Origin of the sequence: Serratia sp. CY76391, from assembly GCF_052166695.1 — a bacterium.
GTDB classification, from domain to species: Bacteria; Pseudomonadota; Gammaproteobacteria; order Enterobacterales; family Enterobacteriaceae; genus Serratia; species Serratia nematodiphila.
The window spans coordinates 1,002,082-1,112,785 of the sequence record NZ_JBJNOJ010000001.1; the positions used below are offsets into that span (position 1 = coordinate 1,002,082).

At 59.5% G+C, this 110,704-nt stretch carries 111 protein-coding genes, 2 tRNA genes, 2 other RNA genes and 2 pseudogenes (2 of these 117 running past the window's edge); 67 read left to right on the forward strand and 50 right to left on the reverse strand.

What is annotated here, in order from left to right; genetic code table 11:
• Both ACJ8PN_RS05080 and mdoC read right to left on the reverse strand, forming a co-directional pair.
• Positions 1–327, reverse strand: partial view of an acyltransferase family protein gene (locus ACJ8PN_RS05080; RefSeq protein ID WP_171453757.1) — the 5' end (the start) only. Its footprint begins 690 nt before the window's first position; the window shows 327 of its 1,017 coding nt (coding positions 1–327); it begins with the start codon at positions 325–327; its stop codon lies beyond the left edge, outside the window.
• Positions 328–543: 216 nt separating this feature from the next.
• On the reverse strand, positions 544–1,674 hold the full coding sequence (gene mdoC, locus ACJ8PN_RS05085) for a glucans biosynthesis protein MdoC (RefSeq protein ID WP_171453758.1): 1,131 nt from the start codon (positions 1,672–1,674) through the stop codon (positions 544–546).
• A 259-nt stretch (positions 1,675–1,933) separates the two neighbouring features.
• Here mdoC and mdoG point away from each other — a divergent pair, with 259 nt between their 5' ends.
• The 3 genes from mdoG to ACJ8PN_RS05100 all read left to right on the forward strand — a co-directional run bounded on the left by mdoG (position 1,934) and on the right by ACJ8PN_RS05100 (position 6,462).
• Positions 1,934–3,502, forward strand: coding sequence for a glucans biosynthesis protein MdoG (mdoG, locus tag ACJ8PN_RS05090; RefSeq protein WP_004927882.1), 1,569 nt, complete (start codon positions 1,934–1,936; stop codon positions 3,500–3,502).
• Positions 3,495–6,053 carry a glucans biosynthesis glucosyltransferase MdoH gene (mdoH, locus tag ACJ8PN_RS05095; protein WP_016928223.1) on the forward strand — a complete coding sequence of 853 codons (2,559 nt, stop codon included), beginning with the start codon at positions 3,495–3,497 and terminating at the stop codon, positions 6,051–6,053. The genes mdoG and mdoH overlap by 8 nt, the downstream gene beginning before the upstream one ends.
• Before the next feature lie 163 nt (positions 6,054–6,216).
• Positions 6,217–6,462 carry a YceK/YidQ family lipoprotein gene (locus tag ACJ8PN_RS05100; RefSeq protein WP_442534672.1) on the forward strand — a complete coding sequence of 82 codons (246 nt, stop codon included), beginning with the start codon at positions 6,217–6,219 and terminating at the stop codon, positions 6,460–6,462.
• A gap of 6 nt (positions 6,463–6,468) precedes the next feature.
• Here the strand turns inward: ACJ8PN_RS05100 and ACJ8PN_RS05105 are convergent, their stop codons facing one another.
• Both ACJ8PN_RS05105 and ACJ8PN_RS05110 read right to left on the reverse strand, forming a co-directional pair.
• The gene (locus ACJ8PN_RS05105) at positions 6,469–7,014 is read right to left on the reverse strand and encodes a GNAT family N-acetyltransferase (RefSeq protein WP_033633373.1); all 546 of its coding nucleotides are present in this window, start codon (positions 7,012–7,014) and stop codon (positions 6,469–6,471) included.
• Between the two features lie 33 nt (positions 7,015–7,047).
• Positions 7,048–7,425, reverse strand: coding sequence for a MysB family protein (locus ACJ8PN_RS05110; RefSeq protein ID WP_004927872.1), 378 nt, complete (start codon positions 7,423–7,425; stop codon positions 7,048–7,050).
• 209 nt (positions 7,426–7,634) lie between these two features.
• Here ACJ8PN_RS05110 and leuA point away from each other — a divergent pair, with 209 nt between their 5' ends.
• Positions 7,635–9,323, forward strand: a complete 1,689-nt coding sequence (leuA, locus tag ACJ8PN_RS05115; RefSeq protein WP_171453760.1) for a 2-isopropylmalate synthase — start codon at positions 7,635–7,637, stop codon at positions 9,321–9,323.
• Here leuA and ACJ8PN_RS05120 read toward each other — a convergent pair.
• On the reverse strand, positions 9,274–10,074 hold the full coding sequence (locus tag ACJ8PN_RS05120; RefSeq protein ID WP_171453761.1) for an AraC family transcriptional regulator: 801 nt from the start codon (positions 10,072–10,074) through the stop codon (positions 9,274–9,276). The genes leuA and ACJ8PN_RS05120 overlap by 50 nt on opposite strands.
• Positions 10,075–10,209: 135 nt before the next feature.
• On the opposite strand from ACJ8PN_RS05120, the gene ACJ8PN_RS05125 reads away from it, so the two are divergent.
• Genes ACJ8PN_RS05125 through ACJ8PN_RS05140 form a run of 4 tightly spaced genes read left to right on the forward strand, consistent with a single transcriptional unit; the run spans position 10,210 to position 11,771 of the window.
• On the forward strand, positions 10,210–10,527 hold the full coding sequence (locus tag ACJ8PN_RS05125; RefSeq protein WP_004927863.1) for an ArsR/SmtB family transcription factor: 318 nt from the start codon (positions 10,210–10,212) through the stop codon (positions 10,525–10,527).
• Complete coding sequence (locus ACJ8PN_RS05130) at positions 10,517–10,951, forward strand: YeeE/YedE family protein (protein WP_171453762.1); 435 nt, start codon at positions 10,517–10,519, stop codon at positions 10,949–10,951. The genes ACJ8PN_RS05125 and ACJ8PN_RS05130 overlap by 11 nt, the downstream gene beginning before the upstream one ends.
• Before the next feature lie 2 nt (positions 10,952–10,953).
• On the forward strand, positions 10,954–11,382 hold the full coding sequence (locus tag ACJ8PN_RS05135; protein WP_171453763.1) for a YeeE/YedE family protein: 429 nt from the start codon (positions 10,954–10,956) through the stop codon (positions 11,380–11,382).
• Positions 11,373–11,771, forward strand: a complete 399-nt coding sequence (locus ACJ8PN_RS05140) for a VOC family protein (RefSeq protein ID WP_033633367.1) — start codon at positions 11,373–11,375, stop codon at positions 11,769–11,771. Before ACJ8PN_RS05135 ends, ACJ8PN_RS05140 begins: the two co-directional genes overlap by 10 nt.
• A 49-nt stretch (positions 11,772–11,820) precedes the next feature.
• Here the strand turns inward: ACJ8PN_RS05140 and ACJ8PN_RS05145 are convergent, their stop codons facing one another.
• From ACJ8PN_RS05145 to ACJ8PN_RS05160, 4 genes are all read right to left on the reverse strand, one after another.
• Entirely contained in the window at positions 11,821–13,374 is a 1,554-nt protein-coding gene (locus tag ACJ8PN_RS05145) for a peptide MFS transporter (RefSeq protein ID WP_442534673.1), read from the reverse strand.
• A gap of 475 nt (positions 13,375–13,849) precedes the next feature.
• The gene (mdtG, locus tag ACJ8PN_RS05150) at positions 13,850–15,088 is read right to left on the reverse strand and encodes a multidrug efflux MFS transporter MdtG (protein ID WP_442534674.1); all 1,239 of its coding nucleotides are present in this window, start codon (positions 15,086–15,088) and stop codon (positions 13,850–13,852) included.
• A gap of 199 nt (positions 15,089–15,287) precedes the next feature.
• On the reverse strand, positions 15,288–15,572 hold the full coding sequence (locus tag ACJ8PN_RS05155; RefSeq protein WP_171453766.1) for a YciI family protein: 285 nt from the start codon (positions 15,570–15,572) through the stop codon (positions 15,288–15,290).
• A 101-nt stretch (positions 15,573–15,673) separates the two neighbouring features.
• On the reverse strand, positions 15,674–16,594 hold the full coding sequence (locus ACJ8PN_RS05160) for a Kdo(2)-lipid IV(A) acyltransferase (protein ID WP_033638030.1): 921 nt from the start codon (positions 16,592–16,594) through the stop codon (positions 15,674–15,676).
• Positions 16,595–16,855: 261 nt separating this feature from the next.
• Here ACJ8PN_RS05160 and ACJ8PN_RS05165 point away from each other — a divergent pair, with 261 nt between their 5' ends.
• Complete coding sequence (locus ACJ8PN_RS05165) at positions 16,856–17,014, forward strand: hypothetical protein (RefSeq protein WP_015377427.1); 159 nt, start codon at positions 16,856–16,858, stop codon at positions 17,012–17,014.
• Between the two features lie 118 nt (positions 17,015–17,132).
• On the forward strand, positions 17,133–18,200 hold the full coding sequence (trhO, locus tag ACJ8PN_RS05170; RefSeq protein ID WP_015377428.1) for an oxygen-dependent tRNA uridine(34) hydroxylase TrhO: 1,068 nt from the start codon (positions 17,133–17,135) through the stop codon (positions 18,198–18,200).
• A 43-nt stretch (positions 18,201–18,243) separates the two neighbouring features.
• Here the strand turns inward: trhO and ACJ8PN_RS05175 are convergent, their stop codons facing one another.
• The gene (locus tag ACJ8PN_RS05175) at positions 18,244–18,822 is read right to left on the reverse strand and encodes a YceI family protein (RefSeq protein WP_015377429.1); all 579 of its coding nucleotides are present in this window, start codon (positions 18,820–18,822) and stop codon (positions 18,244–18,246) included.
• Between the two features lie 23 nt (positions 18,823–18,845).
• Complete coding sequence (locus ACJ8PN_RS05180) at positions 18,846–19,400, reverse strand: cytochrome b (RefSeq protein ID WP_004927830.1); 555 nt, start codon at positions 19,398–19,400, stop codon at positions 18,846–18,848.
• A gap of 442 nt (positions 19,401–19,842) precedes the next feature.
• Here ACJ8PN_RS05180 and ACJ8PN_RS05185 point away from each other — a divergent pair, with 442 nt between their 5' ends.
• Positions 19,843–20,901: an AI-2E family transporter gene (locus ACJ8PN_RS05185; RefSeq protein ID WP_351106808.1), complete on the forward strand. Its 1,059-nt coding sequence runs from the start codon at positions 19,843–19,845 to the stop codon at positions 20,899–20,901.
• Here ACJ8PN_RS05185 and ACJ8PN_RS05190 read toward each other — a convergent pair.
• The 8 genes from ACJ8PN_RS05190 to pyrC all read right to left on the reverse strand — a co-directional run bounded on the left by ACJ8PN_RS05190 (position 20,849) and on the right by pyrC (position 26,421).
• The gene (locus ACJ8PN_RS05190) at positions 20,849–21,853 is read right to left on the reverse strand and encodes a zinc-dependent alcohol dehydrogenase family protein (protein ID WP_351106811.1); all 1,005 of its coding nucleotides are present in this window, start codon (positions 21,851–21,853) and stop codon (positions 20,849–20,851) included. The two genes, ACJ8PN_RS05185 and ACJ8PN_RS05190, sit on opposite strands and share 53 nt — an antisense overlap.
• Before the next feature lie 3 nt (positions 21,854–21,856).
• A complete protein-coding gene (locus ACJ8PN_RS05195) occupies positions 21,857–21,973 on the reverse strand; it encodes a DUF2770 family protein (protein WP_004927822.1) in 117 nt (38 codons plus the stop codon).
• Between the two features lie 122 nt (positions 21,974–22,095).
• Complete coding sequence (locus ACJ8PN_RS05200; RefSeq protein ID WP_442534675.1) at positions 22,096–22,722, reverse strand: LuxR C-terminal-related transcriptional regulator; 627 nt, start codon at positions 22,720–22,722, stop codon at positions 22,096–22,098.
• 216 nt (positions 22,723–22,938) lie between these two features.
• On the reverse strand, positions 22,939–24,054 hold the full coding sequence (gene solA / locus ACJ8PN_RS05205; protein WP_442534676.1) for an N-methyl-L-tryptophan oxidase: 1,116 nt from the start codon (positions 24,052–24,054) through the stop codon (positions 22,939–22,941).
• A 139-nt stretch (positions 24,055–24,193) separates the two neighbouring features.
• Positions 24,194–24,448 (reverse strand): biofilm formation regulator BssS, encoded by a 255-nt coding sequence (gene bssS, locus ACJ8PN_RS05210; protein ID WP_004927812.1) that lies wholly within the window; start codon positions 24,446–24,448, stop codon positions 24,194–24,196.
• A 201-nt stretch (positions 24,449–24,649) separates the two neighbouring features.
• Entirely contained in the window at positions 24,650–24,928 is a 279-nt protein-coding gene (locus ACJ8PN_RS05215) for a hypothetical protein (RefSeq protein ID WP_004927809.1), read from the reverse strand.
• A 130-nt stretch (positions 24,929–25,058) separates the two neighbouring features.
• Complete coding sequence (gene dinI, locus ACJ8PN_RS05220; protein WP_015377444.1) at positions 25,059–25,298, reverse strand: DNA damage-inducible protein I; 240 nt, start codon at positions 25,296–25,298, stop codon at positions 25,059–25,061.
• A gap of 76 nt (positions 25,299–25,374) precedes the next feature.
• Positions 25,375–26,421 carry a dihydroorotase gene (gene pyrC / locus ACJ8PN_RS05225; RefSeq protein WP_351106815.1) on the reverse strand — a complete coding sequence of 349 codons (1,047 nt, stop codon included), beginning with the start codon at positions 26,419–26,421 and terminating at the stop codon, positions 25,375–25,377.
• A gap of 213 nt (positions 26,422–26,634) precedes the next feature.
• On the opposite strand from pyrC, the pseudogene ACJ8PN_RS05230 reads away from it, so the two are divergent.
• Positions 26,635–26,922, forward strand: a pseudogene (locus ACJ8PN_RS05230) (putative quinol monooxygenase).
• Between the two features lie 60 nt (positions 26,923–26,982).
• Here ACJ8PN_RS05230 and rne read toward each other — a convergent pair.
• Positions 26,983–30,315 (reverse strand): ribonuclease E, encoded by a 3,333-nt coding sequence (gene rne, locus ACJ8PN_RS05235; RefSeq protein WP_442534677.1) that lies wholly within the window; start codon positions 30,313–30,315, stop codon positions 26,983–26,985.
• 552 nt (positions 30,316–30,867) lie between these two features.
• Here rne and rluC point away from each other — a divergent pair.
• On the forward strand, positions 30,868–31,827 hold the full coding sequence (gene rluC / locus ACJ8PN_RS05240) for a 23S rRNA pseudouridine(955/2504/2580) synthase RluC (protein WP_351106821.1): 960 nt from the start codon (positions 30,868–30,870) through the stop codon (positions 31,825–31,827).
• Between the two features lie 6 nt (positions 31,828–31,833).
• On the opposite strand, the gene ACJ8PN_RS05245 is transcribed toward rluC, so the two are convergent.
• Positions 31,834–32,415, reverse strand: a complete 582-nt coding sequence (locus ACJ8PN_RS05245) for a Maf family protein (RefSeq protein WP_171453775.1) — start codon at positions 32,413–32,415, stop codon at positions 31,834–31,836.
• Between the two features lie 141 nt (positions 32,416–32,556).
• On the opposite strand from ACJ8PN_RS05245, the gene yceD reads away from it, so the two are divergent.
• The 14 genes from yceD (at position 32,557) to ptsG (ending at position 44,866) form a co-directional block, all read left to right on the forward strand.
• The gene (gene yceD, locus ACJ8PN_RS05250) at positions 32,557–33,078 is read left to right on the forward strand and encodes a 23S rRNA accumulation protein YceD (protein WP_004927780.1); all 522 of its coding nucleotides are present in this window, start codon (positions 32,557–32,559) and stop codon (positions 33,076–33,078) included.
• 16 nt (positions 33,079–33,094) lie between these two features.
• Positions 33,095–33,262: a 50S ribosomal protein L32 gene (gene rpmF, locus ACJ8PN_RS05255; RefSeq protein ID WP_004927778.1), complete on the forward strand. Its 168-nt coding sequence runs from the start codon at positions 33,095–33,097 to the stop codon at positions 33,260–33,262.
• An 11-nt stretch (positions 33,263–33,273) separates the two neighbouring features.
• Complete coding sequence (gene plsX / locus ACJ8PN_RS05260) at positions 33,274–34,308, forward strand: phosphate acyltransferase PlsX (RefSeq protein WP_004928717.1); 1,035 nt, start codon at positions 33,274–33,276, stop codon at positions 34,306–34,308.
• Between the two features lie 6 nt (positions 34,309–34,314).
• Positions 34,315–35,268, forward strand: coding sequence for a beta-ketoacyl-ACP synthase III (locus ACJ8PN_RS05265; RefSeq protein ID WP_028128023.1), 954 nt, complete (start codon positions 34,315–34,317; stop codon positions 35,266–35,268).
• 18 nt (positions 35,269–35,286) lie between these two features.
• Positions 35,287–36,216 (forward strand): ACP S-malonyltransferase, encoded by a 930-nt coding sequence (gene fabD, locus ACJ8PN_RS05270; protein WP_171453776.1) that lies wholly within the window; start codon positions 35,287–35,289, stop codon positions 36,214–36,216.
• 11 nt (positions 36,217–36,227) lie between these two features.
• Positions 36,228–36,962, forward strand: coding sequence for a 3-oxoacyl-ACP reductase FabG (fabG, locus tag ACJ8PN_RS05275; RefSeq protein WP_004928729.1), 735 nt, complete (start codon positions 36,228–36,230; stop codon positions 36,960–36,962).
• A gap of 154 nt (positions 36,963–37,116) precedes the next feature.
• A complete protein-coding gene (gene acpP / locus ACJ8PN_RS05280) occupies positions 37,117–37,353 on the forward strand; it encodes an acyl carrier protein (protein ID WP_004719003.1) in 237 nt (78 codons plus the stop codon).
• An 82-nt stretch (positions 37,354–37,435) separates the two neighbouring features.
• Positions 37,436–38,677: a beta-ketoacyl-ACP synthase II gene (gene fabF, locus ACJ8PN_RS05285; RefSeq protein WP_004928734.1), complete on the forward strand. Its 1,242-nt coding sequence runs from the start codon at positions 37,436–37,438 to the stop codon at positions 38,675–38,677.
• A 144-nt stretch (positions 38,678–38,821) separates the two neighbouring features.
• Positions 38,822–39,619, forward strand: a complete 798-nt coding sequence (gene pabC / locus ACJ8PN_RS05290; protein ID WP_411261505.1) for an aminodeoxychorismate lyase — start codon at positions 38,822–38,824, stop codon at positions 39,617–39,619.
• A gap of 13 nt (positions 39,620–39,632) precedes the next feature.
• A complete protein-coding gene (gene mltG / locus ACJ8PN_RS05295) occupies positions 39,633–40,658 on the forward strand; it encodes an endolytic transglycosylase MltG (protein WP_049241735.1) in 1,026 nt (341 codons plus the stop codon).
• Positions 40,648–41,286, forward strand: a complete 639-nt coding sequence (tmk, locus tag ACJ8PN_RS05300; protein ID WP_442534678.1) for a dTMP kinase — start codon at positions 40,648–40,650, stop codon at positions 41,284–41,286. Before mltG ends, tmk begins: the two co-directional genes overlap by 11 nt.
• Positions 41,286–42,293 (forward strand): DNA polymerase III subunit delta', encoded by a 1,008-nt coding sequence (holB, locus tag ACJ8PN_RS05305; protein ID WP_442534679.1) that lies wholly within the window; start codon positions 41,286–41,288, stop codon positions 42,291–42,293. The genes tmk and holB overlap by 1 nt, the downstream gene beginning before the upstream one ends.
• A 19-nt stretch (positions 42,294–42,312) precedes the next feature.
• Positions 42,313–43,089, forward strand: coding sequence for a metal-dependent hydrolase (locus tag ACJ8PN_RS05310; RefSeq protein WP_033633350.1), 777 nt, complete (start codon positions 42,313–42,315; stop codon positions 43,087–43,089).
• Positions 43,090–43,432: 343 nt separating this feature from the next.
• Complete coding sequence (ptsG, locus tag ACJ8PN_RS05315; protein ID WP_015377458.1) at positions 43,433–44,866, forward strand: PTS glucose transporter subunit IIBC; 1,434 nt, start codon at positions 43,433–43,435, stop codon at positions 44,864–44,866.
• Between the two features lie 56 nt (positions 44,867–44,922).
• On the opposite strand, the gene ACJ8PN_RS05320 is transcribed toward ptsG, so the two are convergent.
• Together ACJ8PN_RS05320 and mntR are read right to left on the reverse strand one after the other, a co-directional pair.
• Positions 44,923–45,276 (reverse strand): DUF4180 domain-containing protein, encoded by a 354-nt coding sequence (locus ACJ8PN_RS05320; protein WP_351106828.1) that lies wholly within the window; start codon positions 45,274–45,276, stop codon positions 44,923–44,925.
• 26 nt (positions 45,277–45,302) lie between these two features.
• A complete protein-coding gene (gene mntR / locus ACJ8PN_RS05325; RefSeq protein WP_015377460.1) occupies positions 45,303–45,773 on the reverse strand; it encodes a manganese-binding transcriptional regulator MntR in 471 nt (156 codons plus the stop codon).
• Between the two features lie 229 nt (positions 45,774–46,002).
• Between mntR and ACJ8PN_RS05330 the strand changes: the two genes are divergently transcribed.
• Complete coding sequence (locus tag ACJ8PN_RS05330; RefSeq protein ID WP_442534680.1) at positions 46,003–47,307, forward strand: Nramp family divalent metal transporter; 1,305 nt, start codon at positions 46,003–46,005, stop codon at positions 47,305–47,307.
• Positions 47,308–47,346: 39 nt separating this feature from the next.
• Here ACJ8PN_RS05330 and ACJ8PN_RS05335 read toward each other — a convergent pair whose 3' ends face one another.
• Positions 47,347–48,039, reverse strand: coding sequence for an SDR family oxidoreductase (locus ACJ8PN_RS05335; RefSeq protein ID WP_442534764.1), 693 nt, complete (start codon positions 48,037–48,039; stop codon positions 47,347–47,349).
• A pseudogene (locus ACJ8PN_RS05340) lies at positions 48,027–48,810 on the reverse strand (transporter substrate-binding domain-containing protein); the annotation flags it as partial. The gene ACJ8PN_RS05335 and the pseudogene ACJ8PN_RS05340, both read right to left, overlap by 13 nt.
• A gap of 221 nt (positions 48,811–49,031) precedes the next feature.
• Between ACJ8PN_RS05340 and hinT the strand changes: the two are divergent.
• The 9 genes from hinT to ACJ8PN_RS05385 all read left to right on the forward strand — a co-directional run bounded on the left by hinT (position 49,032) and on the right by ACJ8PN_RS05385 (position 56,199).
• A complete protein-coding gene (gene hinT, locus ACJ8PN_RS05345) occupies positions 49,032–49,382 on the forward strand; it encodes a purine nucleoside phosphoramidase (RefSeq protein ID WP_004928776.1) in 351 nt (116 codons plus the stop codon).
• Between the two features lie 11 nt (positions 49,383–49,393).
• The gene (locus ACJ8PN_RS05350; protein WP_015377465.1) at positions 49,394–49,783 is read left to right on the forward strand and encodes a YcfL family protein; all 390 of its coding nucleotides are present in this window, start codon (positions 49,394–49,396) and stop codon (positions 49,781–49,783) included.
• 26 nt (positions 49,784–49,809) lie between these two features.
• Positions 49,810–50,400 carry a penicillin-binding protein activator LpoB gene (gene lpoB / locus ACJ8PN_RS05355; RefSeq protein ID WP_021504924.1) on the forward strand — a complete coding sequence of 197 codons (591 nt, stop codon included), beginning with the start codon at positions 49,810–49,812 and terminating at the stop codon, positions 50,398–50,400.
• The gene (gene thiK, locus ACJ8PN_RS05360) at positions 50,381–51,247 is read left to right on the forward strand and encodes a thiamine kinase (protein ID WP_171453783.1); all 867 of its coding nucleotides are present in this window, start codon (positions 50,381–50,383) and stop codon (positions 51,245–51,247) included. The genes lpoB and thiK overlap by 20 nt, the downstream gene beginning before the upstream one ends.
• A 37-nt stretch (positions 51,248–51,284) precedes the next feature.
• Positions 51,285–52,304 (forward strand): beta-N-acetylhexosaminidase, encoded by a 1,020-nt coding sequence (gene nagZ / locus ACJ8PN_RS05365; RefSeq protein WP_021504926.1) that lies wholly within the window; start codon positions 51,285–51,287, stop codon positions 52,302–52,304.
• Between the two features lie 79 nt (positions 52,305–52,383).
• On the forward strand, positions 52,384–52,926 hold the full coding sequence (gene ycfP, locus ACJ8PN_RS05370) for an alpha/beta hydrolase YcfP (protein ID WP_015377468.1): 543 nt from the start codon (positions 52,384–52,386) through the stop codon (positions 52,924–52,926).
• Between the two features lie 332 nt (positions 52,927–53,258).
• A complete protein-coding gene (locus tag ACJ8PN_RS05375) occupies positions 53,259–54,563 on the forward strand; it encodes an NAD(P)/FAD-dependent oxidoreductase (protein ID WP_004928794.1) in 1,305 nt (434 codons plus the stop codon).
• A 355-nt stretch (positions 54,564–54,918) separates the two neighbouring features.
• On the forward strand, positions 54,919–55,455 hold the full coding sequence (locus tag ACJ8PN_RS05380; RefSeq protein ID WP_004928798.1) for a glycine zipper 2TM domain-containing protein: 537 nt from the start codon (positions 54,919–54,921) through the stop codon (positions 55,453–55,455).
• A 264-nt stretch (positions 55,456–55,719) separates the two neighbouring features.
• Positions 55,720–56,199 (forward strand): RrF2 family transcriptional regulator, encoded by a 480-nt coding sequence (locus ACJ8PN_RS05385; protein WP_171453785.1) that lies wholly within the window; start codon positions 55,720–55,722, stop codon positions 56,197–56,199.
• A gap of 65 nt (positions 56,200–56,264) precedes the next feature.
• On the opposite strand, the gene sdeB is transcribed toward ACJ8PN_RS05385, so the two are convergent.
• Positions 56,265–59,408 carry a multidrug efflux RND transporter permease subunit SdeB gene (gene sdeB, locus ACJ8PN_RS05390; RefSeq protein ID WP_171453786.1) on the reverse strand — a complete coding sequence of 1,048 codons (3,144 nt, stop codon included), beginning with the start codon at positions 59,406–59,408 and terminating at the stop codon, positions 56,265–56,267.
• 24 nt (positions 59,409–59,432) lie between these two features.
• Positions 59,433–60,620: a multidrug efflux RND transporter periplasmic adaptor subunit SdeA gene (gene sdeA / locus ACJ8PN_RS05395; RefSeq protein WP_044031464.1), complete on the reverse strand. Its 1,188-nt coding sequence runs from the start codon at positions 60,618–60,620 to the stop codon at positions 59,433–59,435.
• A gap of 294 nt (positions 60,621–60,914) precedes the next feature.
• On the opposite strand from sdeA, the gene ACJ8PN_RS05400 reads away from it, so the two are divergent.
• Positions 60,915–61,271: a helix-turn-helix domain-containing protein gene (locus ACJ8PN_RS05400; RefSeq protein ID WP_004928813.1), complete on the forward strand. Its 357-nt coding sequence runs from the start codon at positions 60,915–60,917 to the stop codon at positions 61,269–61,271.
• Positions 61,272–61,326: 55 nt separating this feature from the next.
• Here the strand turns inward: ACJ8PN_RS05400 and ACJ8PN_RS05405 are convergent.
• From ACJ8PN_RS05405 to ACJ8PN_RS05420, 4 genes are all read right to left on the reverse strand, one after another.
• Positions 61,327–61,446, reverse strand: a non-coding RNA gene (locus ACJ8PN_RS05405) — RtT sRNA.
• 46 nt (positions 61,447–61,492) lie between these two features.
• A non-coding RNA gene (locus tag ACJ8PN_RS05410) (RtT sRNA) lies at positions 61,493–61,612 on the reverse strand.
• 46 nt (positions 61,613–61,658) lie between these two features.
• Positions 61,659–61,748 (reverse strand) — tRNA-Ser (locus tag ACJ8PN_RS05415).
• 538 nt (positions 61,749–62,286) lie between these two features.
• Positions 62,287–62,376: transfer RNA gene (locus ACJ8PN_RS05420), tRNA-Ser, on the reverse strand.
• Positions 62,377–62,823: 447 nt separating this feature from the next.
• Here ACJ8PN_RS05420 and ACJ8PN_RS05425 point away from each other — a divergent pair.
• The 6 genes from ACJ8PN_RS05425 to ACJ8PN_RS05450 all read left to right on the forward strand — a co-directional run bounded on the left by ACJ8PN_RS05425 (position 62,824) and on the right by ACJ8PN_RS05450 (position 69,721).
• The gene (locus tag ACJ8PN_RS05425) at positions 62,824–64,290 is read left to right on the forward strand and encodes a peptide MFS transporter (protein ID WP_075685762.1); all 1,467 of its coding nucleotides are present in this window, start codon (positions 62,824–62,826) and stop codon (positions 64,288–64,290) included.
• Positions 64,291–64,417: 127 nt separating this feature from the next.
• Positions 64,418–65,359 carry a glyoxylate/hydroxypyruvate reductase GhrA gene (ghrA, locus tag ACJ8PN_RS05430; RefSeq protein WP_021505290.1) on the forward strand — a complete coding sequence of 314 codons (942 nt, stop codon included), beginning with the start codon at positions 64,418–64,420 and terminating at the stop codon, positions 65,357–65,359.
• Positions 65,360–65,449: 90 nt separating this feature from the next.
• Positions 65,450–66,187: a phosphatase gene (locus tag ACJ8PN_RS05435; RefSeq protein WP_004928821.1), complete on the forward strand. Its 738-nt coding sequence runs from the start codon at positions 65,450–65,452 to the stop codon at positions 66,185–66,187.
• A 42-nt stretch (positions 66,188–66,229) separates the two neighbouring features.
• Positions 66,230–66,808 (forward strand): TorD/DmsD family molecular chaperone, encoded by a 579-nt coding sequence (locus tag ACJ8PN_RS05440; RefSeq protein WP_411261510.1) that lies wholly within the window; start codon positions 66,230–66,232, stop codon positions 66,806–66,808.
• A gap of 157 nt (positions 66,809–66,965) precedes the next feature.
• Positions 66,966–67,619, forward strand: a complete 654-nt coding sequence (locus tag ACJ8PN_RS05445; protein WP_171455051.1) for a tellurite resistance TerB family protein — start codon at positions 66,966–66,968, stop codon at positions 67,617–67,619.
• A gap of 68 nt (positions 67,620–67,687) precedes the next feature.
• Positions 67,688–69,721 carry a S9 family peptidase gene (locus ACJ8PN_RS05450; RefSeq protein WP_351109924.1) on the forward strand — a complete coding sequence of 678 codons (2,034 nt, stop codon included), beginning with the start codon at positions 67,688–67,690 and terminating at the stop codon, positions 69,719–69,721.
• Positions 69,722–69,756: 35 nt separating this feature from the next.
• On the opposite strand, the gene exoX is transcribed toward ACJ8PN_RS05450, so the two are convergent.
• Entirely contained in the window at positions 69,757–70,425 is a 669-nt protein-coding gene (gene exoX, locus ACJ8PN_RS05455) for an exodeoxyribonuclease X (protein WP_411261511.1), read from the reverse strand.
• Between the two features lie 26 nt (positions 70,426–70,451).
• Positions 70,452–71,198 (reverse strand): carbon-nitrogen hydrolase family protein, encoded by a 747-nt coding sequence (locus tag ACJ8PN_RS05460; protein ID WP_437189049.1) that lies wholly within the window; start codon positions 71,196–71,198, stop codon positions 70,452–70,454.
• 369 nt (positions 71,199–71,567) lie between these two features.
• Here ACJ8PN_RS05460 and dksA point away from each other — a divergent pair, with 369 nt between their 5' ends.
• Entirely contained in the window at positions 71,568–71,993 is a 426-nt protein-coding gene (dksA, locus tag ACJ8PN_RS05465) for an RNA polymerase-binding protein DksA (RefSeq protein WP_004928840.1), read from the forward strand.
• A gap of 4 nt (positions 71,994–71,997) precedes the next feature.
• On the opposite strand, the gene ACJ8PN_RS05470 is transcribed toward dksA, so the two are convergent.
• Complete coding sequence (locus ACJ8PN_RS05470; RefSeq protein WP_442534681.1) at positions 71,998–72,894, reverse strand: LysR family transcriptional regulator; 897 nt, start codon at positions 72,892–72,894, stop codon at positions 71,998–72,000.
• Positions 72,895–73,043: 149 nt separating this feature from the next.
• Between ACJ8PN_RS05470 and ACJ8PN_RS05475 the strand changes: the two genes are divergently transcribed.
• Together ACJ8PN_RS05475 and pip are read left to right on the forward strand one after the other, a co-directional pair.
• The gene (locus tag ACJ8PN_RS05475) at positions 73,044–73,439 is read left to right on the forward strand and encodes a RidA family protein (protein ID WP_442534682.1); all 396 of its coding nucleotides are present in this window, start codon (positions 73,044–73,046) and stop codon (positions 73,437–73,439) included.
• A 156-nt stretch (positions 73,440–73,595) separates the two neighbouring features.
• On the forward strand, positions 73,596–74,549 hold the full coding sequence (gene pip / locus ACJ8PN_RS05480; protein WP_004928848.1) for a prolyl aminopeptidase: 954 nt from the start codon (positions 73,596–73,598) through the stop codon (positions 74,547–74,549).
• Between the two features lie 31 nt (positions 74,550–74,580).
• Here the strand turns inward: pip and ACJ8PN_RS05485 are convergent, their stop codons facing one another.
• A complete protein-coding gene (locus tag ACJ8PN_RS05485; protein ID WP_016928156.1) occupies positions 74,581–74,811 on the reverse strand; it encodes a DNA polymerase III subunit theta in 231 nt (76 codons plus the stop codon).
• Between the two features lie 344 nt (positions 74,812–75,155).
• Here ACJ8PN_RS05485 and ftnA point away from each other — a divergent pair, with 344 nt between their 5' ends.
• The 4 genes from ftnA (at position 75,156) to ACJ8PN_RS05505 (ending at position 77,677) form a co-directional block, all read left to right on the forward strand.
• Positions 75,156–75,674: a non-heme ferritin gene (gene ftnA, locus ACJ8PN_RS05490; RefSeq protein ID WP_015377481.1), complete on the forward strand. Its 519-nt coding sequence runs from the start codon at positions 75,156–75,158 to the stop codon at positions 75,672–75,674.
• A 291-nt stretch (positions 75,675–75,965) separates the two neighbouring features.
• Complete coding sequence (gene yobA, locus ACJ8PN_RS05495; protein ID WP_046686875.1) at positions 75,966–76,382, forward strand: CopC domain-containing protein YobA; 417 nt, start codon at positions 75,966–75,968, stop codon at positions 76,380–76,382.
• A gap of 2 nt (positions 76,383–76,384) precedes the next feature.
• Positions 76,385–77,266, forward strand: coding sequence for a copper homeostasis membrane protein CopD (gene copD, locus ACJ8PN_RS05500; RefSeq protein WP_171453791.1), 882 nt, complete (start codon positions 76,385–76,387; stop codon positions 77,264–77,266).
• Between the two features lie 69 nt (positions 77,267–77,335).
• Positions 77,336–77,677, forward strand: coding sequence for a YebY family protein (locus ACJ8PN_RS05505; protein WP_442534683.1), 342 nt, complete (start codon positions 77,336–77,338; stop codon positions 77,675–77,677).
• 318 nt (positions 77,678–77,995) lie between these two features.
• On the opposite strand, the gene ACJ8PN_RS05510 is transcribed toward ACJ8PN_RS05505, so the two are convergent.
• The 3 genes from ACJ8PN_RS05510 to ACJ8PN_RS05520 form a co-directional block, all read right to left on the reverse strand.
• Positions 77,996–78,361 (reverse strand): tyrosine-type recombinase/integrase, encoded by a 366-nt coding sequence (locus ACJ8PN_RS05510; RefSeq protein ID WP_171453793.1) that lies wholly within the window; start codon positions 78,359–78,361, stop codon positions 77,996–77,998.
• Between the two features lie 29 nt (positions 78,362–78,390).
• A protein-coding gene (locus ACJ8PN_RS05515) for an IS3 family transposase (protein WP_411261829.1) occupies positions 78,391–79,511 on the reverse strand; the annotation gives its coding sequence in 2 pieces (ribosomal slippage) (positions 78,391–79,253 and positions 79,253–79,511; 1,122 coding nt in all).
• A gap of 201 nt (positions 79,512–79,712) precedes the next feature.
• A complete protein-coding gene (locus ACJ8PN_RS05520) occupies positions 79,713–80,651 on the reverse strand; it encodes an eCIS core domain-containing protein (RefSeq protein ID WP_253718525.1) in 939 nt (312 codons plus the stop codon).
• 722 nt (positions 80,652–81,373) lie between these two features.
• On the opposite strand from ACJ8PN_RS05520, the gene ACJ8PN_RS05525 reads away from it, so the two are divergent.
• Together ACJ8PN_RS05525 and ACJ8PN_RS05530 are read left to right on the forward strand one after the other, a co-directional pair.
• Entirely contained in the window at positions 81,374–81,565 is a 192-nt protein-coding gene (locus tag ACJ8PN_RS05525) for a hypothetical protein (protein WP_171453795.1), read from the forward strand.
• Positions 81,566–81,996: 431 nt separating this feature from the next.
• Positions 81,997–82,401 carry a hypothetical protein gene (locus tag ACJ8PN_RS05530; protein WP_442534684.1) on the forward strand — a complete coding sequence of 135 codons (405 nt, stop codon included), beginning with the start codon at positions 81,997–81,999 and terminating at the stop codon, positions 82,399–82,401.
• Here ACJ8PN_RS05530 and ACJ8PN_RS05535 read toward each other — a convergent pair.
• Together ACJ8PN_RS05535 and ACJ8PN_RS05540 are read right to left on the reverse strand one after the other, a co-directional pair.
• Positions 82,361–82,615, reverse strand: a complete 255-nt coding sequence (locus ACJ8PN_RS05535) for a hypothetical protein (protein ID WP_442534685.1) — start codon at positions 82,613–82,615, stop codon at positions 82,361–82,363. The two genes, ACJ8PN_RS05530 and ACJ8PN_RS05535, sit on opposite strands and share 41 nt — an antisense overlap.
• Positions 82,616–82,689: 74 nt before the next feature.
• Entirely contained in the window at positions 82,690–83,034 is a 345-nt protein-coding gene (locus tag ACJ8PN_RS05540) for a hypothetical protein (protein ID WP_046899291.1), read from the reverse strand.
• A 248-nt stretch (positions 83,035–83,282) separates the two neighbouring features.
• Here ACJ8PN_RS05540 and ACJ8PN_RS05545 point away from each other — a divergent pair, with 248 nt between their 5' ends.
• The 5 genes from ACJ8PN_RS05545 to ACJ8PN_RS05565 all read left to right on the forward strand — a co-directional run bounded on the left by ACJ8PN_RS05545 (position 83,283) and on the right by ACJ8PN_RS05565 (position 86,322).
• Positions 83,283–83,633 (forward strand): DUF4377 domain-containing protein, encoded by a 351-nt coding sequence (locus tag ACJ8PN_RS05545; RefSeq protein WP_019454731.1) that lies wholly within the window; start codon positions 83,283–83,285, stop codon positions 83,631–83,633.
• A gap of 183 nt (positions 83,634–83,816) precedes the next feature.
• Positions 83,817–85,016, forward strand: coding sequence for an enoyl-ACP reductase FabV (gene fabV / locus ACJ8PN_RS05550; protein ID WP_004940952.1), 1,200 nt, complete (start codon positions 83,817–83,819; stop codon positions 85,014–85,016).
• Positions 85,017–85,242: 226 nt separating this feature from the next.
• Entirely contained in the window at positions 85,243–85,461 is a 219-nt protein-coding gene (locus ACJ8PN_RS05555; RefSeq protein ID WP_015377541.1) for a hypothetical protein, read from the forward strand.
• A 171-nt stretch (positions 85,462–85,632) separates the two neighbouring features.
• On the forward strand, positions 85,633–85,938 hold the full coding sequence (locus ACJ8PN_RS05560; RefSeq protein WP_016928132.1) for a hypothetical protein: 306 nt from the start codon (positions 85,633–85,635) through the stop codon (positions 85,936–85,938).
• Positions 85,939–85,986: 48 nt separating this feature from the next.
• Positions 85,987–86,322 (forward strand): hypothetical protein, encoded by a 336-nt coding sequence (locus tag ACJ8PN_RS05565; protein ID WP_004940957.1) that lies wholly within the window; start codon positions 85,987–85,989, stop codon positions 86,320–86,322.
• 37 nt (positions 86,323–86,359) lie between these two features.
• On the opposite strand, the gene dcuR is transcribed toward ACJ8PN_RS05565, so the two are convergent.
• The 3 genes from dcuR to ACJ8PN_RS05580 form a co-directional block, all read right to left on the reverse strand.
• Positions 86,360–87,079, reverse strand: a complete 720-nt coding sequence (dcuR, locus tag ACJ8PN_RS05570; RefSeq protein WP_004940959.1) for a two-component system response regulator DcuR — start codon at positions 87,077–87,079, stop codon at positions 86,360–86,362.
• Complete coding sequence (locus ACJ8PN_RS05575) at positions 87,072–88,685, reverse strand: sensor histidine kinase (protein WP_411261830.1); 1,614 nt, start codon at positions 88,683–88,685, stop codon at positions 87,072–87,074. Before ACJ8PN_RS05575 ends, dcuR begins: the two co-directional genes overlap by 8 nt.
• Positions 88,686–88,810: 125 nt before the next feature.
• On the reverse strand, positions 88,811–89,653 hold the full coding sequence (locus ACJ8PN_RS05580; protein ID WP_063919227.1) for a class I fructose-bisphosphate aldolase: 843 nt from the start codon (positions 89,651–89,653) through the stop codon (positions 88,811–88,813).
• Between the two features lie 484 nt (positions 89,654–90,137).
• On the opposite strand from ACJ8PN_RS05580, the gene ACJ8PN_RS05585 reads away from it, so the two are divergent.
• The 5 genes from ACJ8PN_RS05585 (at position 90,138) to ACJ8PN_RS05605 (ending at position 95,570) form a co-directional block, all read left to right on the forward strand.
• A complete protein-coding gene (locus ACJ8PN_RS05585; protein ID WP_442534686.1) occupies positions 90,138–91,067 on the forward strand; it encodes a sugar ABC transporter substrate-binding protein in 930 nt (309 codons plus the stop codon).
• 75 nt (positions 91,068–91,142) lie between these two features.
• Positions 91,143–92,627: a sugar ABC transporter ATP-binding protein gene (locus tag ACJ8PN_RS05590; RefSeq protein ID WP_411261851.1), complete on the forward strand. Its 1,485-nt coding sequence runs from the start codon at positions 91,143–91,145 to the stop codon at positions 92,625–92,627.
• A gap of 15 nt (positions 92,628–92,642) precedes the next feature.
• On the forward strand, positions 92,643–93,683 hold the full coding sequence (locus ACJ8PN_RS05595; protein WP_060560427.1) for an ABC transporter permease: 1,041 nt from the start codon (positions 92,643–92,645) through the stop codon (positions 93,681–93,683).
• A 63-nt stretch (positions 93,684–93,746) separates the two neighbouring features.
• Complete coding sequence (locus ACJ8PN_RS05600) at positions 93,747–94,667, forward strand: sugar ABC transporter substrate-binding protein (RefSeq protein ID WP_171453798.1); 921 nt, start codon at positions 93,747–93,749, stop codon at positions 94,665–94,667.
• A gap of 138 nt (positions 94,668–94,805) precedes the next feature.
• On the forward strand, positions 94,806–95,570 hold the full coding sequence (locus tag ACJ8PN_RS05605) for an SDR family oxidoreductase (RefSeq protein WP_442534687.1): 765 nt from the start codon (positions 94,806–94,808) through the stop codon (positions 95,568–95,570).
• Positions 95,571–95,600: 30 nt separating this feature from the next.
• On the opposite strand, the gene lhgO is transcribed toward ACJ8PN_RS05605, so the two are convergent.
• The 5 genes from lhgO to metQ all read right to left on the reverse strand — a co-directional run bounded on the left by lhgO (position 95,601) and on the right by metQ (position 101,511).
• The gene (gene lhgO, locus ACJ8PN_RS05610; protein WP_171453800.1) at positions 95,601–96,791 is read right to left on the reverse strand and encodes an L-2-hydroxyglutarate oxidase; all 1,191 of its coding nucleotides are present in this window, start codon (positions 96,789–96,791) and stop codon (positions 95,601–95,603) included.
• Complete coding sequence (locus ACJ8PN_RS05615) at positions 96,791–97,510, reverse strand: FadR/GntR family transcriptional regulator (RefSeq protein WP_171453801.1); 720 nt, start codon at positions 97,508–97,510, stop codon at positions 96,791–96,793. The genes lhgO and ACJ8PN_RS05615 overlap by 1 nt, the downstream gene beginning before the upstream one ends.
• A complete protein-coding gene (locus tag ACJ8PN_RS05620; protein ID WP_442534688.1) occupies positions 97,507–99,462 on the reverse strand; it encodes a TRAP transporter permease in 1,956 nt (651 codons plus the stop codon). The genes ACJ8PN_RS05615 and ACJ8PN_RS05620 overlap by 4 nt, the downstream gene beginning before the upstream one ends.
• Positions 99,463–99,475: 13 nt before the next feature.
• On the reverse strand, positions 99,476–100,510 hold the full coding sequence (locus ACJ8PN_RS05625; RefSeq protein ID WP_171453803.1) for a TAXI family TRAP transporter solute-binding subunit: 1,035 nt from the start codon (positions 100,508–100,510) through the stop codon (positions 99,476–99,478).
• Positions 100,511–100,695: 185 nt separating this feature from the next.
• Complete coding sequence (gene metQ / locus ACJ8PN_RS05630) at positions 100,696–101,511, reverse strand: methionine ABC transporter substrate-binding lipoprotein MetQ (RefSeq protein ID WP_351109906.1); 816 nt, start codon at positions 101,509–101,511, stop codon at positions 100,696–100,698.
• Positions 101,512–101,747: 236 nt separating this feature from the next.
• On the opposite strand from metQ, the gene ACJ8PN_RS05635 reads away from it, so the two are divergent.
• Together ACJ8PN_RS05635 and ACJ8PN_RS05640 are read left to right on the forward strand one after the other, a co-directional pair.
• On the forward strand, positions 101,748–102,266 hold the full coding sequence (locus tag ACJ8PN_RS05635; protein WP_442534689.1) for a hypothetical protein: 519 nt from the start codon (positions 101,748–101,750) through the stop codon (positions 102,264–102,266).
• A 147-nt stretch (positions 102,267–102,413) separates the two neighbouring features.
• Complete coding sequence (locus ACJ8PN_RS05640; RefSeq protein ID WP_442534690.1) at positions 102,414–102,839, forward strand: universal stress protein; 426 nt, start codon at positions 102,414–102,416, stop codon at positions 102,837–102,839.
• A gap of 43 nt (positions 102,840–102,882) precedes the next feature.
• Here ACJ8PN_RS05640 and ygjK read toward each other — a convergent pair whose 3' ends face one another.
• Positions 102,883–105,252, reverse strand: coding sequence for an alpha-glucosidase (gene ygjK, locus ACJ8PN_RS05645; RefSeq protein ID WP_442534691.1), 2,370 nt, complete (start codon positions 105,250–105,252; stop codon positions 102,883–102,885).
• Positions 105,253–105,269: 17 nt separating this feature from the next.
• Positions 105,270–106,340: a protein YgjJ gene (ygjJ, locus tag ACJ8PN_RS05650; protein ID WP_171453806.1), complete on the reverse strand. Its 1,071-nt coding sequence runs from the start codon at positions 106,338–106,340 to the stop codon at positions 105,270–105,272.
• A 336-nt stretch (positions 106,341–106,676) separates the two neighbouring features.
• Between ygjJ and ebgR the strand changes: the two genes are divergently transcribed.
• Together ebgR and ebgA are read left to right on the forward strand one after the other, a co-directional pair.
• The gene (gene ebgR, locus ACJ8PN_RS05655) at positions 106,677–107,657 is read left to right on the forward strand and encodes a transcriptional regulator EbgR (protein WP_442534692.1); all 981 of its coding nucleotides are present in this window, start codon (positions 106,677–106,679) and stop codon (positions 107,655–107,657) included.
• 167 nt (positions 107,658–107,824) lie between these two features.
• Positions 107,825–110,704: the 5' portion of a beta-galactosidase subunit alpha gene (ebgA, locus tag ACJ8PN_RS05660; protein WP_442534693.1), read on the forward strand. It continues 210 nt past the right edge of the window; 2,880 of the gene's 3,090 nt are visible here — the first part of the coding sequence; its start codon is at positions 107,825–107,827; its stop codon lies off the right edge, out of view.

A 110,704-nucleotide genomic window follows, 5' to 3' on the forward strand; every position in this document is an offset into this window, starting at 1 on the left:
CAGGCTGGAAGGGTTATTGGTATAGCGCGACAGTAGCACTTCCACCATGCCTTGCAGCAGCGACCAGATGACATAGGGATAAACGATGGTATCTATCTTACTGATCACAAAGCGTGTTTTTCCCTTCTTATCCAAGGACTGCGTAAAAAACAGACCCGAAAGGAAGAAAAACAGCGGCATATGAAAACTGTAGATAATGCTGTCTGTCAGTAGATAGGATGAACCGGAAAGCTGAATGCCTGCGCTGTATAGACCCCGATTGACGTGGCCAAAAACCACGAGAATGATGCCGATTCCCTTGGCATAATCGACCCATGCTTCTCTCATATGTGTACCTAGCCCAGAAAGTAACGCAACTGATTTATAAGTATGAATAATGAGCGTAACAGGCAGTTGCCGTTTTGCAATGAATCCCGGGGATTAGGATTAATATTAGGAAAATGCTCAGGGTAGCTATCGCTGCGCCGAGGTAGTGAGGCATTTTATCATTGGTGAGGTTAATTTCTGGATGATAAATCATCACCCAGAAATGGGGTGGGAAGCCTAGCGCGACTTGCCGGAGAACAGGAAGCGCAGCACCGGAATGCGCTTGTGCAGTTCATATAGCGCGAAGGCCAGAGAGAACACAAACAGCAGGCCCAGCAAGAATCCCAACAGGTTGTTGCCGATATACGGCGTCACGAAAGCGCCATATATCAGGGTCAACGGATGGTGCACCAGATATATAAACAGCGAGGCGTTGACCAGATAGGTGATGCGCGGCGAGTGATAATTCAGCAGGTTATGCCCGAAAGAGAACACGACGTTGGTCATCAGGATCCCCATTAGGGTTTTGATCACCACTTCCAGCTCGAACATATAGCTGCTGTGCGCCAACAGCTTTTGGTTCAGCATATATGCGATAAACAGCAGCAGCGAACCGAGCAGAGCCAGCGGCGAGCGGCGCAGAAAAATCTCCTTAAGCCACACATACTTAAACGCATAGGCGCCGAGGAGGAAGAACGGCAGGTAGAACATCGTCTCCATCACCACGAAATTGAACAGGCCGTTGGATAATAGCTGCGGGGCGAAAATTAAAATAATGCGGTGCGCGGCCGAGTAGCATACTGCATAAATAAAGAAATACAGTGAGATGTTTCCTAATCCACGCATTCTGTTTATTAGCGTTGGAATATGTTCACGGGTTTGACGCTTGATTTTACGGAACAGATAAAAACAGGCGCAGGTTAACAATGACAGCGTCAATAAGAACCACAGATGAGAAACCAATTCCCAAACTGTTACATTTATTTTCTGATAGAGAGAGAATTCATCCCAGCCGTTTAATTTGTCGGTGAAATATTTCAGCATGAAAAACTGCGGCACCGTGATCAGCGGGATGGAGCTCAACAGCGGGATCGCCACCCGCTCCAGCCTGACCTTCAGCCACTGGTGGCGCTCGTAGCGCTCGTAAAGCATGTAGGAGAAGTAGCCGGATATCACGAAGAACACCTGCATGCGGAAGGCGTGGATGAAGTCGTTCAGCACCGTGAGCGAGAAGGAGGGCGACGCGCTGTTCACCGCCCAGGCGTGGCTGGAATAAATCAGGGAGAGGTGAAACGGGATGCCAAGCAACATCAAATAGGCTCTGATGGAATCGAGGAAAAACTCGCGCTGTTTGCTGCCTTTAGTCATAGATTACCGCTGGTGATTTAATCGAGAGTTCATTAACACGCTTAATAAGTCGTCAAACGTTAAATTGTTATCCGGAACCCTACTATAGCCCCCCGCATTTTTCCATAGCGTCTTGTTGCGCGGCTTGCTACGCTGGTGTTCCATCAGCTGCTTAAACAATGAGCCGTAAACATGAACCATCCATTTATCATGTTGTCGGAAAGCTGAGTAATCCATTAATATGGATTTAAATGCTTTGAGCACACGAATAGGGGGGGATGTGCTAGTTAATATATTATCCGGACAACCACGCGCCGCGAGCGTTCGTTGGTTAGGTGCGACCGTATTGTTCACGCTGTTCAGTTCGCCGGCTTGGGCCTTTTCTATTGATGATGTCGCCAAGCAGGCGCAGGATCTGGCGGCGAAAGGTTTCGAAGCCCCGAAGAGCAACCTTCCTTCTCAGTTCCGCGAGATGAAGTTCGCAGACTATCAGCAGATTCAGTTCAATCACGATAAAGCCTATTGGAGCAAGCTGAAAACCCCTTTCAAGCTTGAGTTTTATCATCAGGGGATGTACTTCGATACGCCGGTGAAAATCAACGAAGTCACCTCCACCAGCGTAAAACAGATCAAGTACAGCCCGGATTACTTCAACTTCGGTTCGGTCAAACACGACCCTGAATCGGTGAAAAACCTCGGCTTTGCCGGTTTTAAGGTGCTTTATCCGATCAACAGCGCCGACAAAAACGATGAGATCATGAGCCTGCTGGGCGCGAGCTATTTCCGCGTGGTGGGTAAAGGACAGGTTTACGGGCTTTCCGCTCGCGGCCTGGCTATCGACACCGCTTTGCCGTCCGGCGAAGAGTTCCCGCGTTTCCGCGAATTCTGGGTTGAGCGTCCGAAGCAGGGCGACAAGCACCTGGTGATCTATGCGCTGCTGGATTCCCCGCGCGCCACCGGCGCTTACCGTTTCACGGTGATCCCGGGCCGCGACACCACCGTGGACGTCGAGTCTAAAGTGTTCCTGCGCGACAAGGTGGGCAAACTGGGCCTGGCACCGCTGACCAGCATGTACCTGTTCGGGCCGAACCAGCCGTCGCCGACGCTGAACTACCGCCCGGCGTTGCACGATTCCAACGGTCTGTCTATCCACGCCGGCAACGGCGAGTGGATCTGGCGCCCGCTGAACAATCCTAAACACCTGTCCGTCAGCACCTATACCGTCGAGAATCCGAAAGGCTTCGGTCTGCTGCAGCGCGGCCGCAACTTCAAGGATTACGAAGATCTGGACGATCGCTACGATCTGCGCCCGAGCGCCTGGATCGAACCGAAGGGCGACTGGGGCAAAGGCAAGGTCGAACTGGTGGAGATCCCGACGGCGGATGAAACCAACGACAACATCGTCGCGTTCTGGACGCCGGATACCTTGCCGGAAGCCAAAAAGCCGCTGACGCTGAGCTACCGTTTGAACTTCACCCGCGATGAAGACAAACTGCATTCGCAAGATATCGCCTATGTGGCCCGTACCATGCGTTCGACCGGCGACGTGAAGCAGTCCAACCTGATCCGCGAGCCAGACGGCAGCGTGGCCTTCCTGGTCGACTTCGTTGGCCCGGTGCTGAAAGGGCTGGACGCCAATACCCCGGTCGCTTCTCAGATCAGCATCGGCGACAACGGTGAGATGGTAGAAAACAACGTCCGCTATAACCCAGTGACCAAAGGCTGGCGCCTGACGGTGCGTCTGAAAGTGAAAGACGACAAGAAGCCGGTAGAAATGCGTGCGGCGCTGGTCAATGGCGATAAGACTCTGTCGGAAACCTGGAGCTATCAGCTACCTGCCAATGAATAAGCCTACTCAACCCGCCCAGGATTATCTTGCGGCGCTGCCTCTGACCGCCGAGCGGTCGGAGGCGCTCAACCCTCAAACGGCGGATGACGCTCAGGCACTGGAGGCGCTCCATCGGCAGATGGGCGCCGCCGACGCCAACGTTAATAGCCTGTCGGCGGATGACGTGGCGCTGGCCTCGGTCAAACCGCGTATCGAAAACGCCTGGCCGGATGCGGTCAGCGATGACGACTTCGATACCGACGCCGAAGGGCGCGCCATTCTGAAGGCGACGCCGCCGATCAAACGCACCACCATGTTCCCGGAAGCCTGGCGCACCAACCCGGTGGCGCGCTTCTGGGATTCTCTGCTGGGGCGGTCGCCGCACAATCGGCACGCCACCAAAGAGGAGGCCGAGGCCGAGAACCGCTGGCGTACCGTCGGCTCCATGCGCCGCTATGTGCTGCTGGTGCTGATGCTGGTGCAAACCGGCATCGCCACCTGGTACATGAAAACCATCTTGCCTTATCAGGGCTGGGCGCTGATCGATCCTATCGCCATGCTGGATCAGGATCTGATGCAGTCGGTGTTGCAGCTGCTGCCGTATGTGCTGCAAACCGGCATTCTTATCCTGTTCGCCGTGCTGTTCTGCTGGGTCTCGGCCGGTTTCTGGACCGCGCTGATGGGCTTCCTGCAGCTGCTGATCGGCAAGGACAAATACAGCATTTCCTCCACCATCAAGGGCGATGAGCCGATCAACCCGGCGCACCGCACTGCGCTGATTATGCCGATCTGCAACGAAGACGTCGAACGCGTGTTCGCCGGCCTGCGTGCGACCTATGAGTCCGTCGCCGCGACCGGTCAGCTGGAACACTTCGATATCTACGTGCTGAGCGACAGCTACGATCCGGACATCTGCGTGGCCGAGCAAAAGGCGTGGATGGAGCTGTGCCGCGATGTCGATGGCCACGGCCGCATCTTCTATCGCCGCCGCCGCCGCCGCGTCAAACGCAAGAGTGGCAACATCGACGACTTCTGCCGTCGCTGGGGCGGTGAGTACAGCTACATGGTGATCCTGGATGCCGACAGCGTGATGAGCGGCGAATGCCTCACCGGGCTGGTGCGCCTGATGGAAGCCAACCCGAACGCCGGCATCATCCAGTCGGCGCCGAAGGCGTCCGGTATGGATACCCTGTATGCGCGCGTGCAGCAGTTCGCCACCCGCGTTTACGGGCCGTTGTTCACCGCCGGCCTGCATTTCTGGCAGCTGGGCGAGTCGCACTACTGGGGGCACAACGCCATCATCCGCGTGAAGCCGTTTATCGAGCACTGTGCGCTGGCGCCGTTACCGGGCGAGGGCTCTTTCGCCGGGTCTATCCTGTCGCACGACTTCGTTGAAGCGGCGCTGATGCGCCGCGCCGGCTGGGGCGTGTGGATCGCTTACGATCTGCCGGGCAGTTACGAAGAGCTGCCGCCAAACCTGCTGGACGAGCTGAAGCGCGACCGTCGCTGGTGTCACGGCAACCTGATGAACTTCCGCCTGTTCCTGGTGAAAGGCATGCACCCGGTGCACCGTGCGGTGTTCCTTACCGGTGTCATGTCCTACCTGTCGGCGCCGCTGTGGTTTATGTTCCTGGCGCTCTCCACCGCATTGCAGGTGGTGCATACGCTGATGGAGCCGCAATACTTCCTGCAGCCGCGGCAGCTGTTCCCGGTCTGGCCGCAGTGGCGGCCCGAGCTGGCGATAGCGCTGTTCTCCACCACGCTGGTGCTGCTGTTCCTGCCGAAGTTGCTCAGTATTGTGCTGATCTGGGCCAAGGGCGCGAAAGAGTACGGCGGGGCGTTCCGTCTGTTCATTTCGATGCTGATGGAAATGCTGTTCTCGGTGCTGTTGGCGCCGGTGCGCATGCTGTTCCATACCGTGTTCGTGGTGAGCGCCTTCCTCGGTTGGGAAGTGGTGTGGAATTCGCCGCAGCGTGACGACGACGACACGCCGTGGGGCGAAGCGTTCCGCCGCCATGGCTCGCAGATGTTGCTGGGCCTGGTGTGGGCCGGCGGCATGGCGTGGCTGGATCTGCGCTTCCTGTGGTGGTTGGCGCCGATCGTGTTCTCGCTGATCCTGTCGCCGTTTGTGTCGGTGTTGTCGAGCCGCGCAACGCTGGGCATGAAAAGCAAACGCGCCAAGCTGTTCCTGATCCCGGAAGAGTACAATCCGCCGCGTGAGCTGTTGGCGACGGAAGAATATCTGCATCTCAACCGCAACCGCGCGCTGACCAACGGCTTTATGCATGCGGTGGTCAATCCATCCTTCAACGCGCTGGCGACGGCGTTGGCGACGGCGCGCCACCATCTGCGCGCGACGCTCGATCGCAATCGTGAGGAGCGGGTGAACGAAGCGCTGCAGTTGGGGCCTGAGAAGCTGGTGAAAGGCAAACGTCTGGAGCTGCTGAGCGATCCGGTCACGCTGGCTCGTCTGCACCAGCGCGTCTGGCTGCTGCCGGAAGGCGCCGCCTGGCGTGAGCACTATCAGCAGTTGCCGCACAACCCGCTGGCACACCCAACGGGCCGGCGTTAATTGCTAATCGGCAACGCTCAGACGGGGAATGCGCATGGCGCATTCCCCGTTTTTTTTACCTTTCGCTTACGTGCGCCGGTGCCGGTGGAGAAAGAGAACTGTGATAGACTGCGGCCGATGCGTTGTTCACTCGCGAAACAACCCCTTGCTCAGAGTCAATGTCGTGAAGCTCTCATCCTATCTTCGGCTGGCCTGCGTGACGGCCGGTGTGATGACACTCACCGGCTGCGGCAGCATTATCAGCCGCACCGTGCCCGGTGCGGGGCATGGCCACCAGTACTATCCCGGCGTGCAGTGGGATCTGCGTGACACGCCCTGGCGCTACGTCACGGTGATAGACGTCCCGCTGTCGATGGTGGCGGACACCTTTATGCTGCCGTTTGATGCGCAGCATGGCCCCTACGAGTAATTTCGTTCAGCGGGTGGCGAACACCACCAGCTGATAGCCTTGCTGCCCGCAATGGAAAGGCGCCAGCGCCGTCATCCCCAACCCTTGCACGTGAGCGGCCAACGAATGCGGATTGTCGTCGTCGATAAACAACGCGCCCACGTCATAGTCATGGCAGGTATGCGCTTTGACCGCGGCGTAGAGGCGCTTCAGCACGCCTTTGCCGCGCCAGGCGGCGGCGAGGCAGACAGGGCCGTAGAGAAACACCCGCTGCTCACTCAGCGGCCGTCCGGCGAAGGATTGCGTGGCGAGCGTCACCAGCATCGCCTCCACCACCGGCGGGCGCGGTTGCACGTCGGCGGGCATCAGGCAAACAAACCCCGCCAGTTGGTTCTCCTGTTCGGCCACCCATATGCCGATGCCGCGGTTGATCGCCGCCAGCTGTGCCTCATTCATGCGCGATACGATAAATCCCTGCCGTTTTTGGCGCTCGTCGAGCGCTTCCGGCACGTTTTCCCCCTGTAGCTGCAAAATGGCGGGGTAGTCGGTAGGGCGGGCCCGGCGAATAATCATGCGGCCTCCTTGGCGATGAAAGCGTGGTGCGGGTTAACGTTCATCCCACTCATCGGCTGCGGCCTGGCCTTCTTCGGTATCCAGCGGCGGTTCGAGCTGAAAGTCGCCTTCCTCCCATTCGTACAGGGTGTTTTCATCTATCCATTCGGCGGTAATTTCCACCTCGTCATAGTCACCGTCGAAGATCGCCTGCGCCGCCGCACCGCTGCGCAGCGTCAGACATTCTACCGCCTCTCCTTCTTCTTCGAAGAACTCCGCCTGCCACATCGTGTCGCCATCCTGCATCACGTACTTTTGCAGATTGAACTGCTGGGGCACCGGCGGTTCGTCACCGCTGCCGCCTTCGGCGGTGTCGATAAACTCTTCGCGTGCGGCCTCGATGGCTTCTTCCAGGGTTGCATACAGGCTCATGTTCGCCTCCGTTGACAATGAGAGTAAAGCGTCCGGCGCACTGCCGGTGCGGTGGGGGAAACATCAAAACTAATTGTTGTCTCACTGGCGCAGGATGCAAATTTTTTTGTTGTCCGCTTTGCGACGATGGTTGTCCGCAAAGCGGGAGAAGAGGAGGCGATGGCGGGAAATAATGACGCTATTGTTCACTCTGGCGTCAGGAGAAACCCATGTTAATCGACCCTTCAAGCAAATACCGACCGTTCCCGCCGGTGGCGTTGCCGGACCGCCAATGGCCTGCGCGTACGCTGCGGCAGGCACCGCGCTGGTGCTCCAGCGATCTGCGCGACGGCAACCAGGCGCTGGCGGAGCCGATGGATAACGCGCACAAGCGCGAATTCTATCAATTGTTGTTGCAGTGTGGTTTCAAAGAGATCGAGGTGGCGTTCCCTTCGGCGTCGCAAACGGATTTCGACTTTGTACGCACGCTGATCGACGAGCGGCTGATCCCGGACGACGTCACGATCCAGGTGCTGACGCAGTCGCGCGACGATCTGATCGATCGCACCTTCGAGGCGCTGCAGGGGGCGCCGCGGGCTATCGTGCATCTGTATAACGCCACGGCGCCGATGTTTCGCGACATCGTGTTCCGCCAGGATAAGGCGGCGACCGTGGCGCTGGCGGTGAACGGCGCGCGGCGCATTCGCCGGCAGTGCGAGGCGCAGCCCGATACCGCCTGGTGCTTAGAATATTCGCCGGAAACCTTCTGTTTTACTGAGTTAGAGTTTGCGCTGGAGATCTGCGAAGCGGTGGCGGAGGTTTGGCAGCCGGGGCCGCAGCGGCCGATGATCATCAACCTGCCGGCGACGGTGGAAGTGAGCACGCCCAACGTGTATGCCGATCAGATCGAATGGTTCTGCCGTCACTTCAGCCGTCGCGCCGATGTGGCGATCAGCGTGCATCCGCATAACGATCGCGGCACCGGCGTGGCCTGCGCGGAGCTGGCCTTGCTGGCCGGCGCCGATCGGGTCGAAGGCTGCCTGTTCGGCAACGGAGAGCGCACCGGCAACGTCGATCTGGTCACGCTGGCGTTGAATCTCTATACCCAGGGCGTGGCGCCCGGTCTCGACTTCAGCCGCCTGAAGCAGGTGGTGGAGGTGGTGGAACAGTGCAATCAGCTGCCGGTGCATCCTCGCCATCCTTATGCCGGCGAGTTGGTGTTTACCGCCTTCTCCGGTTCGCATCAGGATGCGATCAAGAAAGGTTTCGCCGCACAGCGGCAGCGGCAAGATGGCCGCTGGCAGGTGCCATACCTGCCGCTCGATCCCGCCGATGTCGGTTGCAGCTATGAGGCGGTGATCCGGGTCAACAGCCAGTCCGGCAAAAGCGGCGCCGCCTGGCTGTTGGAGCAGAATCATGGGCTGGCGTTGCCGCGTGGTTTGCAGATTGATTTCAGCCAGGTGGTGCAGCGCGCTACCGACGATAGCGGCAAAGAAATGAGCGGCGCGCAGCTGTGGCGCTTATTCCGCGATACTTACGGGCTGGTGGAGCAGCCGCGTTTGCAGCTGTTAAGCTACCAGACGGAAAGCCATGGGGTGGAGGCCTACAGCTTCAACGCGCGAGTTGCCTGCGAGGGAGAGCCGCTGCGCCTGCAGGGGGCCGGCAACGGTCTGCTGTCCAGCGCGGTGGATGCGCTACGTCAGCGCTTCGGCTTGCCGCTGGCGATCGAGGATTACCACGAGCATACGTTGGGGCATCAGAGCGATAGCCGAGCGGTGGCCTATATTCGCTGTACGCTGCCGCAAGGTGAGGCGACTTACGGCGTTGGCATCGACGTCGACTCCGCCAGCGCCTCGCTGCAGGCGCTGTTCAACGTCGCCGGGCGCTATCTGGCGCCAACGTCGGCGCAGTCCGGCTGAAATAGTCGCTGGGTGCTACTCCCAGCAGCCGGCGGAACATGGCGCTGAACGCGCTGGGGCTGTCATAGCCGAGATCCAGCGCCACTTCCAACACCGAGCGGCCGGTCGCCAGCGCGTTTAATGCCGCCAGCAAACGGGCGCGTCGCACCCAATCGCTAAAATGCAGCCCGGTTTCTCGCAGGAAGCGCCGCGACAGGGTGCGTCCGCTGACGCTGAGATGAGCGGCAGCCTGTTCCAGCGTCCAGGGCTGCGCCAGCGTGGCCTGGATATGGCGGCACAGGGCGAGCAGCGAGGCTTCGCGAGGTTCAGGCAGGTGCAGCGGCAGGATCGGCAACATTCGCAACTCATCCAGAATCAGTTCCATCACGCGCTCATCGCGTCCGCCGCTGGGGTAGCCGGGCGCAATCTCCATCGCACAGATAATCAACTCGCGCAGCAGCGGGGAAACCTGCACTACCTGGCATTGGGCCGGCAGATCGGCGCGCGCCAGCGGATCGACGAACAACGTCCTGGCCGCCACCTGGCCGGTGATGCGCAGACTGTGCACCACTTTCGCCGGTACCCAGACGCCGCGGCCGGGCGGCACCACCCAACTGCCGAGCCGGGTCGTGACCTGTACCACGCCGCTCAGGCTGTGGATCAGCTGCGCGCAGTTATGGTAGTGCTCCGGCTCGCTGTCACCATGATGATAATCCCTGGCTAACGGCCGGACAGGCCGATCGGGCGGCAGAACGTCGTGAAAAAACAGCATCGTAAGCAGGCTCCGCGCGGCAAAAGAGGGAGGACAGCATGCCATGCGTCGCTGTTTCACACCAGTCTGTGGCGCGGCACGGTAAAATAGTTTATAAAATTATATTATATGATTTTATAAACTGATGGAGAGGCAATGGATATTGATGCGATGCGCAAGGCGGCGGCGCAGGCCGGTGCGATGCTGCGTACCCTAGGCAACGAAGATCGGCTGCTGCTGCTGTGCCGGCTCAGTCAGGGCGAGATGGCGGTGAGCGAACTGGCGCAGGCGCTGGATATCCGCCAGCCGACGCTGTCCCAACAGCTTGGCGTGCTGCGCGAGGAGGGGTTGGTCTCCACCCGGCGCGCCGGCAAGCAGATTTACTATGCGGTGGCCGATGCCAAAGCGCTGGCGCTGCTCGCGACCCTGTATCAACTGTATTGCCCACAGCCGGAGAACCGCGATGACCATTGACTGGCAGCACTTCACGCCGTATTCCGCGTTGGCGGGCGGGGCCATTATCGGCGGCGCGGTAGCGCTGCTGCTGTTGTTCAACGGCCGGATCGCCGGTATCAGTGGCATTACCGGCGGTTTATTGAGCGCGGGCAGCCGGGAGCGGGGCTGGCGTGCCGCATTTATTGGCGGGTTGCTGCTCTCCCCCTGGCTATATGCTGCCGCTGCGGCGTTGCCATCCGGTGAGATCTCGGTTGGCAACGGCTGGCTGGCGGCCGCAGGGCTGTTGGTGGGCTTGGGCACTCGATTGGGCAGCGGTTGCACCAGCGGGCACGGCGTGTGCGGCGTCGCGCGGTTGGCGCCGCGTTCACTGGCCGCCACGGCGTTGTTTATGCTGCTGGGCTTTATGACCGTGTGGCTGATGCGCCACACGTTGGGGGGGTGAAAATGCTTAAAGCGCTGTTGGCGCTGCTGAGCGGCGTGATTTTCGGTCTGGGGTTAATTATTGCCGGCATGGCCAATCCGGCCAAGGTATTGGCGTTTCTCGACGTTACCGGCACGTGGGATCCCTCGTTGGCGCTGGTGATGGCTGGGGCGATCGCGGTGGCGGCGCCGGCCTTCCTGTGGGCGCGGCGACGCAAGCGGAGCCTGTTGGGCGAGTCGCTGCAGATCCCGGCCGCCGGGCGTGTGGATCGCCGTTTGCTGGCGGGCAGCGCGCTGTTTGGCATCGGCTGGGGCATCGCGGGGATTTGCCCCGGCCCGGCCTGGGTGTTGGCGGGGGCGGAGATGCAGCGGATGTGGCCGTTCCTGTTGGCGATGCTGGCGGGTATGGCGCTGTATGAAATTATCATGAGGCGGAGGCGTACATGTCGATAGCCAAAGCGGTGTTGCGCATCGCGCGCCCGACAGATCGGTTGCAAGAGATTGCCGCGCTGTATTGCCGTGGGCTGGGGTTCGAAAGGCTGGGCGAGTTTGTCGATCATCTGGGCTTTGACGGCATGATGATCGGGCATCCGCAGCATGCTTACCATCTGGAGTTTACGCAGCATCGTGGGGTGCAGGTTGGACAAGCGCCGACGCAGGATCACCTGCTGGTATTTTATCTGCCGGATGAGAACGAATGGCGAGCCGCGTGTGAGCGGATGCGGGCGGCGGGGTTCTTGGCGGTCGCCGCCTATAACCCCTATTGGGATCGGGCGGGGCAAACCTTTGAAGATCCTGATGGCTACCGGGTGGTATTGCAACACCAGGCCTGGCAGGCATAAAAAAACCGGCGCATCGAGCGCCGGTTTGCGAGATAAAACGGGATATCCGTCAGGCGTTGGTCGCCGTTTTTTGCGCGCTCTTGGACTGGGTATTTTCCAGCATGCGGCGAATCGGCACGATCAGCACGATAAGCACGGCGGCGCAGATCAGCAACGCGACTGAGCAGCGGGCGAACAGATCCGGCAGCATATCCAGTTGGTCGGCCTTGACGTGACCGCCGATCAGACCGGCCGCCAGGTTGCCCAACGCGCTGGCGCAGAACCACAGCCCCATCATCTGACCGCGCATTCTCTCCGGCGCCAGCAGCGTCATGGTGGCCAGCCCGATCGGGCTCAGGCACAGCTCACCCAGCGTCAGCATCAGGATACTGCCCACCAGCCACATCGGCGATACGCCGGTGCCGCCGTTGCTCAGCACATTCTGCGCGGCCAACATCATCAGGCCGAAACCGCCGGCGGCGCACAGGATACCGATCACGAACTTGGTGATGCTGCTCGGACGCACGTTATTGCGCGCCAGCGCAGGCCAGGCCCAACTGAAGACCGGTGCCAGCAGGATGATGAACAGGGCGTTGATCGACTGGAACCACACCGCCGGGATCTCGAAGCCGCCAATCATGCGATTGGTGTAATCGTTGGCGAACAGGTTGAACGAGGTCGGTTTTTGCTCAAACGCCGACCAGAAGAACGCAGCGGAGATCAGCAGGATGAAGCACACCAGCAGGCGTGCGCGCTCTTTGCGGCTCAGGCCGGCAAAGGCGAACAGATAGATGAAGTACAGGGTGACCGACGCGGCGATCACGTACACCAGCACGCTGGCCACTTCGACCGGATTGATGACGATGGTGCCCTGAGCGATCAGCACGATGACGGCCACCAGGATGACCGCCAGCGCCAGCAACCAGGCGCCGACGCCTTTTTTCTTCGCCACCGGGCTGTTCCAGGTGGAGTCCAGGCCCACTTCGCGGTCATAGCGTTTCATCGCCGGGACGGCGAACACCCGGAAGATCACCAGCGCCACCAGCATCCCGATACCACCGATGCCGAAGCCCCAGTGCCAGCCGTGTGACTTGATCAGCCAACCGGAGATCAGCGGAGCGATGAACGAGCCGATGTTGATGCCCATGTAGAACAGCGAGAAACCGCCATCGCGGCGCGCATCGCCTTTTTTGTACAGCGTGCCGACCATCACCGAGATACAGGTCTTGAACAGGCCGGAACCGAGCACGATGAACATCAGGCCGATGAAGAACAGGTTGGTGCCCATCACCGCGGACAGGGCGATCGACAGGTGGCCGAGCGCGATCAGGATCGAACCGTACCAGACGGCCTTGCGTTGGCCGAGCCAGTTGTCCGCCAGCCAGCCGCCCGGCAGTGCCGCCAGGTACATGCTGCCGGCGAAGATGCCGACGATCGCCGACGCGTTCTCACGCGCGAGACCCAGACCGCCGTCGTACACGGTGGCGGCCATAAACAGGATCAGCAGCGGACGGATGCCGTAGAACGAGAAACGCTCCCACATTTCGGTGAAGAACAGAGAACCCAGCGGATAGGGATGGCCGAAGAAGGTCCGGCTTTCTGACTTATTGACAGAGGATTGCATAACGATTTCCCAATAAAAGGCGCTGCAAGGCTGCAGCCCGTACTGTGGTATGTATGTGTATTTAATAAAGGCGATCCGCCCAATGCGGATTACCCGACAAACACCGCGGCTGCAACGCTGATAAACCGTGGAAAGCGTGCTGACCTTTTCTTCACTTGGCCGATGTTTCACATCTGGCGTGATATTATTTAACCATTTGATAACTGGTCGTTGGTTTTGTCTAGTACCTGTATCCCATTTTTTAGACGAAAAGTCGACAAGCATCTCCTTTTCTGGTTTTTATGTTGGTTGTGACAGGAATATGATTGACAGCGGGTTTTATGTGCTGAAAGTTATTTTTTTGTTGATAAACAAAACGTTGAGATAAGAAAGTTCTGGGTGGGGCAAAAATTCGCCGGCCCGAAGGAGGCATTATTAAAAGTGGGGGAAATACGCCGTTGATCCGGCCAACGGAGGAAGCTGGCGATAAATGCAGCTATTGTTCTTCCTGCAGCGTGTCTTCCCGCAAATAGCCCGGCCGCCGCCGCAGACACCACCAGGAATAACCGGCGTTGAACAGCACCACTAAAGCGGTGACGGCGAAGACCGCGCGAAAACCGTAGCCGGCGGAGACCGCAGCGCCGAGCAGCGGACCGCTGACGTTGCCGACGTCGCGGAACGATTGGTTGTAGCTGAAGATTCGGCCGGCCACCTGATTGGTGCAGTTGTAAATCAACAGCGTCTGTACCGCCGGCAGCAGCGCGCCGTCGGCCGCCCCCAGCAGAAAACGCAGCACCCCGAGCTGCCACGGCGTTTGCACGAACGCCATCGGGATCAGCAGCAGCACCGAGACGATCAGCATAAACACCAGAATGCGCTCCGGGCCGATGCGATCGCCCAGCTTGCCCAACCGTGGGGCGCTCATCAACGCCGCGACGCCGGGCACCGAGGCAATCAGCCCGCTGATAAACGCCAGGTTATGGGTGGCGCCGGCCAGATCGCGCACATACAGCGTCAGGATCGGCGCAATCGAGCCGGTGGCGATCTGGATGATCATGGTGGTCACGAACAGGCTGAGCACCAGCTTCGGGTTCTTCAGCGAGGCGAACACCTGTTTTGCGTGCAACATGTCGCGCTTTTGCACTGGGGTGAATTGCTCTTTGACATACAGCAGCGTCAGCACGAAACAGACGAACAGCACCGCGGCGGTGATATAAAACACCGGGCGCAGCCCGTAGAGGTCGGCCAGTAAACCGCCGATCAGCGGGCCGACCAGCGCGCCGCCGACGCCGCCGGTAGACAGGGTGCCGAGCGCCCAGCCGCTGCGGTTGCGCGGCACCTGGGTGGCGATCAGCGCGTTGGCATTGGGGATGAACCCGCCGAGCAGCCCCAGCACCGCGCGTAGCACGAGAAATTGCCAGACCGTTTGCGCCATGCCCATCAGCACCATGACGATCGCCATGCCCAGGGCGGAGCGCAGCAGCATCAGTTTACGGCCGCGTCGGTCGGCCAGGGCGCCCCAAAACGGTGCGGCGATAGCGGAAAACAGGAAGGTGATGCTGAACAGCAGACCGGACCACATGTTGAGCGCCTGATGGCCGGTTACGCCCAGCGTCTCTACGTACAGCGGAAGAAACGGCATCACCAGGCTGAAGGCGGCGCCGGTGAGAAAACACCCGACCCAGGCGACGAAAAGGTTGCGTTTCCAGTTAACGGGTTCTGCTGCCGAAGCCATAAATGTCCACTGTCGAAGGGTGACGCGCTTTGCCGGCGGCATGATGAAGGGGCAAAACGTGAAAGTTAGCCTGATAAGTATGCGCCGCCTGCGTGGCAACGGCAAACCAGAGGACGGAAATAGGGTGAAAAATGAAATAAAGTTTTAAAAATGGCGTTTAAACCTTATTCCGCGCTTAGCGCGCGGAATTTACAGCGTTTTATAAGCCGGCCAGCGCCTCGAAACCGGCGGCGGTGGTGGTCGCGCTAAAGTCGATGACTTCGTAGTGGGCCACGGCGTTGAACGGATCTTCGGCCAGGATGGCGTCCAGCTGCGCACGCTCAATGCCCTTGGCCAGGATCACGCCGCCGGTGCGGGGATTCTTGCGGCCGGAAGCGACGAAGGTGCCGTCCTGAAAATATTTCTTAAGCCAGGCGATGTGCCCGTCAAGGTGGCTGTCGACGTCGGCGATCGGGCGATGGTAGGTCAGGTTGACAATGTACATAGCGGCTCCTGGGGTGTCGGCAAAGGCATTACCATCCCACCCTCACCGTCGATTCTCAAGAGGCACGCAATAAAAAACCCGCCGGCGGCGGGTTGGTTTTATCAGTAAAGCGAAGGCTCGCCTTCCGGACGGGTCTTGAAGCGGCGATGCAGCCACATGTATTGGTCCGGCGCCATCAGGATCTCTTTTTCCACCACTTTATTCATGAAGGCGGCGGCGTCGAGTTCATTATCCAGCGGGAAGTTTTCCACCGCCGGCTGCATGATCAGCTCATACCCTTTGCCGTCCGGCAGGCGACGCGGGGTGAACGGAATGATCGCCGGTTTACCCATTCGCACCAGCACATAGCTGCCGGTGGTGGTGGCGGCTTTATCCACGGCGAACAGCGGCACGAAAACGCTGCTGCGCGGGCCGTAGTCGTGATCCGGCGCATACCAGATGATATCGCCCTGTTTCAGGGCACGGATCATGCCTTTGATGTCCTTGCGATCCAGCATCGACTTGTTGGAACGCATGCGCCCCCAGGTTTGCAGCCAGTCCATCAGCTTGTTGTCGTGCGGGCGGTAAACGCCGATGCCCGGGTTGTGAATGCCGAAGATGCGCGCGCCCAGCTCCAGCGTCAAAAAGTGCAGGCCAATCAGCAGCACGCCCTGCTGGTTGTCGCGCGCTTTTTGGATATGCTCCAGGCCGCTGACCTTGAACCAGCGCTCGATGCGCCAGTTGGGCCAGAACCACGCCATGCCGGTTTCAAACAGCCCCATGCCGACCGACTCGAAATTCTTTACCACCAGCGCATCGCGTTCGGCCTGCGGCATGTCGGGAAAACAGAGCTCGAGGTTGCGTTGGGCGATAGCGACGCGCCGCTTGAGAAAGCGCATGGAAAATCGCCCAATCGAGGTGCCGAGCCAGTAGATGACGGGGTAAGGCAGCAACACCAGCAGATACAGCAAGCCGATGCCGACCCAGGTCAGCCAGTAGCGCGGGTGCAATAAGGAGCGATTGAAAGTAGGAACTTGAGTCATGGGTTCTCTGTTTGAATACGGTTGTTTAAGTGTAATGACAGCGTCATCGCACGGCCTGGCAGCCGGGTGAACTCGGCGGCAAGGTTCGTTTCTGCCGTTTGTTTGCGACTATTGTGGCATTTTTCTGGCGATCCGGGAAAACACAACGCATTAAAATCCCTTTTGGGGCGTTAAATATGCATCGAATGCCGAATTTTTCCACAATCTTTCCTGCCAAAGATAATGGCGATATTATTGTCGGTAATTATTTAGAGGGTAAATATGTTGGCATCATGGATCAGTGCGGGGCTGCTGGTGTTGGGTGCGGCGGTCGGCAGCGTCGGCGCACATCTGCAGATGAACGCGATATTGGCGCTTGCCGGCGTGATGATGGCGCTCGGTATGGTGGCTTCCGCGTTTACCGAAGGCGGCGGGCGCTGAACGGGGCGCTGCGCCAGGGCTGCGCGGCGGCGGTTTTTCGGGTATGATGTGCGCCGCGCGTGGGCCTGCTGGCTGCGCGCGGTAATCAGTCACCTCCCGAAAGACAGGAAAGTACACCATGCCAGTGTTACATAACCGAATTTCTAATGAGGAACTGAAGGCGCGCATGCTGGCGGAAACCGAGCCGCGCACCACAGTTTCTTTTTACAAATACTTCTCCATCGACGATCCCAAGGCGTTTCGCGACAGCCTGTACGTTCAGTTTGAAAAACTGAAGGTGTTTGGCCGCATCTACGTGGCGAAAGAGGGCATCAACGCGCAGATTAGCGTGCCGCAGCATAACTTCGACGCGTTCAAAGCCGCGCTGTTCGCCTCGCACCCGGCGTTGGATCAGGTACGCCTGAATATCGCGCTCGAAGACGACGGCAAATCCTTCTGGGTGCTGCGCCTCAAGGTGCGCGAGCGTATCGTGGCCGATGGCATCGATGACGAAAGTTTCGATCCGAGCAACGTCGGCGAGTATCTGCAGGCCGAGCGCGTCAATCAGATGATCGACGATCCGAATACGGTATTTGTCGATATGCGCAACCACTATGAGTACGAAGTCGGCCACTTCGAAAACGCCATCGAGGTACCGTCGGATACCTTCCGCGATCAGCTGCCGATGGCGGTGGAGATGCTGCAGGACAGCAAAGACAAGAATATCGTCATGTACTGCACCGGCGGCATTCGCTGTGAAAAAGCCAGCGCCTATATGCTGCACAACGGTTTTAAAAACATCTACCACGTGGAAGGCGGGATCATCGAATACACCCGCAAAGCGAAGGAACAGGGGTTGCCGCTGAAGTTTATCGGCAAAAATTTCGTGTTCGATGAGCGCATGGGCGAGCGCATCTCCGACGATGTGATCGCCAACTGCCACCAGTGCGGAGCGCCGTGCGACACACATACCAACTGCAAGAACGACGGCTGCCATCTGCTGTTCATTCAGTGCCCGAGCTGCGCCGCCAAGTTTGAAGGATGCTGCAGCGAGATTTGCCGCGAAGAGCTGAAGCTGCCGCGCGAAGAGCAGCGCGCGCGCCGTGCCGGCCGTGAAAATGGCGTCAAGATCTTCAATAAGTCGAAAGGCTTGCTGCAGACCACGATGCACATTCCGGCACCGGAAGAAGAAGGCCCAGCCCGCTGAGCCTGAGGAAATGAGAAGCCCGGCCGCCAAGCCGGGCTTTTTTTTATTTCTCGCGCACGCCTTCTACGGAGATGATCAGCTCAACGTCTTGCGACGCCGGGCCCAGATCGGTGGTGATGCCGAAATCTTTCAGCTTGATCTTGCCGTTGGCTTCAAAGCCGGCGCGGTAGCCGCCCCACGGATCGTTGCCCTGGCCAATCAGTTTGGCATCGAGCGTAACCGGTTTGGTGACGCCGTTCAGCGTCAGGTTGCCGACCACCGCATAACCGTCGCCGTTTTTCTTCACTTCGGTGGATTCAAACTTGGCCTGCTTGTTCTTCTCCACGTTGAGGAATTCGGCGCTGCGCAGGTGCTTGTCACGCTCGGCATGGTTGGTGTCGACGCTGGCGGTATTGATGGTCACGTTGACCTTGTCCTTCGAAGGATCTTTTTCGTCGAAGGTGAAGCCGCCGTCGAAGTCTTTAAAGCTGCCGTACAGCCAGCTGTAGCCCAGATGCTGGATGCGGAACTCGATAAAGGCGTGCTGGCCCTGTTTGTCGATCTTGTAGTCCGCGGCCAGTGCGGAACCGGCGCTCAGCAGCAGGGCGCCTGCGGTCAGGCCCAATACGGTCTTTTTCAACATAGCAATCTCCATAAATCCAAAGGTTAATCGGCGCTGCTACCCAGCATCCGTTTCAAAGTGACATCACGATCGATAAAGTGATGTTTAAGCGCGGCCAGCCCGTGCAGTACCGAGAGCACTACCACGGCCCAGGCCAGGTAAAGGTGTATGGCGCCGGCGGTGTCGGCCTGTTCCGCCATGCCGGTGACGGTGGCGGGCACGTCGAACCAGCCGAAGACGCTGATCGGTTGGCCGTCGGCGGTGGAGATCAGATAGCCGCTGATCAGAATGCCGAACAACACGGCGTACAGCGCCAGATGCGCGAGGATGGCGCTGACGCGAGTGAGGCGGCCATAGCTGGCCAGAGGTTTGGGCGGCGGCGAGACAAAGCGCCAGATCACGCGGATCACCATCACGATGAACAGCAGCGTGCCGATGCTTTTGTGGATCTCCGGCGCCTGGTGATACCAGACGTCGTAATAGCCCAGCGTGACCATCCACAGGCCGAGCGCGAACATGCCGTACACCGTCAACGCCACCAGCCAGTGGATCAACACTGACACATGGCCGAAACGATCGGCGGTATTTTTCCAGAGCATCCTGTTTCCTTCGATTACCGATTGGCTGGCTGCAATAATTAAACTTTAGGAAACATAAAATCAATAATAAATTTAACTATGTTACTTCTTAGAAATATTAGTCAGTGAATTTGTTTGAGATGTTCGGGAACCTTCAGATAAATCGTTGAAGATGATATTGTTTCTCTCGCTCGGCGATTGTGCTAGTTGTTGAAAATTAGGCTTATTATCTATTAATGTCAGCTTTTGTCATTTTACGTAAACCTCGCGTGAGTTGCCCGATGAGATTATTTGTTGGCAAAGGTTATGCCTATTTTTTGCGGCGCAGAGCAGGGCGGAAAGATTAACGTTGTCGAACGGTTTCGCTAAATCCCCTGCGGTGCAGCGGCGGATTTTGCTACCATTAGCGCCAAGAGACGGCCCCATGAGGCCGGTTAACCCAGTGAAATAACAAGGAAACGTCATGGGCCGAACCCGCGTGACCGACAGCAGCCTGCGTCTGGCCGTCCTGCTGGCGATGTTGGTGATTATTCTGGCCGGGGTGAAAGCCGCCGCCGACATCGTGGTGCCGTTTTTGCTGGCGGTATTTCTCGCTATGGTGTTGAACCCGCTGGTGACGATGCTGGAACGCAAGCGGGTGCCGCGTATCGTCGGGGTGACGCTGCTGCTGACGGCGGTGATCGTGGTCGTGATGCTGTTTATCGGCATGTTGGGCGCTTCGCTCAATGAGTTCGCCCGCTCGCTGCCGCAGTACCGCGGCATGATGATCGAGAAGCTGCGCGAGCTGCAGCATTACGCCGATCGCTTCAATATCAGCCTCTCCAGCGAAGCGATGCTGCAGTATGTCGATCCCAGCGCGGCGATGAATCTGGTCACCCGCATGCTGGGGCACCTGTCTGGCGCCATGACCAACGTCTTCCTGCTGCTGATGACCGTGGTGTTTATGCTGTTCGAAGTGCAGCTGCTGCCTTACAAGCTGCAGCAGGCGCTGGATAAGCCGAACGAGGGGCTCGCCGCGATGCGGCGGGCGCTGGACGGCGTGACGCGCTATCTGGTGATTAAAACCATCATCAGCCTGGCCACCGGGGTGATCGTCTGGATCTTCCTGGCGGCGGTCGGCGTGCGTTTTGCCTTTATCTGGGGGCTGCTGGCGTTTCTGCTCAACTATATTCCCAATATCGGCTCGGTGTTGGCCGCCATTCCGCCGCTGATTCAGGCGCTGCTGTTCAACGGATTGGGGGATGCGCTGGTGGTGGCGGGCGGCTTTATCGCTGTCAACATGGTGATCGGCAATATCCTCGAGCCGCGCGTGATGGGGCGCGGGCTGGGGCTGTCGACGCTGGTGGTGTTCCTGTCGCTGATCTTCTGGGGCTGGCTGCTCGGCCCGGTGGGCATGTTGCTGTCGGTGCCGCTGACGATCGTGGCGCGCATCGCGCTGGAGACCACCGAGGGCGGCTATCGGCTGGCGGTTATCCTGGGGGACGGCCGCCCGCCGCGCCAGCCTCCGGCGCCGCCGGAGTGAGGAAGATTTTTCCGCTCACGCCGGGTTGTGCGGCATGCTGCAGCGCCGCTGCGTACTGATGCAAAGGATAAATCGCGGCGGGTGGGCGCAGCGCCAGCTGGCCGCGCCGCAGCAGCTGGAACAACTGATAAAACGCCATCTGCCATTGCGCCGGCGCCGCCTGTGCGTTCCATTTGCGCAGGTGGAACAGCGAAGCGCGCAGCTTTAACTCGTCCACCACGCGCCGCCAGTCTACCTGGCGGCCGCTCAGCAGGCCCAACGCCACAAAATCGCCGCCGGAGCGTACCGCCCGCGCCAATTGCAATCCGTCTTCTCCACCGATGCAGTCGATGGCCGCACGGGCGCCAAAATTCTTCATTTCCACCAGCTGCGGCGCTTCGATAACGCGCCAGGCGCCGGCGGCCAGTAAAGCCTGGCGATGAGCGGCGTTGCGCACCACGACCGCCAGACGAATGCCGCGCAGCGCCGTCAGCTGCGCCAGCAGCAGGCTGACAGCGGAGCCGCCGCCGTTGAGCAGCAGTACGTCGCCGGCGTTGAGCGGCAGCCATTGCGTCAACAGCACCCAGCAGGTGAGCGGGTTGATATAGATTTGCGCTGCGCCAGCGTCGTCAATGTCGTCCGGCACCCAGACCACCCGATCCTCAGGCAGCGTGACGAAGGTTTGCCAACTGCCGTTACCCGCTACCGCCAGTGCGCGTCGGCCCGTTGAATGCCCATTCTGCGGATTGACGATGATGCCTACGCCTTCATATCCCGGCACCTGCGGCAGGGCGATGCGGTGCGCGTATTGGCCGTGGATCGGGATCAGATCGGAAGGGTTGATCGGGGCATAGCGCATCTGCAATAACCGCTGCCCGGGGCACAGCAGCGGTCTGCTCATCTGCTGCAATTCCAGCACCTGGGTGGGATCGCCGAAGCGGCTGAAGCTCAATCGGGGAAATAACGGCGGCATGGCTTACATGACGAAGAAGAAATAGACATCCAACGCCAGCAGCACCAGCCACAGACAAAGGTAAAGCACCAAGTGCTCCCGCACATTGTTGACGATAGCCGCCAGTATTCGGTTTAACATTTCAGCCGCCTGAAGAGAAGGACCCTTGATTATAGTCCTTTTCTCGGCGTCTTTTACAGCGCGCCGCGCGTGAGTGCTGGAAGAGCGGCGATAAAAAAGCCTGCGTTATCGCAGGCTTGATGTTATACCGCCAGCAGCGCCAGCGGCGTCGAATTGGTTGGCGTGCTCGGTGGGTAGAAATAGCGCAGCACGTTATACAGCGAGTAGAACTCCAGCCGGTTGCGCGCGTTGATCTTCTCCGTGATGTGACGCTTGTGCACGTACACCGTATGCGAGCTGATCTGCAGCTTTTTCGCGATGCGGTAGTTGGGCATCTCCGCCATCCAATATTTCATTACCGTCAGTTCTTGCGGGCTGAACAGGGAATGCTCTTCGCCGTCATCGGCCAGCGCCAGCGGATTTTCGCGCAGCGTGCGTAAGGTGAGCGGCAGAATGCTTTTATTGAACAGAAAGGCATTATCGGCAATGCGCATTGGCGCTTCGCTGTAAGGATAAGGTGTATCGAGATAGATAAACAGCAAGGCGGACTGGCTGGCTTCCATAAATGCCTGCAGCTGTGCGTCCGCTTCGTTATAGCGGCATTGGTTGCTGAGGTTCACCAGAATGTGGCTCGGCTGAAAGCTGGCCAACAGCGGCGTAGCGTATTCAATGCTGTGGCAGCACTTGATCGTCGTAATCCCACTATCAGCAAAGTAGCTGGCTATACCGACCCGGGTGAAGCAGCATTCGTCCACGACAAGTAGTTTCATGGTGACGTCCTTGTTGAAAGCCGATGGAGCATATCTTCTGTAAAATAGGACTTACACTGCAAGTGTTCAATTCGGAAATTCAAATGCTGAATGCAAGAAATTTCCGTTATCAGAATTTTTACTTGGTATTTAAAAGAGTTAGCAGGTTAATAAATTGTAACCGGCAGATTTCGCTGTCCAGGGCGCGACGGGAACGTGGACAGCGAAATTCTTCGCTTAGCTGAATCGCTTCAGACCAAAGCTGGAGAGGTCAACCGGCGGCGCTTTGTCCTGCGCGAACAGCGCGGCGATCTCGCCCAGTGCGCTGGCGAACTTGAAGCCGTGGCCGCTCAATCCGCTGATGACCATCAGGCGATCGCAATCCGGCAGGGTATCGATAATAAAATCTTCGTCGGGGCTCATATCATAACTGCAGGCTTCGCCGTGTAAACATACGCCTACACCCGGCAAAAATTGCCGCAGGAAGGAGAAAACTTCCGTGCCGTCGCTGGCGTAGCTGCCGAAGGGTTTGCGCTGTTCGGGGGCATCCATCGGCTGGCCGCCGTCGTGTTTGCCCACTTTCAGGCCATCGTTATCCGCCGGGAAGCCGTAATAGTGCGTGCCGTCCTGCGCTTCGACGGTAAAGGCCGGGAAGCGATTGTTCACGCTGTAGCGGCCGTCCGCCTGATGCCAGGAGAATACCTTGCGCAATGGCGCGATAGGCAGCTGCGGCAACAGCGCTTTCACCCAGGTACCTGCGGTGACCACCGCTTTTCGCGCCGTGAAACGCCCTTCGCCGGTGACGATCTCAACGCCGCCATCAATGGGGTTCACCGCGCTGACCGGGCAGTTGAACAGCTGGCTGCAGCCGGCCTCTTTCGCCAGTTTGATCAGGCTGGCAACCGCCAGTTCGGAGCGCAGGAAGCCGGCGTCCGGCTCGAAGACGCCGACGTAACCTTCCGGCGCGCGGAATTCCGGCCAGCGTTGAGCGATCTGTTCGGCGCTGAGGGTTTGCGCATTCAGGCGAAACTTTTGCGCGCTCTGCTGAGCATTGCGAATGAATTCGGAGTGCTGCGGCCCCAGGTTGAGTACGCCGCACGACTGGAACAGTTCTTCACCGGATTGCTGAATCAGCGCATTCCACAGCGCCTGTGCGCGCAGCACCAGCGGCACGTACTTTTCACCTTCGCCGTAAGCGTGACGAATGATGCGGGTATTGCCGTGATGGCTGCCGTTGCGGTGTGGAGGAATGGCGCTGTCGATCATCAGCGCTTTCAAGCCGGCCCGGGTAGCGTAATACCCTGCCGCCGCGCCGACTGAACCGCTGCCCACCACGATCAAATCATATTCCACGTGCCCACCCTCTCTGATAGCAATTGCTTATCGCCCCATGATAAAAGGTTGGCGAGCGCAATGCACTGATTGAACGGTGAAAGGCAAAGAAAAAGGCGCCGGGAACGGTCACGGCGCCTTAGGGTTAGGGGACGATGAATCAATGTTTTCTGCGATCAAGATCCTGGTAATCCGTAGCTTCAATCTTGGCGATGCCGGCCTCTAAAATATTGATTAATTGACGGGCGACATCTGTAGTCAGCCAAAGCGTTCGGTCTACTTGGGCTTCTTCGGGCGTTTGGTCTAGTGAAGACAGGTAATGAAGGCGTATCATCATGGCGTCGTAAACGTCGACAGTACTGATATCCCAACCGACAAGCGGGTGCGTCTGAATTACTTCATCATTTCTGTCCATAAAGACCCCTTATTGAGTAGTAACTACCGTGAGTGACTAACGAGGATCAATGCGGCTCATCATCATGAGAGCAATTACAGTATACGCATCCGCTTTCATCGGTGGAGAGGGTTGTCACCGAAATTTGCAAAATAAATATTTATTTGAACAATTATTCTACAAATTTGTATGTGCAGCAGTGGATGAGCAGAGCGCAGCGCGTTATTCCGCGTCGGCAGGCGGCGATGCGCCATGCAGACATTTTTCCAGCTCTTCGGCCAAATGGGCGAAATGCTTTTGCGTTTCGGCATCGCGATTCTGGCTGTGCGATTCCAGCTTCAGGCTGTGGATCAGCCGTTGGTTGGCTTTGTCATCCAGGCTGAAGGCCAGATAAGAAAAAGCCACTTCCAGTACGTTCAAGCGCCTTTTCTGATCGGCTATCAGCGCCAGCAGTTCGCCAAACGTCATTGCGTCTTCGGATTTCACCTTGTCCGGGGCCATGCTTACTCCTTTGCGTTAAATACAGCGCTGAGGCGGATTTTGTTCCAGAGTAAGGGTAAGCGATGAATGGGCAGGGCGCCAGAAACAAAAAAGCCGGAGAGCGACCCCCGGCAAAAACAGCATTGCAGTGTTATTCTGCGCTAAACCATTCGTCTGCGCTTTCCCAGGTTTCCTGAAGGATTTCCTCGATCAGATCCCGGTCTGTTTTGGCGCCCCCCAGCACGGAGAGCCCGTTGGCGCCGGCATAACGTACGTGCACGACGGCGTCTGGAAACTGGCGGTTGACCCGCTTGCCCAGTTCACCGGTCAGCGCCTCAATGGCGCCCGCCGGCAGCGGCCGGGTTTTATCTATAGTGACTTCAACACGCATAATTGCCCCCCGAAGCGATTTACTGTTTATTTATACAGTTAACCGAGTGCGGGGGCAAGAGGGCGAAGCAAAAATATCAGTCTTTCAGCGACCAGTTCAGGGTTTCACCCGCCAGGAAGGGGATCACGGATTCATTGCCGAGGGCGATCTCTTCCGGCTGGGTGGTTGGCACGCGCTGCAGTTCGATGAAGTCTTCGTTGAGCGGCAGGCCATAGAAGCGCGGGCCGTTGAGCGAGCAGAAGGCTTCAAAGTGTTCCAACGCGCCGAGTTGTTCGAACACGGCGGCGTAAGCCGGGATGGCATTCGGCGCGTTGAAGCAACCGGCGCAGCCACAGCTGGACTCTTTACGGTGCTTGAGGTGCGGCGCGGAGTCGGTGCCAAGGAAGAAGCGCTCCGAGCCGCTGGCCACCGCCTGACGCAGCGCCTCCTGGTGGATATTGCGCTTGAGGATCGGCAAGCAGAACAGGTGAGGGCGAATGCCACCGACCAGCATGTGGTTGCGGTTGAACATCAGGTGCTGCGGCGTGATGGTGGCGCCGAGGAAACGATTGCCTGCCTGCACATATTGCGCCGCTTCCTTGGTGGTGATGTGCTCGAAGACGATCTTCAGCTCAGGGAAATGCTGGCGAATCGGTTCCATCACCTGCTCGATAAAGCGCGCCTCGCGGTCGAAGATATCGACGGCGGGATCGGTCACTTCGCCGTGGATCAGCAAAGGCATGCCGATTTTTTGCATCTGTTCGAACAGCGGGTAAATACCGGTCACGTCGCTCACGCCGTGGCTGGAGTTGGTGGTGGCGTTGGCCGGATACAGCTTGGCGGCAGTAAACACCCCTTGCTCGAAGCCGTTGACCAGTTCACTGGCCGCCAGGGAGTTGGTCAGGTAGCAGGTCATCAGCGGAGTGAAGTTGTGCCCCTGCGGGACCGCCGCCAGAATGCGATCGCGGTAGGCGCGTGCGGCGGCCACGGTCGTTACGGGCGGAACCAGGTTCGGCATCACGATCGCCCGGCCAAATACCTGACTGGTATAGGGCACCACCGTTTTCAGCATTTCATCGTCACGCAGGTGGATATGCCAGTCGTCTGGGCGGCGGATTTTCAGAACTTGAGGTTGTGCGGTCATCTAGCTAGGCTCCGGCGGTCAAATACGTCTAATGAAAAGCGAATAATGGGTTTATTCACGCCGGGGTGTAAGGATAAGCGGAAAGTGCCGCAGATGCATCTGTTTGTTGGCGACAAGTTGAAATCAATAGCGCGGCGGGCGCATAGTAACCGGGATTTCAACGATGCCGACGCCAATACCGTCGACCGTCATCAAGTGGAAAGGGAGAAAGCAATGGAAGTACGCGTTATCGCCACCCTGCAAGCGAAAGCGGGATTTGAAGCCGCCGTCAGCGAAGCGGTGCACGACATTATCGAGCCGAGCCGCTAGGAGTTGGGCAACCTGCAATATGACTTGCATCGCGATCTGGAAAAGCCGGGTGTTTTCGTGTTCTTTGAGCGTTGGGCCAGCAGCGAAGCGCTGGATAAGCATAATGAGACGGCGCATTTTCAGCAGTTCGTCAGCCGGCTTGACGGCAAGTTGGATGTTCTGGACATCAAAAAACTGAAGAAGATCGCCTGAGTATTTTACAGGCAAGAAAAAACCCGCCGATGGCGGGTTTTTTTAGGGTTGCAGATTAACTTATTCGTTAACCGGCTGCGGTTTGGTGGCCGGCGCGGTCGCCTGGCTTACCGCCGAATGGCCGCCTGCGGAGCCTTTGCCTTCGAAGTTGAAGGAAGGGCGCTGCCAGTCGCTGTGCTTGCGTTCTTCCGGCACATAGGCTGGTGCCGGTGCTTTGGTCATCGGCGCAGTGGCGATGTGTTTGTACAGCACGTTCTGCACGGCTTTCACCGGCGCCGGCTGCTGAGCAACCACTGGCGCAGGGGCTGTTTCCTCCGGAGCGGCTTCCACGGCTGCCGCCGCAGGTGCAGCTTCTACCACTGGCGTTTCTTCCGCCGGCGCGGCTTCTACCGGCGCAGTTTCGACCACAGGCTCGTCCTCCACCGACTTAGCTTCAACCACAGGCTCTGCAGCAACGGTTTCAACTACCGGCTCGGCTTCCACTGCCGGGGCAGTCTCTTCCACTTTCGGCTCTTCAACCGCGGCTTCCGCCGGCGCCGGGGTTTCCTCGGCCGGGATAGCAACGACAGGCTCTACGGCTGCAGCTTCTTCCGTGACGGTGACGGCGGCAGTTTCAACGGCGGCTTCTGGTGCCGGTTCGTTGACGCTGGCCGCGGCCTGGGTTTCTTCCACGGCAACGTTGTGTTGTTCAACCGCTGCGGCGACAACCGGTGCCTGCTCTACGGCTTCGGTCTGCACTTCGGCTTCTTCAACCTGAGCGACCGGGTAGCTTACCCAGACTTTGCCCGATGCCATTTCCGGCGAAGCGAAGGCACCCGCCAGCGGCATTGGAGATTGCAGCGGGTAACGCTCATCGCGGTAACGACGGCGGCGCTGGCCGCTGACGCGCAGGTGGCGCGGTGAACGGCGGGAACGGCGCGGCATGCCTTCGCCGTTGCCGCGGCTTTCGCCCTGGGCATCGTCTTCCGGCTGTGCGGCAACGGTTTCCGGCAGCAGCTTGACGCTGTCATCGGCGGTCGGCTGCACGTCTTCGGCTTTCGCTACCGGCGCCTTCGGCGCCAACAGCTCTTCCGCTGCGCGCTGCAACTCTTCTTCGGCAGACAGGATTCGCACTTTCTGCGTCAGCGTGCGGCGCTGACGGCGCTGCATGTTCTGCTGCTGACGTTCTTCCTGCTCTTCGTCGGTGCTCTCGACCGCGTCAACGCTTTCCAGCGCTTTCACTTCCTGCTGAGCCTGACGTTTCTCTTCCTGACGGCGACGCTGGCGTTCAGCGCGCTGCTCACGGCGTTGCTGCTGATCTTCGCGCGGCGCTTTAGCGCTTTCTTCCGAAGCGGTTTCCTCCGCTACCGGCGCGTTCTGCTGCTGGTTGCGGCGGTTACGACGCTGCTCATCGCGGGACTCACGCGATTCACGGCCTTCACGGTTTTCACGCGGTTCACGGTTGTCGCGCTCGCGATTGTCACGGCCTTCACCGCGCTCTTTACGCTCGCCGCGTTCCGGACGTTCGCCACGCTCACCGCGCTCTTTACGGCCGGTGCCTTGGCGGCGCTGACCGCGACGATCCTGACGACGGCTTTCACCGTTGCCTTCCGCTTTCGGTGTTTCGGCCGGTTTGGCTTCTTCGACGGCAGGTTGTTCTTCACCGGCGAACAGGCTCTTCAGACCACCGAACAGGCGGCCCAGGAAGCCCGGCTTGGCGGCGGCCGGCGCTGCGGCTTTCGCCTTGGCGGCGGCAGCGACAGGTTTGGCCACGGCGACGGGCTCTTCAGCCGGCGGCGGCGCATCGGCGGACAGCGAGAAGGAAGCCAGGGCCGGTTGCTCCGGACGCTTGCGTTCCATCGGCGCATCTTCCAGCGGGCGCTCCATGTCTTCTTCGTGCAGCTTCGGCAGCAGGTAGCTGAGGGTTGAGGTTTCCTCGCCCTTGCGCACGCGCAGCACAGAGTAGTGTGGAGTTTGCATCTGATCGTTCGGCACGATGACGGCTTTCACGCCGCCCTGGCGTTTTTCGATCGCGCTGACGGATTCGCGCTTTTCGTTCAGCAGGTACGAAGCGACCTGAACCGGCACGATAGCGTGAACTTCTTTGGTGTTTTCCTTCAGCGCTTCTTCTTCGATCAGGCGCAGAATGGACAGCGCCAGCGATTCGTTGTCGCGAATGGTGCCGGTGCCGTTACAGCGTGGGCACACGTGGTGGCTGGACTCGCCCAGCGACGGGCTGAGGCGCTGACGCGACATTTCCAGCAGGCCGAAGCGGGAAATGCGGCCGATCTGGATACGCGCGCGGTCTTGGCGCACGGCGTCACGCAGGCGGTTTTCCACTTCGCGTTGGTGGCGTACCGGCGTCATGTCGATGAAGTCGATGACGATCAGGCCGCCGAGGTCGCGCAGGCGCAGCTGGCGAGCGATCTCGTCCGCCGCTTCCAGGTTGGTGTTGAACGCCGTCTCTTCGATGTCGCCGCCGCGGGTTGCGCGCGCGGAGTTGATGTCGATGGCGGTCAGTGCTTCGGTGCTGTCGATGACGATCGAGCCGCCGGACGGCAGGCGCACTTCGCGCTGGAAGGCGGATTCGATCTGCGATTCGATCTGGTAGTGGCTGAACAGGGGAATTTCACCGCTGTACAGTTTGATTTTGCTGCTGAAATCCGGGCGACCCAGCGCAGCGATGTGCTCTTTGGCCAGATCGAGAATTTTCGGGTTGTCGATCAGGATTTCGCCGATGTCCGGGCGCAGGTAGTCGCGGAAGGCGCGCACGATAACGTTGCTTTCCTGGTGGATCAGGAACGGCGCAGGGCGGCCTTCGGCGGCTTTTTTAATCGCTTCCCAGTGCTTCAGACGGAAGGAAAGATCCCACTGCAGCGCGTCGGCAGATTTGCCTACGCCCGCGGTGCGAACGATCAGACCCATGCCGTCCGGCAGCTGCAGCGAAGAGAGCGCTTCTTTCAGCTCGGTGCGATCGTCACCCTCGATGCGGCGAGAAATACCGCCGGCGCGCGGGTTGTTCGGCATCAACACCAGATAGCTGCCCGCCAGGCTGATGAAGGTGGTCAAGGCGGCGCCTTTGTTGCCACGTTCTTCTTTGTCTACCTGAACAATGACTTCCTGGCCTTCGCGCAGCACATCTTTGATGTTCGGGCGACCATGGGAAGAGTAATTGCTAGGGAAGTATTCGCGGGCGATTTCTTTAAGGGGGAGGAAACCATGTCGTTCTGCGCCGTAATCCACGAACGCTGCTTCAAGACTTGGTTCAATGCGGGTGATTTTGCCTTTGTAAATATTCGCTTTTTTCTGCTCATGACCCGGACTTTCGATATCCAAATCATACAGCCGCTGTCCATCTACGAGGGCAACACGCAACTCTTCCTGCTGAGTTGCGTTAATCAACATTCTTTTCATCTTAACTTACTCGTTATTTTTACATTATCGACAAAGCTGCGGGCAAAATAACCTCATGGCCGGAGTTAAACCGAAAGCCCCGTGTCTTCTCGCAAAGTCGTCAACCTCACGGTTGTCGCCTGCATAGGGGCGCATTATCTCGGTAAGCCTGCTTTTCTTTGTGAAAGACAGCACTTTTACTAGGGGAATAGCCTCTGATTTACGTCGACAGATCTGATTCCATTTGCCGGCCAAGCTGCAACCCGCAGCCCGCTAATTGTTTGATTTCGCATTACGTCTTACGCCATTGCTGCGTTTTTGCGCGATCAGACAAATTTTATAATTCCACCGTTTTCCCTGTTTAACGAGAATCAACGCGGAAAGTGACTGCATTATTCCACTGCTGATGCCGTTATAGCAAGGTGACTTTTCCTTAACTGCGGAAGAAATCGCAAACGTTCAAATCGGCTTGCTGCCTTATTGTCCGCTGGGGTTTCGCCCGCCGTCAGAGAGACAGTTAAGCACAGAAAAAGATGTGGCGCTATTCACGCGCTCTATTTAGAATCCCGCACCATGAAAACGAACAATCCAGCAGTACAATTCATCACGATTTCCGACGACGAAGCCGGTCAGAGAATCGACAACTTTCTGCTCGCTCGCCTGAAAGGCGTGCCGAAGAGCATGATTTATCGCATCGTGCGTAAAGGCGAGGTGCGGGTCAATAAAGGGCGCATCAAAGTTGAATACAAATTGGCGGCCGGCGACGTGGTGCGCGTGCCGCCGGTGCGGGTGGCCGAGCGCGAAGAGACGCCGGTGTCGGCCAAGCTGGATAAGGTGGCGGCGCTGGCCGACTGTATTTTGTATGAAGACGAACACCTGCTGATCCTCAACAAGCCTTCCGGCACCGCGGTGCACGGCGGCAGCGGCCTGAGCTTCGGCGTGATCGAAGGGTTGCGCGCGCTGCGCCCGGAAGCCCGCTTCCTCGAGCTGGTGCACCGTTTGGATCGCGATACCTCCGGCGTGCTGTTGGTGGCCAAGAAGCGTTCCGCGCTGCGTTCGCTGCATGAGCAACTGCGGCTGAAGGGCATGCAGAAGGATTATCTGGCGCTGGTGCGCGGCCAGTGGCAATCGCACTGCAAGGCCGTACAGGCGCCGCTGCTGAAAAATATTCTGCAAAGCGGCGAACGTATCGTGCGCGTCAACAGCGAAGGCAAGCCTTCGGAAACCCGCTTCAAGGTAGAAGAGCGTTACGAATTCGCCACTCTGGTGAAGGCCAGCCCGATCACCGGGCGTACTCACCAGATCCGCGTGCACACTCTGCATGCCGGGCACCCGATCGCTTTTGACGATCGTTATGGCGACCGCGAGTTCGATCGTCAACTGGCGGGCACCGGCCTGAAGCGGCTGTTCCTGCACGCTGCGGCGCTGCGCTTTGAGCATCCGGCCACCGGCGAAACGATGCGCATCGAAGCGCCGATGGACGAAGAACTGCGCCACTGCCTGCAGGTGCTGCGCCGGCAGGCGGCCAAGTAATCTGCGTCACACCAGCGGGTTGATGCCTTCAGCTCGCAACATGTCCAACAGCGCGATCAACGGCAGGCCGATCAGGGCGTTCGGATCCCGGCCTTCCAGCTTGTCGAACAGCGCGATCCCCAACCCCTCGCTCTTGAAACTGCCTGCGCAGTTCAGCGGTTGCTCCAGACGCACATAGGCGGCGATCTCCGCTTCGCTTAGCGCGCGAAAATGCACGTGAAACGGCTCGCACAAGGCTTGCAGCTGCTTGCTGCGGCCGTTGTACAGCGCCAGGCCGGTATAGAAAGTCACGGCCTGGCCGCTGGCCTGCCGCAGCTGCGCGCGGGCGTTTTCCTCGGTATGGGGCTTGCCGGTGATGTTGCCATCGATCACGCAGACCTGATCGGAGCCGATGATCAGATGCTCGGGATAGGCGAGGGCCAACGCCTGAGCCTTCGCCGCCGCCAGGCGCAGCACCAGCGCTTCGGCGCTTTCGCCGGGCAAGGGGGTTTCATCCACCTCCGGCGCGGCGCAGTCGAACGGCAACTGCAGCTTCTCCAGCAGCATTTTTCGATAGGGGGAGGTGGAGGCTAAAAGCAATCTCTGCATAATTTTTTTCGCAAACCGTAGCGTAAATGGGTACGGCATTTTAAACTGTCGGCCGCTGTGGAAGCGAATATTGGTGAAAGGAGCCGTTTTACGGCCTTTTTCTTTGACTCTATGTCGTTACAAAGTTAATATGCGCGCCCTATGCAAAAGGTAAAATTACCCTTGACCATTGATGCGGTACGTACCGCTCAGAAACGCCTGGACTATGCTGGTGTCTATGCGCCTGAGCAGGTTACTCGTGTTGCCGACTCCGTGGTCAGTGTGGACAGTGATGTCGAGGTGTCGTTGTCGTTCAATATCGACAATCAACGCCTCGCGGTGATAACAGGGCATGCGGACGTCACGGTAACGTTGATGTGCCAACGCTGTGGAGTCCCGTTCGAACATCAGGTTCACACAACATATTGTTTTAGCCCGGTCGTCAATGATGAGCAGGCTGAGGCATTACCGGAAGCGTACGAACCGATCGAAGTTGACGAGTTTGGCGAAGTCGATCTGTTGGCAATGATTGAAGACGAAATTATTCTTTCACTGCCTGTCGTTCCGGTACATGAATCTGAACACTGTGAAGTGTCCGAAGCGGACATGGTATTTGGCCAACTGCCTCCTGAGGCGGAGAAACCGAATCCGTTTGCCGTATTAGCCAGTTTAAAGCGTAAGTAATTGAGGAGTAAGGTCCATGGCCGTACAACAGAATAAACCAACCCGTTCCAAGCGTGGCATGCGTCGTTCTCACGATGCTCTGACCACGACTACTCTGTCTGTAGACAAAGTATCCGGTGAAACTCACCGTCGTCACCACATCACTGCCGACGGTTTCTACCGCGGTCGCAAGGTTATCGGCTAAGTAGCGATACCTTGACTCGTCTAACCCTGGCGTTAGATGCAATGGGCGGGGACTTCGGTCCCTGCGTCACAGTGCCTGCTTCGTTGCAGGCACTGGCCTCTAATTTACAGCTTCATCTCCTGCTGGTCGGCAATCCCGACGTCATCTCTCCCTTGCTTGCCCACGCCGATCCGGTTCTTCTGGAGCGTCTGCAAGTCGTGCCCGCCGAGTCCGTGATCGCCGGCGACGCCAAACCTTCACAAGCGATACGCGCCAGTCGCGGCACGTCGATGCGCATTGCGCTCGAGCAACTCAGCAGCGGCAACGCGCAGGGGTGCGTCAGCGCCGGCAATACCGGTGCGCTGATGGGATTGGCGAAGCTGTTGGTCAAGCCGCTGGAAGGCATCGAGCGCCCGGCGCTGATGACGGCTATCCCGAACCAGCAACGCAGCAAAACCGTGGTGCTGGATCTGGGCGCCAACGTTGAGTGCGACAGCACCATGCTGGTGCAGTTTGCCGTGATGGGTGCGGTGATGGCGGAAGAGGTGATAGGCATTGCGCAACCGCGGGTGGCGCTGCTGAATATTGGCGAAGAAGAGACCAAAGGCCTGGATAATATCCGCGAAGCGGCCGCTGTGCTAAAAAATACTCCGGCAATCAACTATATTGGTTACCTGGAAGGAAACGAACTGCTCACCGGCAAGACCGACGTGTTGGTTTGTGATGGCTTCGTGGGCAACGTCACCCTGAAAACCATGGAAGGGGTGGTCAGGGTGTTCTTATCGCTGCTGAAATCGTCCGGCGACGGAAACAAGCGAGCGTGGTGGCTGAAATTGTTGGGCCGTTGGTTGCAAAAACGGGTGGTTAAGCGGTTCGGCCACCTGAACCCCGACCAGTATAATGGCGCATGTCTGTTAGGATTGCGCAGCACCGTAGTCAAGAGCCACGGCGCTGCGAACCCTCACGCGTTTGCAGTCGCAATCGAACAGGCTGTGCAGGCGGTGCAGCGGCAAGTCCCGGAAAGGATTGCTGCGCGCCTTGAGGCTGTATTACCTAAGAGTGACTGATCGTACATGTATACAAAGATTCTCGGTACGGGGAGTTATTTGCCCGTACAAGTGCGCACCAATGCTGATTTGGAAAAAATGGTGGATACCTCTGACGAGTGGATCGTCACGCGTACCGGTATCCGCGAACGTCGCATCGCCGCCGCGGATGAAACCGTTGCGACGATGAGCTTCCAGGCCGCTGAGAATGCGCTGGAAATGGCAGGTGTGGCTAAAGAAGACATTGGGCTTATCATCGTGGCGACCACCACGACCACTCACGCGTTCCCGAGCGCGGCGTGCCTGGTGCAGCAAATGCTGGGCATCAAAGACTGCGCGGCGTTCGATCTGGCTGCGGCCTGCGCCGGCTTTACTTATGCGCTCAGCGTGGCCGATCAGTACGTGAAAAACGGCGCGGTCAAACATGCGCTGGTTATCGGCGCAGACGTCTTGTCGCGCACGCTGGATCCTGAAGATCGCGGCACCATCATCCTGTTTGGTGATGGCGCGGGTGCGGTGGTGCTTGGGGCGTCTGAAGAGCCGGGCATTCTGTCTACCCATCTGCATGCCGACGGCAGCTACGGCAACCTGCTGACGCTGCCATACAAGGATCGCCAGAATCAAGACAAGCCGGCCTATGTCACCATGGCGGGCAACGAAGTCTTCAAGGTTGCGGTCACTGAGCTGGCGCGCATCGTCGACGAGACGCTGCAGGCCAACAACATGGACCGCAGCGAGCTGGATTGGCTGGTGCCGCACCAGGCCAATCTGCGCATCATCAGCGCAACGGCGAAAAAACTGGGCATGGGGATGGACAAAGTGGTGGTGACGCTCGATCGTCACGGCAACACCTCTGCCGCCTCGGTGCCTTCCGCACTGGACGAAGCCGTGCGTGACGGGCGAATTCAGCGTGGTCAACTGGTGCTGTTGGAAGCTTTCGGCGGCGGCTTTACCTGGGGCTCGGCGCTGGTTCGTTTCTGATTTGGACAGGAAGAAAAAATGACGCAATTTGCTTTTGTTTTCCCGGGCCAGGGGTCGCAGACCGTTGGCATGCTGGCCGAGTTGGCCACACAGTTCCCGATCGTCGAAGAAACCTTCGGCGAGGCTTCTTCCGCCCTGGGTTACGACCTGTGGCAGCTGGTGCAGCAAGGTCCGGCGGAAGAATTGAACAAAACCTGGCAGACCCAACCGGCTCTGTTGGCCGCTTCGGTGGCGATTTTCCGCGTGTGGCAGCAGCAGGGCGGTAAAGCGCCTGCGCTGATGGCGGGCCACAGCCTGGGCGAGTACTCGGCGCTGGTCTGCGCCGGCGTGCTGGACTTCAAGGCGGCGATCCGTCTGGTCGAGCTGCGCGGTAAGCTGATGCAAGAAGCGGTGCCGGAAGGCACCGGCGCGATGTACGCCATCATCGGTCTGGACAACGACGCGATCGCCAAGGCGTGTGAAGAGTCCGCACAGGGGCAGGTGGTTTCTCCGGTCAACTTCAACTCGCCGGGCCAGGTGGTCATCGCCGGCAACAAAGAAGCGGTTGAACGTGCGGGCGCCGCCTGCAAAGCCGCCGGCGCCAAACGTGCGCTGCCGCTGCCGGTGAGCGTGCCTTCGCACTGCGCGCTGATGAAACCGGCCGCCGACAAGCTGGCCGTGGCGCTGCAGGACATCACCTTCAACGCGCCGCAGGTGCCAGTGGTGAACAACGTCGACGTGCGCGCCGAAAACGATCCTGAAGCGATCCGCAGCGCGCTGGTGCGTCAGCTTTACAGCCCGGTGCGTTGGACCGAGAGCGTAGAATTTATCGCAGCACAGGGAGTGACGTCGCTGCTGGAAGTGGGGCCGGGCAAAGTGCTGACCGGTCTGACTAAACGTATTGTTGACACCCTGACGGCTGCGGCGGTGAACGACACCGCCAGCCTGTCGGCGGCGCTTGAACAATAAAGAGGAAAATGATGAGCTTCGAAGGTAAAATCGTTCTGGTCACCGGCGCGAGCCGCGGTATTGGCCGAGCCATTGCAGAAACGTTTGTAGCACGCGGCGCCAAAGTGATCGGCACCGCGACCAGCGAGAGCGGCGCTGAAGCGATCAGCGGCTACCTGGGCGCAAACGGCAAAGGGTTTATGTTGAACGTTGTTGATGCGCAATCTATCGACAGCGTGCTGGCATCGATTCGTGCCGAATTTGGCGAAATCGACATTTTAGTGAATAATGCCGGCATCACGCGTGATAACCTGCTGATGCGTATGAAGGATGATGAGTGGGAGGATATCCTCGACACCAACCTGACTTCCGTATTCCGCCTGTCAAAAGCGGTAATGCGCGCTATGATGAAAAAGCGGTTTGGCCGTATCATCACCATCGGTTCCGTTGTCGGTACCATGGGGAACGCAGGGCAGGCGAACTACGCGGCGGCTAAAGCCGGTCTGATTGGTTTTAGCAAATCTTTGGCACGTGAAGTTGCTTCTCGTGGCATTACGGTCAACGTCGTGGCACCTGGCTTTATTGAGACGGACATGACACGGGCGTTGACAGATGATCAACGCGCAGGCATTTTGTCATCAGTTCCAGCCAACCGGCTGGGCGATGCTAAAGAAATCGCCAGCGCTGTTGCATTTTTGGCCTCTGATGAGGCCGGCTATATCACCGGTGAAACGTTACATGTCAATGGCGGCATGTACATGATTTAAAAAATGTGAAAACCATTTGCGTTATTTGAGGCAAAAACCGCAAAATAGCGTAAAATCGTGGTTTGACCAGCCGGGATTTAGTTGCATCTTTTTCAGCATTTTATACACTACGAAAACCATCGCGAAAGCGAGTTTTGATAGGAAATTTAAGAGTATGAGCACTATCGAAGAACGCGTTAAGAAAATCATTGTTGAGCAACTGGGTGTTAAACAGGAAGAAGTTTTGAACAACGCTTCTTTCGTTGAAGATCTGGGCGCTGATTCTCTTGACACCGTTGAGCTGGTAATGGCACTGGAAGAAGAATTCGACACCGAGATTCCAGACGAAGAAGCTGAGAAGATCACTACTGTTCAGGCAGCTATTGATTTCATCAACGCTAGTCAGCAGTAAGAGAACATATCTAGGCGGTCGTTCGACCGCCTAAGTTTTTTCTATCCCTAGTGTCATATTTTTCCCTCCCTGGAGGACAAACGTGTCTAAGCGTCGAGTAGTTGTGACCGGACTGGGCATGTTGTCTCCTGTCGGCAATACGGTAGAGTCCACGTGGAACGCTCTTCTTGCCGGTCAGAGTGGCATCAGCCTGATCGACCATTTCGATACCACTGCCTATGCGACCAAGTTTGCTGGCCTGGTAAAGAATTTTAATTCTGAGGATTTCATCTCTCGCAAAGATGCGCGCAAGATGGATGCCTTTATCCAGTACGGTATCGCTGCCGGCATGCAAGCCATGCAGGATGCAGGTCTGGACATTACCGAGGCTAACGCCACCCGCATTGGAGCCGCGATCGGTTCCGGCATCGGCGGCCTGGGTTTGATTGAAGAAAACCACAGTTCACTGGTTAACGGTGGCCCACGGAAAATCAGTCCGTTCTTCGTGCCTTCCACCATTGTGAATATGATTGCAGGTCACCTGACAATCATGTACGGCATGCGTGGCCCAAGCATTTCCATCGCCACCGCCTGTACTTCAGGTGTACACAACATCGGCCATGCGGCGCGCATCATTGCTTACAATGATGCGGACGTGATGCTGGCCGGTGGGGCAGAGAAAGCCAGCACCCCATTGGGCGTCGGCGGCTTTGGCGCAGCGCGCGCCCTGTCCACCCGTAATGACAACCCGCAGGCGGCGAGCCGTCCGTGGGATAAAGACCGCGACGGCTTCGTGCTGGGCGACGGCGCCGGCATGATGGTGCTGGAAGAGTACGAACACGCGAAAAAACGCGGCGCGAAAATCTACGCCGAAGTGGTTGGCTTTGGGATGAGCAGCGATGCTTATCACATGACGTCACCACCGGAAAACGGCGCAGGCGCTGCGCTGGCGATGGAAAATGCCCTGCTTGACGCCGGTGTGACCCCGTCACAAATCGGTTACATCAACGCACACGGCACCTCTACGCCGGCGGGCGACCAGGCGGAAGCGCAGGCGGTGAAATCTGTGTTCGGCGCCGATGCAGAGCGCGTGCTGGTGAGCTCGACCAAATCGATGACCGGCCACCTGTTGGGTGCGGCAGGCGCGATCGAGTCCATCTTCACCGTGCTGGCGCTGCGCGATCAGGCGGTACCGCCAACCATCAACCTGGATAACCCGGATGAAGGTTGCGATCTGGACTTCGTGCCTCACGAAGCGCGCCAGGTCAGCGATATGGAGTACACCCTGTGTAACTCCTTCGGCTTCGGCGGCACCAACGGCTCGCTGATCTTCCGCCGAGTGTAACTCGCGCTGTCGAACGCTGATGAAAGCCCGGTTTTTTAACCGGGCTTTTTTACGCCTGGCGTCCGGCCGTCAGGAGGGCTGCGTATTGCCTCGCCGCCTGCTATTCTGCGAGCGTAATGAAATAACCCGGCAACAGGAGGAAGCATGTACTGGATTAACGGACAACGCCACGACGCGCTGGCGCCGAGCGATCGCGGCCTGCAGTTCGGCGATGGCTGTTTTACGACTGCCCGGGTTATCGACGGTAAAATAGAGTTTTTGCCCTGGCATCTGGAGCGGCTGCAGCAAGCGGCGCAGAGGCTGATGCTGCCCACCACCGATTGGGCGGCTTTCGAGCGCGAGATGGCGCTGGCGGCCGAATCAATTCCGCTCGGCGTGGTCAAAGCGATACTGACGCGCGGCAGCGGTGGGCGGGGTTACAGCCCGACCGGGTGCGAGAACCCGACGCGCATTGTTGCCCGCAGTAGCTACCCTGCGCACTATTTGCAGTGGCGCGAGCAGGGCATTACGCTTGCGCTCAGCCCGGTGGCGCTGGCGCGCAATCCGCTGCTGGCGGGGTTGAAGCATTTGAACCGCCTGGAGCAGGTGCTGATCCGCGCGCATCTTGACCAGACGGGCGCCGACGAGGCGCTGGTGCTTGACACTGCCGGTATGCTGGTGGAATGCTGTGCGGCTAATTTGTTCTGGCGTAAGGGAAAAGCGGTATTTACCCCGGATCTGAGCCAGGCGGGCGTCGCGGGTCTGATGCGGCGGCGGGTGATCGCGCTGCTGGCGGGCTCGGAATACCGTCTGCATTGCGTCAGTGAACCGCTGGAGACGCTGGCCGATGCCGACGAAGTCCTGGTGAGCAATGCACTGATGCCGTTGCTGCCGGTAAACGCTGCACAATCATGGCGTTATGCTTCGCGTCAGCTGTATGATTTTTTGCGTCCACACTGTTAACCATGGCTAATTGATGAAGAAAAGAAAGCTGAAGGTCCTGTCTGTTATTGTTGTTCTGGTATTGGCGCTGCTGTTTTGGGGCTACCAGAAGATCGAACGCTTTGCCGATACGCCGCTGGCTATCCAGCAAGAAACCATCTTCAAACTGCCGGCCGGCACTGGCCGGGTAGCGCTCGAAGGGTTACTGGTGCGCGACAAATTGGTGCACAATGGCCGCTGGTTCCAGTGGTTGCTGAAGCTGGAGCCGGAGCTGGCGGAATTTAAAGCCGGTACCTACCGGTTCACGCCGGGCATGACGGTGCGTCAGATGCTGAAACTGTTGGCCAGCGGCAAAGAGGCGCAGTTCACCGCACGCTTTATCGAAGGCTCACGCCTGCGTGACTGGCAGCAGGTGTTGCAGCAGTCCAAATACCTGAAACACACCCTGGCGGGCAAGAGCGAAGCGGAGATCGCCGCTGCGCTCGGCATTCCTGCGGGAGAAACCCCGGAAGGGCATTTGTACCCGGATACCTATCAGTATACCGCCGGCATGAGCGACATCGCGTTGCTCAAACGCGCGCACGTGCGCATGAACAAAGCGCTGCAGGCCGCCTGGGCCGGCCGCGACACCAGCCTGCCGTACAAAACGCCGGAGGAGCTGCTGACCATGGCTTCGATCGTCGAGAAAGAGACCGCGGTCCCGGAAGAGCGCAGCAAGGTGGCGTCGGTGTTCGTCAACCGCTTGCGCATCGGCATGCGTCTGCAGACCGATCCGACGGTGATCTACGGCATGGGCGAAAGCTATAATGGCAACATCACGCGCAAGGATCTGGAGACGCCGACGCCTTATAACACCTATGTGATCGCCGGCCTGCCGCCAACGCCGATCGCCATGCCGGGTGAGGCCTCGTTGCAGGCGGCCGCCAATCCGGCCAAAACTCCTTATCTCTATTTTGTCGCCGACGGCAAGGGTGGGCATACCTTCACCACCAATCTGGCGAGCCATAACCAGGCGGTGCGCGTGTACCGTCAGGCGTTAAAGGAAAAGAATGAAAAGTAAATTCGTTGTTATCGAAGGGCTGGAAGGCGCGGGTAAAACCACCGCGCGCGATACGGTGGTCAATGTGTTGCGCGAACACGGCGTCAGCGACATCGTCTTCACCCGTGAACCCGGCGGCACGCCGCTGGCGGAGAAACTGCGCGATCTGTTCAAGCGCGGCATCGACGGCGAATTGCCGACCATCAAGGCCGAAGTATTGATGCTGTACGCCGCGCGCGTGCAGCTGGTGGAAACCGTGATTAAACCGGCTCTGGCGCGCGGCGCCTGGGTGGTGGGCGATCGCCACGATCTCTCTTCACAGGCTTACCAGGGCGGTGGCCGCGGTGTGGATCCGCAGCTGATGAGCTCGCTGCGCGACACCGTGCTGGGGGATTTTCGCCCGGATCTGACGGTTTATCTCGATCTGCCGCCGCTGGTCGGCTTGCAACGCGCACAGGCGCGCGGCCAGCTGGATCGCATCGAACAGGAGGCACTGCCGTTCTTCGAACGCACCCGCGCGCGCTATCTCGAGCTGGCGGCGCAGGATGAAACCATCGTCACCGTTAACGCTGCCCAGTCGCTGGAGCAGGTGACGGCGGCGATCCGCGACTGCGTCGGCCACTGGCTGCGGCAGCAGGAAGGCGCATAATGAACTGGTATCCGTGGCTGAATGGCCCTTATCGCCAGCTGGTTGGGCAGTACGCCGAGGGCCGCGGCCATCATGCGCTGTTGCTGCACGCGGCGGCGGGCAACGGTGACGACGCGCTGGCCTACGGCCTGAGCCGTTGGTTGATCTGTCAGCAGCGCAACGGCGAAAAAAGCTGCGGCGAGTGTCACAGCTGCCGGCTGATGCTGGCGGGCAACCACCCGGATTATCACGTGCTGGCGCCGGAAAAGGGCAAGAGCAGCCTGGGCATCGAACCGATCCGCCAGGTGATTGAAACGCTGTATGCCCACGCGCAGCAGGGCGGCGCCAAGGTGATTTGGCTGCCGCAGGCGGAACAGCTGACCGAGGCGGCGGCCAACGCGTTGCTTAAAACGCTGGAAGAGCCGCCGGAGAAAACCTATTTCCTGCTGGGTTGCCGTGAGCCGTCGCGGCTGACGGCGACGCTGCGCAGCCGCTGCCTGTACTGGCATTTGGCCAGCCCGGAGGAGCAGCTCAGCCTGCAGTGGCTGAGCCGGCAGGCGGCCGGCTCTCAGACGGACCGCCTCACGGCGCTGCGCCTGCACGACGGCGCGCCGCTGGCCGCCGAACAGCTGTTGCAGCCGCAACAGTGGCAGCAGCGCAGCGCGCTGTGCGCCGCGTTGAGCGCCGCGCTGCCGCAGCGCGATATGCTGTCGCTGCTGCCGGTGCTGAACCATGAAGACGTCGCCGAGCGCCTGCACTGGCTGTGCGCGCTGCTGGTGGACGCCATGAAGTGGCAGCAAGGCGCGCATCACTATGTATTGAATCAGGATCAGCAACCGCTGGTGCATCAGCTGGCCAGCCTGTTGAGCAGCGCCTCGCTGCAACAGATCGTGCAGCAGTGGCTGAGCTGCCGCCATCAGTTGCTCAGCGTGGTGGGCGTCAACCGCGAGCTGCTGCTGACCGAACAGTTACTTCGCTGGGAACAGATGCTTGGCGCCGCCGGCTATTCCCACCCTCACTCGCTGTAAAGTTAAAGAGTTACAAATTATGTTGTTAGTCGATTCTCATTGCCACCTTGACAGTCTGGATTATCAGACGTTGCACCAGAATGTGGATGATGCGCTGGCCAAAGCCAAAGCGCGCGACGTCGGCTATGTGCTGGCGGTCGCCACCACGTTGCCGGGCTACCGTTCCATGACCGAACTGATCGGCGAGCGCAACGACGTGGCCTTCTCGTGCGGGGTGCATCCGCTCAATCTGGAAGAGGGCTATGATTACGCCGAGCTGCGCCGCCTGGCGGCGGCGGAGCAGGTGGTGGCGCTGGGGGAGACCGGGCTCGATTACTTCTACCAGAAGGATAACCTTGAGCTGCAACAGGACTCTTTCCGCGAGCATATCCGCATCGGCCGGGATCTGAACAAGCCGGTGATCGTCCACACCCGCGACGCGCGCGCGGACACGCTGGCGATCCTGCGTGAAGAGAATGCACAGGACTGCGGCGGCGTGCTGCACTGCTTCACCGAAGATCTGGCCACGGCCGAAGCCTTGCTGGATCTGGGCTTCTACATCTCTTTCTCGGGCATCGTGACCTTCCGCAATGCCGAACAGCTGCGCGAAGTGGCACGTTACGTGCCGCTGGATCGCATTCTGGTGGAAACCGACTCGCCTTACCTGGCGCCGGTGCCGCATCGCGGCAAAGAAAACCAACCCGCCTATGTGCGCGATGTGGCTGAATACATGGCGGTATTGAAGGGCGTTAGCCTGGAACAGCTGGCCGAAGCCACCACCGCCAACTTTTCACGCTTATTTCACCTCGATCTGTGATCTTTGACCTAGGCTATAGCTGTAGGTCATTGTCTGCGTAATTTTTTTTAAGCTCGTAATTAATCACTGAAACGGGTAAGGTTCCCTCCCGTTTCAAGGTGGTTGGTGCGCGTTTTTTACTCTCTTTTGCCAAAAAAACGCCGGTTTATGCAAAGTTGCCGCGGCTCGATCATCGAAACGTGATTGTCATCAAACATTGCGCAGGCTATTTATTTTACTCTGCGTAATAAATTCAAGGGGTGCTCAGACACCCTGAATTGCAGGGGTTTTTCTCCCCCCCTTGCAGCGCGACGTATCGCGAAAAGAAGTAGCAAAGCATTATTACTCAGGAGCACACTCAACTATGTTCAAGAACGCATTTGCAAACCTGCAAAAAGTAGGTAAATCGCTCATGCTGCCGGTGTCCGTGTTGCCTATCGCAGGTATCCTGCTGGGCGTCGGCTCCGCCAACTTTAGCTGGCTACCTGCGGTAGTCTCCCACGTGATGGCGGAAGCGGGCGGTTCGGTCTTCGCCAACATGCCGCTGATTTTCGCCATCGGCGTCGCCTTGGGCTTCACCAACAACGACGGCGTTTCCGCGCTGGCGGCGGTGGTGGCCTATGGCATCATGGTGAAAACCATGGCGGTGGTTGCGCCGCTGGTGCTGCACCTGCCGGCTGAAGAGATTGCGGCCAAACACCTGGCGGATACCGGCGTGCTCGGGGGGATTATCTCCGGCGCCATCGCGGCCTATATGTTCAACCGCTTCTTCCGCATTCAGCTGCCGGAATACCTGGGCTTCTTTGCCGGTAAGCGTTTCGTGCCGATCATTTCCGGTCTGGCGGCGATCGTTCTGGGCGTAGTGCTGTCCTTCATCTGGCCGCCGATCGGTACGGCTATCCAGACCTTCTCGCAGTGGGCGGCTTACCAGAACCCGGTCGTGGCCTTCGGCATCTACGGTGTGGTTGAGCGTGCTCTGGTGCCGTTCGGTCTGCACCACATCTGGAACGTACCGTTCCAAATGCAAATCGGTGAATTCACCAACGCGGCGGGCCAGGTGTTCCACGGCGACATCCCTCGCTACATGGCGGGTGACCCAACCGCGGGCAAACTGTCCGGCGGTTTCCTGTTCAAAATGTACGGTCTGCCTGCTGCGGCCATCGCCATCTGGCACTCGGCCAAGCCGGAAAACCGCGCGAAAGTCGGCGGCATCATGATCTCCGCCGCGCTGACCTCGTTCCTGACCGGTATCACCGAGCCGATCGAGTTCTCCTTCATGTTCGTCGCGCCGATCCTGTACGTGATCCACGCTATCCTGGCCGGCCTGGCGTTCCCAATCTGCATCCTGTTGGGCATGCGTGACGGCACCAGCTTCTCGCACGGCCTGATCGACTTTATCGTACTGAGCGGCAACAGCAGCAAAATCTGGCTGTTCCCAATCGTCGGCATCGTCTACGGTCTGGTGTACTACACCATCTTCCGCGTGCTGATCGCCAAGCTGGATCTGAAAACGCCGGGCCGTGAAGACACCGCTGCCGAGCAGTCTGCGCAGGGCGGTTCCGAAATGTCCGCGGCGCTGGTTCAGGCCTTCGGCGGCAAAGAAAACATCACTAACCTGGATGCTTGCATCACCCGTCTGCGCGTCAGCGTGGCCGACGTGTCCAAAGTTGACCAGGCGGGCCTGAAGAAACTGGGCGCAGCCGGCGTAGTCGTCGCTGGCTCCGGCGTGCAGGCCATCTTCGGCACCAAGTCCGACAACCTGAAAACCGATATGGACGAATACATCCGTAATCACTGATTCAGGCAGGGGAGTTACCAAGGGAGGCGAAAGCCTCCCTTTTTTGTTGCCTGCCGTCAGGCGCCAAGGCGCTGTTCGAGCTCGGCGAGAGAAGGGAGGAACCAGACCTGTTCGCCGCGATTGGCTTCGCGCACGAAGTCTTGCAGCGCGCAGCTTTGCGCCAGCCAGGGGGAGATATCGCCCAGCAGCGCCACGCGCAGGCGGTAGTTGATGAATTTCTGCAATACGGCGCCGGCAATGCCGCTTCTGAGCTGGAAAAAGGTAGCGTCCAGGCGGTTGACGGGGAGGACGATCATCCCGGCCTCGTGTTCAAAGGCGGGCGCGATAAACAGGCTGACGTCATTTTCATCTTTCAGCATCGGCCCGGCTTCGGCGAAAACCACCAGGCGCAGATCATGAATTTGTTGCACGGCGTAGCTCATCGGCGCTCCGGGGCTCAGGGTTTGGCGTGCTGCTGCAGGTAGTGCTCGAACACCGCCAGCGTTTCGTCCGAGATATGGTGTTCAATCCCTTCGCTGTCCAGCTCGGCGGTTTCGCTTGGCACCCCGAGGCACATCAGCAGATCGACCACGATGCGGTGGCGGCGGCGCACCTTCTGCGCCAGCTGCTCGCCTTCCTCGGTTAAAAACACCCCGCGATAAGGGCGCGATTCCACCAGCCCGGCGCTTTTTAGCCGCGCGATATTTTTGATCGCCGTCGGGTGAGACACGCCGAAACGGCGCGCGATATCGGTGGTTCTGGCTTCGCGGGTGCTTTGCAGCAAATCGGCGATCAGCTCAACGTAATCTTCGATCAGCGCATTGGACTGCGCTTCGCGGGCGCGGCTAAAACGCAGGGCGTGCTCGGCCTCGTCCGGCATGTCGGTCAGGGCGGAGCGGTCGGCGTTATCTGGCGCGCGGGTAACCATAGCGTGGGGCGTCCTGTAAGCATAAAAATGGCGTCTCCCGGTAATGCGGGAGGGTTGCCCTAAGTTAGTCCAAATAGCACACATTATCAATTCGATGCCATGCATTGTGGTAGTTAGAAATATCTCTACACAAAGCCAATGAATTTCGCCTGTTGCATAAAGTGTAGCCGATGCTACATTGTCAGCATGACCGGTGGAAAAATAACCAGTAAAAGATTAAGGGTAATTCATGCGTGACGCGGCAACCACCCCATCGTTAACCGAACGAACCAACATCGCGATTGGCGCCGCCCTTGCCGGACGCAAGCGCGGCGCCTTCACGCCGCTGCTGTTCGCCGGCCCGGCGGTGATTGCCTCTATCGCCTATATGGATCCCGGTAATTTCGCCACCAACATTCAGGCCGGGGCGAAATATGGCTACAGCCTGCTGTGGGTGGTGGTGATGGCCAACCTGATCGCCATGCTGTTCCAGGCGCTGTCGGCCAAACTGGGCATCGTCACCAACCGCAATCTGGCGGAAATGTGCCGCGACCAGTTTTCACGGCCGGTGGTGATCGGCATGTGGCTGCTCAGCGAAGTGGCGGCGATGGCCACCGACCTGGCGGAGTTTCTCGGCGGGGCGATCGCGCTGGCGCTGCTGTTCCACATGCCGCTGCTGGTGGGGATGGGGGTGACGGCGGTGATCACTTATGCGCTGTTGATGGTGGAAAAGAAAGGTTTCCGCCCGGTCGAGCTGATGATTGGCGGCCTGGTGGGCATCATCGCGCTGTGCTACCTGGTGGAGATGTTCATCGTGCCGGTGGACTGGCAGGCGGCCGGCCTCGGCATGGTGACGCCGCAGTTGCCGGATGCCCAGGCGCTGACCATCGCCGTCGGCATTATCGGCGCCACCGTGATGCCGCACGCCATTTTCCTGCACTCGGGATTGACTCAGCACCGCAGCCCGGCCAGCGACAACGGCGAGCGGCGCAAGCTGCTGCGTTTTTCCAATATTGAAGTGGTGATCGCGCTGGCGCTTGCCGGGCTGGTGAATATTGCGATGGTGATCATGGCCTCGAGCGCCTTCCACGCGGGTAACAGCGACGTGGCCGAAATCGGTACCGCCTACCATACGCTGACGCCGCTGTTCGGCGCGGCGGCGGCCGGCATCTTCCTGGCTTCGCTGATCGCCTCCGGCATTTCCAGCTCGGTGGTGGGCACCATGGCCGGGCAAATGATCATGCAGGGCTTCGTCGGTTTCCGCATTCCGGTGTGGGTGCGCCGCCTGGTGACCATGGTGCCGGCGTTTATCGTGGTGGCGATGGGCGTCAACGCCACCGACGCGCTGGTCTACAGCCAGGTGGTGCTGAGCCTGGCGCTGCCGGCGCCGATGATCGCGCTGGTGATGTTCACCCGCCGCCGCGACATCATGGGCGAGTTCGCCAACGGCCGCTGGACCAGCCTGGCGGCGGTGGTCGGCACGGTGGTGATCGTGCTGCTCAACGTGGTGTTGCTGCTGCAGACCTTTGGCGTCGATATCCCTGGATTGGGGTGATCTTGCGGGCCGCGCGGGGCGCGCGGCCGCGTCGCTAAATTATAAATTCCCCACGCCGCCGTCCATCTGCAGCTCGGCGCCGACCATAAACGCCGACTCGTCCGCCGCCAGAAACACCGCCGCTTTGGCCAGCTCCAGCGCGCTGCCCATGCGGCCGATCGGCACCAGCGCGCGGATATCGTCGCGCAATGCCCGCTCGTCCGCTTCCGCCAACCCCAGTTTACCCAATGCCGGGGTTTCGGTCGGGCCGGGGCTGAGGCCGTTGACGCGAATGCCGCGCGCGTGCAGCTCGCCGGAGAGCGTTCTGGCCAAAGATAGCAAACCGGCTTTGCTGGCGGCATAGGCGCTGCTCTGCGGCAGGCCGATATGGGCGCTGACCGAACCGCACAGGATCACCGAAGAAGGGTTGGCCAGCAGCGGCAGCAGCGCCTGGATCAGAAAGAACGGCCCCTTCAGGTTGATGTCCATCAGCCGCTGATAGCTTTGCTCATCCCACTCCTGCAGCGGGCGATGCGTGACGTCGCCGGCGTTGATGTACAGCACGTCCAGCCGCGGCCACCGCTGCTCCAACTGCTGCGCCAGCGCGCGCTGCTGTGGGATGTCGCCGGCGTCGCTCAGCAGCAACAGCGCCTTGTCCGCCAATGCCTGGCCCGCCGCGTCCAGGGCGCGTTGGCTGCGGCCGGTGATCGCAACCAAAGCGCCCTCGGCGATGAACTGGCGGGCGGTTTCCAGCCCGTTGCCTTTTTTGGTGGTGACCGCGACATAGGCCACGCTGGGGCCGATGCCGACCATTTTGGTTTTGCCGGTCAGCGCCGCCTTGTAGGCGCCGGTTGAGTGGGGGCCGAAGAACGCATCGGCGCGCCCGGACTGAATGCTGAGGTTGGTGGCGGCGTCGTCGGTCACGTAGATCGGCTGTACCGGCGGCAGCCCGGCGGCGCGATTCTGCTTATCCCATCCCAGCAGAATGTTTTCCTGATTGGTGCCGGATCCGACGATGATCCGCAGCCCGGCCACGTCCTGCGGGCGGTTGATCGCGGTGATGTGGCTGGTGGATTTGACGTAAAAGCCCAGCGTGTCCACCCGGTAGGTGGCGAAGTCGAATTTGGTTTTGCGCTGTTTGGTGACGGCGATGTTGAAGATTGCCGCATCGTATTTGCCCGTGCTGATGCCAAGCGGCCAATCTTCCCAGGAGGTGGGCACCAGATTCAGCTCCAGTCCGAGGCTATCGGCCACCAGGCGGGCGATGTCCGGATCGCTGCCGATCAGCGTTTTATTGTCTTCGGCGAACAGCGCCAGCGGCGGGGAGTTCTCGAATGCCACTGCCACCGTCAGCTTGCCTGGCACCGCGAAGTGAAAGTTCGCCGGGATCAGCGCGATAGCGGCGGGATTCTTCTCTGCGTGTATCGGCTGTCGGTTAGCCTGCAGGTCGATACCGCCCGTCGTGGCCGCCTGCACGGCGGCGCTCAGCAACAGCGCGCACAGCGCCGAAATTCTCGGTAACATAACGCCCTCTATCCTTTGTTAATCATGGAGTTACTATTGGCGGCGGCGCGGGGCAAGTAAAGCAACAATAGTGAATAACCAAAGTGAAAAGATGCACAAGCGGGGGGCCGGGCTGCGCGAATCTGCAGCACTCGACGTGGAAAGTGCGCAATCAGGTTGAAAGCAGTAGAATTTGTCACTCATACTGCGTACAGCTAATTGTGTAAAACAAGGAACGCCAGATGGCCGAAGAAACGATTTTCAGTAAAATTATCCGCCGCGAAATCCCTGCTGATGTGGTTTACCAGGATGAACTGGTGACCGCTTTCCGTGACATCTCCCCCCAGGCGCCCACCCATGTGCTGATCGTTCCCAACGTGCTGATCCCAACCGTCAACGACGTGACCGTGGAGCACGAAGCCGCGCTGGGCCGCATGATCACCGCCGCGGCGAAAATCGCCGAACAGGAAGGCATCGCCGAGGACGGCTACCGCCTGATCGTCAACTGCAACCGCCACGCCGGTCAGGAGGTCTATCATATTCATATGCACCTGGTCGGTGGCCGCTCGCTGGGGCCGCTGCTGTCACGTTAAGCGAGGAAATCATGCGCGGTAAAAAAACTCTGCGTGGTCTGATGGCGTTGGCGCTGCCCGCCGCGTTGTTGATGGGATGCAGCTCACCGCCCGGCATCGCTGTCAACCAAGGGCAGACGGTGGTGATGGATCCCTCGGTGCTGACCGCCGGTATTCTGGCCGATACGCCCTCGATTTCGAACGCTTCCGGGCGGGTGATGGCAACCTCGGTGCTCAATAACAGTCAGCCGACGCCGGTCACCGTACATTACCGTTTCTATTGGTACGACGCGCAGGGGCTGGATATTCGCCCCTTCGAGAAACCGCGTGAGATCGTGGTGGCGCCCGACTCGGACGCCAAAATCTACTCGATTAACGGCAATCTGGACGCTAAAAGCGCGCGTCTGTATCTGTACCTGTAAGCGCTTGCCAGGTTTGGAGAAAAAGCATGAAAAAGTACGTCTTAGTGGCGCTGGCCGCATTAACCCTGAGCGGCTGTCTGTCGCGCCCGCCTGAGCCGGAACAACCGTTGCCGCCGGTCACCGTCGAGCCGGATCAGCCGACGCCGCCGGTGGAGCAGCCGCAGCCGCCAACTACCGAGCCGGTGCCGCAGCCGCCGAAAATCCAGCAGCTCGACTGGCTGGGCAGCGTGCAGCCGCTGGTGGGGCAGATGTTGAAGGCCGATGGCGTCACGGCCGGCAGCGTGCTGCTGCTGGACAGCGTCAAGAACAACACCAACGGCTCGCTGCAGATGGGCAAAGCCACCGCGGCACTCTATAAGGCGTTGGCGTCGAACTCCACTTTCAGCGTGGTGCCGGAAGCGAAGCTGACCAGCGCCAGACAAACGCTGGGCCTGTCGGCGGATGACAGCTTCGGCTCGCGCAGTAAGGCGATTGGCCTGGCGCGCATCGTCGGCGCGCAGTACGTGCTGTACAGCGATGTCAGCGGCGACGTGAAGTCACCGGCGCTGGATATGCAGCTGATGCTGGTGCAAACCGGCGAGATCGTCTGGTCGGGCAATGGCGCCGTTAAACGCTGAGGCCGCGCTGCGACGATTGATGGAAACCAGACTGCCGGCGGTGAATACCGCCGGTTGTCATTTCAGTCCGGTGCAGGGGCTGACCGGCGAGAGCTGGCGCATCGACGGCTCGGGCGTCACGCTGCTGGCGCGGCAACATAGCGCGGAGAAACGCGCGCTGGGCGTGAGCAGGCGGCGGGAGGCGCAGGTCCTGCGTCGCTGTGCGCCGGGGCTGGGGCCACGGGTTTTCGCACAGAATAATCAGTGGCTTATCCTCGAATGGCTTGAAGGTGACGTCGTCACAAATGCCGAATTTGACGCGCTGAATCAGCGCGGCGAGCTGGCGGTGATGGTGGCGACGCTGCATCGGCGGCCGCTCAGCGGTTACCGGCTGGATCTGCGGCGGCAATTCCTCCGCTACTGGCAGCAGCTGGATACGCGGCGTTTAACCCCCGCCTGGCTGCGCCTGCAGCGTCATTTTTTACGCAGCGCCTTGCCACGGCCGCTGCGCCTGGCGCCGCTGCACATGGATATCCATCCGGGCAATCTGCTCACCACCGGCGAAGAGCTGCGGCTGATCGACTGGGAGTATGCCGCCGACGGCGACGTGGCGCTGGATATCGCCGCGCTGTTTCGCAGCAACGGCTGGTCGGCCGAACAGCAGCAGCGCTTTTTGCAGCACTACGCGCATCAGGGCTATCGCGACGTCGCCCGGTTGCAGGCACAGGTGCGCCGTTGGCTGCCGTGGGTGGATTATCTGATGCTGCTGTGGTTTGAAGTGCGCTGGCAGCAGAGCGGCGACGTTGAATTTTTGCGCTGGGGCGCTGCGGTGCGCCGGCGATTCTGTTTATCATCATCTGAATTCTGAACGAACAAAATGAAGTGAGGTGCCCGTGGGCCCAGTAATGCTAGATGTCGCCGGCTACGAGCTGGATGCAGAAGAACGCGAGATTTTGAAACACCCGCTGGTTGGCGGATTGATCCTGTTTACCCGTAACTTCCACGATGCGGAGCAACTGCGTGAGCTGGTACGCCAGATCCGCGCCGCCTCGCACGATCGGCTGGTGGTGGCGGTAGACCAGGAGGGCGGGCGCGTGCAGCGCTTCCGCGAGGGTTTCACCCGTTTGCCGGCGGCGCAGTCGTTCGCCGCGTTGCACGATGCGCAGGAAGGCGGCCGTCTGGCGCAGGAGGCCGGCTGGCTGATGGCGGCGGAGATGATCGCGCAGGATATCGACATCAGCTTCGCACCGGTGCTGGACATCGGCCACGGCAGCGCGGCGATCGGCGAGCGTTCGTTCCACAGCGATCCGCCGCAGGCGCTGGCGATGGCGGAGCGCTTCATCCTCGGCATGCACAGCGCCGGCATGAAAACCACCGGCAAGCACTTCCCGGGGCACGGCGCCGTCAGCGCCGATTCGCACAAGGAAACCCCGCGCGATCCGCGGCCGCTGGCGCAGATCCGCGAGCACGACATGGCGATCTTCCGCGAGCTGATCAACCGCCAGCTGCTGGACGCCGTCATGCCGGCTCACGTCATCTATACTGAAGCGGACCCGCGTCCGGCCAGCGGCTCGCCTTACTGGCTGCAGCAGATCCTGCGTCAGGAGCTGGGCTTCGACGGCGTGATCTTCTCCGACGATCTGTCGATGGAAGGCGCCGCCATCATGGGTAGCTACGCCGAGCGCGGCCAGGCGGCGCTGGATGCCGGATGCGACATGATCCTGGTGTGCAACAACCGCGCCGGTGCGGTCAGCGTGTTGGATAACCTGTCCCCGGTCAAAGCAGAGAAGGTGAAGCGGTTATATCATCGCGGTCAGTTCACCCGTCAGGAACTGCGCGACTCCGAGCGCTGGCAGCAGGCGCACAAGGCGCTCAGCGCGTTGAGCGAGCGTTGGGAGGAGCACAAGCAGCGTTCGCAAGGGTGAATCCAGGTGCCGCATCGCGGCGCAGAGCGGAAATGATGAGGGCCGCGCCCGCGGCTCTTGGCTTGTTGCGAGGATCCACATGATTATCTATTTGCACGGCTTCGATTCCACCAGTCCCGGCAATCATGAAAAGGTATTACAGCTGCAGTTTATCGATCCGGACGTGCGCTTTATCAGCTACAGCACGCTGCATCCGCGTCACGACATGCAGCATCTGTTGAAAGAGGTGGACAAGGCGGTGCAGCAGGGCGGCGATGCGCACCCGTTGATCTGCGGGGTTGGCCTCGGCGGCTTCTGGGCGGAGCGTATCGGCTTCCTGTGCGGCATTCGCCAGGCGATGTTCAATCCCAACCTGTACCCGGAAGAGCACATGCACGGCAAGATAGACCGGCCGGAAGAGTATCGTGATATCGCCACCAAGTGCGTGGAGGATTTCCGCGAGAAAAACCGCGATCGCTGTCTGGTGGTGCTGTCGCGCCACGATGAGGTGCTGGATAACCGGCGAAGCGCCGAATTGCTGCATCACTACTACGAGATCGTGTGGGATGAACAGCAGACGCACAAGTTCAAAAACATCTCTCCGCATCTGCAGCGGCTCAAGGCGTTCAAGGCGCTGGGTTAACAGTTTCATAACGCTGCCGCGAGCCGCGCGCCCCGTTTTTCACCGGCGGAACGTGCGGCTTTTTTGTACGTCAAAGCAAGATTCTGTGTGGCAATCGGCAAAATTTAAAACTGTGACTCAGCGCTAACTATTTGAATCACAATCCCCAAAAAATCCCCGCGTCCAGCCTTTAACCAAAAAAATTTGATGTACGTCAATTTTGGTATGACCAAATAACCTCACATGCTATTCTGGCTGCAGAGAGCCGATTTATTTTAAGCGAACCCTATGTATTCTAAGGATATTATTTATTTACCCTGGGATAACAAATGGTTCACATTTAGGGGGTTATTTTGACAACGCCAAAGAAGAAAATCGTTATTGTTGGCGGCGGCGCCGGTGGTTTGGAGCTGGCGACCAGCCTGGGCCATAAACTTGGCCGCAAGAACAAAGCCGAGATCACGTTGGTGGATCGCAACCACAGCCATTTGTGGAAACCGCTGTTGCACGAAGTGGCGACCGGTTCCCTCGATGACGGCGTAGATGCGCTCAGCTACCTGGCGCACGCGCGCAATCACCATTTCAGCTTCCAGCTGGGGTCGTTGACCAACATCAACCGTGAGACGCAAACGCTGCAGTTGGCGCAGATCTGCGACGAGCAGGGCGGCGAGCTGGTGCCGGCGCGCGAATTGCCGTACGACATTCTGGTGATGGCGCTGGGCAGCACCTCGAACGATTTCGGTACGCCAGGCGTGAAAGAGCACTGCATCTTCCTGGATAACCCCCATCAGGCACGTCGTTTCCACAACGAAATGCTCAACCTGTTCCTGAAGTTCTCGGCGCAGCCGGGGCAAAAAGAGCGGGTCAACATCGCTATCGTCGGCGGCGGCGCCACCGGCGTTGAACTGTCCGCCGAACTGCACAACGCGGTGAAGCAGTTGCACAGCTACGGCTTTGAAGGCCTGGACAACAGCGCGCTCAACGTGACGCTGGTGGAAGCCGGCGAGCGCATCCTGCCGGCGCTGCCGCCGCGCATTTCCGCCGCCGCGCACCAGGAGCTGATCAAATTGGGCGTGCGCGTGCTGACCAACACCATGGTGACCAGCGCGGACGCCAAGGGGCTGAACACCAAGGGCGGCGAATTCATCGACGCCGATCTGATGGTGTGGGCGGCCGGCATCAAGGCGCCGGACTTTATGAAGGACATCGGCGGCCTGGAAACCAACCGCATCAACCAGCTGGTGGTAGAGCCGACGCTGCAGACCACGCGGGATCCGAACATCTTCGCCATCGGCGACTGCGCTTCCTGTCCGAAGGAGGGCGGCGGTTTCGTGCCGCCGCGCGCGCAGTCGGCGCACCAGATGGCTTCGCGTTGCGCCACCAATATTCTGGCGCTGATGAACGGCCAGACGCTGAAGCCTTACGTGTATAAAGACCACGGCTCGCTGGTGTCGCTGTCGCGCTTCAGCACCGTCGGCAGCCTGATGGGCAACCTGATGCGCGGTTCGATGATGGTGGAAGGGCGCATCGCGCGCTTCGTCTACATCTCGCTGTACCGCATGCATCAGGTAGCGTTGCATGGCTACATCAAAACCGGCCTGATGATGCTGGTGGGCGGCATTAACCGGGTGATCCGTCCGCGTCTGAAGATGCACTGATCCCGCCTTGTCGACCAACCCGCGCCGGTTCGCCCGCGCGGGTTTTTTTATGGCGGCGCGAGGCGATCGGCGGCGGTTGCTTGATTCTTCTGCATAAGCCGTCGTTGGCATGGGTAAAATTCTTAAGATTCCTCCTAAACAACGGGAAAACGGCCGTTTTCCCGCATTTTTGGTCCCCTTGTCTTATTGCGGGCCTTCAGATCATTGTGCAGACTTTACCTCGTTTACAGACGGCGCGTCGCGCACGCCGTAAACCGGGATACCGCCAGCCGCCCATGCGCAAAATAATAAGCGCGGTGCCAGCCGGTAACAGACCCCGGAAAAAATGCGTGGTAACACTTTCAGGAGGTTTCCTGTGAACAAGTCAATGTTAGCCGGTGTTGGAATTGGTATCGCTGCCGCTCTGGGGATTGCCGCGGTAGCCAGCCTGGACGTCTTTTCTGCCGGTCCGCAATATGCGCAGGTGCTCGCCGCAACGCCGATTAAAGAAACCATCAAAACGCCGCGTCAGGAATGCCGCAACGTCACCGTCACACACCGTGCACCGGTGCAGGATGAAAACCGCATCGCCGGCTCTGTGCTGGGCGCAGTGGCGGGCGGCGTGATTGGCCACCAGTTCGGCGGCGGTCGCGGGCGCGACGTGGCGACCGTGGTCGGCGCGCTGGGCGGCGGCTACGCCGGCAACCAGGTGCAAGGGGCGATGCAGAACAACGACGTCACCACCAGCGTTCAGCAGCGTTGCAAAACGGTCTACGACAAGTCCCAGAAAATGCTGGGCTATGACGTGACCTACAAGATCGGCAATCAGCAGGGCAAGATCCGCATGGATCACGATCCGGGCACGCAAATCCCGTTGGACAAAAACGGCCAGCTGGTGCTGAACAGAGCCTGATCGCCACATTCGAATTAAACCCGCGGGCAGTGTTAGTTCTGATCGTTTAACCCGGTTAAGCGAGCGGCGTTAACATTGACGCGGGTTTCTGTTTTCTGCCTGCCCAAAAGTTTGCGATCGTTCTAATGTCTGCGTGCGATATCGCTGGGCGAAACTTCAAAAAAGCCCCTGCGTTTGTTATATTATTGTGCAATTAAGCGGTGTTATCGGCGCCAATCGCCACACCGGCCAAACCCGAGTATTTCGTCTCGCAGAGATAACGACATGTTAGATTTTCGCTTTCCGACAGCGTTGCAAATGGTCCTTAGCGTCGCCGTAGCTGAGAAGCAGGGCATGCGTTCGACGAGCGCTACCCTCGCCGCCGCTCTGGAAGCCAACCCCAGCTTTATCCGCAAACTGATGGTGCCGCTGACCAAAGACGGCATCATCGTTTCCACCCTGGGCCGAAACGGCTCTATCCACCTCGGCCGCCCGGCGGAAGAGATCACCCTGCGGGACATCTATCTGGCGGTGATCGACGACAAGCGCATCTGGGCTTCCCGCCCTGAAGTGCCGGCTCGTTGCCTGGTGAGCGCCAACGCCTGCTGGTATTTCAAATCGGTGGTGAACGAGGCCGAGCAGGCTTCGCTCGCGGTGCTGGCGCGCCACACCGTGGCCGACTCGCTGGCCGAGCTGGAGCGGGGCGACAAGCGCGTCTGCGCGGAATACGCCGCCGAGCAAGAGGCTGAAGCCGCCGGTAAATAATCGCGGTTCTGATGCATAAAGAAAGGTCGGGCATTGCCCGACCTTTTTGCATTTTAGAGCGAGTCTTACGCCGTCTGTGGCTGCGCTTTGCGCGCCACCAGGCGCCGCAGGGTGACGTAGAACACCGGCGTCAGGAACAGCCCGAACAGGGTGACCCCCAGCATGCCGGAGAACACCGTGATGCCGGTGACGCCGCGCACTTCGGCGCCGGCGCCATGGCCAAGGATCAGCGGGATGGTGCCGGCGATGAAGGCGATGGAGGTCATCACGATCGGCCGCAGCCGCAGGCGGCAGGCCTCCAGCGCCGCTTCGACGATGCCTTTGCCCTGCATTTCCAGTTCGCGGGCGAACTCGACGATCAGAATGGCGTTCTTGCAGGCCAACCCCATCAGAACGACCAGCCCGACCTGCACAAACACGTTGTTGTCGCCGCCGGTCAGCCACACGCCGAACAGCGCCGACAGCATGGTCATCGGCACGATCAGGATCACCGCCAACGGCAGCGTCCAGCTTTCGTACAGCGCCGCCAGCGCGAGGAACGCCAGCAGCACCGCCACCGGGAACACCACCAGCGCGGCGTTACCCTGGGTCGATTGCTGGTAACTCAGATCGGTCCACTGGATGTTCATGCCGTTCGGCAACAGCTTGCCGGCCATCTGCGTCAGCGCGCCCATCGCCTGGGTAGAGGAGAGCACGCGCGGATCGGCGTCGCCGATCAGATCCGCTGCCGGGAAACCGTTGTAACGGATCACCGGATCCGGGCCGTAGGTGGTGCCGATGCTGACCATACTGCCGATCGGCACCATTTCGCCCTTATCGTTGCGGGTGCGCAGGTTGGCGATGTCTTCCACGCTGTCGCGGAATTGGCCGTCGGCCTGCGCCATCACCTTCCAGGTGCGGCCGTAACGGTTGAAGTCGTTAATGTAAGACGAACCGAGGTAGGTCTGCAGCGTGCTGAACAGCGCATTGAGCGGCACCCCCTGCGCCTTGGCCTTGTCGCGATCGATTTTGGCGTCCAGCTGCGGCACGTTGGCCTGATAGGAGGAGATCGGGAACCCCATGCCCGGCGTTTGCATAATGGCGCCGGACAGGGTGTTGATCGCCGTCTGCAGCGCGCCGTAACCCAGCCCGGCGCGATCCTGCACGTACAGTGAATAGCCGGAGCCCTGGCCGATGCCGAGGATCGGCGGCGGCATGATGGAGAAAGCGAAGCCTTCCTGGATCTGTGAAATGCGCGCGTTGATCTCGGCGTTGATCTGCGCTGCGGTGCGGGTGCGGGTGCTCAATGACTCCAGCGCGAAGAACACCGTGCCGGTATTCGGCGTATTGGTGAACTGCAGCGCGTTCAGGCCGGGGAAGGCCACCGCATCGGTGACGCCGTCCACGCTCAGGCCGATGGCGCTCATCTTGCGGATCACCGCATCGGTGCGCTCCAGCGAGGCGCCTTCCGGCATCTTCACGCCGCCGATCAGGTACAGCTTGTCCTGCGTCGGGATAAAGCCGCCGGGCACGGTCTTAAACATCACGCCGGCGGCGGCCAGCAGCAGCAGGTAGACGACGAACACTGCGCCGCGCCGGCCCAGCACGCGGGAGACGCCCTGTTGGTAGCGTTGCGAACCGCTGGCGAAGAAGCGGTTGAACGGCCGGAACAGCCAGCCGAACAGCCGGTCGATCAGGCGCGACGGCAGGTCTTTTGGCGCGCCGTGCGGTTTCAGCAAGCGCGCCGCCAGCGCCGGCGACAGGGTCAGCGAGTTGATGGCGGAGATCACCGTCGAGATGGCGATGGTGACGGCGAACTGCTTGTAGAACTGGCCGGTGACGCCGGAAAGGAACGCCATCGGCACGAACACCGCACACAGCACCACGGCGATGGCGATGATCGGGCCGGAGACCTCGCGCATAGCCTGGTGCGCCGCCGCCAGCGGCGACAGCCCCTCTTCGATATTACGCTCGACGTTTTCCACCACCACGATGGCGTCATCCACCACGATGCCGATCGCCAGCACCAGCCCGAACAGGCTGAGGGTGTTGAGCGAGAAGCCCAGCAGATACAGCGCGGCGAAGGTGCCGACCACGGAGATCGGCACCGCCAGCAGCGGAATGATCGAGGCGCGCCAGGTCTGCAGGAACAGAATGACCACCAGCACCACCAGGATCACCGCTTCCAGCAGGGTATCTACCACCGCGCGGATCGAGTCGCGCACGAATACCGTCGGGTCGTACGGCGACTTCCAGCTCATGCCGTCCGGGAAGCGGGTCGCCAGCTCGGCCATCTTGCCGCGCACCGCGTCCGACAGCTCGATGGCGTTGGCACCCGGCGACTGGAAGATGCCGATGCCGACCGCATCCTTGTTATTAAGCTGGGCGCGCAGCGCGTAGCTGCCGGAGCCCATTTCGATGCGCGCCACGTCGCGCAGCCGCACGATCTCGCCGTTATCACCGCTCTTGAGAATGATGTTGCCGAACTCTTCTTCGGTTTGCAGGCGCCCCTGGGCGTTGATCGACAGCAGATAGTCGCTGCGCGTCGGCATCGGCTCCGCGCCGAGCTGGCCGGCGGAGACCTGCACGTTCTGCTCCTGCATGGCGCTCACCACGTCGGAGGCGGTCAGCCCGCGCGCGGCGACTTTGTTCGGATCGAGCCAGATGCGCATTGCGTATTCGCCGGCGCCGAAGATCTGTACCTGGCCGACGCCCGGCAGGCGGGCGAGTTCATCCTTGACCTTCAGGGTGGCGTAGTTGCGCAGGTACAGCGAGTCGTACTTGCCGGAAGGCGATACCAGATGCACCACCAGCGTCAGCGCCGGAGACTGTTTCTGGGTGGTGATGCCCTGGCGGCGCACGTCTTCCGGCAGGCGCGCTTCGGCCTGCGCCACGCGGTTTTGCACCTGCACCTGCGCCTGATCGGGATCGGTGCCCGGGCGGAAGGTGACGGTGGTCACCAGCACGCCGTCGGAACCGGCGACCGATTTCATGTACATCATGTTTTCGACGCCGTTGATCGCTTCTTCCAGCGGCGTGGCCACCGTTTCAGCGATCTCTTTCGGGTTGGCGCCCGGGTATTCTGCACGCACCTGCACGCTGGGCGGCACCACGTCCGGGTACTCGCTGATCGGCAGCAGCGGGATGGCTATCACCCCGGCGACAAAAATCAGTATCGACAGCACCGCGGCGAAGATCGGCCGGTCGATGAAAAAGCGGGAAAAGTCCATGGGTCAGAAGTCTCTGCTGGGAGCTTAGTTAAGCGTGGAGGCGATAGGGTTCATGGCGACGGCTTTCGCGTCGACCGGCATGCCCGGCATAAACACTTTCTGCATGCCGTCGACGATCACCCGATCGCCGTTTGCCAACCCTTTCTGCACGATGCGCAATCCTTCGGCCATGCGGCCCACGTCAATGTCGCGGCGCTGCGCCTTGCCGTCTTTATCGACGATGTAAACGAACTTGCGGTTCTGGTCGGTCATCACCGCTTTGTCGTCGATCAGCATGGCGTTGAACTCGGCGCTGCCGGGCATCTGTACCCGGGCGAACAGCCCCGGCGTGAAGCGGCGATCGCGGTTGTCGAGCAGGGCGCGCATGCGGATGGTGCCGGTCCCGGCGTTCAGTTGGTTATCGGTGAAGTCCACCAGCCCCTGATGCGGAGTGCCGTCTTCGCCTACCAGGCCGACTTTCACCGGCAGGCGGGCATCGTGCCGGCCTTGCTGCTGATAGCGCAGGAAGGTGGCTTCATCCACGTCGAAATAGACGTAGACCTTGTCGAGCGACACCAGCGTCGTCAGCACGCTGGCGCTGTCGCCGGCGGTGACCAGGTTGCCGGCGGTGATCATCGCGCGGCTGGCGCGCCCGTCAATCGGCGCGGTAACGCGGGTAAAGTCGAGATTCAGCTGCGCCATATCGAGCTGGGCCTGCGCCGCCAGCACGTTGCTTTGCGCCTGCGCGGCGGACGACCGGCGCTGCTCCCATACTTCCTGAGAGATGGCCTGAGTGCCGATCAGTTTCTCGGTGCGCGAGGATTCGCTGCGCGCCAGGGCGGCCTGGTTGCGCGCTCGCACCAGCTCTGCCTGCGCCTGTTCGCGCGCGGCGCGGTAGGTGCGATCGTCGATGGTGAACAGCACTTGGCCTTTTTTCACCTCGTCGCCTTCGGTGTAGTTGACCCGCTCGATGTAACCAGAGACCCGTGGGCGCAGTTGCACGCTCTGCACCGCCTCGACCCGGCCGTTGAAGGCATCCCACTGGCTGATCGGCTTGACCACCACGCTGGCGGCGCTGACCACCGGCGGCGGCGGCGGGGCATTGTGCGCGACGCTGTTGTCGCACCCGGCGAGCAGGGCGGCCAACAGCGCCACCCCGGAGAGCCGCTGGCCCAGAGCGACGGCGCGCGTGCGGCCGCCGGCGTTGAACGATGAGTTTGGTTGATTTGCCATTATTTTTATTCCGATAAGTAAGCGCGGTCAGGCCCCATACCCGGCCCTGTTCTCCGGGATTCGCCCCGCGCCGGCGTGCGGTGAGGGGGCGGCTGCGCCGTGCAGCGGCGCAACGTTAGGTTTTGAAACACATTGGTGTCACATTAATGTATCAATATCGGTTACATTAATTGGGTGGAGTATAGTGGCGGCTTTCCAATAAATGCAATAATAAAAATTGCATTTAAAGCGAAACTGTTGCAACGTATGTGCATCGGGCAGAGGGTGACCCTGCCGAATGATGGGAGCATCTGCATGAACACTACGGGCTTTATTACCGATTTGAAGGCGTGGATCGACAACAATCTGGAAGAGAAACTGGATATCAACACCGTGGCGGACCGCGCGGGCTATTCCAAATGGCATCTGCAGCGCATGTTCAAACGCCAGACCGGCTACGCGCTGGGGGAGTATATCCGCATGCAAAAACTGAAAGTGTCGGCGGAGCGCCTGGCCAACAGCGGCGAGCCTATCGTCAGCGTGGCGATCTCGCTCGGCTTCGACTCACAGCAGTCGTTCAACCGCAGCTTCAAACGCCAATTCGGCCAAACGCCGGGCGACTGGCGCCGCGCGCTGGCGCAGCCGGCGTCAATGGGGCGCACGCACCACTGAGCGGTTGGGGTGTGGGGAGAAAAAAAGCCTGAATTTGCGTTCGGGCTTTTTTGTATGGCGGTGAGGGAGGGATAGATTCGCTGCGCTCACCCTGCGGGCCGCCGTTGGCGGTCCAAAACGCAGGCGTTTTGTCGAACCCTGTCGAGGGTTCTCACCCTCCCGGTCGGTGCGTTATGCAAACAAAAAAGCCTGAACGTGAGTTCAGGCTTCTTCGTAGAATATGGCGGTGAGGGAGGGATGGATTCGCTGCGCTCACCCTGCGGGCCGCCGTTGGCGGTCCAAAACGCAGGCGTTTTGTCGAACCCTGTCGAGGGTTCTCACCTTCCCGGTCGGTGCGCTATGCAAACAAAAAAGCCTGAACGCGAGTTCAGGCTTCTTCGTAGAATATGGCGGTGAGGGAGGGATTCGAACCCTCGATACACTTTCGCGTATACACACTTTCCAGGCGTGCTCCTTCAGCCACTCGGACACCTCACCATATTTTTTTGTTGCGAAATCATCGCTGCAACGGGGCGCTACTATAGGGAGTGGGGCCGATCCGGTCAAGAATAATTTCTGTGTTTTTGTTCGTCCGCTCAAGCCGTGTTCACTTTGCTGAAAACTGCGGCGAACGGCAGGGCGGAAGCCATGAAAAGGTGGGAAAATCAGGAGTAAGGTTCGTGGATAACCGGTGGAAATGGGAATTACGGGCGCGGGCTGTGGGCTTGATTCGCTGCGCTCACCCTGCGGGCCGCCGTTGGCGGTCCAAAACGCAGGCGTTTTGTCGAACCCTGTCGAGGCTTCTCACCCCTCTCGGCGGTGCATCATGCAAAAAAAAAGCCTGGACGTTAATCCAGGCTTTCTCTTTGAATTTGGCGGTGAGAGAGGGGTTGATTCGCTGCGCTCACCCTACGGGCTGCCGTTGGCGGTCCAAAACGCAGGCGTTTTGTCGAACCCTGTCGAGGCTTCTCGCCCCTCTAGGCGGTACACCATGCAAAAAAAGCCTGGACGCGAATCCAGGCTTTCTCTTCGAATTTGGCGGTGAGAGAGGGGTTCGAACCCTCGATACACTTTCGCGTATACACACTTTCCAGGCGTGCTCCTTCAGCCACTCAGACACCTCACCGTTTTGTTGCCGAAAACGCTTTGCGCTGTCGACGGGCGCTAATGTAGGAGAATCTGATCTCAGCGTCAACCCTCTTATTTCATTCTCATGACTGTTTAGCCAAACTTGCAGCAATTTGCTGATTTACCGAACGATATTCCCACTCTTAGCCACCGGCGGGCAGGGCGGACTACGTTCAAAACGCGTGAAAGATGATTGTTTGACCTTTTTCTGTGCGAGTAGCTCAATATATCGCCAATGAGAACGTTCTATTTGCTGTTATATGCATTAATACTGGATTATTAGTCAAATGTGTCGCTAAATGGAATTATGTCGGCGCGGCGTTTTTGGCAAGGAATATCACGGCGCCGCGTAGATTGCCGGGAGACAGGCCGGCGATATCGCAGACAGGGACAGACTCATTACATAATAATGCAGTAGAGGTTCGTTTTGACTCCTTCAGATGCCATGCCGGCGCCGCAAGCGCGCCATGCTATTCCCCCCGGTGCGGGGGCGCTGTTCTTCATCCAGATCTTCGCCACGCTGGGCTTCGCCGTGCTTTACTCCACGCTGGTGCTGTACGCCACCAAGCGATTGGGCTTCAACGAAAGCAGCGCCAATGCCATGATGGGCGTGTTCGGCGCCTTCAACTATGGTCTGCACATGTTCGGCGGCTACCTCGGCGGCCGTTTCCTCAGCAACCGCAACCTGTTCGTGCTGGGCATGGTGCTGCAGGTGATCGGCTGCGCGCTGATTGCCGTCGCGGGCGTGTGGGGGCTGTACTGGGGGCTGGCGATGTTCCTGACCGGCAGCGGCCTTAACGTGACCTGCATTAATATGATGCTCACCCAGCGTTTCAAACCGGACGATGACCGGCGCGAATCGGCATTCCTGTGGAACTACGCCGGCATGAACCTCGGGTTCTTCGTCGGCTTTACCGTGGCCGGTTATTTCCAACTGACGGAAAACTACCGCGCGCTGTTCCTGTTCGCCACGCTGGGCAATGCGGCGGCGATCATCGTCGCCGTCTGCCGCTGGCGCATTCTGGCGGATCTCAATACGCCGCTGCACGATGCCAGCCGCAGCCAATACCGCTGGCGTATGCTGGTCGGGCTGGCGGTGCTGGTGGCGCTGGTGCCGATTATCCGCGTGATGCTGACCCACGCCGAGTTCAGCGGCCATTTCGTGATCGTGCTCGGTGCGCTGATCTTCCTGATGCTGTGCGTGGTGACGCTGCGCCACCATCCGCGTGATGAGCGCCGCAGAATGGCGGCCTATCTGATCCTGGCGCTGGGGTCGCTGGTGTTCTGGGCGCTGTATCAGCTGGCGCCGATGGGGCTGATGCTGTTCTCCGAGCACAACATCAACCTGAACGTTTACGGCATTCAGGTGGCGCCGCAGTGGATCCAGAATATCAACACGCTGGTGATCGTGGTGGGCGGCCCGCTGCTGGCCTGGTGGTTCAATCGGCTGCGCGCCCGTGGTTGCAACATCGACATTCCGCTGCAGTTCTCCGGATCGCTGTTCTGCATCGGGCTTGGCATGCTGGTGCTGCCGCTGGGCATCAGCATGGCCGGCGGCGACGGGCTGGTGGCGTTTAAATGGATCGTCATCAGCTATGTGTTGCAAAGCGTCGGTGAATTGATGATCTCGCCGATCGGTTACGCGATGATCGGCAAGCTGGCGCCGCCGCGCTATCAGGGCGTGATGATGGGCTGCTGGATGATGGTGACCGGCGTCGCCTCGGTGCTGGCGGGCTACGTCTCCGGCCTGATGCCGGAAAACAGCGGCAGCACGCCGCTGCAAACCAATCCCGGCTACAGCGAAATCTTCAGCGCGCTGGGTTGGGGGGCGACGGGCGTCGGCGTGGCGATGCTGATTTTAATTCCGCTGTTGCGGCGTCTTATCCGGCGCGACGGCGCGTCTGCCGCCTGATTTTGCGAACATGCACAACAGCCCCACTGGTCGGGGCTGTTTTTATTTTGGGCTTTAACGCTTGCATCCGGCGATGAATCGCGGAAGGCTGAAGGAAAACCAATAAAAACAAACCGGAGCCCGCAGTATGAACATCATCTATTACCATCCCTTATTTAACGCCCAGGAATGGCTGACCGGCATCAAGCAACGCCTGCCGCAGGCCGAGATCCGCGAATGGCAGCGCGGCGACGAGCGGCCGGCGGATTACGCGCTGGTATGGCGCCCGCCGCACGAGATGCTGGCCAACCGCCGCGATCTGAAAGCGGTGTTCGCCCTCGGCGCCGGCGTCGACGCGATCCTCGATCAGGAACGCAAGCACCCCGGCACATTGCCCGCCGGCGTGCCGCTGCTGCGGCTGGAGGATACCGGCATGGCGCAGCAGATGCAGGAATATGCGCTGAGCTATGTGCTGCGCTATTTCCGCCGTTTCGACGAGTATCAGGCGTTGCAGCAGCGGCAGGAATGGCAGCCGCTCGATCCCCACTCGCTGGATGATTTCACTATCGGCATCCTCGGCGCCGGCGTGCTGGGGCAGAGCGTGGCGCGCAAGCTGACCGAGTTTGGCTTCAGCGTACGCTGCTGGAGCCGCAGCGCCAAACAGATCGACGGCGTGCAAAGCTTCGCCGGAGAGGCGCAGCGCGGCGCCTTTCTCGACGGCGTCAAACTGCTGATCAACCTGCTGCCCAATACGCCGGAGACCGTCGGCATTCTCAACCGCGAGCTGTTCGCGCAACTGCGGCCGGGCGCTTACCTCATCAACATCGCGCGCGGCGCGCATCTGGTGGAGGCCGATCTGCTGGCGGCGCTGGAGCAGGGGCAGCTGGCCGCCGCCACGCTGGACGTGTTCGCCCGCGAGCCGCTGCCGCAGGATCACCCGTTCTGGCGTCATCCGCGTGTCACCATTACCCCGCATATTGCTGCCATCACGTTGCCGCAGCAGGCGATGGATCAGATCGCCGCCAACATCCGCGCGCTGGAGGCGGGGCATGCCCCGGCCGGCGTGGTTGACAGGCAACGGGGTTACTGAGCCTTCAGCCGCCGTTCGGTAACTGATAAGCTGTTATCGTCATCGCGCCTGCCCGTACCTTTGCGGGCGGGCCCTCTGGAAGGAGAAACAATGTACCCCGTTGATTTGCATATGCACACCGTCGCCAGCACCCACGCCTACAGCACGCTGCACGATTACATCGCCGAAGCCCAGCAGAAGGGCATCAAGCTGTTCGCCATCACCGATCACGGCCCGGACATGGCCGATGCGCCACACTATTGGCACTTCATGAACATGCACGTGTGGCCGCGCCGGGTGAACGGCGTGGGCATTTTGCGCGGTATCGAAGCCAACATCAAAAACCTGCAGGGCGACATCGACTGCACCGGCCCGATGCTGACGGCCACCGACGTGATCATCGCCGGTTTCCATGAGCCGGTGTTTGCGCCGCAGGATAAAGCGTCCAATACTGAAGCGATGATCGCCGCGATGGCGCAGGGAGACGTGCATATCATCAGCCACCCCGGCAACCCGCGTTACCCGATCGACATTCCCGCCGTCGCGGCGGCGGCGGCCAAATACGAGGTGGCGCTGGAGTTGAATAACTCGTCGTTCACCCACTCCCGCAAGGGCAGCGAGGCCAACTGCCGGGCGATCGCCGCCGCGGTGCGTGACGCCGGCGGCTGGCTGGCGCTGGGTTCGGATTCGCACGTCGCTTTTTCACTGGGTAATTTCGAGCACTGCGAGCGCATCATCGAAGAGGTGGGCTTCCCGCAGGAGCGCATTCTCAACGTCAGCCCGCGCCGGTTGCTGGATTTTCTCGAGCGGCGCGGCAAGCCGGCGATTGCGGAATTGGCCGATTTGTGACATCGTCCCGGCAAAATTTTCCGTATTGTATAAGGCATTATCATGAATGAGTTTTCCATTGTCTGCCGCGTGCTGGGTACGCTGTTCTATCGCCAGCCGCAGGATCCGCTGCTGGTGTCGCTGTTCGCCTTGATCAAAGAGGGCAAGCTGCAGCAGCACTGGCCGCTGGAGCAGGATGAGCTGCTGAAGCGCCTGCAGCAGGGCTGCGACGTCAACCAGCTGGCGACCGACTTCAACGCGATGTTCGTCGGCAGCGAATGCAGCGTGTCGCCGTTCCGCTCCGACTACGTCGAAGGCGCCAGCGAAGCGGAAGTGCGCACCTTCCTGCAGCAGCGCGGCATGCCGCTGGCGGAGGCGCCGGCCGACCATTTCGGCCAGCTGCTGCTGGCGGCTTCCTGGCTGGAAGATCAATCGCAGGAAGATGAAGCGCAGGCGCAGATCGCGCTGTTCGACGAGTTTCTGCTGCCGTGGTGCGGCCGCTTCCTCGGCAAAGTGGAAGCGCACGCCACCACCGGTTTCTACCGCACGCTGGCTCTGATGACCCGCGACGCCATCCAGGCGATGCGCGACGAGCTGGCGGAGTACGAGCAGGACGACGAAGCGGGCGACGAAGACGCGTAACGCCGCAGCCATCCAGGCGGGCCGCCCGGCCCGCCGATCCGCTAAACACAGGTTTGCATCCCCCAGACGTAAATTGACAAAAGATCCCCTAATCTGGCGGTTTACCGTCGGTTCGGCCGCGCCTGCGCGCCGCGCTTTTTCACGCAAGGGGTAGATGATGAAAAGTAACTGGATGCAGCAGATTCAAACGTTGATCGGGCAGAAGGCCGGCGCGATGGGCGGGGCGGAAGGCATCGGCAAGCTGCTGGCGCCCACGGCGCTGGGCGGTTTGGTCGGCGTGCTGTTGGCCAACAAATCCTCGCGCAAGCTGGTGGGCAAGTTCGGCAAGAATGCGCTGATTATCGGCGGCAGCGCGGCGGTGGGCGCGGTGCTGTGGAACAAGTATAAGCAGCGGGTGAAAGAGACCCATCAGGACGAACCGCAGTTCGGTTTGCAAACCACGCCGGTGGATCTGCGCGCCAAGCGTTTGGTGCAGGCGTTGGTGTTCGCCGCCAAGAGCGACGGCCATATCGATGCCGATGAGCAGCGCGCCATCGATCACAGCCTGTCGCAGCTGCAGGTGGGGGAAGAGGCGCAGGGCTGGGTGCAGGAAGCGCTCGATCAGCCGCTCAACCCGGACTTGATCGCCCGCAGCGTGCAAAATGAAGACGAGGCGCTGGAGGTTTACTACCTGAGCTGTCTGGTGATCGACGTCGATCACTTTATGGAGCGCGGCTACCTCGATGCGCTGGCGCAGGCGCTGAAGATCCCGGCGGACGTCAAGCAGGGCATCGAGAGCGACGTCAACGAGAAAAAGCGCGAGCTGGCGTAGCGCCGCTTGGCAAGCCGGGGGGAATCGTGTCACTCTTGCCGCAATCTATGTAAGCGGATGATTTAGCAATGATGACCCCACCGAAAGCGGAAAAACGTCCTTATCCCATCACCATCCACGGCGACACGCGCGTGGATGACTACTACTGGCTGCGCGACGACGAGCGCGCAGACCGTCAGGTGCTGGACTACCTGCAGGCGGAGAACGCCTACACCGATGCAATGCTGAAGCCGCAGCAGGCGCTGCGCGAAACCCTGTACGAAGAGATGGTGGCGCGCATTCCGCAGCAGGAACATTCGGTGCCTTACGTGCGCCACGGCTATCGCTATCAGACGCGCTACGAGCCGGGCAACGAATACGCGATTTATGTGCGCCAGCCGCAGGCCGAGAGCGAGCACTGGGAAGTGCTTATCGACGGCAACCAGCGCGCCGAGAACCACGAGTTTTACACCCTGGGCGGGCTGGACGTCAGCCCCGACAATCAGCGTCTGGGGGTGGCGGAGGATTTCCTGTCGCGCCGCCAGTATGACATTCGCTTCAAGAACCTGGCCGACGGCAGCTGGGCGGACGAAGTGTTGGAAAATACCTCCGGCAGCTTCGAGTGGGCTAACGACTCCTCGACGGTGTACTACGTGCGCAAGCACGCCAAGACGCTGTTGCCGTATCAGGTCTATCGCCACGTGGTGGGCAGCGATCCGCAGCAGGACGAGCTGATTTACGAAGAGCTGGACGATACCTTTTACGTCGGGCTGGAGAAGACCACCTCCGAGCGTTTTATCCTGATCCACCTGAGCAGCACCACCACCTCGGAGATCCTGCTGCTGGACGCCGATCGTGCGGACGCCAAGCCGCAGCTGTTCGTGCCGCGCCGCAAGGATCACGAGTACGCCATCGATCACTATCACCAGCATTTCTACATCCGCTCCAACAAGGACGGCAAGAACTTCGGCCTGTACCAAAGCGAGCAGGCGGACGAAGCGCAGTGGCAGACGCTGATCGCCCCGCGCGCCGACGTGATGCTGGAGGGCTTCAGCCTGTTCCGCGATTGGTTGGTGGTGGAAGAGCGCAATGCCGGCCTGACGCTGCTGCGCCAGATCCACTGGCAGACGGGCGAAGAGAAGCGCATCGCCTTCGACGATCCGACCTACACCACCTGGCTGGCGTATAACCCGGATCCGGAAACCGCGCTGCTGCGCTACGGCTATTCGTCGATGACCACCCCGACCACGCTGTACGAGCTGAACATGGACAGCGGCGAGCGGACGATGCTCAAACAGCAGGAGGTGAAGAACTTCACGCCGGAAAACTACCGCAGCGAGCGGGTGTGGGTGAAGGCGCGCGACGGCGTCGAGGTGCCGGTCTCGCTGGTGTATCGCCAGGACAGCTTCCAGCGCGGCGTCAACCCGCTGATGGTGTACGGCTACGGCTCTTACGGCAGCAGCATGGATCCGGCGTTCAGCGCCAGCCGCCTGAGCCTGCTGGATCGCGGTGTCGTGTTCGCGCTGGCGCACATTCGCGGCGGCGGTGAGCTGGGGCAGCTGTGGTATGAAGACGGCAAACTGTTCAACAAGCAGAACACCTTCAACGACTTTATCGACGTGACCGAAACGCTGATCGCCCAGGGGTACGGCGACGGCAAGCGGGTGTTCGCCATGGGCGGCAGCGCCGGCGGTCTGCTGATGGGCGCGGTGATCAACCAGGCGCCACAGCTGTTCCACGGCGTGGTGGCGCAGGTGCCGTTCGTCGATGTGGTGACCACCATGCTGGACGAGTCGATCCCGCTGACCACCGGCGAATACGACGAGTGGGGCAACCCGAACGAGCAGGCCTATTACGACTACATCAAACAGTACAGCCCGTACGATCAGGTGAAGGCGCAGGCATACCCGCATCTGCTGGTGACCACCGGCCTGCACGATTCGCAGGTGCAGTATTGGGAGCCGGCCAAGTGGGTGGCCAAGCTGCGCGAGCTGAAAACCGACGATCGGCAGCTGCTGCTGTATACCGACATGGATGCCGGCCACGGCGGCAAATCCGGCCGCTTCAAGGCCTATGAGGATATTGCGCTGGAGTACGCCTTCATTCTGGCGCTGGCGGAGTAACGGCGAACAGCGGGCGGCCTGCGCCGCCCGCTGTGTTAGCCAATCAGATAGTATTTCAGCGTGTGTTTCATGTCCGGGCTCAGATCGTCGATGGATTTCAGCATCCAGCGCAGATAGCCGGGATCTTCCTGGGCGATGCGATCGATTTCCTGCCCGCGATACTTGCCGAATTTGAACTTCTTCAGCAGCACCGGCTGTTCGGTGATCTGCACCATTTGCTCCGGCGTCCAGCCCGAATCCTTGATGATGCGTTGCAGCAGCGCGGCGGTGACGTAGCAGTCATACAGCGCGCGGTGCGGGTACAGCGTGGCGTCTGCCGGCAGCTGCACGTCCAGGTTCAGCGCATAGCGCAGATACTGGTTGCCGTACTTGATGTCCGGATACAGCGTGCGCGCCAGCTTGAGGGTGCAGATCCAGGCGCCGTTCATCTCCGGCAACACCCCGCGATCAAAGGCGGCGTTGTGCGCCACATAGTAGGGGCTGCCCTGATAGCGGCTGATCGCCACCGCGATGCGCGGTTTGCCTTCCACCATCTGTTCGGTGATGTGATGAATCGCCATCGCGTCGAGGCTGATGGGGCGGTCCGGGCTGACTAGATCGCTCATCGGATTGGTTAACTGGCCGTCGAGCAGATCGAGGGAGGCCACTTCCACCACGCCGCCGTCCAGCCCGCAGGTCTCGGTATCTATTACGCGTAACGTCATGCTTTCCTCCGCGTTGCCGTCAGGCTTCAGCTTAACCGGCACAGGCGACCGTGCCAACCGTCGGAAGTCTTGCCGGCGATGATCAGCCCAGGAGCGTCATCCGGCGCGGCAACCAAAAGCGCTCCCGTTTCATCCCAGATGGCGCTGCGGCCTGCCGGGATCCAGCCGCCGGTCGGCGCCGCATGGTTGACCATCAGCGTGACCATGCCGTAACGCCGGGCATAGCCTGCCAGCGCGGCGCTGTCTTTCGCGTAACCGGCTTCAGATACCAGCACGCCGGCAGCATAAATCTGCGCGCCCGCCTGTGCGGCGGCGCTCGCGTGGCCGGGCTCCGAAGTATCGGCACAGATAGCCAGCGCGATGCGTTGCCGATGTATTTCCAGCAGCGTGCCGCCATTACCGGGCAAGAACCGTTGCCGTTCCGCGCCGTGCAGATGCTGCTTGGTATAGGGCGTCAATGCGCCATTGGGATGAAAGATCAAGGCAGCGATATGCAGCGCCTGGCCGCTGCGTAAGGGCGCGCCGACGATGATCGTCATCTGATGCGATTGCGCCGCCGCAGCGAGCGGTTGCAGACGCGGATCGCCCAGCGTCAGCGCCAGTTCGGCAGCATCAGCCAGTTCATAGCCGCTGAGCGACAGTTCGGGAAACACCAGCAGCTGCACCTGCTGTTGGGCTGCCTGCGCGACAAATTCAAGGTGACGTTCAAGGTTGCAGGCGATATCGGCCGCAGCGGCGGGGTATTGGGCGGCGGCGAGGGTGAAGCAGGACATCGGCCATCTCTCCTGTGAGGCAATAAAAAACCCGCCTTGGCGGGTTTAATTACGGATGGAAGGACGCTTACTCACCAGACGGATGCGCTTTTTTGGCGCGTTTCTCTGCACGTTTCTCAGCTGGGGTTTTCAACGGCTTCTTCTTCGCATTTTTTTTGCTATCCATTCCCTTACTCATGATGGCCTCTCGTTACCTATGATTGGGTGGCTTGCTCAGCCATTAACCGCCTAAAGCCGGCAGGATGCAAGCGACAAAGTGCGAATTGCACTTAACCGGCTGTTTGCACGTAAAATTTTGTTTTTGGATGACCGGGTGATAAAAATAATTATTATGTTATAATATTACACTTTCAATATTCGGAGAACGCAATGACTGTGATGGCATTACCGGATGCGCAGCAACTGCTGGCCATGCCGGATTCTGATTATATGAACTCGGTTCAACGGGCGTTTTTCCGTCAGCTGCTGCAGGATGAGCGGCAAAAGCTGCTGCTGCACATCGATGAGCTGAAAAAAGAGATCGACGGCGGCGAAGCGACGGGCGATGAGGCCGACAAGGCGGCGCGCGAAGAGGATCTGCGCCTGCTGTTCCGCCAGCTGGATCGCGAAAGCCGCCTGCTGCCGAAAATCGATGCGGCGCTGGCGCGATTGCAGAACGGCGAGTACGGCTACTGCCGTGAAACCGGCGAACCTATCGGGCTGGCACGCCTGCTGCTGCGCCCGACGGCGGAGCTGAGCATCGAGGCGAAAACTGCACAGGAGATGCGCGAGCCGCATATGCGCAAAGGCGGGTAAGGTCTCAGCCGCCGAGCGTATCCACCAACAGATCGAGAAAGCGCCTGACGCGTGGTTCCAGCAGGCGCTTATTCGGATAGAGCGCCACAATCCTGACTTCTTCACCCGCCACGGCGCGCAACACCTGCCGCAGACGGCCGGCGGCCAAGTCCCCCGCAATCATAAACTCCGGCAGATACGCGATGCCCAACCCGGACAGAGCGGCGTCGCGTAACGCTTCCCCACTGTCCAGCCGCAGGCGGCCGCGCACCGGGGCCTTGACCCATTCGCCGCGCTCGTCGCGCAGCCGCCAGGGCTGTTTTTGGTTGCGGCTGCTGAACAGCAGAGCCTCATGCCCGGCGAGCGACTCGACGGTTTGCGGTTCGCCACGGGCGGCGAGGTAGGCGGGGGAGGCGCACAGCAGGGCGCGATACCTGGCGAAGGTTCTGGACACCAGCCGGGTATCCGGCGCCGTGACGCCGATCCGCACCGCCAAATCAAATCCTTCTTCCACGATATCCGCCAGGCGATCGGAAAAACTGATCTCCACCTGCACCTCAGGCCAGGCGACGAGAAATTTCGGCACCAGCGGCAACAGGATCCGTCTGCCGAAGGCGGCGGGAGCGGTCAACCGCAGCACCCCGCGTGCGGTGCCTTTGTCGCCGGCCACGCTGGCCTCTGCGTCGTCGACCGAAGCGAGGATCTGCAGACCGCGCCGATAAAACTCTCGCCCCTCGTCGGTCAGGCCAAGCGAACGCGTGGTGCGATGCAACAGCCGCACGCTCAGCCGCTGCTCCAGACGCGCGATGGCTTTGCCCGCCGCCGAGCGCGATAGCCCCATCGTCTGTCCGCCGGCGACAAAACTGCCGGCGTCGACGACGGCCATGAAAACCTGAATGTCATTGAGATTCGCCCGCAGCATGCCGCCCCCCAGAGAGCCGGTGATAAGATAATTAATTTAACATATTCAATGCATTAACTGCATAGTCAATGTCGTTTCAGTGACGACGTCCATTCGCCAATCAAACGATTATAGTCGTCATGGAAACGATAAACGGTTGGAGAAGCAGCATGAAAAACGGCATCACGCACTACCATCACGGGGTCATTTGGGAAGAGGAGAATGGCGTGTCCCAAGGCATTCGCGTCAAAGACACCCTCTACATTTCGGGGCAGTTTTCCCATGATATGCAGGGTGAGTTTATCGGCGCGGGCGATATCGAACGGCAAACCCAACAGACGTTGGACAACCTGGATCGGGTATTGGTGGGATTCGGCGCCGAACGTTCGAACCTGACGTATGTGGAGATCTACCTGACCGACGTACAGGCGCATTTTGAACCCTGCGTTGCGTTGTTCAAACGCTATGTCGGCGCTCACCGGCCCGCCGGTTCGCTGATCGGCGTCACCGGGCTGGCTTCGCCCGAGCAGTTGGTGGAGATCAGCGCGATTGCGCACCTGAACTGATCGGGCCTGTGGGCATTTTGCCGGCAGGTCGTTGTGATTTTGAGCAAACGCGCGCCGAGTTCCCGGCGCGCGTTCGAGTTTTCGGGTTTTACCGTTGACCTGCCGGGCGGCTTCCGCTTTGATGAAAGCATGACTCACAGAGAGACGGAAAGCGCCATGGAACAATTACGAGGTTTGTACCCGCCGTTAGCGGCATACGACAGCGGTTGGCTGGATACTGGGGATGGCCACCGGATCTACTGGGAGCTGAGCGGTAACCCGAACGGTAAACCGGCGGTCTTCATTCACGGCGGGCCGGGCGGCGGCATCTCCCCGCATCATCGTCAGCTGTTCGATCCCGAACGCTACAAGGTGCTGCTGTTCGATCAGCGCGGCTGTGGCCGCTCCCGTCCGCATGCCAGCCTGGACAACAACACCACCTGGCATTTGGTGGCCGATATCGAACGGCTGCGCGAAATGGCCGGCGTCGAACAATGGTTGGTGTTCGGCGGTTCCTGGGGCTCCACGCTGGCGCTTGCCTATGCGCAGACCCACCCGGAGCGCGTCAGTGAAATGGTGCTGCGCGGCATCTTCACCCTGCGCAAGCAGGAGCTGCATTGGTATTACCAGGACGGCGCTTCGCGCTTCTTCCCGGAAAAATGGGAGCGCGTGCTGTCCATCCTCTCGGATGACGAGCGCAAAGACGTGATTGCCGCCTACCGGCAGCGGCTGACCTCGGCCGATCCGCAGGTGCAGCTTGAAGCGGCCAAACTTTGGAGCGTGTGGGAAGGGGAGACGGTCACGCTGCTGCCGAGCCGCGAATCCGCTTCGTTTGGCGAGGATGATTTCGCGCTGGCGTTCGCCCGCATTGAAAACCACTACTTCACCCATCTGGGGTTCCTGGAAAGCGACGACCAACTGCTGCGCAACGTGCCGCTGATCCGCCATATTCCGGCGGTGATCGTCCACGGCCGTTATGACATGGCCTGCCAGGTGCAGAATGCCTGGGACCTGGCCAAGGCCTGGCCGGAGGCGGAGCTGCATATCGTGGAAGGGGCGGGGCATTCGTATGATGAGCCGGGCATTTTGCACCAGCTGATGATCGCCACCGACCGGTTTGCCGGCAAGTGACGCAAAAAACCCGCCGTAACGGCGGGTTTTTCTATTTAGCCTTCGGCTCGTACGGCAGGCGCGAAAACTTGTGGGATTCCGCGCGGTAGTGCGCCACGCGCTCGCGAAAATAGTCGCGCAGCGCTTCCGGTTGCTCGCGCTCCACCACTTCCGGGATCACCGGCATGTTGTAGCGCTCTTTGTACGCTACGCCTGAGGCGGCGAGATCCACATTCACCCTGTCCATTTCCTCTTTGGACAGCTCGGCCAGATTGTAACCCACGCTATGCTCCTTACTTACTTTGCCGCATTGAATCTGCGCAGAAGGTAATCCACCCGGCGGCGCTTGGCAAGCCCATTACGCCGTTGCCGGGAGCGATATTTATCCGAGAGTAATGCAATCTATTTATTCTTTTAAATAAGAATGATTCGCCTTTTGATTAAAATAAAAGATGAAAATAATTATCATGTGAATTCTCAATGTGGGTTTGATATTTTAATTTATTGATATTTATGATTTTTATAATTAATGTTTGCTTGGTGTGAATAATGTGTTTTTATTTTTACGGCAGCAGGGCATAATGCGCTGAAATTAAATTCATGACCTGCAAAATAAAAGGAATCATTATGCTGACGCAAGAAATGACTCAAAAGCTGAATGAGCAACTGAATCTGGAGTTCTACTCCGCCAACCTGTATCTGCAGATGAGCGCATGGTGCAGCGATAAAGGCTTTGAAGGCGCCGCCGCATTTCTTAAAGAGCATTCTCAGGAAGAGATGCAGCATATGCAACGTTTGTTCGACTATCTGAGCGACACCGGCTCTCTGCCGCTGCTGGGCACCATCGCCGCGCCGCCGGTGGCGTTTGAGTCGCTGGCGGACGTGTTCCAGCAGACCTACGAACACGAACAGCTGATCACTCGTCAGATCAACGAACTGGCGCACGCCGCCATGACCGCACACGATTACTCCACCTTCAACTTCCTGCAGTGGTATGTGGCGGAGCAGCATGAAGAAGAGAAACTGTTCAAATCCGTGCTGGACAAGCTGGCGCTGGTGGGCACCAGCGGCAAGGGCCTGTTCTTCATCGACAAAGATCTGAAGAAAATGGGCGCGATGGGCCAGGGCGGCAACGACCAGGCCTGATCTGCACCAGAGCATCGAAAAACCGCGCGCGGGCGAGCCTGACGCGCGGTTTTTTTTACCCTGCGTTTATCGCGGTTATGCGGCGATACGTGCTGCCGGATCGCAAAATGCCAGTGATGCGCTCGACTTGCCGCGGCGTGGTCGTTATGATTTACCGCGATACGCTACAGGGATGGTAGAGTCAAAACAGCGGGTTAGCCGATACAACCCGTTTTTCTGTTTACCCGTGGCGCAATCATTGCGGTGGGTTGGGGCCGCTGATACATCGCCTTGGCTGTGGCCTTAACCCTTATGACCCTCTTTATATTGTTAAGGGATACCACTGTGATCGGTAAAATTCGTTCCTCCTGTCGCCTGCTTTCCACCGTTTTCGTCCTGTTCGTTGGCCTGTCTTCGCAGCAAGCGCTGGCGCACGCCCATCTGAAAGTGGAAACGCCGAAGGCCGACGCCAGCGTCAGCCCGGCGCCGAAGGCGCTGACCCTCAGCTTCTCCGAAGGCATCGAACCAAACTTCAGCGGCGTGAAAATCACCGGCCCGGACAACGCCGTGGTGAAAACCGGCAAGCTGCAGCTCGATCCGAACAACAACACCCAGGTCAACGTGCCGATTGAAGGCGAGCTGAGCGCGGGCAAATACAACGTCAGCTGGCATGTGGTATCGGTCGACGGGCATAAAACCAAAGGCCAGTACAGCTTCACCGTAAACTGATCGTGACTCTGGCGACCCTGTTCGTTCTGTGTCGCTTGGTGCACTTTGCGGCGGTGATGCTGATGTTCGGCATCAGTCTGTTCACCGCCTTATTGTCACCGCAGCGCCTCTCCCCGATCCTATCCCGCGATGTGCGTCCGCTGCTGCTTGCCGGCACCTGGATTGCCGGGCTTTCCGCCGTGGCGCTGCTGGCCATCCAGGCCGGGCAGATGGGCGACGGTTGGCAAGACGCCTGGCGGCTGGAGGTCTGGTGGGCGGTACTCGGCACCACCTTCGGCGAAGTGTGGCGTTGGCATCTGGGCCTGTCGCTGCTGGCGATCCTGTGCCTGCTGCTGCCGGAACGGCCGCGCGCGCAGGCGTTGGCGTTGTGTTCGGCGCTGCTGCTGGTGAGCCTGGCGTTCATCGGCCACGCGGCGATGCATGAAGGCGCGTTGGGCGCGCTGCACCGCGCCAACCATGCGGTGCACCTGCTGGCCGCAGGCTACTGGTTCGGCAGCCTGGCGCCGCTGCTGGTTTGCCTGCGTTACCTATCGCCGCCGCAGTGGCGCAGCGACGCCATCACCACGCTGATCCGTTTCTCGCGCTGGGGGCACCTGGCGGTGGCGGCGGTGATTGTTACCGGCATCGTCAACAGCCTGATCATTCTCGGCGGTTGGCCGCTCAACCTCGGCTCGCCTTATCAGCGCCTGCTGCTGATCAAAACCGCGCTAGTGGCGCTGATGGTGATGGTGGCGCTGGCCAATCGCTACGCTATCGTGCCGGCGATGAGCCGCGTACCGGCGCTGGCGCAGCGTGGCGTGGTGCTGGCCTGCTGGCTCGAAGTCGGGCTGGGGATGGCGGTGCTGCTGCTGGTCAGTTTATTTGCAACCTATGCGCCGGTATGACATTTCAGCTTGCCGCAACCGGGCAAGCTGCGGGAAAATCGACGCGAATAGCAACCTTAAGGCCATCACATGAAATCGGTATTACTCGGCATTACGCTGCTGGCAACCGCGACCAGCGCGCTGGCGGCAGACAAACTGGTGAACATCACCAAACTGGAGTACGGCAAACAGTGGGCGTTCACCAAGGAAGAAGTGACGCTGCAGTGCCGCAGCGGCGGCGCGCTGTTCGTGCTCAACAACAGCACCCTGATGCAATACCCGCTCAACGACGCGGCAGAGCAGCAGGTGAAGAAGGGCCATCAGCGCGCGCAGCCGCTGGAGGTGATCCTGCTGGACGACCCTGCCGAACCGGGGAAAAAAATGAGCATGGCGCCGTTTATCGAGCGCGCCGAGAAGCTGTGCGCTGACTAACCGCTTGTTTGCCAACGCCTTGCCCAGCGTGCGCAGATTGATGCGCATTTGCCGCATAGTTATTTCGTCACGAAACTATCACGCAGCCGCCGGGCGGCTGGCAAAACTGGCGCGGTAGGCTACTCTTAAAGTGCACGGCTGAACAAGCCCTGCATTAAATGCCAACTTTTAGCGCACGGCTCTCTCCCAAGAGCCATTTCCCTAGACCGAATATAGGAATCGTATTCGGTCTTTTTTTGTGTGATTGATTTATAAGGTAAAATTTCACCCATCCACGAAAATACACGAAATTTCCACGAAATCCTATATCCGGTCTTTTTAGACAAGTACGTATTCTTTGCCTCTGAGATCGAGATATTTCTTCGTCATGAGTGCTGATTTGTGGCCCAGAAGGCGCTGTGCAAACTCTTCCCCTTTTTCCATGCTGTATAGCCGTGACGCGAGACTGCGGATCTCGTGAAATGTTGGTGGATTGTCACCAAGATCCAGCGTTGAGGCATTCCTGGCTTTCACAAATGCTTTGGTTAAAGCGTCAGGGTGTAACGATGTATCACCTTTCTTAGAACGCCGCGTAGTGTTGATGATGTAGTTTGAAGAATGCGAGGTTCGGCAGCGCTCTATTACATCCCCCAAGCGAAGATTTGCCGCTTCAAGATGTAGGCTTAAAGGGATGGCGATACGCATTGACCTGCCCCCAGGATTAGATACAACCTTCAGTTAGTAATGTCGGTTGGTTTTTCTTCATACTTCCCGTTTCGCCAGTCCGCTGCAAATTCAGCCGGCGTCTGGTAATCCAGCGATGAATGGGGACGGCACTCATTATAATCCTGCCGCCAGTCATTAATCGTTTTCCTGGCATAAGTAATATCGCTGAACCAGTGCTCATTCAGACATTCATCACGAAATCGTCCGTTAAAACTCTCAATAAATCCGTTCTGCGTTGGCTTGCCCGGCTGGATTAAGCGCAACTCAACACCATGCTCAAAGGCCCATTGATCCAGTGCGCGGCAAGTGAACTCCGGCCCCTGGTCAGTTCTTATTGTCGCCGGATAGCCTCGAAACAGTGCAATGCTGTCCAGAATACGCGTGACCTGAGCGCCTGAAATCCCGAATGCGGTGGTAATTGTCAGACACTCCTTCGTGAAGTCGTCCACACAGGTCAGGCACTTTATCCTGCGGCCGGTGGCCAGCGCGTCCATGACGAAATCCATCGACCAGGTCAGGTTGGGCGCTGCCGGGCGGAGCAGCGGCAGACGTTCCATTGCCAGTCCTTTACGACGTCGTCTGCGTTTTACGCCCAGCCCACTGAGATGATAAAGGCGGTACACGCGCTTGTGATTAACCTGAAGGCCTTCACGGCGCAGTAACTGCCAGATGCGGCGGTAGCCAAAACGCCTGCGCTCCAGTGCCAGCTCAATAATGCGCCCTGATAAATGCGCATCAGCCGCCGGACGCTGAGCCTCGTAGCGGCAGGTCGATAGAGACAAACCTGTAAGCCTGCAGGCACGACGTTGCGACAGACCGGTCGCATCACACATAAACTCAACGGCTTCCCGCTTCTGGCCTGTCGTCAGTACTTTCGCCCCAGAGCCACCTGAAGTGCCTCCTTATCCAGCATGGCTTCGGCAAGCACCTTCTTGAGTCTGGCGTTCTCTTCCTCAAGCGACTTCAGGCGCTTAACCTCGGGCACCTCCATACCGCCATACTTCTTGCGCCAGGTGTAAAAGGTGGCGTCGGAAATGGCGTGCTTACGGCAGAGCCCACGGGCAGAAACCCCGGCTTCAGCCTCACAGAGAATACTGATGATCTGTTCGTCGGAAAAACGCTTCTTCATGGGGATGTCCTCATGTGGCTAATGAAGACATTACTAACATCGCGGTGTGTTAATCAACGGGGAGCAGGTCAATTCCATACGCTGTAGTTGAGAGGGTGAATCCATATTTTAATAAGTGATGTTTAATTGTATGACTATCATGATAGATCTTACTCAGCACCGCTGAGTAAGATCTAATCTGACCTTGGTGTGTACCGAACTTTAGTTTAACTGATATGCAGCCGTAACGCCGATGATTTGCGTCCCTGGTGGTGATAATAAAGGACCTGATTGTCCGGCAGGGATAATGCAAGTTGGTTCGTTACATGGCATAACATATTGAGGTGCATTGAATGGCTGCACTACCACGCCAGCAACTCTGATATTTATTGGGCAAGCGTTTCCAGTAGTATTATGCACTGTATCTATCCATATACATTGCTGAGGTGGGATTGCTTTCATTGCGATCTGGTTTAGTTGACCCCATTGCACCTGTTGATTTACCTGAGCTACATTTCCAGAATATCCCCATGTTGCTGGATGCCCTTGTTGAGTTGAATTGATACTTTCAATTATTCTTCGAGAATTTTCACGAGCTTGGTTTTCCAGAGAATTCCAGTCATGGGAATACTGGAATGCAAATGTTTCAACACCCATTTGCGAGTACTGTAGAACGTGAGTCAACTCATGAGCCCAAAGGCCGACATCGCCAACTAAGTTTTGATTAGCGAAAACTACAACTTCATCATAAGTAATAGCTCCTTCCTGATTAAACCAGTTTTTTAACATCCCATCGAGGCTTATACCGTCGGCAGTTGTCCAACGTACTTTATTCAAAATGTCAGAAGGGAAATATGATGCTAATGTCTGCTTTATATTTTCTGGAATTGGTTTTACACCTCGATTAAGAGCCTGCCCCCTTGAAAATCGAATGGCTGTTGCTAAAAGTGGGGAGTTAGGATCGAGAAGTGCCTGGCCAACATCTTTCGGCAAATTTTGGATCATTGGTGGTATCGCATTTATATTAGGTGGTTTTATATCTATTGTCCCTCTGTTTAGATCTATATCTACGCCAGTAATTTCACTTACCCAGCTTGCATTTACCGTGCCTCCAATTAAAATTAAAGGCAGGATTAGATATCTAACGTCAACTGGTTTCATAACACCCCCTACTATCAGAGTGAACTGAATCGGCTCGCATCATCTAGATGCTGTTGCATTGTTACGGTATGTTTTTTATTAATTACCATTTCGGATATTAGACTGTCGCTATTTAATATGTTTCAGGTTTGATTGAAGATTGTCAAAATTTATAAATTTACATTCAATAATATCAATATATTTACGACAAAAAAGAGTGATAGTGTAAGGTCTGACAACCTCGCCTGAGTTTGGAACGGTATAATCGCAAAAACTTTTTTTCATCACAGCATATAATGACTCCATTTTATAGGGTTGATATAATTAGCTGGCTAGCTATTTAAGAAACCATTACCGCTCTTATTAACGTTGAAGTGCCATTTATTGCAGACAAAACATCTCTAGAAAGTTCGAAATATTTTGATAAGTGTAGAACGTGTTTAATAGCTATGTAGTACTTTTTCGAAAAAAATCACTCTCTCCTTATAGAGGAATGAAGTGTGAATCGTCATACCTTCCATAGATATATCTAAGCACTTTGTAACGACTTGTATCTAGATGAGCTAATGTCTATTACTCGCTCCTAGCCGACCGATGGGTGCTCCTGATTACCAACAGATCAAGTCACGACTACACAGAGCCATGCTCTTAAGAAACTAGCTAATATCTAGCTGTATTTTGATTAGTTCTTGTTAGATACATAGTGTTCAATAAGTCAACACTAAAACTCATTTTAACGAGTGATGGATAGCAGCAAAGATGAACAATACGATGAAAAAGCCAACGATCCCAAGGATGATGCTGGTGTTACTGTCCAGATCCATACGGCCCTTGCCTGCAAGCAGGTAGGCAGCGATGAGGAAGGGGATACAGAACGCCGGGTGTATCAGCACCATGACGGCGGCAAGGATGAGGCATTTAGTGAAGGCTGTTGAGGTCATTTTTGCTTCCGAATTATCCACGAATATAAACGAAACATCAGGTAAATGTATGATCTCTAAGGGCCAGCATGGGGCGTGTTAAGCTGTTTTTTGAGGTAAAATCATATATTTAATTGATTTTAAAGGGAATGTCATATGATTTACGACTTTAGGAATCGTATTCGGTCTTTTTTTGTGTGATTGATTTATAAGAAAATTCCACTTAAGACGCCAATAAAATTCTGGTTTCTCTTTCCAGTCGTAACACCTCAGCCCGATCTCCGGCTCCACACACCACCCGCACCTATCGCTAATTTAGCCGCACCAAAAGTCATTACGTCATTTATGGCGCTGATAAGCTTCGGCCTTTGTTCCCATCAACGGTTTAACGAGAGTGTCATTATGGGAAATATCCCGGCATCAGGCGCTATAAAAGGTAACCCGCAGTGAACGAGCAACTGAGTCAATTAAAGATGATGTTGCCCGGCTATCTCAATGCGTGGCGTGAGGGGGCCTTACCCTCTGACTGGGGGCTGGTGGCTAACCCTGAAGTGGTTGCCGCCCTGTTGGCGGAGTGGGAGGCGCTAAGCGAGTTGGCGTCTCAATTCGAAACCGCCTCTGAAGCCCCCTCCGAACCGGCCGCCTTTTGGCAGGCGCGCGCCGAGCTGATGGCGCGGCGCAATCGTGAGCTTATGGCCCAACTGGCGACGCCAGTCCGTTTGCCCGGCGCACGGGTGGCCTTTTTTGGCTATGTGAAAACGGCCGTGATGGACGCCAGGCAGGTTAAGGCGGCGATTCGCGATGCCGGTTTTATCGTTGCGGGCGGCGCCCCCAACGAGAACACGGCTTAACGCAGCTTCTTCTCAAATTTCTCGGCAAAAAGAACCGCAGCAATTTATGGGTCCACAGCAGGATGGCGCCGACCACCACCAGCGAGACGACGAAATGCGACAGATTTTTCGGCGCGGCGTAGCCGTGGGTAAAGGAGACCCCCGCGCCGCTGAGCAGCAGGGTGGCGATCCAGAAGCCGAGCAGCAGGCATAAGGTACGAAACAGTTTAAACATGGTTATCACCAACAATACGGAAAGCACCGACCGAACGGAGAGGCTCAGCCGGAGCTTTGATTAATTAAAACCGCTTAGCGCGAACAGGTATTGCCGCCTTTATTGCTATTGCAGTTGCTGCCGCTGTTTTTGTTGCCGCCTTTCCCCATGCCGACGTTGCCGCCGCCTTTGCTGCCCTCCTTGAAGCAGCCGCCGTTGAGCGCGCCCACCGCCAGGCCGCCAAGGCCGCCCAGAGAACCGGTGATCACGCCGTTAACGCAATCCGGCGAGGTGTGCTTGCCGTAGAATCCCTGATTGGATGACCCGCCCCCGTTCTTGTTGCCGCCGTTGTTGTTGACGCGGCCATTGCTGCCGCGGTTGTCGGCAAAGTTACCGGCTCCGGCGATCAGGTGAAAGTGTTTGGTATCGATCTCTTGCATAAAATTCCCTCTTTATCGATTCAGTTAAATTCAGTAAAGCTTGTGCAAGCCAGCTGTTTTTAACAGAAAAAATAGCGGGGGTAATTACCGGTTCGGATAAGAACAGGGGGTTTATTTTGCGATATTTTCCAGACTGATAGAGTACCGAGGAATGATATTTGGGGCGTGTGGAACCGTAGCGCTATCTGTTCTCTTGAGCCGGTTAATTTGTTAGCATGGCGCCCCTGAATGACTAATGGTGCAGTACATTGAAAATTAAAGCGTTGTTATTTGTTGCGTTGGCCGCGCTGGCCGGCTGCAGCCAGGAGGGAACCTCGATGAATCAGCCCGTAAACGAAAAAGGCGGCCAAACGGAAGTGTTGCTGGTGAACAGCGCGCTGGTGGACTGCGTGGGCGTCGCCCCGATGAAGTGCATGCAGGTGCGCCGCTCCGCGCAGCAGCCGTGGGAGTTGTTCTATACCGGCATCGAGGGTTTCACCTTCGAACCGGGTTATCAGTATCGATTGAAAGTGCGCGTCACCCCGGTGGAGAACGTGCCGGCCGATGCCTCATCGCTGCGTTACACGCTGATTGAGCAGCTGGAAAAGAACAAGGCGTGACTCTCGACAGGCCGGGTAATCGCAACCCGGCCTGCCATGATTATCCCTTTGCCATCATGACATGTCTCGGCGGCGGGCTTTCCTACTGGTCTGTTCACTGCGCTTGTTTTCGCACTTTCTTAAGTATATCGAGAAAATCAGGTATATTGTCCTTCGGTTTTTAGCTACCAAGAAAAAATTACTATGATTATCAAACCTAAAATTCGTGGTTTTATCTGCACCACCGCTCACCCGGCAGGCTGTGAAGCCAACGTCCGTGAGCAAATCGCCTACGTTAAGTCGCGCGGCGAACTGAAAAACGGGCCTAAAAAGGTGCTGGTCATTGGTGCATCCACCGGTTACGGTCTGGCCTCGCGCATCAATGCCGCTTTCGGCAGCGGTGCGGCCACCATCGGCGTATTTTTCGAGAAGCCTGGCAGCGAAGGCAAAACCGGTTCCGCCGGTTGGTACAACTCCGCCGGTTTCGACAAGGCAGCTAAAGAAGAAGGCCTGTACGCGAAAAGCATTAACGGCGACGCATTCTCCAACGAGTGCCGTCAGACCGTGATCGATCTGATCAAAAAAGACCTGGGTCAGGTTGACCTGGTGGTTTACTCGTTGGCTTCGCCGGTGCGTAAGATGCCGGAAACCGGCGAAGTGGTGCGTTCCGCGCTGAAGCCGATCGGTGAGCCATACAAATCCGTCGCGCTGGACACCAACAAAGACGTGCTGGTTGAAGCCGTGGTCGAGCCGGCCAACGAGCAAGAAATCGCCGACACCGTGAAGGTGATGGGCGGCCAGGACTGGCAGCTGTGGATGGACGCGCTGGATGAAGCGGGCGTGCTGGCGGATAACGCGCAGTCGGTCGCTTACTCCTACATCGGTACCGATCTGACCTGGCCAATTTACTGGCACGGTACGCTGGGCAAGGCGAAAGAAGATCTGGATCGCGCGGCGCACGCCATCAACCAGAAGCTGCAGGCCAAAGGCGGCGCGGCTTACGTTGCAGTGCTCAAGTCGGTAGTGACTCAGGCTTCCTCCGCCATTCCGGTGATGCCGCTGTATATCTCCATCGTGTTCAAAATCATGAAGGAACAGGGCATTCACGAAGGCTGCATCGAGCAGATCCAGCGTCTGTTCGCCACCAAGCTGTACAGCGGTGCGGCGCCGGACACCGACGAGAAGCACCGTCTGCGTCTGGATGACTGGGAACTGCGTGACGAAGTGCAGGAAACCTGTCGTGAAATCTGGCAGCAGCTGAACGACAACAACATCAATGAACTGACCGATTACCAGGGCTACAAGGCGGAATTCCTGCGTCTGTTCGGCTTCGGTCTGCAGGGCGTTGACTACGACGCCGATCTGAGCGGCGAAGCCAATTTCGATGTGATCGAGCTGGTCTAAGCGCGTCGAGCGGTCAAACAAGGTCGGGTTAGCCCGGCCTTTTTTATTGCCTGCGAATTATCGGGTGGCTAAGCGAAAATGTTTATTTCGGGTTAACAGAGGAACCGGGTGGTTAACATTGGCAGTCGGATGGTGAAATAACGGCGGTTATTAAACTAAAGAAAGTCATTTTTTATTTACCCTTGCCGCCGGCTGCGGGTATTTTATTTCCTTTAAGGAGAAAACTATGACATGGCGTTATTGTGCCACGGTATCGTTGTTTTTGTTGAGCGGCTGCAGCGCGATCCAGCCAACGTCGACGTCCCCGGACTGGTCTCAGCCTCAGCCGGCCACGCGGGAACAGCGGCAACGCATCATGGCGGGTGAGTCTGCCTCGTCGGTATTGCATGAAGGTAATATCGGTATTGGCGGCACGTTAGATGGGTCGAAAATATTCGATCGTTAAACCGCTAAATATATTCAGCCAAATTAATGCGCGCATTCTGCCGATATTGTCGGAGGGTTTACCTTTCCTGCGTTATTCTGCCGTGGCTTGACCATTCATTGCGTTAGCAGACAATTCGTTTTCCTTATAGGGAACCGCCGGTTTATTTCGGCGTAATCAAAGGAGTTGCCCATGACGAAGAACATGGCCGCGATCTTTCTCTTGCTGTTGCCGCCGCTAAGCCAAAGCGCCGGCGCAGCGCGCTACGACAGGCCGTGCGAAGGGGTGTCGCCGGTGCTGTTTCAAAAGCGCCTGAAAGCGCTGGCGCAGGATCTGCGGCAGGAAATAAGCGAGGAAGCGCCGCCGACAGAGCGTGATGCGGAAGAGCTGGCGCGGTTGGCGGAGTGCGCTATCGAGCCCGGCAAAGCGCCCGTCACCGGCGGGCAGCGCGTCTCCCGTTCAGAGGAAAAGCCGACGGCATCGCCGAACGGTTGCTGAGCTGGCGTGCGCGCAGAGTCTAGCGATGTAATGTAAAAGGAGTCATTGATGAAAAGGATCGTGTTGGCCGGCGTGGCCTTGTGTTGTTCCAGCTTCGCGCAGGCGCGGGTGGATCTGGAATACCATGCGGCGGCGCCGAAGGACAGTAAGGTCACCGAGGAGTACCAGAAAAAGCGCGACGCATTGCGTCACAAGGTGTGGAATGTCGATAACCTGACGCTGGCCAACGAGCAGGCGATTGCACGCGAACAGCAGCGCGAAGCCGCAGAGACCGCCGAGCGGCAGCAGCGGAACCTGGAACAGCAACAGAAAAAGCAGCGCTGCCTGCGCAGACACTCGAAAGATCCTCATCCCGAAGCGAAGTGTTACATGCACAACTTCTAACCTTCAACGTCCGGGCGCTTTCTGCGCCCGACGTCGTTTAGGCCGGGCGGCAATGCTCTTTCAGCATGGCGATCGCGTCCGGTTTCAGCTGATACAGATAGACCGGTCGGCCGGTGGCGCCGTACAGAATACGGGTGCCGAGGATGCCGCTCTCCGCCAGATAGATGAGGTACTTGCGGCAGGACACCCGCGAAATGCCAATGGCGTTGGCCAGATTGTCGGTAGAGAATTCGCTGTCGTGCTGCTGTTCGATCCACTCGCACACCGTGCTCAGGGTGATGCTGGTCAGGCCCTTCGGCAGCTTTTTGCTCTCCTGGCCGCCGGGCTGGCGGCGCAACAGGCTGTCGACGTCGGCCTGCGAAAACTCGCGTTGCGCCAAGAGTTGTGACTGTTGCCGGTAGTGGCTCAGCGCCTCCTTGAAACGGCTGAACTGGAACGGCTTGATCAGATAATCCACCACGCCGTAGTGCAGCGCTTTTTGCACCGTGTTCACGTCGCTGGCGGAGGAGATGATGATCACATCTGTCTTTTCGCCGAGCTCGCGCAGGCCGGGCAGCAAATCCAGCCCGTTCTCCTGCTGCATGTAAATATCCAGCAACACCAGATCGATGCTGACGCTGGCGTCGGCCAGCAGGGCGCGCGCCTGGCTCAGGGTCGCGACCGTCGCCTGGCAGTGAAAACCGCCGACCTGGCTCAGGTAGTATTTGTTCAGCTCCGCCACCATCGGGTCGTCGTCGACAATCAGTACGTTAATCATGGGCTCTGCTCTTGGCCTGATAGGGAAGGTGCACGAAAAATTGGGTCAGCTCGCCCGGTTCGGATTCGAAATCGATGCTGCCGCCCAGTTTCTCCAGATGGCTGCGGATCAGCGCCAGGCCGATGCCGCGTCCCGTTCCCTTGGTGGAAAATCCGTGTTCGAAGATACGCGCGCCGATCGCCGGATCGATGCCGGGGCCGTCGTCGCTGACGATACAGTGTAATTGATCGTCGTGATGATGGAAGCTCAGGCCGATCTCGTGGCCCTCAACGCCGTCGATGGCGTCGATGGCGTTTTCGATCAGGTTGCCGAGCACGCTGATCAGCACGTGGGTGGTTTCCGCATCGTCGGTTTCCGGCAGCAGGCTGGTTTCCTCGATGGTCAGTTCGATGCCGGCCTCGTGGGCACGGCTGATCTTGCCGATGAAGAAGCCTGCCACCTCCGGCGAATGGATCTTGCGCAGCAGCGCGCCGATCTCTTCCTGGTAGTTGCTGGCGGTGTTGATGATGTAGTTTTCCAACTGCTGATAGGCCTTCATATGCAGCATGCCGAGTATCACATGCAGCTTGTTCATAAATTCGTGCGACTGCACCCGCAGGGCGTCGGCGTAGTGCGCCATGCCGCTCAACCGCTGCAGCAGGCGGCTGATCTCGGTCTTGTCGCGGAAGGTGGCGATGGCGCCGGTCACCTGGCCGTTGACGATCACCGGCACGGTATTGGTCAGCAGTTCGCTGCCGTTGAAGCTGATCTGCCGATCGCGCAGCGGTTCGCCGCTGGCCAGCACCTCCGCCAGATGCAGCTGCGCCGGCCAATGCTTGCTGGCGGCTTCCCGCAGCAGGTTTTCCACCGGCCCGCTCTGGCGCAGCAGGCGCTTGGCTTCGTCATTGACGATGGTGATGCGGGATTCATTATCGACCGCGATCACGCCTTCTTTAATCGATTGCAGCATGGCGTTGCGCTGTTCGAACAGGTTGGAGATTTCGTAGGGCTCGAAACCCAGCATGATGCGTTTGAGCGCAGAGACCAGGAAAAAGGTGCCCAGGCTGCCGACCAGGGCGGCGAAGGCGATGGTCCAATAGATGATCCATCGGCTTTCCGCCACCACCCGCTGCACGGTGTCCAGCGCGATGCCGAGCGCCACCACGCCGATTTGTTTTTTCTGATCGTCATACACCGGCACGAACACCCGCAGCGCCGGAGCCAGCGTGCCGCGGTTGATAGCGCTGTTGACGTTGCCTTGCAGCGCGGGCGCCAGATCGTCGCCGATAAAATGCTTGCCGATCAGCCAGGGTTTAGGGTGCGAATAGCGGATGCCCTGCATATCCACCACCACCACGAACAGCAGCTCGTTTTGATGGCGCACCTGCTCGGCGAAGCGCTGAATGGCGCCGCTGTGATCGCGCCGCTGCAGGCCGTCGATCACGGTGTTGGAGAGCGCCAGCGTGCTGGCGACGGCGATGGCTTTCTGCTGCAGCTGATCTTGCCCCTCGCGGCTCATCTGCACGAAAAACAGCGCGAACACCACCAGCAGCACCGAAGCGATGATGGCGGACACCATCAGCGTGATGGAGGTGCTCAGCTTGAGCGGCACCCGTTGTTTTGGCATGGCGGTTCTCCGAATGGCGATATCACGGCGTATTCTAGCGAGGAATGCGGCAAGCTGCAGTTACCGGCAGCAGGTTATAGCACGCTGCCGGGGGGCGGAGGGGTTATTTTAGTTACAAAAGCGGGTTACTGCTGGTGATAGATCTCCAGCGCCTGTTGGCCGCTGGCGCCCTGGTGGATGATCGCCATCAGGGCGCGCACCACCTGCGACGGATTACTGTGTTGATAGACGTTGCGGCCATAGACCATGCCGGAGGCGCCTTGGGCCATCAGCGCGGCGGATTTCTCCAGCACCGGGCCCAGCTCTCCCTTGCCGCCGCCGCGCACCAGCGTCGGGCAGCGCGCCGCTTCCACCACGCGGTGGAAATCTTCCACCCGATCGGTCGGATCGGCCTTGATGATGTCGGCGCCCAGCTCGCGCGCCAGCCGCACCAGCGGCACGATCTTCTCCACGTCGCCGAGCGAGCCGTAGGCGGCGCCCTGGCCGGCCGGGGCCATCACCAGTGGTTCGATCATCAGCGGCATGGCGTATTGATCGCAGGCGTGGCGCAGGCGGCCGATGTTCTCCACGCACTGGCGGAAAATGCCGGGCTCATCCGGGATCATATACAAATTGACCACCACCGCAGCGGCGTCCATTTGCAGCGCCGCGAGGATCGGCGCCTCCGGGTTGTGCAGCACCGCCCACATTTCGCGGTGGCGCGCGGCGTTATAGGCGTTACCGACGTCGGTGCGCATCACCAGCGCCGGTTTTTCGCGCTGCGGCGCGCGCTGCAGCAGATCCGCCTGGCCGTAGTTGACCTGAATGGCGTCAGGGCGCGCGGCGATCAGGTTGCCCATCACCCGTTCGATATCTTCCAGGCCGATCAAGAAATCCGGTTCGTTGGCGATGCCGTGATCGATCGCCACATCCAGGCACTTGCCGTTGTTGAACAGGCGGTTCATCCGCACCTTACTGCTGAGCTGCATGTCAGGTCCTCCTGAGATAGGGATATGTCCATTATTGCCGAGTAAGGATGGTCGGGAAACGCGGAAACCGCAAACTGCGTGGCCGCTCGCAGTTTTTGCCGGCGCACGAAAGGGGAACGCTCGCGGGCGGCTTTCATTTCATTTGTTAGATCCGTGTCATGTTTTTGTTAATAAGCCATTCCAAAACGCATGTTTCGCTTGTTTGGGTTAAAAAGTTTCAATAGTCTAAATTATGAAATAAACATTTAAAAAAGCGGCAAAGACGCGGCTTGCTCCACCAGGGGTTTATTTCAATTGATTGTTTTTAATCTGTTTTGAGATATCGATCACCATTTTGTTCACGGCCTTAATACGGCGATAACGCGGTAATTTCGCCGTATCAAAGGGATAACACCGACCGTATTGTTGTTTGAATGTAAAAAATATTTTTCATTAGCTGTCAACCAACAGACCTCTTCATTCTAACGATTAAAGGGTAACGAACATGAAGCTGAAGAAATTGATCGCCGCCTCGGTACTGATGTGCATGCTGCCGGCCAGCGTGTTGGCGAAAGACATCAAGATCGGCGTTTCCATGGCTTACTTCGATGACAACTTCCTCACCATTCTGCGCCAGTCGATGCAAAGCAAAATGAAGGCCGACGGCAACGTCAGCGGCCAGTTCGAAGACGCCAAGGGTGACATCGCGCAGCAAATTCAACAAATCGAAAACTTCGTCAGCCAGGGCGTCGACGCCATCATCCTCAACCCGGTGGATACCCAGGGCGTCAAGCCGATGATCAAACTGGCCGAGAAGGCCAAGATCCCGCTGGTGTTCGTCAACCGCAAGCCGGAAGTGACGCTCCCGGCCGGCATGGCCTACGTCGGCTCCGATTCCAAGCTGGCCGGCAAACTGCAGATGGAAGCGTTGGCCAAGCTGATGAACGGCAAGGGCAACGTGATGATCCTGATGGGGGAACTGTCGAATGAATCGACCCGCGACCGCACCCGCGGCGTGGAAGAGGTGGCGGCCAACTATCCCGGCATCAAGATTGTCGATAAGCAAACCGCCAAGTGGACGCGTAAAGATGCGGTGGATATCACCACTGACTGGGTGCTGACCGGCCAGCAGATCGACGCCATCGCCTCCAATAACGACGAAATGGCCATCGGCGCCATCCTGGCGCTCAAGCAGGCTAAAAAGTCCGGCGTGCGGGTGGCCGGCGTGGATGGCACGCCCGATGCGCTGGAATTCATCAGAAAAGGCGATCTGGCGCTGAGCGTGTTCCAGGACGCCAAAGGCCAGGGCGAGGGTGCGGTGCAGACCGCCGTTCAACTGGTGAAAGGCGAGAAAGTGGAGAGCAACGTGCTGATCCCTTACCAGCTGATCACCCAGGCCAATTACCAGCAATTCGCCGATAAAAACAAGAAATAAGCCTTGAAGCCCGCCGCGGGCGCCGGTGTGGGGCGAGCGCGGCGGAAAACGTGGGTCAGTGCGGAGGTAAGCGGTATGTACCCTTATGTTCTTGAGGCCGAAGGCATCAGCAAGCAGTTCCCCGGCGTCAAAGCGCTGGATAAGGTCTCGATTAAAATCAAACCCGGCAGCGTGCACGCGCTGATGGGGGAAAACGGCGCAGGCAAATCGACGCTGATGAAATGCCTGATCGGCATCTACCACCCGGATGAAGGCTCGATAAAAATCAAAGGCCGGCCGGTCACCTTCAGCGACACGCTGCAGGCGCTGCATTCGGGTATTTCCATGATCCACCAGGAGCTGAACCTGGTGCCTTATATGACGGTAGCGGAAAACATCTGGCTGGGGCGCGAGCCGGCGCGGTTGGGGTTCGTCAACCACGAGCAGCTGAACGAGAACACCCGCGAGCTGCTGGCGCGGCTGAACATCAAACTGCAGCCGGACACGCTGGTGGGCGAACTGAGCATCGCCAACCAGCAGATGGTGGAGATCGCCAAGGCGGTGTCCTACAACGCCGACGTATTGATCATGGACGAACCGACCTCGGCGCTGACCGAAGGTGAAGTGGTGCACCTGTTCGCCATCATCCGCGAACTGCGCGAGCAGGGCAAAGGCATCATCTATATCAGCCACAAGATGGACGAGATCTTCGCCATCACCGACGAAGTGAGCATTTTCCGCGACGGCACCTTCATCGCCTGCGACAAGACCGAAAATCTGACCAAGCAGTCGCTGATCACCATGATGGTGGGGCGTGAACTGACGCAGATGTTCCCCAAATTCAACAACAACATCGGCGAGGAAGTGCTGCGGGTGGCGGGGCTGCGCCGCAGCGGCTGGTTCCATGACGTGTCGTTCAGCCTCAAACGCGGCGAGATCCTCGGCGTCGCCGGGCTGGTGGGCGCCGGGCGCAGCGAAGTGATGGAAAGCCTGTTCGGCATGCACCCGGCGGACGGCGGCGAGATCTTTATCGAGGGCCAGGCGGTGAAGGTCGATTCCCCGGCGAAGGCGATCGAGAGCGGGTTGGCGTTCCTCACCGAAGACCGCAAAAAATCCGGCCTGTTTTTGGTGCTGTCGGTGGTCGAGAACATGAGCATCGTCAACCTGTCGGAATACATCGGCAAGAACGGTTTCGTCAGCCACGTGCAGATGGCCAAAGACTGCATGGATCAGATCAAAAAGCTCAACATCAAAACGCCGACCATGGATCAGATCATCAATAACCTCAGCGGCGGCAACCAACAGAAGGTGCTGATTGCGCGCTGGCTGCTGGCGCAGCCGAAAATCCTGATCCTCGACGAACCGACGCGCGGCATCGACGTGGGGGCGAAAGCGGAAATCTACCGCCTGATCAGCGAGCTGGCCAACCGCGGCGTCGCCATCATTCTGGTCTCCTCCGAGCTGCCGGAGATCCTCGGCATGAGCGACCGGGTGATGGTGATGCACGGCGGCCGCATCACCGGCATTTTGGACAAAGACGACGCGGACCAGGAAAAGATCCTGGCGCTGGCCTCAGAATAACGAAGGGTGAACATCATGAGTAACGTAAAGATTGAGAAGCCGCTCTCCGCCGATTCAACGAGCAAGGGAACGCTGTTCTCCGGGCTGAGCGGCAAAATGCCGAAAGACACCGGCATTTTCATCGTGATGCTCGGCATCGCGCTGATCTTCGAAATCCTAGGCTGGTACATGCGCGATCAGTCGTTCCTGCTGAACCCGAACCGCCTGCTGCTGATCGTGCTGCAGGTGGCGATCATCGGCATCATCGCGGTGGGCGTCACCCAGGTGATCATCACCACCGGCATCGATCTCTCCTCCGGTTCGCTGATTGCGCTGACTGCGGTGGTGGCGGCCAGCCTGGCGCAGACCTCGGACAGCATTTCGCCGATGTACCCGGGGTTGCTCGATCTGCCGGCGGCGATACCGATCGGCGCGGGGATTGGGGTGGGCATTGTCTGCGGCTTTATCAACGGCTTCCTGATCACCCGCACCGGCATTCCGCCGTTCATCGCCACGCTGGGGATGATGGTATCGGCGCGCGGTCTGGCGCAGTACTACACCAAGGGTAACCCGGTCAGCTTCCTGTCGGACGGCTTCACGTCAATCGGCCAGGGCGCGATGCCGGTGATCATCTTCCTGGTGATTGCGGTGATCTTCCATATCGCGCTCAAACACACCCGCTATGGCAAATACATCTACGCCATCGGCGGCAACATGACCTCGGCGCGGGTGTCCGGCATCAACGTCAACAAATATCTGGTGACGGTTTACACCATCGCCGGCGGGTTGGCGGGACTGGCGGGCGTGGTGCTGGCGGCGCGCGTCAGCAGCGGCCAGTCGAGCATGGGGATGTCGTACGAGCTGGACGCCATCGCCGCGGCGGTGATCGGCGGCAGCAGCCTGATGGGCGGCGTCGGGCGCATCACCGGCACGCTGATCGGCGCGGTGATCCTCGGCCTTATCAAAAGCGGCTTCACCTTTATCGGCGTCGATTCTTATATTCAGGACATCATCAAAGGCGTGATTATCGTCGCCGCCGTGTCGATCGATATGCGTCGCAACCGCAAAAAACACTGATTGCCGTGAATTGCCGCCGGCGCCAAGGTTGGCCGGCGGTGTTTTTTTACCGGGGGGCACATCATGAATTACCTGAAAGGGCTGTGGCTGGCGGTGGCGCTGTGTGCGTCCACCCCGGCATTGGCGCAAACCATCGGCGTATCGATGGCCTATTTCGACCAGAACTTCCTCACCATTATCCGCCAGGCGATCGACAAGGAGGCCAAGGCGCGCGGCATTACCGTGCAGTTCGAGGACGCGCGCGGCGACGTCGGCCGCCAGACCGACCAGGTGCAGAGTTTTATCAGCGCCGGGGTGGACGCGATTATCGTCGATCCGGTCAACTCGGCCAGCACGCCGATAATGACCAAAATGGTGCAGGCCGCCGGCGTGCCGCTGGTGTATGTGAACCGCACGCCGGGCGACGCCAAACTGCCGCAGGGCGTGGTGTTTGTCGGCTCCGACGAGCGGGAGTCCGGCACGCTGCAGATGGAAGAGTTGGCGCGGCTGGCCAACTATCAGGGCAACGTGGCGGTGATGATCGGCAACCTGACCGACGCCGGCGCGCTGCAGCGCACCAAAGACGTGGAGCAGGTGGTGGCCAAATACCCGAACATGAAGGTGGTGCAGAAGCAGAGCGCCAACTATTCACGCAGTGAAGGCATGGATCTGATGATGAACTGGCTGACCAACGGCGAAGCGATCGACATCGTCGCCGCCAACAACGACGAGATGGCGATCGGCGCGATCATGGCGCTGCAGCAGGCGGGCAAGGCGGACAAGAAAGTGCTGATCGGCGGCATCGACGCCACGCCGGACGGCCTCAAGGCGCTGGCCTCCGGCAAGATGCAGGTCACGGTGTTCCAGGATGCGGTCGGCCAGGGCAAGGCCTCGGTCGATGTGGCGCAGCGCATGATCAACGGTGAAAAGCTTGAGCCGTATTACTGGATCCCATTCGAGCTGGTGACGCCGGCCACGATGCAGAAGTATGCGGCCAGGCCGTGAGTTAATCGTCAGATTCGCGTTGCCGGGGCGCTGCTTGCAGCGCCTTTTTTATTGCGCCAATTGCATGTCCGCTTGCGGCCAGCGCGGCGTCGAACCTTGCCTCACACTGAGGATCTTTAAACAGCGTGAGGATGAGCGATGAACGCATTAAACGGCAAGGTGGCGGTGATCGGCGGCGCCAGTTCAGGGATCGGCAAAGCGGCGGCGCTGCTGTTCGCCCGGCAGGGGGCGACGCTGGTGTTGGGCGCCCGGCGCGCGCCGCTGTTGGCCGAGCTGGTGGAGGACATTCGGCGCGAGGGCGGCCGGGCATTGGCGGTGGCGGGTGACGTGCGCGACGAAGCCTTCGCCGAACGGCTGACGGCGACGGCGGTCGACGAATTCGGCGGCCTGGATATCGCCTTCAACAACGCCGGCACATTGGGGCCGCTGGGGCCGTCGCTGGCGCTCAGCGCGTCAGAATGGCGCGACGTGCTGGAAACCAACCTGTCCAGCGCTTACTACAGCGCCAAATATCAAATTCCCGCCATGCAGGCGCGCGGCGCGGGCTCGGTGATCTTCACCTCCACGTTCGTCGGCCACACCGCGGCGTTTCCCGGCACGGCGGCCTATGCGGCAGGCAAATCGGGGCTGATCGGCCTGACGCAGGCGCTGGCGGTGGAGTTTGGCGGGTGCGGCATTCGGGTGAACGCGCTGCTGCCGGGAGGCACCGATACGGCGATGGGGCGGCAGATGAGCAATACCCCGGAAGCCTTGGCGCAGGTGGCCGCTCTGCACGCGCTGAAGCGGCTGGCGATGCCGGAGGAGATCGCGCAGGCGGCGCTGTATTTGGCGTCTGACGCTTCCTCATTTGTCACCGGCACCGCGATGCTGGTGGACGGCGGCGTGTCCATTCAGCGCGGCTGAGGCCACGGGCGCCCGCGGCTTCAGCGGGCGTCAGAAAGCGGACAGGTGGCGGCGCACGATCTCGCGGCCGATCTCCAGCGAGGCGGTCGCCGCAGGAGAGGGGGCATTGCACACGTGCAGCGAGCGTTTTCCCTGTACGAAGTGGAAATCGTCCACCAGCTTGCCGTCGGCGGTCAACGCCTGGGCGCGCACCCCGGCCGGCCCAGGCCGGATATCCTGCTCCTGCAGCGCCGGGATCAGCCGGCGGGCGTTGTCGGCGAAACGGCGGCGCGACAGCGAACGGCGCATTTCCGCCAGCCCCTCGCCGAGGTAGTTGCCGGCGATTTTCCAAAAGCCGCGATAGCCGAGCACTTCGCTCAGATCGCGCAGGCTGAAGTCGCATTTGCGATAGCCTTCGCGTTTGAAGGCCAGCACCGCATTGGGGCCGACGTCGCGCTTGCCGTTGTACATGCGGGTGAAATGCACGCCGAGAAACGGGAAGTCCGGGTTCGGCACCGGGTAGATAAGATGGTTGACCAGGTGGTTTTTCGCCTCGTCCAGCACATAGTATTCGCCACGGAACGGTACGATCTTCATGCCGGTTTCGTAACCTGCCAGTTTGGCGATGCGATCGCTGAACAGCCCTGCGCAGTTGACCAGCACCCGCCCTTCAAAGGTGTCGCCGGCGGCGGTGACGGTGACGCCGGCGGCGTGTTCGCGAATGGCCTCGACCTGATGGCCGTAAGCGATTTCGCCGCCGCGCCGCACGATGATCTCCGCCAGCTTGGCGGCTACCTCCGCGTAGTTGACGATGCCGGCGTCGGGCACCAGCAATGCCTCGAGGCCGTTGACGTGCGGTTCACGCTCCCGCAACTGCGCCTGCGACAGCCGGGTGACCTGCAGGCCGTTCTGCAGGCCGCGCTGGTAGATATTCTCCAGCCGCTCCAGCTCGTTCAACTGGGTGGCGACGATCACCTTGCCGCACTGGTCGTGATACAGGTCATGTTCGCGGCAAAAGGCGAACATGCTGCGGTTGCCCTGTTTTGCCAACTGCGCTTTCAGGCTGCCGGGCGCGTAGTAAATGCCGGAGTGCACTACGTTGCTGTTGTGGCCGCTTTGGTGGGCCGCCGGGCCGTGCTCTTTTTCCAACACCAGAATGCGCCGCTGCGGATCCACCTCCTGCAGTGCATTCACCACGCCAAGCCCCACCAGGCCGGCGCCGATCACGATCGCGTCGTACATCACGGCTTTTGCTCCTCGTTTTCCAGGCGGCGTAATTTGCCGCGCACGTTGTTTAAATGATTTTGCATGGCGGCGGTGGCCGCCGCCGCATCGCCGTCGCGAATGGCGATAAACACCCGTTCATGCTCGTCGATCACCCGCTGGCGCTCGGCCTGCCGCCCCCGATTTTTGCTGAGCGAGTACACCAGCACCCCCAGGTACAGCTCGTGCATGTTATCGAGGATCTGCACGAAAAACGGGTTATGCGAAGCCTGCATGATGGCGCGGTGAAACAGGTAGTCCTGCCGATAGCCGATCTGGCCGTCGTTCAGCGTGCAGTGACGAAAGGCGAAGTGCGCCTGTTCGATCGCCTGCAATTCCTGTTCGGTGCGGCGCTCGGCGGCCATGCGCGCCGCCTGCTGCTCCATGACCTCGCGCATTTCCAACAGTGCCTCCACCTCACGGCGGTCGGCGATTTCCATTACCAGCGGCTCGTATTTGCTCAGCAGCGAATGCTGTTCCACCCGATGGCCGCCGCCCTGGCGTGAGGAGATGATGCCGCTGACTTCCAGCACGCCGAGCGCCTCGCGCACCGGCACCCGGCTGACGCCGAACGCGTCTGCCAACACATTTTCCGACGGCAGCTTCTCGCCGACCGGAAAGGTGCCGTCGTTGATGCCGGCCTTCAGCTGCGCCAGCACTTGATGAGAGGCTTTCTGGCGCGTCACCTTGCGGATCATGACGCGCCCCCCGGCAGCGCGGCGCGCTGCTTATAGCGCAGCAGGTGCATGGCGCCGGCGCCGGCGATCAGGGCCGCGCCGCCCAGATCGGTCATCAGGCCCGGTTTGATCAGCAAAATCGCCGCCGCGGTAAACAGCACCCGCTCCAGCCAGTGGGTTTTCATCAGCCAGAAATTGGCGCTGGCGATCGACAGCGCGTAGATCCCCACCAGCGCGCTGATCACCATATGCAGCACCGACAGCGGATTGAGATCGTCGCCCTGCATCAGCAGCATCGGGTTGTAGACCAGAATGAACGGAATGATAAAACCCGGTAGCGCCAGGCGCACCGCATCCCACGAGGTTTGCATCGGATCGGCGCGGGCGATGCTGGCGGCGGTGTAGCTGGCCAGCGCCACCGGCGGCGTGATGTTGGACAGTGCGCCGAACCAGAACACGAAGAAGTGCGCCGCCAGCGGCAGCACGCCGGCCTTGATCAGGATCGGCGACACGGTGACCGCCACCACGATGTAGAGCGCGGTGGAGGGCAGCCCCATGCTGAGCACGATGCACACCAGCATCACCACCAGCAGGATCATCCACAGGGTGTTGTCGGTCATGGCGACGATGTTGAACGCCAGCGTCGAGCCGATGCCGGTCATGGTCACCACGCAGATGATCACGCCGATGGCGGCGCAGGCGATGGTGACCTGAATCGAGCCGCGCGCCGCGTCGTTCAGGGCCAATGCGATTTTTTTCGGCGTCATGCGCACCGAGCTGTCGGGGGTGAGCCAACTGGCGACGATAATCGAAATGATGCCCAGAAAGCCGGCATAGATCGGCGTTTTGCCCAGCAGCAGCGTGCCGATGACGATGACGAGCGGCAGCAGCAACAGCCCGCGCGCCTTCAGCACCGCGCGCACCTGGGGAATGTTCTCTTTGCTGATGCCTTTCAGGCCCTGTTTCTTGGCTTCCAGATCGATGGCCATGATCAGTGCGGCGTAATAGAGCAGTGCCGGCACGATGGCGGCGATGACGATGGTGGTGTATGAGATGCCAAGGAAGCCGGCCATGATAAATGCCGCCGCGCCCATGATGGGGGGCATGATCATGCCGCCGGTGGAGGCGGTGGCCTCAACGGCGCCGGCGAAGCGAGGCGACAGGCCGATGCTTTTCATCAGCGGAATGGTGAAGGTGCCGGTGGTGGCGACGTTGGCCACCGCGCTGCCGCTCAACGAGCCGGTGAGCGCCGACGAGATCACCGCCACCTGGGCTGGGCCGCCGCGGCGGCGTCCGGCGGCGGCCAGCGCCAGATCGTTGAACAGCGCGGTCGCGCCGCTGACGCTGAGAAAGGCGCCGAACAGAATAAACACCACGATGGCGGTGGAGGCGGTGGACAGGGTGATGCCGAAAATCCCTTCGCTGGTCATAAACAGCCGGTACAGCAGGCGCTCCACCGAGAAACCGCCGTGGCCGAAAATGCCCATGAAATACTGGCCGAACAGCGCATAAACGATGGCGAAGGTCGCCAGGCCGGGAATGAAATAGCCGGTGGTGCGGCGCGCGGCTTCGAACAGGACGCCGATGCCGATCGCCGCCATGACGTAGTCGGTGGTGTTGGGAATGCTCTTGCGCACCACGTGCAGATCGACATAGTTAACGTAGAAATAGCCGTAGCTGACCAGCGTCAGGATGATGAACAGATAGTCCCAACGGTTGAAGCTGCGGGTGGCGTGGAGAGCTGAAAACGGGAACAGGATAAAGCCCAGGATCAGAATGCCGCTCAGGAAGGTGGTGTTGCGATAGAACTCTTGGGTGTTGGACAACGCGTTGGCGTAGATGGCGTAGGCGGAAATGGCGATCGCCAGGACGGTCGCCAGCTGCAGATAGACGCCGCTCAGCGGCCGGCTGCCGGCGCCGGCTTCCTTGTCCAGATCGAGGGCGGGCTGCGGTGAAGAAGGGTGAGTGCTCATACGTCCTCCTGGATTATGGGTTGGCGGCCAGCGCGGTGGCTTCCGGCGGGATCAGATAATCGGGTATCTCGACGCCGGCTTCGCGGTAGTAGCGATAGGCGCCGAGGTGCAGCGGCACCGAAACGCCTTTCAGCGCATTTTCCAGCGAGATGTATTTGGCCGAGCTGTGCACCTGGTGCACTTCCGGCAGGTTCTCGAACATCGTTTTGGTCAGGTCGTATACCAGCTTTTCGTCGAGCCGGCTGAGGGCCACCAGAATGTTGGGCTGCGCGATGGTGGCGACCGCCTTGGGCTGGCGCGGGTAGGTATCCGCTTTGATGTCGAACCGAAACCAGGAGTTGGCGATGGCGTTGATGCTGGCCAGCTGCTCGTCGGTGACTTCCAGGATGCGCGCCGGCACGCCGCTGGCGTACATGTCGGTGACGGCCGCCGCCGGCACCCCGGCGGGCAGGGCGCCGCCGTCCAGGCGCCCGTCGCGCATCGCGGACACCGTATCGCCGTAGCCGAGGTATTCCGCCGACAGCGACTTTTTGCTCAGCTTGACGCCCTGCAGGATGATCATCGTCGACTGCTCGGTGCCGCTGGCCTGCGGCCCGACGGAAAAGCGCGTGCCGGCGATATCGTTCAGCGTGCCGTCCTTCACCCGGCTTTCCAGCATCACGAAGTGTTCGACGTTGGGCCACAGCATGGAGATGGAGCGCAGCTCGCCCTCGGCGCGGCCGTTGAAGTTGCGCACGCCCTGATAGGCTTCAACGGCGATCAGGCTCTGTAAAATCGCCAGCTGTGCCTCGTCTTTTTGCAGCAGGTCGATATTCTCGATCGAACCGGCGGAGGACTGACCGGTCACCTGGATCCCCTGATGCTTCAGCCGGTTGCTCCAGACGTTGGCCAGCCCGACGCCCATCGGGTAGTAGGTGCCGCCGGTGGAGGCGGTGGCGACGGAGAGGAAGGTTTTGTCGGCGTTTTCCGCTTTACCGGCGATGGCCAGCAACGTGGCACCGACCACGGCGCAGGTAACAAGCAACGTTTTGATTTTTCTATTTTTCATTATTTTCCCCAGCGGTTTTTTGAAACAAATAGAAAACATTTACGCAAACTTGTATACAACATGGCAGCTTTATTCACCTAAAGCGCAGTGTTTGATTTGTGATCTGGGTGGGTGAAAAGTGAACGGTACGGCGGAGGGGAAATGAAAAAACCCGTGGCCTGGCGCCACGGGCATACGGGAGAGAGTTACCAGCCTTTGACGGCGTCGCCCTTGTAGATTTCGGCGGCGCTGGCCGCCACTTCGTCGGTCTGATAGGCCTTGACCAGATCCTTCACTTTCTGGCTGTCTTTGTTGTCGATGCGGCTGGCGAAGATGTTGACGTACGGCGAGTTTTTGTCTTCGACAAACAGCCCGTCCTTGGCCGGCGACAGGCCAATCTGGCTGGAATAGTTGGTGTTGATGATCGCCAGCGTCACCTGTTGGTCGTCCAGCGCGCGCGGCAGCTGCGGCGCTTCAATCTCGACAATCTTCAGCTTTTTCGGGTTGCCGACGATGTCCAGCGCGGTCGGCAGCAGGCCCACGCCGTCTTTCAGGGTAATCAGCCCCTGTTTTTGCAACAGCAGCAGCGAGCGGCCCAGGTTGGTCGGATCGTTCGGCACCGCCACCTGCGCGCCGTCCGGCAGCTGGCTGAGTGCGGTTATTTTCTTCGAGTAGCCGGCGATCGGGTAGACGAAGGTGTTGCCCACCGCCGCCAGCTTGTAGCCGCGCTCCTGCATCTGCTTGTCCAGATACGGCTTGTGCTGGAAGGCGTTAACGTCCAGATCGCCGTTGTTCAGCGCTTCGTTCGGCAGCACGTAGTCGTTGAAGGTCACCACCTCCACGTCCAGATCGTATTTCTGCTTGGCGACTTTTTGTACCACCGCCCACAGCGACTGATCGATGCCGGCGCTGATGCCGACCTTGATGTGGTGATCGTCCTGTGCGGTCGGGCCGCAGGCGGTCAGCAGCAGCGTGCCGGCGGCGGCCAGCGCCAGGGTGAGGTTTTTCAGCGTAAATGTCATTTTCCCAGGGTCCTTGTCAACATTGCCTGCTAATTTTGGCGGGCAGAATAGTGGCAGTGACTGTAGGTAATCGCTGGGCTAAAACAAAATACTGATTCACTATGACTCATAGCGATTAGCTATGAGCCGCCGCCACTCCGCGCGGTGCGGATTGCTTTGACGGCGAATCGGCGGGCTTATTATGATAGCCGTTGGCCCGTAAGGGCAGACTGGGTACTGAAACGAAGGAATAGACAATGCGATTGAACACTTGGAGCAAGGCGCTGCTGCCGCTGGTGGTGTTGGCCTGCGTCTCGGCGACTCAGGTTCGGGCGGCGGAGAGCGATACCGGGCCGATCCCCAAACAGCTGCTGGGCAACTGGCGCGTCAGCAAGATCGTGCCGACCCAAACCACCGGCTGCTGGGATCAACAGCAGGCGCAGAGCCTGATCGGCGGCAAAATCAGCTATAAGGTGGATGCGTTCAGCTGGAACGGCACGGCGCTGAAAAGCGAAGGGGCCACCGTTAGCACCGTAGAAGCGCAGGAGTTTGTCGAGGACAATGCCGGCAGCAGCTCCTACATCGATTTTCCGATGCTGGGCATCAGCACGCCGTCGGTCGAGCGCGTGGCCATTCAGCACGCGGATACCGTCATCAAAGGCATCACCGATCAGGGCACCGATGGGGTGCCCGGCGATAACGTGCTGGTGAAAGACGCCAACACGCTGATCCTGTCGCTGTGCAACGTCTGGTTTGAGGCGCAGCGCGAGAAATAATTTCTGCCTTCAGCCCCGGCAACGGGGCTTTCCCACCGCATCACCTCCCGCCACGAGCGCCATTTCTGAACTAAAATTAATCATAACGATATGACCCCGGCGTGATATCGGAGCCTCGGCTCAACCGAGTCCATGACAGGAGGCGCTATGTGTTACCACCATATTGTCATCGCCACCGATCTGAGCGATGACGGCAAACGGCTGGTCGAAAAGGGGGCGTTGCTGGCGGAGGCGCTGCAGGCCAAACTCTCACTGATCTATGTGGACGTCCACTACGATACCTACCACGCGGCGATCGGCTTTTCGGAGCGCAGCTATGATGGCGTGCCGTTCGAAGAGAAGATCCGCAAAGAGCTGGAAACCACCACGCAAAACGTCAATTACCCGATCGCGGAAGTGATTATAGGGCGCGGTGGCTTCGTTGACGAACTGCGCACGGCGGTCGTGGACAAGAACATCGATCTACTGGTGTTCGGCCATCACCACGATCTGTGGAGCAACCTGTTTTCTTCTACCCGCAACGCCATCAACCAGCTGAATATCGACGTGCTGGTGATCCCGATCCGCTCATAAACGCGAGCCACCGCCGGGCAACGATGGCGGTGGCCGCCGCGGCTTATTGCGTGAAGAAGTCGTTATACAACATGTACAGATGCGCCGCGCTCCAGGAGAAGTTCGGCGCGCCTTGCTGTTTGCCGGTGAGCGGGTTGTAGTTCTCGCGGATCGGCCCGTCGGCGACCAGGCCGTCGGCGTGGCGGAAGAAGGCCTGCGCCATCGCTACCGCGTCGTCGCGATAGCCGTAGCGTTCCATGCCCTTGAGGCCGAAATACAACTGATCGACCCATACGCGGCCGCGCCAGTAGATGTCCGCGCCGAACGCCGGGTTGGTCAGCGCCGCGGTGCCGAGCGGCACATAGGTATTGAACTCGTGCGGATCCTTCATCACCCTGACCACCGCATCGGCGTGCGTCTGGCTGGCGGCGCCGTTGAACAGCGGCGACCAGCCTTCCGGCCCTTTGCCGCGTTCGACGATCGGTTTGCCGGCGCAGCCATTGGCCAACGGCCGGCTTTCGATGCGGATGTCATAGAAGAAACCGCTCTGCTTGTCGAACATGCAGGTGTTGATGTAGGCCGCCAGCCGGTCGGCTTTGGCGCGGAAGGCAGCGGCCTCGGCACCGCGGCCCAGAATATCGGCCATCTCCGCCAGATAGCGGTTGTCGCTGTACATATAGCTGGCCTGATCCACCGACTCCTGCAGCAGCGAGTAGCCGAGCAGCGTGCCGTCCGGCGCGCGGTTTTCGGCGAATTTCACCTGCCAGTCTTCGCGTTTGCCGCCTTGCGCCACGTAGCGCGCCAATTGATCCGGATCGATAAAGCCGAATACCGCCGCATCGTCACGGCCCGACTCCCAGGAGGCGGCGGTCTGCGCCGGGATCGCGATGCTGTCGTAGTGCCCCTCGCGCACGATGCGATCGTAGTTGTCGAGGCCGGCCAGCGTTTGCTCGCGTTGCCCGCGTTTGACGGTAAACAGCATGCGCCCGTCGGGAGTATTGTGCGCTTTGTCACGGGTGGCGCCGTACTCCGGCACGCCGTTGCCGTTGTGATCGCGGTTACGCAGCCACCAGTCATGGTAAGCCACCAGCTTCGGGTACATCTCAGCCAGCCAGCCCTTATCGCCGGTGACGCGATAGACCTCCATCACCGCCCAGGCCGCCAGGCTCGGCTTGGTGTTGCGTTCGTTCCAGTTGCCGCCGTCGCCGCCGCGTTCCGGGCTGGGGTTGTAGGCGATAAGGTCGGGCAGGAAACCAGCGTCCCACGGCCGCAAAGCGTCGCCCGGCCGGATCTGGTAGGCGAACACCGCGCGAATGTTGTCCTTGGCCACGTCCGGGTTGAAGTGCGCCATGGCGTAGGCCTGTTTCCAGGTGTCCCACGGCCAGGTCTGGTTGCCGGAGAACCAGCGCCCGGTGACCGACGGGGTGACCGAGTCGAACTTCATCGCTCCGGCGGCGCCGCGCCAGTTGCCGTTAAGCGTTTCTATCGCTTTGACCGCCACACGCGTTTGTTCCGCCGTGGCGTGCGGGTTGCGGAGCCCGGCGGCGAGATAGCGTTCCCAACGCTGGGCCGACGCGGCCATATAGCGCTGCGGGTGAGCGAGGATGTCGGCGATAGCGCGCTGTTCGCGCTGCGCCTCGTCGGCGGTGAGCAGGTGCGAATAGGTGGTGTACAGCGTGGTGGTGCCGGCGATGCGCGCCGTGGAGCGGAAGCGGTGGCCGTCGACCGTGGTGCGCTGCGGCAGCGATTTATGGATCTGATACTCGGACTGGCCGGAGGTCATCAACTGCGACGGCGCACGTACCTTGCCGAAGGTGACGCGCAGGCCGTCCGCCGTCGGCACAATGCGGCGCGTGTAGTCCGGAAACGCCTGTTCGAGGGTCGCCGGCGGCTGCGGTTTTTGCTCTTTGGCCGCGTAGCGCTCCAGCAATTCGCCATCCCACACCAGCTCCAGCGGCGCATCGGTGATAATTTGCGTCTCCAGCAGCGAGGTGCGCGCACTGGCGAAGCGCAGCGTCAGGTTGACGGTCACCCCCGGCGCGCTGAGCCGTTGCACCAGGGCGCCGGGCAGGCTGTAGGCCGTCATGGTGAAAGACACCGGCTTGCCGTTGCGATATACGCTGAGCCGATCGAAATTGTTGGCCATAAAGTTGATGTATTCTTCGGTCAGCAGCGCCGGGCCGGGGAAGCCGCCCATGCCTTCCGGGCCGCTCGGCAACAGGTGGCCATGCCAGGCGCCGAGATCGAAGAACGGGTTGAAGCGTTGATGATCATCGAAGTCGTAGTCGAGCATAAAATGCGGCGCGCCGTGGCGATCGATAACGTTTGGGTAGCGTTCGGCCTGTGGGGCGGCGGGCGTTTTCGGCGCGCAGCCCGCCAGCGTCAGCGCGAGGGTGAGGGCGGTGGCCAGCGGCGTCAGGGGAGTCATGTTCATCGTAGGGGCCTCAACGGTTACCAATAGAAATATTGCATCAGAAACACCGAGTTGCTGGCGCCGGTGCTGTCGTTGCGCATAAAGAATTTGCTGTCCAGCGCGGTGGCCAGCTTACCGCCGGCATATTCGTACCAGACGCCGAACTGGGCGTAGGAGGTGGCGGTATCCGCCGCGTTATCAAACCGGTGGCGGGCGTAGCTGTAGGCGGTGGAGAGGTACAGCCCTTTGGCGGTTTCCGTCATCGCGCTGAGCATCAGGCCCGATTCGCTGCCGGGATGGCCGCCGCTGTCGCCTTTGCCGGTGTGGTGCCAGACGCGGCCGGCCAGGTGTTTGCCGCGCAGCCCCAGCAGAAACAGTTGCCCCTGGCCGTCGGTCACCTCCAGGCCGTTCAGCAGCGTCAGACCGTCTTGCAGATCGTACTGGGTGTAGCCGTTGATCATCGCCCGGTAGGTGTATTTGTCGGAATAGCGGTCGTATTTGCCGAAGTGCAGCAGCGCCTTGCTCTCGTCGATGCGGCTTTCCGGCGCCGCCGTCACGCTGTAGCGAAAGCGCCCGGTCAGGTTTTGCAGCTTGGCGGCGTAGCTGAGATCGCGGGTGTTGGGGATCACGTAGCCGTACTCCGGCGTGAAGTCGCCCCACCATTGCAGATCGTCGAGCGACGAGTCGTTGCGTACGCTGAGCATCATCTCGGTGCCGTCATCGGTGCGGTAACCGCCGTAAAAACGGTTCAGGCCCCCCTCGAAGCCGCCCCAGCCGTGTCCGGGCGTCCAGGCGTGGCCCTGGCTGTCCGCCTGCACGGTCCAGCCTTCGCCGTAAATCAGGCCGAACCAGTGGCCCTGTTTGATCTCGAGGCCGCCTTCGATGTAGGTGCCGTCGCTGTATTTATGCTGATGTTCGCCGTTCAAATAGACGCTGCCGCCGATGCCGAGCTCGCCGTAAAAGCGCAGGGCGGTCGCGGCGGTTTCGGGCAACGGCGGCGGCGGTAGCTGATTGCGCTCCGCCGGGGTAACGGGTTCCTGCGCCGCCCAGACCGGCGCGCTGAGTATCAGTAACAAGGGCAACAGGGCGTGATGATTTATTGATGTCATGGGGCATGTGCCTGGTGTTGGATGGATCGGCGCGTCAGTCGAATGGCGGCTCACGCAAGGTCGCTCCCGGCTCCCTGGGAGAAGAGATAAAGTCCGCCCGGTCGCGGGCGGTAAACGGCAGGTATATTAGTAAAATATTTAGTAAAAAATACGCTTTAATCAGTAAATCGTTAACTTGATCACAACGGGTGAAATGGGTATCTTTCGCTGCAGGCGCCCGGCAGCGGTTTGCATGAGCGAGCGCTGGCCCGGTCTGGGAAGAGAGGGGCGGGCGGCACTGTACGTTGCGCCGCTATCCGATTAAGCTACCGTTTTTCGTCTGTGCATTGGGACTCTATGGCCACACTGAAGGAAATTGCTGAAGCCGCTAATGTGTCCGTCGCCACCGTTTCGCGCGTGTTGAATGACGACCCCACCCTGAGCGTGAAGGCGCAAACCCGCCAGAAGATCCTGGAAGCGGCGGAGCTCCTCGAATACAAGATTGCGCCTTCCAAACGGCAAAGCGAGCATCGCCTGCATTTCGCCGCGCTGTTCACCTATACGCAGGGTGTGGAGATCAACGATCCCTATTACCTGGCGATGCGCTACGGCATCGAAACGCAGTGCGAAAAGCTGGGCGTGGCGCTGAGCGCCGGTTACGACTTTACCGGCGACAAGGCGCTGCCGGTGGCCGACGGCCTGCTGGTGATCGGCCGGCCACAGCCCGCGCTGTATGAGCAGCTCAGGCAGCAGGAAACGCCGGTGGTGTTTATCGACGGCGTGGTGGATGACGAGCGTTTTGACTGCGTCAATGTCGACCTGTACAAGATCAGCCGCAAGGTGATCGATTACTTCATCGGCCGTGGCTATCAGCGCATCGGCTTTATCGGCGGGCGCGACCATCCGGCCGGCATCGACCAGCGCGAGCAGGCGTTCGTCGAGTATGGCCGGCAGCAAAACGTGGTGCTGCCGCAGGATATTTACCACGGCGATTTCAGCAGCCAGTCGGGCTACCAGTGCGCCAAAGCGATGTTGCAGAGCAAGAATGGCTATCCGCCGGCGCTGCTGGTGGCGACCGATTCGATCGCCATCGGCGTACTGCGCGCGCTGCATGAACACGGCATTCAGGTGCCGGGGCAGATCGCGTTAATCAGCGTCAACGACATTCCCACCGCCCGCTTTATTTTCCCCGCCTTGTCCACGGTGCGCATCCCTTCGGAAACCATGGGCGCACAGGCCGTCAACCTGCTGGCGGAGCGGCTGCGCGATGAGCGGGCCGTCCCGCTGTCGATCTTCGTTCCCAGCTCGCTGCAGCTGCGTGACACCACCGTCGCCTGACCGGCCCCCGCCTCGGCGGGGGGCGTTGGCGCTCAAAATTAACGTCATGATAAAAAAAGGCATTTGAGATTTATTGTGATCCTGTCGTCATTTGGTAAATATCGGCTGTAGTTTTTACTAAATATTTACTATCGTTTCCGCATTGCACAGGTGTCGGGAGACGTGACGTGAATAATTGGGAAAACATTGAAAAACAGTCGGAGCACCGGTTGGCGCCGCGCGCGAGCTTCTTCAGCTACGCGGACGCCGAGCAGGCGCTGAGCTTCGATCGCAACGCCAGCCGGCGTTTCCAGCTGCTGAGCGGCCGCTGGCGCTTTCGGTTCTTCGAGCACCCGGCGCAGGTGCCGGCGGCGTTTTACCGTGAGCCGATGAACGACTGGGGCGATATGGCGGTGCCGGGCATGTGGCAGCTGGAAGGGCACGGCCACTTGCAGTATACCGATGAGGGCTTCCCGTTCCCGATCGACGTGCCTTACGTGCCGACCAACAACCCCACCGGCGCCTATCAGCGCCACTTTACGCTCGACGCCGGCTGGAGGGACCAGCAAGTACTGATCAAATTCGACGGCGTGGAAACCTACTTCGAGGTGTACGTCAACGGCGGCTATGTCGGCTTCAGCAAGGGCAGCCGACTGTGCGCCGAATTCGACATCAGCCCTTATGTGCGGCAGGGCGAGAACCTGCTGTCGGTGCGGGTGATGCAGTGGGCCGATTCCACCTACATCGAAGATCAGGACATGTGGTGGATGGCCGGCATCTTCCGCGACGTTTATCTGATCGGCCAGAGCGCCACTCACCTTCACGACCTGACGTTGGTCACCACCTTCGATGAGCGCTATTGTGACGCGCAGTTGGCGATCGACGCCGAGCTGCGCCATCTCGGTGTGCAGGCCGCCGAGGGTTGCCGCCTGCAGGCGCAGCTGTTCGACGGCGATCGCTGCGTGGCAGAGCAGTGGCGCGACGATCTGCATATTGAGCGGGCGCTGAGCTGCCGTTTCGAGCTGCCGGTCAGCCGCCCGCAGCAGTGGAACGCGGAAAATCCCTATCTGTATCAGCTGTTGCTCAGCCTGTATGACGGCGCCGGCAACCTGCTGGGCGTGGTGCCGCAGCGGGTGGGCTTCCGCGAGATCGCGGTGCGCGACGGGCTGATGTACGTCAACGGGCGTTACCTCAAGCTGCACGGCGTCAACCGCCACGATCACGATCACCGTAAAGGGCGCGCCGTCGATATGGCGCGGGTGGAGCGCGACATCGTGCTGATGAAACAGCACAACATCAACTCGGTACGCACCGCCCACTACCCCAACGATCCGCGTTTTTACGAGCTGTGCGATCTCTATGGCCTGTTTGTGATGGCGGAGACCGATCTGGAGAGCCACGGCTTTGCCAACGTTGGCGATCTGAGCCGCATTACCGACGATCCGCGCTGGGAGCAGGCTTACGTCGAGCGCATCGAGCGCCACGTGGCGGCGCAGAAAAACCACCCGTCGATCATCATCTGGTCGCTCGGCAACGAATCCGGCTACGGGTGCAACATTCGCGCCATGGCCCGGCGCTGCAAGGCGCTCGATCCGACCCGCCTTATCCACTACGAAGAAGACCGCGACGCCGAAGTGACCGACGTGATCAGCACCATGTATTCCCGCGTGGCGATGATGAACGCCTTCGGTGAATACCCGCACCCCAAACCGCGCATTCTGTGTGAATACGCCCACGCCATGGGCAACGGCCCCGGCGGGCTGTTCGAATACCAGTCGGTGTTCAACCGTCACGCCAGTTTGCAGGGGCACTATATCTGGGAATGGTGCGATCACGGTCTGCTGAGCCACGACGAGCAGGGGCGCGAGCGCTACCAGTATGGCGGCGATTACGGCGACTACCCGAACAACTACAACTTCTGCATGGACGGCCTGATCTACCCGGACCAGCGCCCCGGCCCCGGCCTGCGTGAATATCAGCAGGTGCTGTGCCCGGTGGAAGTGACGGCGGAAGAAGGCGCAGGCGACGTGCTGCGGGTGAAAAACCGCTACTGGTTCAGCTCGCTGGCGGACATCACGCTGAAGGTCAGCGTCAAGACCGACGGCCGCCAGGTGGCGAGTTACGAATTCAAGCTGCCGCATCTGCAGCCGGGCGAGAGTGAAGACATGCACCTGCCGGTGCTGGCGCTGGGGCAGGGGGAAACGCTGATCGACGTGGCGGTGCATAAGGACAGCGCCACCCGCTATAGCGAGAGCGGCCAACTGCTGGGGCATTACCAGCATCTGCGCCAGGCGGCGACGCGGCTACCGGCTCCACCGTTGGCCGATGCGCCGGCGCTGCAATGCCGCGAGGAAAATCATCAGCTGCTCGTCAGCGGCGGCCGGTTCCAGCTGGCGTTCTCGCTGCTGAGCGGCGAACTGCTGTCGTGGCGGGTAGACGATGAAGACGTGGTGGGGCGCGCGCCGCGCATCACCTTCTTCAAACCGGTGATCGATAACCATAAGCAGGAATATGAGGGGATTTGGCTGCCGTATCACTTCCCCATCATGCAACAGCATTTCCGCCGCCTCAGCCGACACTGGCAGGGGGAGGATCTGCTGATCGAGGTGCACAGCCTGATCGCGCCGCCGGTGTTCGACTTCGGCATGCGCTGCACCTATCGCTGGCGCATCTCTCCGCAGGGCTGTGTCAGCCTGGATCTGGCCGGCGAGCCTTACGGCGATTTCCGGCAGGTGATCCCGAAAATCGGTCTCGATTTCGGCATCAGCCGCCGCTTCGAACAGGTGGAGTACTACGGCCGCGGGCCGGGCGAGAACTACCGCGACAGCTGCCGGGCCAACCTCATCGGCCACTACCGGCAGCGCGCCGATGCGCTGTTCGAACACTATCCGTTCCCGCAGGACAACGGCAACCGGCAGGAGGTGCGCTGGCTGAGCCTGCAGGACGCGGCGGGCAAGGGGATCTTCATCCAGCCGCGGCGGCCGATCAACTTCAGCCTGTGGCCGTACAGCGCCGAGATGCTGCATCAGGCCCAGCACATCAACGAGCTGGAGCCTGACGATTGCCTG

What these genes read in the sequence shown, in the direction of transcription:
- mdoC (WP_171453758.1), bottom strand. Translation starts at nt 1,674, where the DNA reads ATGACTAAAGGCAGCAAACAGCGCGAGTTTTTCCTCGATTCCATCAGA.
- mdoH (WP_016928223.1), top strand. Translation starts at nt 3,495, where the DNA reads ATGAATAAGCCTACTCAACCCGCCCAGGATTATCTTGCGGCGCTGCCT.
- ACJ8PN_RS05105 (WP_033633373.1), bottom strand. Translation starts at nt 7,014, where the DNA reads ATGATTATTCGCCGGGCCCGCCCTACCGACTACCCCGCCATTTTGCAG.
- ACJ8PN_RS05110 (WP_004927872.1), bottom strand. Translation starts at nt 7,425, where the DNA reads ATGAGCCTGTATGCAACCCTGGAAGAAGCCATCGAGGCCGCACGCGAA.
- leuA (WP_171453760.1), top strand. Translation starts at nt 7,635, where the DNA reads ATGTTAATCGACCCTTCAAGCAAATACCGACCGTTCCCGCCGGTGGCG.
- ACJ8PN_RS05120 (WP_171453761.1), bottom strand. Translation starts at nt 10,074, where the DNA reads ATGCTGTTTTTTCACGACGTTCTGCCGCCCGATCGGCCTGTCCGGCCG.
- ACJ8PN_RS05125 (WP_004927863.1), top strand. Translation starts at nt 10,210, where the DNA reads ATGGATATTGATGCGATGCGCAAGGCGGCGGCGCAGGCCGGTGCGATG.
- ACJ8PN_RS05130 (WP_171453762.1), top strand. Translation starts at nt 10,517, where the DNA reads ATGACCATTGACTGGCAGCACTTCACGCCGTATTCCGCGTTGGCGGGC.
- ACJ8PN_RS05135 (WP_171453763.1), top strand. Translation starts at nt 10,954, where the DNA reads ATGCTTAAAGCGCTGTTGGCGCTGCTGAGCGGCGTGATTTTCGGTCTG.
- ACJ8PN_RS05140 (WP_033633367.1), top strand. Translation starts at nt 11,373, where the DNA reads ATGTCGATAGCCAAAGCGGTGTTGCGCATCGCGCGCCCGACAGATCGG.
- ACJ8PN_RS05145 (WP_442534673.1), bottom strand. Translation starts at nt 13,374, where the DNA reads ATGCAATCCTCTGTCAATAAGTCAGAAAGCCGGACCTTCTTCGGCCAT.
- mdtG (WP_442534674.1), bottom strand. Translation starts at nt 15,088, where the DNA reads ATGGCTTCGGCAGCAGAACCCGTTAACTGGAAACGCAACCTTTTCGTC.
- ACJ8PN_RS05155 (WP_171453766.1), bottom strand. Translation starts at nt 15,572, where the DNA reads ATGTACATTGTCAACCTGACCTACCATCGCCCGATCGCCGACGTCGAC.
- ACJ8PN_RS05160 (WP_033638030.1), bottom strand. Translation starts at nt 16,594, where the DNA reads ATGACTCAAGTTCCTACTTTCAATCGCTCCTTATTGCACCCGCGCTAC.
- ACJ8PN_RS05165 (WP_015377427.1), top strand. Translation starts at nt 16,856, where the DNA reads ATGTTGGCATCATGGATCAGTGCGGGGCTGCTGGTGTTGGGTGCGGCG.
- trhO (WP_015377428.1), top strand. Translation starts at nt 17,133, where the DNA reads ATGCCAGTGTTACATAACCGAATTTCTAATGAGGAACTGAAGGCGCGC.
- ACJ8PN_RS05175 (WP_015377429.1), bottom strand. Translation starts at nt 18,822, where the DNA reads ATGTTGAAAAAGACCGTATTGGGCCTGACCGCAGGCGCCCTGCTGCTG.
- ACJ8PN_RS05180 (WP_004927830.1), bottom strand. Translation starts at nt 19,400, where the DNA reads ATGCTCTGGAAAAATACCGCCGATCGTTTCGGCCATGTGTCAGTGTTG.
- ACJ8PN_RS05185 (WP_351106808.1), top strand. Translation starts at nt 19,843, where the DNA reads ATGGGCCGAACCCGCGTGACCGACAGCAGCCTGCGTCTGGCCGTCCTG.
- ACJ8PN_RS05190 (WP_351106811.1), bottom strand. Translation starts at nt 21,853, where the DNA reads ATGCCGCCGTTATTTCCCCGATTGAGCTTCAGCCGCTTCGGCGATCCC.
- ACJ8PN_RS05195 (WP_004927822.1), bottom strand. Translation starts at nt 21,973, where the DNA reads ATGTTAAACCGAATACTGGCGGCTATCGTCAACAATGTGCGGGAGCAC.
- ACJ8PN_RS05200 (WP_442534675.1), bottom strand. Translation starts at nt 22,722, where the DNA reads ATGAAACTACTTGTCGTGGACGAATGCTGCTTCACCCGGGTCGGTATA.
- bssS (WP_004927812.1), bottom strand. Translation starts at nt 24,448, where the DNA reads ATGGACAGAAATGATGAAGTAATTCAGACGCACCCGCTTGTCGGTTGG.
- ACJ8PN_RS05215 (WP_004927809.1), bottom strand. Translation starts at nt 24,928, where the DNA reads ATGGCCCCGGACAAGGTGAAATCCGAAGACGCAATGACGTTTGGCGAA.
- dinI (WP_015377444.1), bottom strand. Translation starts at nt 25,298, where the DNA reads ATGCGTGTTGAAGTCACTATAGATAAAACCCGGCCGCTGCCGGCGGGC.
- pyrC (WP_351106815.1), bottom strand. Translation starts at nt 26,421, where the DNA reads ATGACCGCACAACCTCAAGTTCTGAAAATCCGCCGCCCAGACGACTGG.
- rne (WP_442534677.1), bottom strand. Translation starts at nt 30,315, where the DNA reads ATGAAAAGAATGTTGATTAACGCAACTCAGCAGGAAGAGTTGCGTGTT.
- rluC (WP_351106821.1), top strand. Translation starts at nt 30,868, where the DNA reads ATGAAAACGAACAATCCAGCAGTACAATTCATCACGATTTCCGACGAC.
- ACJ8PN_RS05245 (WP_171453775.1), bottom strand. Translation starts at nt 32,415, where the DNA reads ATGCAGAGATTGCTTTTAGCCTCCACCTCCCCCTATCGAAAAATGCTG.
- yceD (WP_004927780.1), top strand. Translation starts at nt 32,557, where the DNA reads ATGCAAAAGGTAAAATTACCCTTGACCATTGATGCGGTACGTACCGCT.
- rpmF (WP_004927778.1), top strand. Translation starts at nt 33,095, where the DNA reads ATGGCCGTACAACAGAATAAACCAACCCGTTCCAAGCGTGGCATGCGT.
- ACJ8PN_RS05265 (WP_028128023.1), top strand. Translation starts at nt 34,315, where the DNA reads ATGTATACAAAGATTCTCGGTACGGGGAGTTATTTGCCCGTACAAGTG.
- fabD (WP_171453776.1), top strand. Translation starts at nt 35,287, where the DNA reads ATGACGCAATTTGCTTTTGTTTTCCCGGGCCAGGGGTCGCAGACCGTT.
- fabG (WP_004928729.1), top strand. Translation starts at nt 36,228, where the DNA reads ATGAGCTTCGAAGGTAAAATCGTTCTGGTCACCGGCGCGAGCCGCGGT.
- acpP (WP_004719003.1), top strand. Translation starts at nt 37,117, where the DNA reads ATGAGCACTATCGAAGAACGCGTTAAGAAAATCATTGTTGAGCAACTG.
- pabC (WP_411261505.1), top strand. Translation starts at nt 38,822, where the DNA reads ATGTACTGGATTAACGGACAACGCCACGACGCGCTGGCGCCGAGCGAT.
- mltG (WP_049241735.1), top strand. Translation starts at nt 39,633, where the DNA reads ATGAAGAAAAGAAAGCTGAAGGTCCTGTCTGTTATTGTTGTTCTGGTA.
- tmk (WP_442534678.1), top strand. Translation starts at nt 40,648, where the DNA reads ATGAAAAGTAAATTCGTTGTTATCGAAGGGCTGGAAGGCGCGGGTAAA.
- holB (WP_442534679.1), top strand. Translation starts at nt 41,286, where the DNA reads ATGAACTGGTATCCGTGGCTGAATGGCCCTTATCGCCAGCTGGTTGGG.
- ACJ8PN_RS05310 (WP_033633350.1), top strand. Translation starts at nt 42,313, where the DNA reads ATGTTGTTAGTCGATTCTCATTGCCACCTTGACAGTCTGGATTATCAG.
- ptsG (WP_015377458.1), top strand. Translation starts at nt 43,433, where the DNA reads ATGTTCAAGAACGCATTTGCAAACCTGCAAAAAGTAGGTAAATCGCTC.
- mntR (WP_015377460.1), bottom strand. Translation starts at nt 45,773, where the DNA reads ATGGTTACCCGCGCGCCAGATAACGCCGACCGCTCCGCCCTGACCGAC.
- ACJ8PN_RS05330 (WP_442534680.1), top strand. Translation starts at nt 46,003, where the DNA reads ATGCGTGACGCGGCAACCACCCCATCGTTAACCGAACGAACCAACATC.
- hinT (WP_004928776.1), top strand. Translation starts at nt 49,032, where the DNA reads ATGGCCGAAGAAACGATTTTCAGTAAAATTATCCGCCGCGAAATCCCT.
- ACJ8PN_RS05350 (WP_015377465.1), top strand. Translation starts at nt 49,394, where the DNA reads ATGCGCGGTAAAAAAACTCTGCGTGGTCTGATGGCGTTGGCGCTGCCC.
- lpoB (WP_021504924.1), top strand. Translation starts at nt 49,810, where the DNA reads ATGAAAAAGTACGTCTTAGTGGCGCTGGCCGCATTAACCCTGAGCGGC.
- thiK (WP_171453783.1), top strand. Translation starts at nt 50,381, where the DNA reads ATGGCGCCGTTAAACGCTGAGGCCGCGCTGCGACGATTGATGGAAACC.
- nagZ (WP_021504926.1), top strand. Translation starts at nt 51,285, where the DNA reads ATGCTAGATGTCGCCGGCTACGAGCTGGATGCAGAAGAACGCGAGATT.
- ycfP (WP_015377468.1), top strand. Translation starts at nt 52,384, where the DNA reads ATGATTATCTATTTGCACGGCTTCGATTCCACCAGTCCCGGCAATCAT.
- ACJ8PN_RS05385 (WP_171453785.1), top strand. Translation starts at nt 55,720, where the DNA reads ATGTTAGATTTTCGCTTTCCGACAGCGTTGCAAATGGTCCTTAGCGTC.
- sdeB (WP_171453786.1), bottom strand. Translation starts at nt 59,408, where the DNA reads ATGGACTTTTCCCGCTTTTTCATCGACCGGCCGATCTTCGCCGCGGTG.
- sdeA (WP_044031464.1), bottom strand. Translation starts at nt 60,620, where the DNA reads ATGGCAAATCAACCAAACTCATCGTTCAACGCCGGCGGCCGCACGCGC.
- ACJ8PN_RS05400 (WP_004928813.1), top strand. Translation starts at nt 60,915, where the DNA reads ATGAACACTACGGGCTTTATTACCGATTTGAAGGCGTGGATCGACAAC.
- ACJ8PN_RS05425 (WP_075685762.1), top strand. Translation starts at nt 62,824, where the DNA reads ATGCCGGCGCCGCAAGCGCGCCATGCTATTCCCCCCGGTGCGGGGGCG.
- ghrA (WP_021505290.1), top strand. Translation starts at nt 64,418, where the DNA reads ATGAACATCATCTATTACCATCCCTTATTTAACGCCCAGGAATGGCTG.
- ACJ8PN_RS05435 (WP_004928821.1), top strand. Translation starts at nt 65,450, where the DNA reads ATGTACCCCGTTGATTTGCATATGCACACCGTCGCCAGCACCCACGCC.
- ACJ8PN_RS05440 (WP_411261510.1), top strand. Translation starts at nt 66,230, where the DNA reads ATGAATGAGTTTTCCATTGTCTGCCGCGTGCTGGGTACGCTGTTCTAT.
- ACJ8PN_RS05445 (WP_171455051.1), top strand. Translation starts at nt 66,966, where the DNA reads ATGAAAAGTAACTGGATGCAGCAGATTCAAACGTTGATCGGGCAGAAG.
- ACJ8PN_RS05450 (WP_351109924.1), top strand. Translation starts at nt 67,688, where the DNA reads ATGATGACCCCACCGAAAGCGGAAAAACGTCCTTATCCCATCACCATC.
- exoX (WP_411261511.1), bottom strand. Translation starts at nt 70,425, where the DNA reads ATGACGTTACGCGTAATAGATACCGAGACCTGCGGGCTGGACGGCGGC.
- ACJ8PN_RS05460 (WP_437189049.1), bottom strand. Translation starts at nt 71,198, where the DNA reads ATGTCCTGCTTCACCCTCGCCGCCGCCCAATACCCCGCCGCTGCGGCC.
- dksA (WP_004928840.1), top strand. Translation starts at nt 71,568, where the DNA reads ATGACTGTGATGGCATTACCGGATGCGCAGCAACTGCTGGCCATGCCG.
- ACJ8PN_RS05470 (WP_442534681.1), bottom strand. Translation starts at nt 72,894, where the DNA reads ATGCTGCGGGCGAATCTCAATGACATTCAGGTTTTCATGGCCGTCGTC.
- ACJ8PN_RS05475 (WP_442534682.1), top strand. Translation starts at nt 73,044, where the DNA reads ATGAAAAACGGCATCACGCACTACCATCACGGGGTCATTTGGGAAGAG.
- pip (WP_004928848.1), top strand. Translation starts at nt 73,596, where the DNA reads ATGGAACAATTACGAGGTTTGTACCCGCCGTTAGCGGCATACGACAGC.
- ftnA (WP_015377481.1), top strand. Translation starts at nt 75,156, where the DNA reads ATGCTGACGCAAGAAATGACTCAAAAGCTGAATGAGCAACTGAATCTG.
- yobA (WP_046686875.1), top strand. Translation starts at nt 75,966, where the DNA reads ATGACCCTCTTTATATTGTTAAGGGATACCACTGTGATCGGTAAAATT.
- ACJ8PN_RS05505 (WP_442534683.1), top strand. Translation starts at nt 77,336, where the DNA reads ATGAAATCGGTATTACTCGGCATTACGCTGCTGGCAACCGCGACCAGC.
- ACJ8PN_RS05510 (WP_171453793.1), bottom strand. Translation starts at nt 78,361, where the DNA reads ATGCGTATCGCCATCCCTTTAAGCCTACATCTTGAAGCGGCAAATCTT.
- ACJ8PN_RS05520 (WP_253718525.1), bottom strand. Translation starts at nt 80,651, where the DNA reads ATGAAACCAGTTGACGTTAGATATCTAATCCTGCCTTTAATTTTAATT.
- ACJ8PN_RS05525 (WP_171453795.1), top strand. Translation starts at nt 81,374, where the DNA reads ATGGATAGCAGCAAAGATGAACAATACGATGAAAAAGCCAACGATCCC.
- ACJ8PN_RS05535 (WP_442534685.1), bottom strand. Translation starts at nt 82,615, where the DNA reads ATGTTTAAACTGTTTCGTACCTTATGCCTGCTGCTCGGCTTCTGGATC.
- ACJ8PN_RS05540 (WP_046899291.1), bottom strand. Translation starts at nt 83,034, where the DNA reads ATGCAAGAGATCGATACCAAACACTTTCACCTGATCGCCGGAGCCGGT.
- fabV (WP_004940952.1), top strand. Translation starts at nt 83,817, where the DNA reads ATGATTATCAAACCTAAAATTCGTGGTTTTATCTGCACCACCGCTCAC.
- ACJ8PN_RS05555 (WP_015377541.1), top strand. Translation starts at nt 85,243, where the DNA reads ATGACATGGCGTTATTGTGCCACGGTATCGTTGTTTTTGTTGAGCGGC.
- ACJ8PN_RS05560 (WP_016928132.1), top strand. Translation starts at nt 85,633, where the DNA reads ATGACGAAGAACATGGCCGCGATCTTTCTCTTGCTGTTGCCGCCGCTA.
- ACJ8PN_RS05565 (WP_004940957.1), top strand. Translation starts at nt 85,987, where the DNA reads ATGAAAAGGATCGTGTTGGCCGGCGTGGCCTTGTGTTGTTCCAGCTTC.
- dcuR (WP_004940959.1), bottom strand. Translation starts at nt 87,079, where the DNA reads ATGATTAACGTACTGATTGTCGACGACGACCCGATGGTGGCGGAGCTG.
- ACJ8PN_RS05575 (WP_411261830.1), bottom strand. Translation starts at nt 88,685, where the DNA reads ATGCCAAAACAACGGGTGCCGCTCAAGCTGAGCACCTCCATCACGCTG.
- ACJ8PN_RS05580 (WP_063919227.1), bottom strand. Translation starts at nt 89,653, where the DNA reads ATGCAGCTCAGCAGTAAGGTGCGGATGAACCGCCTGTTCAACAACGGC.
- ACJ8PN_RS05585 (WP_442534686.1), top strand. Translation starts at nt 90,138, where the DNA reads ATGAAGCTGAAGAAATTGATCGCCGCCTCGGTACTGATGTGCATGCTG.
- ACJ8PN_RS05590 (WP_411261851.1), top strand. Translation starts at nt 91,143, where the DNA reads ATGTACCCTTATGTTCTTGAGGCCGAAGGCATCAGCAAGCAGTTCCCC.
- ACJ8PN_RS05595 (WP_060560427.1), top strand. Translation starts at nt 92,643, where the DNA reads ATGAGTAACGTAAAGATTGAGAAGCCGCTCTCCGCCGATTCAACGAGC.
- ACJ8PN_RS05600 (WP_171453798.1), top strand. Translation starts at nt 93,747, where the DNA reads ATGAATTACCTGAAAGGGCTGTGGCTGGCGGTGGCGCTGTGTGCGTCC.
- ACJ8PN_RS05605 (WP_442534687.1), top strand. Translation starts at nt 94,806, where the DNA reads ATGAACGCATTAAACGGCAAGGTGGCGGTGATCGGCGGCGCCAGTTCA.
- lhgO (WP_171453800.1), bottom strand. Translation starts at nt 96,791, where the DNA reads ATGTACGACGCGATCGTGATCGGCGCCGGCCTGGTGGGGCTTGGCGTG.
- ACJ8PN_RS05615 (WP_171453801.1), bottom strand. Translation starts at nt 97,510, where the DNA reads ATGATCCGCAAGGTGACGCGCCAGAAAGCCTCTCATCAAGTGCTGGCG.
- ACJ8PN_RS05620 (WP_442534688.1), bottom strand. Translation starts at nt 99,462, where the DNA reads ATGAGCACTCACCCTTCTTCACCGCAGCCCGCCCTCGATCTGGACAAG.
- ACJ8PN_RS05625 (WP_171453803.1), bottom strand. Translation starts at nt 100,510, where the DNA reads ATGAAAAATAGAAAAATCAAAACGTTGCTTGTTACCTGCGCCGTGGTC.
- metQ (WP_351109906.1), bottom strand. Translation starts at nt 101,511, where the DNA reads ATGACATTTACGCTGAAAAACCTCACCCTGGCGCTGGCCGCCGCCGGC.
- ACJ8PN_RS05635 (WP_442534689.1), top strand. Translation starts at nt 101,748, where the DNA reads ATGCGATTGAACACTTGGAGCAAGGCGCTGCTGCCGCTGGTGGTGTTG.
- ACJ8PN_RS05640 (WP_442534690.1), top strand. Translation starts at nt 102,414, where the DNA reads ATGTGTTACCACCATATTGTCATCGCCACCGATCTGAGCGATGACGGC.
- ygjK (WP_442534691.1), bottom strand. Translation starts at nt 105,252, where the DNA reads ATGAACATGACTCCCCTGACGCCGCTGGCCACCGCCCTCACCCTCGCG.
- ygjJ (WP_171453806.1), bottom strand. Translation starts at nt 106,340, where the DNA reads ATGACATCAATAAATCATCACGCCCTGTTGCCCTTGTTACTGATACTC.
- ebgR (WP_442534692.1), top strand. Translation starts at nt 106,677, where the DNA reads ATGGCCACACTGAAGGAAATTGCTGAAGCCGCTAATGTGTCCGTCGCC.